Annotated in this window: 100 protein-coding genes and 3 pseudogenes; 38 read left to right on the top strand and 65 right to left on the bottom strand. The window is 71.0% G+C overall.

Annotation, left to right across the window (positions count from 1 at the left end; translation table 11 throughout):
• The first annotated feature begins 186 nt into the window (after positions 1-186).
• The 3 genes from C6376_RS33110 (at position 187) to C6376_RS33100 (ending at position 3,670) form a co-directional block, all read left to right on the top strand.
• Positions 187-1,239, top strand: coding sequence for an Rv2578c family radical SAM protein (locus C6376_RS33110; protein WP_107446715.1), 1,053 nt, complete (start codon positions 187-189; stop codon positions 1,237-1,239).
• 135 nt (positions 1,240-1,374) lie between these two features.
• Entirely contained in the window at positions 1,375-2,958 is a 1,584-nt protein-coding gene (locus C6376_RS33105; RefSeq protein ID WP_107446714.1) for an alpha/beta hydrolase, read from the top strand.
• A 169-nt stretch (positions 2,959-3,127) separates the two neighbouring features.
• Positions 3,128-3,670 (top strand): GNAT family N-acetyltransferase, encoded by a 543-nt coding sequence (locus C6376_RS33100; protein WP_107446713.1) that lies wholly within the window; start codon positions 3,128-3,130, stop codon positions 3,668-3,670.
• Positions 3,671-3,734: 64 nt separating this feature from the next.
• Here the strand turns inward: C6376_RS33100 and C6376_RS33095 are convergent, their stop codons facing one another.
• Positions 3,735-4,310, bottom strand: a complete 576-nt coding sequence (locus C6376_RS33095; protein ID WP_107446712.1) for an adenylosuccinate lyase — start codon at positions 4,308-4,310, stop codon at positions 3,735-3,737.
• A gap of 387 nt (positions 4,311-4,697) precedes the next feature.
• Between C6376_RS33095 and C6376_RS33090 the strand changes: the two genes are divergently transcribed.
• The 9 genes from C6376_RS33090 to pssA all read left to right on the top strand — a co-directional run bounded on the left by C6376_RS33090 (position 4,698) and on the right by pssA (position 15,701).
• Positions 4,698-6,503 carry a 3-hydroxyacyl-CoA dehydrogenase family protein gene (locus tag C6376_RS33090; protein ID WP_107446711.1) on the top strand — a complete coding sequence of 602 codons (1,806 nt, stop codon included), beginning with the start codon at positions 4,698-4,700 and terminating at the stop codon, positions 6,501-6,503.
• 136 nt (positions 6,504-6,639) lie between these two features.
• The gene (locus C6376_RS33085; protein ID WP_216825698.1) at positions 6,640-7,452 is read left to right on the top strand and encodes a TetR family transcriptional regulator; all 813 of its coding nucleotides are present in this window, start codon (positions 6,640-6,642) and stop codon (positions 7,450-7,452) included.
• Positions 7,453-7,941: 489 nt separating this feature from the next.
• A complete protein-coding gene (ccrA, locus tag C6376_RS33080) occupies positions 7,942-9,279 on the top strand; it encodes a crotonyl-CoA carboxylase/reductase (RefSeq protein WP_107449335.1) in 1,338 nt (445 codons plus the stop codon).
• 17 nt (positions 9,280-9,296) lie between these two features.
• Complete coding sequence (locus C6376_RS33075; RefSeq protein ID WP_107446709.1) at positions 9,297-11,345, top strand: protein meaA; 2,049 nt, start codon at positions 9,297-9,299, stop codon at positions 11,343-11,345.
• Positions 11,342-12,307, top strand: a complete 966-nt coding sequence (locus C6376_RS33070; RefSeq protein ID WP_107446708.1) for a CoA ester lyase — start codon at positions 11,342-11,344, stop codon at positions 12,305-12,307. Before C6376_RS33075 ends, C6376_RS33070 begins: the two co-directional genes overlap by 4 nt.
• A 5-nt stretch (positions 12,308-12,312) precedes the next feature.
• Positions 12,313-12,825 carry a MaoC family dehydratase gene (locus C6376_RS33065; RefSeq protein ID WP_107446707.1) on the top strand — a complete coding sequence of 171 codons (513 nt, stop codon included), beginning with the start codon at positions 12,313-12,315 and terminating at the stop codon, positions 12,823-12,825.
• 2 nt (positions 12,826-12,827) lie between these two features.
• Positions 12,828-14,033, top strand: coding sequence for an acyl-CoA dehydrogenase family protein (locus tag C6376_RS33060; RefSeq protein WP_107446706.1), 1,206 nt, complete (start codon positions 12,828-12,830; stop codon positions 14,031-14,033).
• 170 nt (positions 14,034-14,203) lie between these two features.
• Positions 14,204-14,860 (top strand): phosphatidylserine decarboxylase, encoded by a 657-nt coding sequence (locus C6376_RS33055; protein ID WP_057582234.1) that lies wholly within the window; start codon positions 14,204-14,206, stop codon positions 14,858-14,860.
• A 22-nt stretch (positions 14,861-14,882) separates the two neighbouring features.
• Positions 14,883-15,701: a CDP-diacylglycerol--serine O-phosphatidyltransferase gene (gene pssA / locus C6376_RS33050; protein WP_107446705.1), complete on the top strand. Its 819-nt coding sequence runs from the start codon at positions 14,883-14,885 to the stop codon at positions 15,699-15,701.
• Positions 15,702-15,880: 179 nt separating this feature from the next.
• On the opposite strand, the gene C6376_RS33045 is transcribed toward pssA, so the two are convergent.
• Positions 15,881-16,999 carry a glycerate kinase gene (locus C6376_RS33045; RefSeq protein ID WP_107446704.1) on the bottom strand — a complete coding sequence of 373 codons (1,119 nt, stop codon included), beginning with the start codon at positions 16,997-16,999 and terminating at the stop codon, positions 15,881-15,883.
• 177 nt (positions 17,000-17,176) lie between these two features.
• Between C6376_RS33045 and C6376_RS33040 the strand changes: the two genes are divergently transcribed.
• The gene (locus C6376_RS33040; RefSeq protein ID WP_107446703.1) at positions 17,177-17,677 is read left to right on the top strand and encodes an NUDIX hydrolase; all 501 of its coding nucleotides are present in this window, start codon (positions 17,177-17,179) and stop codon (positions 17,675-17,677) included.
• 16 nt (positions 17,678-17,693) lie between these two features.
• On the opposite strand, the gene C6376_RS33035 is transcribed toward C6376_RS33040, so the two are convergent.
• Positions 17,694-17,894, bottom strand: a complete 201-nt coding sequence (locus tag C6376_RS33035; RefSeq protein ID WP_107446702.1) for a type II toxin-antitoxin system VapB family antitoxin — start codon at positions 17,892-17,894, stop codon at positions 17,694-17,696.
• Between the two features lie 82 nt (positions 17,895-17,976).
• Here C6376_RS33035 and C6376_RS33030 point away from each other — a divergent pair, with 82 nt between their 5' ends.
• Positions 17,977-18,711 (top strand): Sir2 family NAD-dependent protein deacetylase, encoded by a 735-nt coding sequence (locus tag C6376_RS33030; protein WP_107446701.1) that lies wholly within the window; start codon positions 17,977-17,979, stop codon positions 18,709-18,711.
• Positions 18,712-18,924: 213 nt separating this feature from the next.
• Here the strand turns inward: C6376_RS33030 and C6376_RS33025 are convergent, their stop codons facing one another.
• From C6376_RS33025 to lpdA, 5 genes are all read right to left on the bottom strand, one after another.
• Positions 18,925-19,422, bottom strand: a complete 498-nt coding sequence (locus C6376_RS33025; protein ID WP_107446700.1) for a methylated-DNA--[protein]-cysteine S-methyltransferase — start codon at positions 19,420-19,422, stop codon at positions 18,925-18,927.
• 9 nt (positions 19,423-19,431) lie between these two features.
• Positions 19,432-20,922 carry an AlkA N-terminal domain-containing protein gene (locus tag C6376_RS33020; protein WP_107446699.1) on the bottom strand — a complete coding sequence of 497 codons (1,491 nt, stop codon included), beginning with the start codon at positions 20,920-20,922 and terminating at the stop codon, positions 19,432-19,434.
• A gap of 49 nt (positions 20,923-20,971) precedes the next feature.
• Positions 20,972-21,457, bottom strand: a complete 486-nt coding sequence (locus tag C6376_RS33015) for a hypothetical protein (protein ID WP_107446698.1) — start codon at positions 21,455-21,457, stop codon at positions 20,972-20,974.
• Entirely contained in the window at positions 21,454-22,740 is a 1,287-nt protein-coding gene (locus tag C6376_RS33010; RefSeq protein WP_107446697.1) for a hypothetical protein, read from the bottom strand. Before C6376_RS33010 ends, C6376_RS33015 begins: the two co-directional genes overlap by 4 nt.
• 132 nt (positions 22,741-22,872) lie before the next feature.
• Positions 22,873-24,285, bottom strand: a complete 1,413-nt coding sequence (gene lpdA / locus C6376_RS33005; RefSeq protein WP_107446696.1) for a dihydrolipoyl dehydrogenase — start codon at positions 24,283-24,285, stop codon at positions 22,873-22,875.
• A gap of 85 nt (positions 24,286-24,370) precedes the next feature.
• Here lpdA and C6376_RS33000 point away from each other — a divergent pair, with 85 nt between their 5' ends.
• The gene (locus C6376_RS33000) at positions 24,371-24,697 is read left to right on the top strand and encodes a hypothetical protein (protein ID WP_107446695.1); all 327 of its coding nucleotides are present in this window, start codon (positions 24,371-24,373) and stop codon (positions 24,695-24,697) included.
• Positions 24,698-24,984: 287 nt separating this feature from the next.
• Here the strand turns inward: C6376_RS33000 and C6376_RS32995 are convergent, their stop codons facing one another.
• Together C6376_RS32995 and C6376_RS32990 are read right to left on the bottom strand one after the other, a co-directional pair.
• Complete coding sequence (locus C6376_RS32995; protein WP_107449334.1) at positions 24,985-28,929, bottom strand: glycoside hydrolase family 2 TIM barrel-domain containing protein; 3,945 nt, start codon at positions 28,927-28,929, stop codon at positions 24,985-24,987.
• A gap of 178 nt (positions 28,930-29,107) precedes the next feature.
• Complete coding sequence (locus C6376_RS32990; RefSeq protein ID WP_107446694.1) at positions 29,108-33,382, bottom strand: molybdopterin-dependent oxidoreductase; 4,275 nt, start codon at positions 33,380-33,382, stop codon at positions 29,108-29,110.
• 453 nt (positions 33,383-33,835) lie between these two features.
• Between C6376_RS32990 and C6376_RS32985 the strand changes: the two genes are divergently transcribed.
• Positions 33,836-35,788 carry a M1 family metallopeptidase gene (locus tag C6376_RS32985; protein WP_107446693.1) on the top strand — a complete coding sequence of 651 codons (1,953 nt, stop codon included), beginning with the start codon at positions 33,836-33,838 and terminating at the stop codon, positions 35,786-35,788.
• Between the two features lie 421 nt (positions 35,789-36,209).
• Here the strand turns inward: C6376_RS32985 and C6376_RS32980 are convergent, their stop codons facing one another.
• The 4 genes from C6376_RS32980 to C6376_RS32965 form a co-directional block, all read right to left on the bottom strand.
• The gene (locus C6376_RS32980) at positions 36,210-36,719 is read right to left on the bottom strand and encodes an O-acetyl-ADP-ribose deacetylase (RefSeq protein ID WP_107446692.1); all 510 of its coding nucleotides are present in this window, start codon (positions 36,717-36,719) and stop codon (positions 36,210-36,212) included.
• A 34-nt stretch (positions 36,720-36,753) separates the two neighbouring features.
• Complete coding sequence (locus C6376_RS32975) at positions 36,754-38,166, bottom strand: NAD(P)/FAD-dependent oxidoreductase (protein ID WP_107449333.1); 1,413 nt, start codon at positions 38,164-38,166, stop codon at positions 36,754-36,756.
• A gap of 463 nt (positions 38,167-38,629) precedes the next feature.
• Positions 38,630-39,517, bottom strand: coding sequence for an inositol monophosphatase family protein (locus tag C6376_RS32970; RefSeq protein ID WP_107446691.1), 888 nt, complete (start codon positions 39,515-39,517; stop codon positions 38,630-38,632).
• 174 nt (positions 39,518-39,691) lie between these two features.
• Complete coding sequence (locus C6376_RS32965; RefSeq protein WP_107446690.1) at positions 39,692-41,521, bottom strand: gamma-glutamyltransferase family protein; 1,830 nt, start codon at positions 41,519-41,521, stop codon at positions 39,692-39,694.
• Positions 41,522-41,938: 417 nt separating this feature from the next.
• Between C6376_RS32965 and C6376_RS32960 the strand changes: the two genes are divergently transcribed.
• Positions 41,939-42,607, top strand: a complete 669-nt coding sequence (locus tag C6376_RS32960) for a hypothetical protein (RefSeq protein ID WP_107446689.1) — start codon at positions 41,939-41,941, stop codon at positions 42,605-42,607.
• Positions 42,608-42,918: 311 nt separating this feature from the next.
• Here C6376_RS32960 and C6376_RS32955 read toward each other — a convergent pair whose 3' ends face one another.
• From C6376_RS32955 to C6376_RS32915, 9 genes are all read right to left on the bottom strand, one after another.
• On the bottom strand, positions 42,919-44,448 hold the full coding sequence (locus C6376_RS32955) for an NCS1 family nucleobase:cation symporter-1 (RefSeq protein WP_173985784.1): 1,530 nt from the start codon (positions 44,446-44,448) through the stop codon (positions 42,919-42,921).
• 124 nt (positions 44,449-44,572) lie between these two features.
• Positions 44,573-45,592 carry a TIGR03842 family LLM class F420-dependent oxidoreductase gene (locus C6376_RS32950; protein ID WP_107446687.1) on the bottom strand — a complete coding sequence of 340 codons (1,020 nt, stop codon included), beginning with the start codon at positions 45,590-45,592 and terminating at the stop codon, positions 44,573-44,575.
• Between the two features lie 11 nt (positions 45,593-45,603).
• Positions 45,604-47,007 (bottom strand): dihydropyrimidinase, encoded by a 1,404-nt coding sequence (gene hydA / locus C6376_RS32945; protein ID WP_107446686.1) that lies wholly within the window; start codon positions 47,005-47,007, stop codon positions 45,604-45,606.
• Positions 47,008-47,101: 94 nt separating this feature from the next.
• Entirely contained in the window at positions 47,102-47,944 is an 843-nt protein-coding gene (locus C6376_RS32940; RefSeq protein WP_107446685.1) for a nitrilase-related carbon-nitrogen hydrolase, read from the bottom strand.
• Between the two features lie 190 nt (positions 47,945-48,134).
• Positions 48,135-49,715 carry a PucR family transcriptional regulator gene (locus C6376_RS32935; RefSeq protein ID WP_107446684.1) on the bottom strand — a complete coding sequence of 527 codons (1,581 nt, stop codon included), beginning with the start codon at positions 49,713-49,715 and terminating at the stop codon, positions 48,135-48,137.
• A 30-nt stretch (positions 49,716-49,745) separates the two neighbouring features.
• Positions 49,746-51,029, bottom strand: a complete 1,284-nt coding sequence (locus C6376_RS32930; protein ID WP_107446683.1) for an aspartate aminotransferase family protein — start codon at positions 51,027-51,029, stop codon at positions 49,746-49,748.
• Positions 51,026-51,868, bottom strand: a complete 843-nt coding sequence (locus tag C6376_RS32925) for a nitrilase-related carbon-nitrogen hydrolase (RefSeq protein ID WP_107446682.1) — start codon at positions 51,866-51,868, stop codon at positions 51,026-51,028. The genes C6376_RS32930 and C6376_RS32925 overlap by 4 nt, the downstream gene beginning before the upstream one ends.
• Positions 51,869-52,049: 181 nt before the next feature.
• Positions 52,050-53,618: a hypothetical protein gene (locus tag C6376_RS32920; RefSeq protein ID WP_107446681.1), complete on the bottom strand. Its 1,569-nt coding sequence runs from the start codon at positions 53,616-53,618 to the stop codon at positions 52,050-52,052.
• Positions 53,619-53,833: 215 nt separating this feature from the next.
• A complete protein-coding gene (locus tag C6376_RS32915) occupies positions 53,834-54,085 on the bottom strand; it encodes a helix-turn-helix domain-containing protein (protein ID WP_107446680.1) in 252 nt (83 codons plus the stop codon).
• A gap of 32 nt (positions 54,086-54,117) precedes the next feature.
• Between C6376_RS32915 and map the strand changes: the two genes are divergently transcribed.
• A complete protein-coding gene (map, locus tag C6376_RS32910) occupies positions 54,118-54,888 on the top strand; it encodes a type I methionyl aminopeptidase (protein ID WP_107446679.1) in 771 nt (256 codons plus the stop codon).
• Positions 54,889-55,213: 325 nt separating this feature from the next.
• A complete protein-coding gene (locus C6376_RS32905) occupies positions 55,214-57,754 on the top strand; it encodes an ATP-dependent Clp protease ATP-binding subunit (RefSeq protein ID WP_107446678.1) in 2,541 nt (846 codons plus the stop codon).
• Between the two features lie 3 nt (positions 57,755-57,757).
• On the opposite strand, the gene ggt is transcribed toward C6376_RS32905, so the two are convergent.
• Positions 57,758-59,569 (bottom strand): gamma-glutamyltransferase, encoded by a 1,812-nt coding sequence (gene ggt / locus C6376_RS32900; RefSeq protein WP_107449332.1) that lies wholly within the window; start codon positions 59,567-59,569, stop codon positions 57,758-57,760.
• A 143-nt stretch (positions 59,570-59,712) separates the two neighbouring features.
• On the opposite strand from ggt, the gene C6376_RS32895 reads away from it, so the two are divergent.
• Both C6376_RS32895 and C6376_RS32890 read left to right on the top strand, forming a co-directional pair.
• Complete coding sequence (locus C6376_RS32895; protein ID WP_173985783.1) at positions 59,713-60,459, top strand: hypothetical protein; 747 nt, start codon at positions 59,713-59,715, stop codon at positions 60,457-60,459.
• 79 nt (positions 60,460-60,538) lie between these two features.
• Positions 60,539-62,110, top strand: a complete 1,572-nt coding sequence (locus C6376_RS32890; RefSeq protein ID WP_107446677.1) for an alpha/beta fold hydrolase — start codon at positions 60,539-60,541, stop codon at positions 62,108-62,110.
• Between the two features lie 51 nt (positions 62,111-62,161).
• Here the strand turns inward: C6376_RS32890 and C6376_RS32885 are convergent, their stop codons facing one another.
• From C6376_RS32885 to C6376_RS32855, 7 genes are all read right to left on the bottom strand, one after another.
• Entirely contained in the window at positions 62,162-62,905 is a 744-nt protein-coding gene (locus tag C6376_RS32885; RefSeq protein ID WP_107446676.1) for an amino acid ABC transporter ATP-binding protein, read from the bottom strand.
• A gap of 215 nt (positions 62,906-63,120) precedes the next feature.
• The gene (locus tag C6376_RS32880) at positions 63,121-63,540 is read right to left on the bottom strand and encodes a DUF6278 family protein (RefSeq protein ID WP_107446675.1); all 420 of its coding nucleotides are present in this window, start codon (positions 63,538-63,540) and stop codon (positions 63,121-63,123) included.
• Between the two features lie 77 nt (positions 63,541-63,617).
• On the bottom strand, positions 63,618-64,397 hold the full coding sequence (locus C6376_RS32875; RefSeq protein ID WP_107446674.1) for an exodeoxyribonuclease III: 780 nt from the start codon (positions 64,395-64,397) through the stop codon (positions 63,618-63,620).
• A gap of 30 nt (positions 64,398-64,427) precedes the next feature.
• Positions 64,428-65,063: an MBL fold metallo-hydrolase gene (locus tag C6376_RS32870; RefSeq protein WP_107449330.1), complete on the bottom strand. Its 636-nt coding sequence runs from the start codon at positions 65,061-65,063 to the stop codon at positions 64,428-64,430.
• Positions 65,064-65,106: 43 nt separating this feature from the next.
• Positions 65,107-66,435 carry a 4-carboxymuconolactone decarboxylase gene (gene pcaC, locus C6376_RS32865; RefSeq protein ID WP_107446673.1) on the bottom strand — a complete coding sequence of 443 codons (1,329 nt, stop codon included), beginning with the start codon at positions 66,433-66,435 and terminating at the stop codon, positions 65,107-65,109.
• A gap of 30 nt (positions 66,436-66,465) precedes the next feature.
• A complete protein-coding gene (locus C6376_RS46565) occupies positions 66,466-66,885 on the bottom strand; it encodes an HNH endonuclease signature motif containing protein (protein WP_107446672.1) in 420 nt (139 codons plus the stop codon).
• Positions 66,886-66,923: 38 nt separating this feature from the next.
• Entirely contained in the window at positions 66,924-68,099 is a 1,176-nt protein-coding gene (locus tag C6376_RS32855; protein ID WP_254076169.1) for a tyrosine-type recombinase/integrase, read from the bottom strand.
• 935 nt (positions 68,100-69,034) lie between these two features.
• On the opposite strand from C6376_RS32855, the pseudogene C6376_RS45755 reads away from it, so the two are divergent.
• Positions 69,035-69,193, top strand: a pseudogene (locus C6376_RS45755) (HD domain-containing protein); the annotation flags it as partial.
• Positions 69,194-69,297: 104 nt separating this feature from the next.
• Here C6376_RS45755 and C6376_RS32845 read toward each other — a convergent pair.
• From C6376_RS32845 to C6376_RS32840, 3 genes and pseudogenes are all read right to left on the bottom strand, one after another.
• Positions 69,298-70,466 (bottom strand): annotated as a pseudogene (locus tag C6376_RS32845) (IS110 family transposase).
• Between the two features lie 3 nt (positions 70,467-70,469).
• Entirely contained in the window at positions 70,470-70,598 is a 129-nt protein-coding gene (locus C6376_RS46250) for a hypothetical protein (RefSeq protein WP_301554724.1), read from the bottom strand.
• A gap of 172 nt (positions 70,599-70,770) precedes the next feature.
• Entirely contained in the window at positions 70,771-71,784 is a 1,014-nt protein-coding gene (locus tag C6376_RS32840) for an NAD(P)H-dependent glycerol-3-phosphate dehydrogenase (protein ID WP_107446670.1), read from the bottom strand.
• Between the two features lie 238 nt (positions 71,785-72,022).
• Here C6376_RS32840 and C6376_RS32835 point away from each other — a divergent pair, with 238 nt between their 5' ends.
• A complete protein-coding gene (locus C6376_RS32835) occupies positions 72,023-72,580 on the top strand; it encodes an HD domain-containing protein (protein ID WP_107446669.1) in 558 nt (185 codons plus the stop codon).
• A 15-nt stretch (positions 72,581-72,595) separates the two neighbouring features.
• On the opposite strand, the gene C6376_RS32830 is transcribed toward C6376_RS32835, so the two are convergent.
• Both C6376_RS32830 and C6376_RS32825 read right to left on the bottom strand, forming a co-directional pair.
• Positions 72,596-73,066, bottom strand: a complete 471-nt coding sequence (locus tag C6376_RS32830) for an NUDIX hydrolase (RefSeq protein ID WP_107446668.1) — start codon at positions 73,064-73,066, stop codon at positions 72,596-72,598.
• Positions 73,067-73,081: 15 nt separating this feature from the next.
• Positions 73,082-73,831, bottom strand: coding sequence for a helix-turn-helix domain-containing protein (locus C6376_RS32825; protein WP_107449328.1), 750 nt, complete (start codon positions 73,829-73,831; stop codon positions 73,082-73,084).
• 108 nt (positions 73,832-73,939) lie between these two features.
• On the opposite strand from C6376_RS32825, the gene C6376_RS32820 reads away from it, so the two are divergent.
• Positions 73,940-74,629: an HAD family hydrolase gene (locus tag C6376_RS32820; protein ID WP_107446667.1), complete on the top strand. Its 690-nt coding sequence runs from the start codon at positions 73,940-73,942 to the stop codon at positions 74,627-74,629.
• Positions 74,630-74,669: 40 nt separating this feature from the next.
• Here C6376_RS32820 and C6376_RS32815 read toward each other — a convergent pair whose 3' ends face one another.
• The 7 genes from C6376_RS32815 to merA (C6376_RS32785) form a co-directional block, all read right to left on the bottom strand.
• Positions 74,670-75,239 (bottom strand): bifunctional 2-polyprenyl-6-hydroxyphenol methylase/3-demethylubiquinol 3-O-methyltransferase UbiG, encoded by a 570-nt coding sequence (locus tag C6376_RS32815; RefSeq protein WP_107446666.1) that lies wholly within the window; start codon positions 75,237-75,239, stop codon positions 74,670-74,672.
• Complete coding sequence (locus tag C6376_RS32810) at positions 75,236-75,781, bottom strand: hypothetical protein (RefSeq protein WP_216825638.1); 546 nt, start codon at positions 75,779-75,781, stop codon at positions 75,236-75,238. Before C6376_RS32810 ends, C6376_RS32815 begins: the two co-directional genes overlap by 4 nt.
• A 146-nt stretch (positions 75,782-75,927) precedes the next feature.
• On the bottom strand, positions 75,928-76,269 hold the full coding sequence (locus C6376_RS32805) for a heavy metal-responsive transcriptional regulator (RefSeq protein ID WP_107446665.1): 342 nt from the start codon (positions 76,267-76,269) through the stop codon (positions 75,928-75,930).
• Between the two features lie 51 nt (positions 76,270-76,320).
• Positions 76,321-76,968 (bottom strand): organomercurial lyase MerB, encoded by a 648-nt coding sequence (gene merB / locus C6376_RS32800; protein ID WP_030379238.1) that lies wholly within the window; start codon positions 76,966-76,968, stop codon positions 76,321-76,323.
• Between the two features lie 105 nt (positions 76,969-77,073).
• Complete coding sequence (locus tag C6376_RS32795; protein ID WP_006143057.1) at positions 77,074-77,517, bottom strand: MerR family transcriptional regulator; 444 nt, start codon at positions 77,515-77,517, stop codon at positions 77,074-77,076.
• A gap of 72 nt (positions 77,518-77,589) precedes the next feature.
• The gene (locus C6376_RS32790) at positions 77,590-78,027 is read right to left on the bottom strand and encodes a hypothetical protein (RefSeq protein WP_006143056.1); all 438 of its coding nucleotides are present in this window, start codon (positions 78,025-78,027) and stop codon (positions 77,590-77,592) included.
• Between the two features lie 122 nt (positions 78,028-78,149).
• Positions 78,150-79,574 carry a mercury(II) reductase gene (gene merA / locus C6376_RS32785; protein ID WP_006143055.1) on the bottom strand — a complete coding sequence of 475 codons (1,425 nt, stop codon included), beginning with the start codon at positions 79,572-79,574 and terminating at the stop codon, positions 78,150-78,152.
• Positions 79,575-79,694: 120 nt separating this feature from the next.
• On the opposite strand from merA (C6376_RS32785), the gene C6376_RS32780 reads away from it, so the two are divergent.
• From C6376_RS32780 to C6376_RS32760, 5 genes are all read left to right on the top strand, one after another.
• Positions 79,695-80,117 carry a helix-turn-helix transcriptional regulator gene (locus C6376_RS32780; RefSeq protein WP_006143054.1) on the top strand — a complete coding sequence of 141 codons (423 nt, stop codon included), beginning with the start codon at positions 79,695-79,697 and terminating at the stop codon, positions 80,115-80,117.
• Positions 80,104-80,427 carry a hypothetical protein gene (locus C6376_RS44830; protein WP_006143053.1) on the top strand — a complete coding sequence of 108 codons (324 nt, stop codon included), beginning with the start codon at positions 80,104-80,106 and terminating at the stop codon, positions 80,425-80,427. Before C6376_RS32780 ends, C6376_RS44830 begins: the two co-directional genes overlap by 14 nt.
• On the top strand, positions 80,417-80,737 hold the full coding sequence (locus C6376_RS44050) for a hypothetical protein (protein WP_030379243.1): 321 nt from the start codon (positions 80,417-80,419) through the stop codon (positions 80,735-80,737). The genes C6376_RS44830 and C6376_RS44050 overlap by 11 nt, the downstream gene beginning before the upstream one ends.
• A 380-nt stretch (positions 80,738-81,117) precedes the next feature.
• Positions 81,118-81,525 (top strand): MerR family DNA-binding protein, encoded by a 408-nt coding sequence (locus tag C6376_RS32765; protein ID WP_030379244.1) that lies wholly within the window; start codon positions 81,118-81,120, stop codon positions 81,523-81,525.
• A gap of 142 nt (positions 81,526-81,667) precedes the next feature.
• Positions 81,668-82,042 carry a hypothetical protein gene (locus C6376_RS32760; protein ID WP_063738086.1) on the top strand — a complete coding sequence of 125 codons (375 nt, stop codon included), beginning with the start codon at positions 81,668-81,670 and terminating at the stop codon, positions 82,040-82,042.
• A 2-nt stretch (positions 82,043-82,044) separates the two neighbouring features.
• Here C6376_RS32760 and merA (C6376_RS32755) read toward each other — a convergent pair whose 3' ends face one another.
• Positions 82,045-83,478: a mercury(II) reductase gene (merA, locus tag C6376_RS32755; protein ID WP_006143050.1), complete on the bottom strand. Its 1,434-nt coding sequence runs from the start codon at positions 83,476-83,478 to the stop codon at positions 82,045-82,047.
• A 127-nt stretch (positions 83,479-83,605) separates the two neighbouring features.
• Here merA (C6376_RS32755) and C6376_RS32750 point away from each other — a divergent pair, with 127 nt between their 5' ends.
• From C6376_RS32750 to C6376_RS32720, 7 genes are all read left to right on the top strand, one after another.
• Complete coding sequence (locus C6376_RS32750) at positions 83,606-83,992, top strand: helix-turn-helix transcriptional regulator (RefSeq protein ID WP_006143049.1); 387 nt, start codon at positions 83,606-83,608, stop codon at positions 83,990-83,992.
• Positions 83,989-84,291: a hypothetical protein gene (locus tag C6376_RS32745; RefSeq protein ID WP_006143048.1), complete on the top strand. Its 303-nt coding sequence runs from the start codon at positions 83,989-83,991 to the stop codon at positions 84,289-84,291. Before C6376_RS32750 ends, C6376_RS32745 begins: the two co-directional genes overlap by 4 nt.
• A 104-nt stretch (positions 84,292-84,395) precedes the next feature.
• Positions 84,396-84,956: a thioredoxin-like domain-containing protein gene (locus C6376_RS32740; RefSeq protein WP_006143047.1), complete on the top strand. Its 561-nt coding sequence runs from the start codon at positions 84,396-84,398 to the stop codon at positions 84,954-84,956.
• The gene (locus tag C6376_RS46245) at positions 84,956-85,912 is read left to right on the top strand and encodes a cytochrome c biogenesis CcdA family protein (RefSeq protein ID WP_030379246.1); all 957 of its coding nucleotides are present in this window, start codon (positions 84,956-84,958) and stop codon (positions 85,910-85,912) included. Before C6376_RS32740 ends, C6376_RS46245 begins: the two co-directional genes overlap by 1 nt.
• A 71-nt stretch (positions 85,913-85,983) precedes the next feature.
• On the top strand, positions 85,984-86,619 hold the full coding sequence (locus C6376_RS32730; RefSeq protein WP_040896642.1) for a vitamin K epoxide reductase family protein: 636 nt from the start codon (positions 85,984-85,986) through the stop codon (positions 86,617-86,619).
• 161 nt (positions 86,620-86,780) lie between these two features.
• The gene (locus tag C6376_RS32725; RefSeq protein ID WP_006143044.1) at positions 86,781-87,098 is read left to right on the top strand and encodes a hypothetical protein; all 318 of its coding nucleotides are present in this window, start codon (positions 86,781-86,783) and stop codon (positions 87,096-87,098) included.
• A 72-nt stretch (positions 87,099-87,170) separates the two neighbouring features.
• Positions 87,171-88,547 carry an NAD(P)/FAD-dependent oxidoreductase gene (locus C6376_RS32720; RefSeq protein ID WP_006143043.1) on the top strand — a complete coding sequence of 459 codons (1,377 nt, stop codon included), beginning with the start codon at positions 87,171-87,173 and terminating at the stop codon, positions 88,545-88,547.
• 42 nt (positions 88,548-88,589) lie between these two features.
• Here C6376_RS32720 and C6376_RS32715 read toward each other — a convergent pair whose 3' ends face one another.
• The 11 genes from C6376_RS32715 to C6376_RS32670 all read right to left on the bottom strand — a co-directional run bounded on the left by C6376_RS32715 (position 88,590) and on the right by C6376_RS32670 (position 101,012).
• Complete coding sequence (locus tag C6376_RS32715; protein WP_006143042.1) at positions 88,590-89,087, bottom strand: hypothetical protein; 498 nt, start codon at positions 89,085-89,087, stop codon at positions 88,590-88,592.
• A gap of 1 nt (position 89,088) precedes the next feature.
• Positions 89,089-91,077 (bottom strand): site-specific integrase, encoded by a 1,989-nt coding sequence (locus C6376_RS32710; RefSeq protein WP_234388848.1) that lies wholly within the window; start codon positions 91,075-91,077, stop codon positions 89,089-89,091.
• Positions 91,078-91,265: 188 nt separating this feature from the next.
• Entirely contained in the window at positions 91,266-93,044 is a 1,779-nt protein-coding gene (locus C6376_RS32705) for a hypothetical protein (RefSeq protein WP_006143040.1), read from the bottom strand.
• Positions 93,044-94,429, bottom strand: coding sequence for a site-specific integrase (locus C6376_RS32700; RefSeq protein ID WP_006143039.1), 1,386 nt, complete (start codon positions 94,427-94,429; stop codon positions 93,044-93,046). The genes C6376_RS32705 and C6376_RS32700 overlap by 1 nt, the downstream gene beginning before the upstream one ends.
• A 162-nt stretch (positions 94,430-94,591) precedes the next feature.
• Positions 94,592-95,371, bottom strand: a complete 780-nt coding sequence (locus tag C6376_RS32695; protein ID WP_107446664.1) for an MFS transporter — start codon at positions 95,369-95,371, stop codon at positions 94,592-94,594.
• A gap of 98 nt (positions 95,372-95,469) precedes the next feature.
• Positions 95,470-96,423, bottom strand: coding sequence for a hydroxymethylbilane synthase (hemC, locus tag C6376_RS32690; RefSeq protein WP_159083339.1), 954 nt, complete (start codon positions 96,421-96,423; stop codon positions 95,470-95,472).
• Entirely contained in the window at positions 96,420-96,629 is a 210-nt protein-coding gene (locus tag C6376_RS44045) for a hypothetical protein (protein WP_159083338.1), read from the bottom strand. The genes hemC and C6376_RS44045 overlap by 4 nt, the downstream gene beginning before the upstream one ends.
• Positions 96,607-98,598, bottom strand: a complete 1,992-nt coding sequence (locus tag C6376_RS32685) for an ABC transporter ATP-binding protein (protein ID WP_107446662.1) — start codon at positions 98,596-98,598, stop codon at positions 96,607-96,609. Before C6376_RS32685 ends, C6376_RS44045 begins: the two co-directional genes overlap by 23 nt.
• Positions 98,595-99,164, bottom strand: coding sequence for an NUDIX hydrolase (locus C6376_RS32680; RefSeq protein WP_107446661.1), 570 nt, complete (start codon positions 99,162-99,164; stop codon positions 98,595-98,597). Before C6376_RS32680 ends, C6376_RS32685 begins: the two co-directional genes overlap by 4 nt.
• Positions 99,165-99,250: 86 nt before the next feature.
• A complete protein-coding gene (locus C6376_RS32675) occupies positions 99,251-100,381 on the bottom strand; it encodes an NUDIX hydrolase (protein ID WP_107446660.1) in 1,131 nt (376 codons plus the stop codon).
• Positions 100,371-101,012 carry an NUDIX domain-containing protein gene (locus C6376_RS32670; protein WP_107446659.1) on the bottom strand — a complete coding sequence of 214 codons (642 nt, stop codon included), beginning with the start codon at positions 101,010-101,012 and terminating at the stop codon, positions 100,371-100,373. Before C6376_RS32670 ends, C6376_RS32675 begins: the two co-directional genes overlap by 11 nt.
• A 496-nt stretch (positions 101,013-101,508) precedes the next feature.
• Between C6376_RS32670 and C6376_RS32665 the strand changes: the two genes are divergently transcribed.
• Together C6376_RS32665 and C6376_RS32660 are read left to right on the top strand one after the other, a co-directional pair.
• Positions 101,509-102,135, top strand: a complete 627-nt coding sequence (locus C6376_RS32665) for a hypothetical protein (protein ID WP_107446658.1) — start codon at positions 101,509-101,511, stop codon at positions 102,133-102,135.
• 323 nt (positions 102,136-102,458) lie between these two features.
• Positions 102,459-103,097 carry a hypothetical protein gene (locus tag C6376_RS32660; protein WP_107446657.1) on the top strand — a complete coding sequence of 213 codons (639 nt, stop codon included), beginning with the start codon at positions 102,459-102,461 and terminating at the stop codon, positions 103,095-103,097.
• A 149-nt stretch (positions 103,098-103,246) separates the two neighbouring features.
• Here the strand turns inward: C6376_RS32660 and C6376_RS32655 are convergent, their stop codons facing one another.
• The 10 genes and pseudogenes from C6376_RS32655 to C6376_RS32615 all read right to left on the bottom strand — a co-directional run bounded on the left by C6376_RS32655 (position 103,247) and on the right by C6376_RS32615 (position 114,971).
• Positions 103,247-103,786: an HAD-IIIA family hydrolase gene (locus C6376_RS32655; protein WP_216825637.1), complete on the bottom strand. Its 540-nt coding sequence runs from the start codon at positions 103,784-103,786 to the stop codon at positions 103,247-103,249.
• Between the two features lie 52 nt (positions 103,787-103,838).
• Positions 103,839-104,816, bottom strand: coding sequence for an NAD(P)-dependent oxidoreductase (locus C6376_RS32650; protein WP_107446655.1), 978 nt, complete (start codon positions 104,814-104,816; stop codon positions 103,839-103,841).
• A complete protein-coding gene (gene rfaE2 / locus C6376_RS32645) occupies positions 104,813-106,237 on the bottom strand; it encodes a D-glycero-beta-D-manno-heptose 1-phosphate adenylyltransferase (protein WP_367881093.1) in 1,425 nt (474 codons plus the stop codon). Before rfaE2 ends, C6376_RS32650 begins: the two co-directional genes overlap by 4 nt.
• Positions 106,223-106,750, bottom strand: a pseudogene (locus tag C6376_RS44825) (SIS domain-containing protein); the annotation flags it as partial. The pseudogene C6376_RS44825 and the gene rfaE2, both read right to left, overlap by 15 nt.
• Positions 106,751-106,863: 113 nt before the next feature.
• On the bottom strand, positions 106,864-108,246 hold the full coding sequence (locus tag C6376_RS32640; protein ID WP_107446654.1) for a GDSL-type esterase/lipase family protein: 1,383 nt from the start codon (positions 108,244-108,246) through the stop codon (positions 106,864-106,866).
• An 87-nt stretch (positions 108,247-108,333) separates the two neighbouring features.
• Positions 108,334-110,049, bottom strand: a complete 1,716-nt coding sequence (locus C6376_RS32635) for a carbamoyltransferase C-terminal domain-containing protein (RefSeq protein WP_254076428.1) — start codon at positions 110,047-110,049, stop codon at positions 108,334-108,336.
• Between the two features lie 57 nt (positions 110,050-110,106).
• Complete coding sequence (locus C6376_RS32630) at positions 110,107-111,228, bottom strand: glycosyltransferase family 9 protein (RefSeq protein WP_159083335.1); 1,122 nt, start codon at positions 111,226-111,228, stop codon at positions 110,107-110,109.
• 50 nt (positions 111,229-111,278) lie between these two features.
• Positions 111,279-112,562 carry a hypothetical protein gene (locus tag C6376_RS32625; RefSeq protein WP_159083334.1) on the bottom strand — a complete coding sequence of 428 codons (1,284 nt, stop codon included), beginning with the start codon at positions 112,560-112,562 and terminating at the stop codon, positions 111,279-111,281.
• A complete protein-coding gene (locus C6376_RS32620; RefSeq protein ID WP_159083333.1) occupies positions 112,559-113,866 on the bottom strand; it encodes a cytochrome P450 in 1,308 nt (435 codons plus the stop codon). Before C6376_RS32620 ends, C6376_RS32625 begins: the two co-directional genes overlap by 4 nt.
• Positions 113,859-114,971, bottom strand: coding sequence for a radical SAM protein (locus C6376_RS32615; RefSeq protein WP_159083332.1), 1,113 nt, complete (start codon positions 114,969-114,971; stop codon positions 113,859-113,861). The genes C6376_RS32620 and C6376_RS32615 overlap by 8 nt, the downstream gene beginning before the upstream one ends.
• Positions 114,972-115,343: the final 372 nt, after the last annotated feature.

Here is a 115,343-nt window from a genome sequence, read left to right as displayed (position 1 = left end):
GCTCAGGGTTGCTCAGGAATTCGGGGTTCCTCGACTGCGGGGCAAGCCAACCACCCCGGTCCTCGGCCGCCCAAATCGGGGGTCCGGCAGCGATCGCGGGGCGATCGAAAAGGGCCGCCGAACGCCCCTCGCACGATCATGGGAACACATGTTCTATTGTGGGATCAGTGCTACCGAGGAGGCGTCATGCGCTGGGAGAACCTCACCGCGGAGACCGACACAACCCGCCACGACCGGCCGGCCGACGCCGCGCTGTTCGGTGCGGACGCGGTCACGACCAGGACGTTCGACACGCCCGAGTTCGCCGGCATCACCTTCCACGAGATCCGGGCCCGCACGATCCTCAACCGGGTACCGGGCGCCTCCCGGATGCCGTTCGAGTGGACGGTGAACCCCTACCGGGGCTGCACGCACGCGTGCGTGTACTGCTTCGCCCGCAAGACGCACGGCTATCTCGACCTCGACACCGGGACCGGCTTCGACACCCAGATCGTCGTCAAGGTCAACGCGCCGGAGCTGCTGCGCCGCCAGCTGGCCTCGCCCCGCTGGCACGGCGAGCACGTGGCGATGGGCACGAACGTCGACTGCTACCAGCGCGCGGAGGGCCGCTATCGGCTGATGCCGGGCATCCTGGCCGCCCTGCGCGACCGGGCGAACCCCTACTCGATCCTGACCAAGGGCACCCTGATCCTGCGCGACCTGGACCTGCTGAGGCAGTCCGCCGAGGTCGGCGAGGTCGGCGTGTCGGTCTCCGTCGGCTTCACCGACACCGAGCTGTGGCGCACGGTGGAGCCGGGCGCCCCGGCACCGGCGCGGCGTCTGGACGTGGTGCGCACCCTCACCGAGCACGGCATCGGCTGCGGCGTGCTGATGGCGCCCGTCATCCCCTTCCTGGGCGACGAACCGGCCCAACTGCGCGCCACCGTGCGGGCGATCGCGGCCGCCGGGGCCACCTCCGTCACCCCGCTCGCGCTGCACCTGCGCCCCGGCGCCCGCGAGTGGTTCATGGCCTGGCTCGGGCAGCACCACCCCCACCTGGTGCGCCGCTACGAACGGCTCTACGCGGACGGCTCCTACGCCCCGAAGTGGTACCAGCGGCGGATCACCCGCCAGGTCCACGAGTTGGCCGAGGAGTACGGCATCGGACCCACGCGCGCGGGGATGCCCCGCCGGGTACCGCAGCCCGGGCCGGCCGAGGAGCCCACCGGCTCCGGGCCGACCCAACTGACGCTGATCTGAGCGCGTTCGAGCGCATCCGGCGACCCGAACGGGTGGGCCGAGGCCGGAACAGGTTCATCGGGACGGACTTTCCGGGACGATCCGGCAGGGGCCGTGACCTGCGCGGTCCGACCACCTCCGTCCTGGGAGCCCTCCATGAACCCACGCGCAGCCGCGCTGTGCGCCGCCGTCGCCGTCGTGGCCGCGACCATCACGGCCGTGCCCGCCGGCGCGAGCCCGTCGCACCCCTCGGCTCCCGCGCCCGGCCCCGCGGCGAAGCTCGCCTGGAAGGGCTGCAGCACCACCGACCAGCCCAGGCTCCAGTGCGCCTCGCTGAAGGTGCCGCTCGACCACGCGCGGCCCGGCGGGAAACAGATCACGCTGGCGCTGTCCCGCGTCCCGCACACCGCGAGGACGTACCAGGGGCCGCTGCTGGTCAACCCGGGCGGCCCCGGGGGCCGGGGGCTGAGCCTCGCGGGCTTCGTCGCCTCGGCGCTGCCCAAGGCGGTGTCGGCACAGTACGACGTCATCGGCTTCGACCCGCGCGGGGTGGGCCGGAGCACGCCGGCCCTGAACTGCAGGCCGGGCCACTTCGCCGCCGTCCGACCGGACTCGGTGCCGCTCACCTGGGCGATCGAGCGGGCCAACCTGACGCGCGCCCGGTCCTTCGCCGAGGCCTGCGCCGCGAAGTACGCCGACGTGCTGCCGTACATCGACACGCTCGGCGCGGTCCACGACATGGACGCGATCCGTGAGGCGGTGGGCGCACCGCGGCTGAACTACTTCGGCTACTCGTACGGCACCTACCTCGGCGCGGTGTACGCCAGGCTGTACCCGGAGCGGGTGCGGCGGCTGGTCCTGGACTCGGTCGTGGACCCGACCGGCGTCTGGTACGAGGACAACCTCACACAGGACCTGGCCTTCAACGACCGCCATCGCGCCCTGATGGCCTGGATCGCCAAGCACGACACGGCCTACCGGCTGGGCTCCGACCCCGCCGAGGTCGAGACGAAGTGGTACGCCATGCGGGCGGCCCTCGGGAAGAAGCCGGCCGACGGCACGGTGGGCGCCTCGGAGCTGGAGGACACCTTCCTGCCCGGCGGCTACTACAACGGCTACTGGCCCCACCTGGCCGAGGCGTTCGCCGCCTACGCGAACGACAGGAACACCGGCCCGCTGGTCAAGGCGTACAAGACCCTCGCGGCCGTGGACGCCGCCGGGGACAACGGCTACAGCGTGTACACCTCGGTGCAGTGCCGTGACGCCTCCTGGCCGAACGACTGGAACCGGTGGCGCGCGGACAACTGGTCGGTGTACACGAAGGCGCCCTTCATGACGTGGAACAACGCCTGGTACAACGCGCCGTGCGCCTTCTGGCCCACCCGGCCGCGGGGCCCGGTGAACGTGACCAACGGCTCGCTGCCGCCGGTCCTGCTGTTCCAGGCGACGAACGACGCGGCCACGCCCTTCGAGGGCGGCGCGACGGTCCACGCGCTGTTGCGCGGCTCCAGCCTCGTGGTCGAGGAGGGCGGCGGCAACCACGGCATCACGCTGAGCGGCAACGCCTGCCTGGACAAGCATCTCGCGGCGTACCTGGCGGACGGCACGGTGCCGCGCGGGAGCGGCGAGGCCGACGCGGTCTGCGCGGCACAGCCCGACCCCGAGCCGCTGAGCTCGAAGGTCACGCAGTCCTCGGCCCGCGGCTCCACCCTGCACGGGCTGCTGGGCTTCCGGGGCTGAGCGGTCCGCCCCGACCCGTCGGGGGCGTTGTCGGACCCGTGGTCCACCATGGACGCATGAGCGCACCGATCAGGATGTCCGCCCCCGCCGGGGTCGCCCCGGCGGCCCCCGCCGGGCCGTTGCGCCCGGAGTCCCCGACGCGGGTCGGGGCGCCGGCGGGGGCGGTCCGATGAGCTTCCCGATCGCCGTACGGGACATGCGGCTCGGCGACGTCGACCGGGTCTCCGAGATCCGGGTCCGCGGCTGGCAGAGCGCCTACCGGGGCCTGCTCCCCGATGCCCACCTGGACGGACTGAGCGTCGCCGAGGACGCCGAGCAGCGCCGCGCCCTCTTCGCACGGAGCGCCGCCGCCGTGGTGAGCCTGGTCGCCGAACAGGACGGCACGGTGGTCGGCTGGGCCGCCCACGGCCCCTGCCGTGACGGCGAAGTGCGTACGGCGGACGCGGAGTTGTACGCGATCTACGTGGACCCGGGGCGCCTCGGCAGGGGCGTCGGACACGCCCTGCTCCAGGAGTCGGTACGACGGGCCGGAGCCCTCGGGCACTCCCGTATGTACCTCTGGGTGCTCAAGGGGAACATCGCGGCCCGCCGCTTCTACGAGCGTGCGGGGTTCCAGGCGGACGGCGCAGAGGAGGCCTTCGAGGTGGACGGGGTCGCGGCGCCCGAGGTGCGCTACCGCGGAGACCTCCCGGCCGGTCCTCGCACCGGCTGACCCGCCCGCGCGGCCCGGGTCCGCCGGGTCCGGGTCCGCCGGGTCCGGGTCCCGGTCCGGGTGCTCACCGCTGCCGGGGGATGCGCGCCAGCGCGTGCACGGCCGCCTCGGCGAGGACCGGGTGGGCGAGCGCGTCGTTCAGCACCGGCCGGGCACGGCCGTCGCCCAGTGTGCCGAGCCCCTCCACACAGGCGAGCGCCACCCGCCGGTAGGGGTCGTGCGGCCGCAGCCGCCGCCGCAGCGTCGTGATCAGCGCGGGCACGGCCTCGGGCGCGCGCAGTTCCACCAGCAGCCGGACGGGCTGCAGGGCGTACGCCACACGCAGCTCGTTGGTGGCCAGGGCGGCGGCCGCACGGGCGGTGCGCGGGTCGTCGAGGCGGGCCAGCGCGTGCGCGGCGCAGACGCAGCGCGCCGGGTCCCGGTGGTTGAGCAGCAGGACGAGCGCCTCGAAGGCGCGGCGGTCCCCGGCCACCCCCAGCCGGAACGCGGCCAGTTCGCGGGCCCACAGCGGCTGTCCCGGCTCGATGAGCACCTGCGCCAGTGCGTCGTGGTCGGCGGTGGCGTTGAGCCGCTCGTAGAGTGCCGTGCCTCCCGACTCCCGCCGTAAGCGCTCCGTGAGCGATCGCAACTCTTCGTCCATATGGCCGAGCCTAGGTGTTCGTCCCGGAAGGGAGGTGCATCACAGCCAAGGGGCTGGCGCGCTCGTTACCCACGGGTTAAGCTCATTCGAGCGAGTCACCCACTCGCAGCACCTCCTCGTGGCGGCCTGGTGACGCAGTCGCCGCGAGATGTCGGTTCGGTACCGCGTGTACCGCTGTACGACCCGGCCACGGGACAGGGCCGGTCGGAACTCCTGTTCGTCATGGGGCGTGTGCACGCCCGCAATGACGGCACCGGGCGTGTGCGCATGCAGCCCGGCACCACACCCGCACTCCCTTTTCTCCGCACCCGGTGCGCCCGGCCCTCTCGAGGCTCCCCGGCGCACCGGGGGCGTTCCCAGTCGTCACCTCATTCCTGGAGTCCCGCGATGGCCGCTCCCCTGTCCGACACCCCTCTGTCCCCGCTCCAGACGATCGCCGTCATCGGTCTGGGCACCATGGGCTCCGGCATCGCCGAGGTCCTGGCCACGGCCGGCCGCGACGTGATCGGCGTCGACGTCAGCGAGGCCCAGACCGCAGCCGCCGTCGCCGCGCTGGAGGCCTCCACCGCCCGCTCCGTGCGGCGCGGGCGGCTCACCGAGCAGGAGCGCACGGACGTCCTGGCCCGGGTCCGCGTCTCCACCGACCTGCGCACCGCGGCCGACGCCGACCTCGTGATCGAGGTGGCGCCGGAGTCGTACGAGGTCAAGCAGCAGATCTTCCGCGAGCTGGACGGGATCGTGCGTCCCGGGACCATCCTCGCCACCGGCACCAACGCGCTCTCCGTGACCCGCCTCGCCGCCGACTCGGCCCACCCGGAGCGGGTGCTGGGCCTGCACTTCTTCAACCCGGCGCCGGCCATGAAGCTGATCGAGGTCGTCTCCTCGGTGCTGACCGCCCCGGCCGCCGTCACCGCCGTCACCGACCTCGCGCTCGACCTGGGCAAGGAGCCCGTCGCGGTCGGCGACCGGCCCGGCTTCGTCGCCGACGGACTGCTGTTCGGCTACCTCAACCAGGCCGCCGCGATGTACGAGGCCCGGTACGCCTCCCGTGAGGACATCGACGCGGCGATGCGGCTCGGCTGCGGCCTGCCGATGGGCCCGCTGGCGCTGCTGGACCTCATCGGCGTCGACACCGCCCGTACGGTCCTGGAGGCCATGTACGCCGAGTCCCACGACCGTCTGCACGCCCCCGCACCGATCCTCAAGCAGCTCAGCGAGGCCGGCCTGACGGGCCGTAAGTCGGGCCGCGGCTTCTACACCTACGAGACCCCGGGCGGCGCGACGGTCGTCCCGGACGCGCTGACCCCGCTGTCGGACGGGGCCGGGGCGGCGGGACGCGTGGTCTCCTCGGTCGGCGTCGCCGGCTCCGGCACCATGGCCTCCGGCATCGCCGAGGTCTTCGCCAAGGCCGGTTACGACGTCGTCCTCGCCGCCCGCAGCGAGGAGAAGGCGCAGACCGCCAAGGCCCGGATCGGCAAGTCGCTCGCGCGTTCCGTCGACAAGGGCCGGCTGACCGCCGAGGCCGCCGCGCAGATCCTGGACCGGATCACCCCGGCCGGCTCCTACGACGCGTTCGCCGACGTCGACCTGGCGCTGGAGGCGGTCGCCGAGGACCTCGAGGTCAAGCAGCAGCTCTTCGCGACTCTGGACAAGGTGTGCAAGCCCGGCGCGGTCCTCGCCACGACGACCTCCTCGCTGCCGGTCGTCGCCTGCGCCCGGGCCACTTCGCGCCCGCAGGACGTGATCGGGATGCACTTCTTCAACCCGGCGCCCGCGATGAAGCTGGTCGAGGTCGTGCGCACGGTGCTGACGGCCGAGGACGTCCACGCGACGGTCCACGAGGTGTGCGCGCGGATCAAGAAGCACGCCGTCGACTGCGGGGACCGGGCGGGCTTCATCGTGAACGCGCTGCTCTTCCCGTACCTCAACAACGCGATCAAGATGGTGCAGGACCACTACGCGACCCTGGACGACATCGACGCCGCGATGAAGCTGGGCGGCGGGTATCCGATGGGCCCCTTCGAGCTGCTGGACGTCGTCGGGCTCGACGTCTCGCTCGCGATCGAGAAGGTCCTGCACCGCGAGTTCCGCGACCCGGGACTGGCGCCGGCGCCACTGCTGGAGCACCTGGTGGCCGCGGGCTGCCTCGGCCGCAAGACCGGCCGCGGCTTCCGCGAATATGCCCGCCGCTGAGGGCGCCGGCGACTGGTTCTGGGCGCCGAAGGACTGGGGCGGCCTGCTCGGCCCCACCGGAGCACCCCCGCCCGCCGAGGGCGGGGGAAGCCCCGGACAGGCGCACCGAGCTGCGCACATGCAGTACGTTCGGGTCATGTCCCAGCCCGCCAGGTCCTCACGTACACCAGCCACGCCCGACGCGCCGGAGAGCGCCGCAGGCGGCCGCGCGGCCGCCCAGCGGCTCAAGATGCGCCGAGAACTGGCGGCCGCGGCCATGGAGCTGTTCTCGACCAAGGGGTACGAGGCGACCACCGTCGACGAGATCGCCGCGGCGGCCGGGGTCGCCCGCCGCACCTTCTTCCGTCACTTCCGCTCGAAGGAAGAGGCGATCTTCCCCGACCACGACGACACCCTGATCCGGGCCGAGGCCGTGCTGAACGCGGCTCCCGCGCACGAGCACCCGCTGGACACGGTGTGCCGGGGCATCAAGGAGGTCATGCGCATGTACGCGGCGCGGCCGGAGATCTCGGTCGCCCGCTACAAGCTCACGCGCGAGGTGCCCACCCTGCGCGAGGCCGAGATCGCGTCGGTGGCCCGCTACGAGCGGCTGTTCACCCGCTATCTCCTCGGCCATTTCGACGAGCACGCGCACGACGACGACGCCAACGACGACCCGCTGCTCGCCGAGGTCGCCGCCTCCGCCGTGGTCACCGCCCACAACCACGTCCTGCGGCGCTGGCTGAGGGCCGGCGGCCAGGGCGACGTCGAGAGCCAGCTCGACCACGCCTTCGCCATCGTGCGCAAGACGTTCGGGACGGGCATCGGCGCCGGCCGGGGCGCCGCCGCCCCGCAGCCAGCCGCGGCGGCGGTCTCCTCCGCGGGCGAGGTGCTGGTCACCGTCGCCCGGACCGACGCGTCGCTGGACGAGGTCATGCGCACCATCGAGCAGGCGCTCAAGGAGCGCTGAGCCCCCTCCGCGTCGGTTCCGCGTCCGACTCGCGGCCCCTCCACGGTCCCTCGCGGCCCCTCCACGGTCCCTCGCGGTCCCTTCGCGCTGTGATGACGGCCACCCCTCCGGGTGGCCGTTTTGGCATGTCAGAGCACCTTTTCGCGCGGAATTACGCGCGCGTTCGATCGATCATCGCTCATTTGTTACGTAAAGATTTCAGCTGAGAGGAAGTTCTGGCACTCAGTGCCTTGCGAGGTGACACGCGGTGTCATACGTTGAAGATGTCCGGGCGGCCGGCGTGCAGAGACCACACGTACGCCGGCTGTCCCCGCAACCCTCATGGATTGCGCGCCCGGACGCCTGCGTCACAGGCAACCTCCCGCGCCACAAAGCGCTGCCGAACCACACCGCCGAACCGACGGCACTTCCCCGAACCCTCAGCAGCACCGACGTACACCCCAGCGCCCCTCCCTCAGGGCGCTCACCGCCGGAGGCAACACCGTGACCATGAACAAGATCCTGGACGCGATCCAGTCGCCGGAGTCCACGCCGGACGACTTCGCCGCTCTGCCGCTCCCCGAGTCCTACCGCGCGATCACCGTGCACAAGGACGAGACGGAGATGTTCGCGGGCCTGGAGACCCGCGACAAGGACCCGCGCAAGTCGATCCACCTGGACGAGGTGGCCCTGCCCGAGCTCGGACCGGGCGAGGCCCTGGTGGCCGTCATGGCCTCCTCGGTCAACTACAACTCCGTGTGGACCTCGATCTTCGAGCCGGTCTCGACGTTCTCCTTCCTGGAGCGCTACGGCCGCCTCAGCGAGCTCACCAAGCGGCACGACCTGCCATACCACATCATCGGCTCCGACCTCGCGGGCGTCGTGCTGCGCACCGGCCCGGGCGTCAACGCCTGGAGGCCGGGCGACGAGGTCGTCGCGCACTGTCTCTCCGTCGAGCTGGAGTCCTCGGACGGCCACAACGACACGATGCTCGACCCCGAGCAGCGCATCTGGGGCTTCGAGACCAACTTCGGCGGCCTGGCGGAGATCGCCCTGGTCAAGTCCAACCAGCTGATGCCGAAGCCGGACCACCTGTCGTGGGAGGAGGCGGCGGCCCCCGGCCTCGTCAACTCCACCGCCTACCGGCAACTGGTCTCCCGCAACGGCGCCGGCATGAAGCAGGGCGACAACGTCCTGATCTGGGGCGCCAGCGGCGGACTCGGCAGCTACGCCACGCAGTTCGCGCTGGCCGGCGGCGCCAACCCGATCTGCGTCGTCTCCTCGCCGCAGAAGGCCGAGATCTGCCGGGCCATGGGCGCCGAGGCGATCATCGACCGCACCGCCGAGGACTACCGGTTCTGGAAGGACGAGAACACCCAGGACCCCAAGGAGTGGAAGCGCTTCGGCAAGCGCATCCGCGAACTCACCGGCGGCGAGGACATCGACATCGTCTTCGAACACCCCGGCCGTGAGACCTTCGGCGCCTCCGTGTACGTCACCCGCAAGGGCGGCACCATCACCACCTGCGCCTCGACCTCGGGCTACATGCACCAGTACGACAACCGCTACCTGTGGATGTCACTGAAGCGGATCATCGGCTCGCACTTCGCCAACTACCGCGAGGCCTGGGAGGCCAACCGGCTGGTCGCGAAGGGCAGGATCCACCCGACGCTGTCGAAGGTCTACTCCCTGGAGGAGACCGGCCAGGCCGCCTACGACGTGCACCGCAACCTCCACCAGGGCAAGGTCGGCGTCCTCGCGCTGGCCCCCCAGGAGGGGCTGGGCGTGCGCGACGAGGCCAAGCGCGCCCAGCACATCGACGCCATCAACCGCTTCCGCAACATCTGAGACACCCGGGGTCATAGATGACTGAGCGTCAGCCCGCCGAAGGACTGCGGGAGAAGGACCGGCCGTGGCTCATGCGCACGTACGCCGGTCACTCCACGGCCGAGGCGTCCAACGAGCTGTACCGGCGCAACCTCGCCAAGGGTCAGACGGGTCTGTCGGTCGCGTTCGACCTGCCCACCCAGACCGGCTACGACTCCGACCACGTCCTCGCCCGCGGCGAGGTCGGCCGGGTCGGCGTGCCGGTGGCCCACCTCGGCGACATGCGCAGGCTGTTCCAGGACATCCCCCTGGAGCAGATGAACACCTCGATGACGATCAACGCCACCGCCATGTGGCTGCTGGCGCTCTACCAGGTCGTCGCCGAGGAGCAGGGCGCGGACGTCACCCTGCTCCAGGGCACGACCCAGAACGACATCGTCAAGGAGTACCTGTCCCGGGGGACGCACGTCTTCCCGCCGGGGCCGAGCCTGCGTCTGACGACGGACATGATCGCGTACACGGTCTCCCACATGCCGAAGTGGAACCCGATCAACATCTGCAGCTACCACCTGCAGGAGGCCGGGGCCACGCCGGTGCAGGAGATCGCGTACGCGATGTCCACGGCGATCGCCGTGCTGGACGCCGTCCGGGACTCCGGGCAGGTGCCGGCCGACAAGTTCGGCGACGTCGTCGCCCGTATCTCCTTCTTCGTGAACGCGGGCGTCCGCTTCATCGAGGAGATGTGCAAGATGCGCGCCTTCGGCCGTATCTGGGACCAGATCACCCGCGAGCGCTACGGCATCGACAACCCCAAGCAGCGCCGCTTCCGCTACGGCGTCCAGGTCAACTCCCTGGGCCTGACGGAGGCGCAGCCGGAGAACAACGTCCAGCGGATCGTGCTGGAGATGCTCGCCGTGACGCTGTCGAAGGACGCACGCGCGCGTGCCGTGCAGCTGCCGGCCTGGAACGAGGCCCTGGGCCTGCCCCGGCCCTGGGACCAGCAGTGGAGCCTGCGCATCCAGCAGGTCCTCGCCCTGGAGAGCGACCTGCTGGAGTACGAGGACATCTTCGCGGGCTCGCACGTCGTCGAGGCGAAGGTCACCGAGCTGGTCGAGGCGTCCCTCGCGGAGATCGGGCGGATCCAGGAGATGGGCGGCGCGATGGCCGCCGTCGAGTCCGGCTACCTGAAGTCGCAGCTGGTCTCCTCGCACGCCGAGCGGCGCGCCCGCATCGAGTCGGGCGAGGAGAAGATCATCGGCGTCAACGTCTTCGAGACGACCGAGCCCAACCCGCTGACCGCCGACCTCGACACCGCGATCCAGACGGTCGACCCGGCGGTGGAGGCCCGGGTCGTCGCCTCCCTGCAGCACTGGCGCGACACGCGGTACCAGCCGCCCTTCAACCACCCGCGTCCGTGCAAGGCGCTGGAGAAGCTGAAGGAGGCCGCCAAGGGCACCGCCAACCTCATGGAGGCGACCCTGGAGTGCGCCCGCGCCGGCGTCACGACCGGTGAGTGGGCCGGGGCGCTGCGCGAGGTGTTCGGCGAGTTCCGCGCTCCGACCGGCGTGTCGTCGGCGCCGGTGGCGGTCCCGGCGGAGGAGGGCTCGGCCATGGCCGACGTCCGCCGCAGGGTGGACCTGACCGCGAAGGACATGGGTGTCGGCAAGCTGCGCTTCCTGGTCGGCAAGCCGGGCCTGGACGGGCACTCCAACGGTGCCGAGCAGATCGCCGTGCGGGCCCGCGACGCCGGGTTCGAAGTGGTCTACCAGGGCATCCGGCTGACGCCCGAGCAGATCGTGGACGCGGCGCTCGAGGAGGACGTGCACGCCGTCGGCCTGTCCATCCTCTCCGGATCGCACGCCCAACTGGTGCCGGACGTCCTCGAACGGCTGCGTGTGGCCGGTGCCACAGACATCCCGGTGATCGCCGGTGGCATCATCCCGAATGGAGACGCCGAGCAGCTCCGGGCCGCCGGCGTGGCCGCGGTCTTCACCCCGAAGGACTTCGACATCACCGGAATCATCGGCCGCATCGTCGACGAGATCCGCAAAGCGAACAAGCTCGACCCCCTGGAGGTCCCCGCATGACCACGCCCGTCAACCGTCTGCGTCCGCGACGCTCCTGCCTCGCGGTGCCCGGGAGCAACCCCCGCTTCCTGGAGAAGGCACAGGGCCTCCCGGCGGACCAGGTCTTCCTGGACCTCGAGGACGCGTGCGCGCCGCTCGCCAAGCCCGAGGCCCGCCACACCATCGTCAAGTTCCTCAACGAGGGCGACTGGACCGGCAAGACGAGGGTGGTGCGCGTCAACGACTGGACGACCGAGTGGACGTACCGCGACGTCGTGACGGTGGTCGAGGGGGCCGGACCCCACCTCGACTGCATCATGCTGCCGAAGGTGCAGAACGCCCAGCAGATCGTCGCCCTCGACCTGCTGCTGACGCAGATCGAGAAGACCATGGGCTTCGAGGTCGGCCGCATCGGCATCGAGGCGCAGATCGAGAACGCCCAGGGCCTCAACAACGTCAACGAGATCGCGCAGGCCTCCCCGCGCGTCGAGACGATCATCTTCGGCCCGGCCGACTTCATGGCGTCGATCAACATGAAGTCGCTGGTCGTGGGCGAGCAGCCGCCCGGCTACCCGGCGGACGCCTACCACTACATCCTGATGAAGATCCTGATGGCCGCCCGCGCCAACGACCTCCAGGCGATCGACGGCCCCTACCTGCAGATCCGCAACGTGGACGGCTACCGCGCGGTCGCGCAGCGCGCCGCCGCGCTCGGCTTCGACGGCAAGTGGGTGCTGCACCCGGGCCAGGTCGAGGCGTCCAACGAGATCTTCTCCCCGTCGCAGGAGGACTTCGACCACGCCGAGCTGATCCTGGACGCCTACGACTACTGCACGTCCGAGGCGGGCGGCAAGAAGGGCTCGGCGATGCTCGGCGACGAGATGATCGACGAGGCCAGCCGCAAGATGGCGCTGGTCATCTCCGGCAAGGGACGGGCGGCCGGGATGCGGCGCACGTCGAAGTTCGAGATCCCGGAGGCCTGAGCGCGATGCAGTTCGGACGCACCTACGAGGAGTTCGAGGTCGGGGCGACGTACAAGCACTGGCCGGGAAAGACGGTCACCGAGTACGACGACCACCTGTTCTGTCTCCTCACGATGAACCACCATCCGCTCCACATGGACACGAACTACGCCGAGAAGACGACCGACTTCGGCAAGAACGTCGTCGTGGGCAACTACATCTACTCGCTGCTGCTCGGCATGTCCGTGCCCGACATCTCCGGCAAGGCGATCGCCAACCTGGAGATCGAGTCGCTGCGGCACGTGGCCCCGACCTTCCACGGCGACACGCTGTACGGCCAGACGACCGTGCTGGACAAGTGGCCGTCGAAATCGAAGAACGACCGCGGCATCGTCTACGTCGAGACCAAGGGCTACAAGCAGGACGGCACGCTGGTCTGCGTGTTCCGCCGCAAGGTGATGGTGCCGACCGAGACGTACATCAAGGAGCGCGGCGGCGAGCAGCCCGGCCGCCCCGAGCTCAGGGAGCAGGAGAAGTAGCCATGGCACGACTCGCCCAGACCGCCGGTCTGACCGACATCCAGCAGGAGATCCTCTCCACCGTCCGCGACTTCGTGGACAAGGAGATCATCCCGGTGGCCACCGAGCTGGAGCACCGCGACGAGTACCCGCAGCAGATCGTCGACGGCCTCAAGGAGTTGGGCCTGTTCGGTCTGATGATCCCCGAGGAGTACGGCGGTCTGGGCGAGTCACTCCTCACCTACGCCCTGTGCGTGGAGGAGATCGCCCGCGGCTGGATGTCGGTCTCCGGCATCATCAACACCCACTTCATCGTGGCGTACATGCTCAAGCAGCACGGCACGCAGGAGCAGAAGGACCACTACCTGCCGCGCATGGCGGCCGGCGACATCCGGGGCGCGTTCTCGATGTCGGAGCCGGGTCTCGGCTCGGACGTGTCGGCGATCACGTCGAAGGCCGTGAAGGACGGCGAGGAGTACGTCCTCAACGGCCAGAAGATGTGGCTGACGAACGGCGGTACGTCGTCCTTGGTGGCCGTTCTCGTGCGAAGTGACGAAGGACACCCCGAGGGCACGGCGCCCCACAAGTCGATGACCACCTTCCTGATCGAGAAGGAGCCCGGCTTCGGCGAGGTCCGCCCCGGCCTGACCATCCCGGGCAAGATCGACAAGATGGGTTACAAGGGGGTCGACACCACCGAGCTCATCATGGACGGCCTGCGGCTTTCCCCCGATCGCGTGCTCGGCGGGGTCACCGGCCGTGGTTTTTACCAAATGATGGACGGCGTCGAGGTGGGCCGCGTGAATGTCGCGGCACGTGGCTGCGGCGTCGCTCAGCGTGCCTTCGAGCTGGGCGTCCGGTACGCCCAGCAGCGCCACACCTTCGGCAAGCAGATCGCCCAGCACCAGGCCATCCAGTTCAAGCTGGCCGAGATGGCTACCAAGGTCGAGGCCGCGCATGCGATGATGGTGAACGCCGCACGCAAAAAGGACTCCGGAGAACGAAACGACCTCGAGGCAGGGATGGCGAAGTACCTCGCATCCGAGTACTGCAAGGAAGTCGTGGAAGACTCCTTCCGTATCCACGGGGGCTACGGTTTCTCCAAGGAGTACGAGATCGAGCGCCTCTACCGCGAGGCCCCGATGTTGCTGATCGGTGAAGGCACTGCCGAAATCCAGAAAATGATCATCGGGCGCCGGTTGCTCGAGGAGTATCGGTTCCAGGGCTGATTGTCCGCGTTGGGGGTGTTTTCTTCGAGAAGAAGGTCACACCCCGTCAACTTCCCTGTCCCGTCGACTCGGCTTCCTGACTTACCCAGTTGTGGCCCCGAACCGCTACGATCGCGGAAAGCCGCCGTCCCCCCGTCGAAGCGCGGCATCATCCGCTACGAAGGTCATCCATGCCCCACAGCCAAACCTCTGCACACCGCGACAGCCTGGTAGGCGCACGCCTCGCGCGCGGAGCATCGCCGTGGCTTCTGCCGACCGTCGCCACCGCAGCCGTCAGCCTCCTGCGCGCCCGCCGTTCGGGAGCGGCCAAGGCCGTCGCCGTGCCCGCCACCGCTCTCGCGGCGGGCATGCTGTGGTTCTTCCGCGACCCCGAGCGAGAGATCGCGGAGGGCCGGGTCATCTCCCCCGCCGACGGTGTGGTGCAGAGCATCATGCCGTGGAAGGACGGGCGCACCCGGGTCGCGATCTTCATGAGCCCGCTCAACGTCCACGTCAACCGCGCGCCGCTGGCCGGCACCGTGACGTCGGTCGAGCACATCCCCGGCGGATTCGTGCCGGCGTTCAACAAGGAGAGCGAGAACAACGAGCGCGTCGTCTGGCACTTCGACACCGAGCTCGGTGACATCGAGATGATCCAGATCGCCGGAGCCGTGGCCCGCCGCATCGTCCCCTACATCCCCGAGGGCACGAAGGTCGAGCAGGGCGAGCGGATCGGCCTGATCCGCTTCGGCTCGCGCGTCGACATCTACCTGCCCGAGGGCGTGGACGTCGCGGTCGAGGTGGGGCAGAAGACCGTGGCAGGGGTGACTCGCATTGACCGTGATTGACCCGGAGACCCAGGCGGGCTGGGTGCCCGAGGCCGACGAGGTGGACGACGAAGAGGAGATGCCGCTCTCTCTGCGTCTGTCGATAGCGGACACGCTCACCCTCGGCAACGCCACATGCGGCTTCATGGCGGTGTACTTCACCACCACCGGCATCCTGATCCCGCACCTCACCGGCAGCCAGGAATCCGGCATGGCCCGCCACAGCGCGGCCACGGCGGTCATCCTGATGCTCTGCGCGGCGATCTTCGACCTCTTCGACGGCCTGGTCGCGCGCAAGCTGCGCTCCTCCCCGATGGGCGCGGAGCTGGACAACCTGTCGGACCTGATCAGCTTCGGTCTGGCGCCGGCGTACTTCGTCCTGGTCTACGGCATGGTCGCCGACGACGCCCACCAGCGGGTGGCGGCGGTCGGCGCGATCGTGGTCCTGCTGGCGGTGGTGCTCAGGCTGGCGAGATTCTCGTGCGTCACCGTCAAGGACGGCACCTTCCAGGGCATGCCGTCTCCGTTCGGCGCGCTCACGGTCGTCTCGATCGTCCTGCTCGGCCTGCCGTTCGAGGCGACCCTGATGGCCATTCTGGGCACCGCCTGGCTGATGGTGAGCCGGGTCGAGTACCCGAAGCCGCGTGGCCGCCTCGCCGGTGCGGTGCTCATCTGGATCGTGCTGTCGATGGGCCTGCTGGCGGCCTGGGCGTTCGACGCCCCGAGCGGTCAGCTCCTGCTCCAGACGGGCTGCGCTTTGCAGCTGGTCATGGGCGCGGTCATCCCGCTGTTCGCCACGGCCCGCCGGGTGAACAACTTCCGCGGCAACCGGCGCGAGGCCCGCGCGGGGCAGCTGCCGTAGCGCACCCGCGGTCCTACGACGGCGAAGGGGCCCGAACCTCACGGTTCGGGCCCCTTCGCCTTTCTGCCAGTGCGCGCGCCGTCACCGGCCGGACCGGGAAGTCGTTCCGGCGGACCGGGTAGGTCGTTCCGGCGGACCGGGAAGTCGTTCGGGTGGGACCGGAGAGTCGCCGTCGCCGGTCAGCTCAGGAAGTCGCGGCCGATCCGCTCCGCGACGCGTTCCAGGATCGGTCCGGCATCCGCGATGCACGTGGCGACGTCCGGCTCGACGTCGGTCAGCGGATACGCCCGGCGGATGCCCGCCCGGCCCAGCTCCACCGGCGGCAGCGCGAGGCGGCCGCAGACGGCGACGACCTCCTTGCCGGCGGCCCGGGCGGCGGCGGCGACACCCGCGGGCGCCTTGCCGTGCAGGGTCTGCTCGTCCAGCGAGCCCTCCCCGGTGATCACCAGCTCGGCCCGTTCGAGCGCCGGCGCGAAGCCCAGCACGTCGAGCATGACCTCGATGCCGGCGCGGAAGCGGGCGCCCACCAGCAGCGCCCCGTAGCCGATGCCGCCCGCCGCCCCCGCGCCCGGCGCGTCGGCGTACTCGGCGGCCCGCGGCCCGACCGACGCCTCGATCACGCGCGCGTAGTGCGCGAGCGCCGCGTCCAGCGTGTCGACGTCGGCCGGCGAGGCGCCCTTCTGCGGCCCGTACACCGCCGACGCGCCCTTGGGCCCGGTCAGCGGGTTGTCGACGTCGCTCGCCAGCACCAGTTTCACCGCGGCGAGGCGGGGGTCCAGCGCGGACAGGTCGGCGCGGGCCAGCCGCGCGAGGCCGCCGCCGCCCGGAGCCACCGGCTCGCCGTCCTCGTCGAGGAACCGCGCGCCGAGCGCCGAGAGCATGCCCGCGCCGCCGTCCGTGGTCGCGCTGCCGCCGACGCCGAACACGATCGTCCGCACACCCGCGTCGAGCGCGGCCCGCAGCAGCTCGCCCGAGCCGTACGTGGACGCCGTGAGGGGGGTGAGGACGCCGGCCGGGAGCCGTTGCAGTCCGCTCGCCTCCGCCATCTCCACCACCGCGGTGTCGCCGCGCACCGCGAACGCGGCCGTCACCTCCTGGCCGAGCGGACCGGCGACCCGCACCTCCCGGCGTGCGAACCCGGCCGCCACCGCAGCGGCCACCGTCCCGTCGCCGCCGTCCGCGACGGGCAGGGCCGCCACCTCGACGTCCGGCACGGCCCGGCGCAGCCCGGCCGTCACCCGCTCGGCGACCTCCACTGCCGTCAGCGAGCCCTTGAACTTGTCCGCGGCCACGAGCACCCGTCGGGTGCCCTGCCGTGCAGCGTCCGCCACCTTGCCATCCCTTGCTCTCCGGGCCCCGCGCACGTCAGGGCCAGTCGCGCCGTTGTGACCTTAACCTCAGCGGGCCCGTGCCGTCATGCGGTGCCCGGCCGTCGGACCCGGCCGGGCGCCGGTCCCGCCGCGTACCCTTTCCGGATGACCGCCTCCAGCACGCCCGACCGCACGGCGTACATCGCCTCCCTGCCCCGTGTCCTGGCCGGCGCGGCCGCCGTGTTCCGCGACGCTCAGGGGCGGGTCCTGCTCGTCGAGCCGAACTACCGGGCCGGCTGGGCCCTTCCGGGCGGCACGATCGAGTCCGACGGGGGCGAGAGCCCCCGGCAGGCCGCGCGACGCGAGACGCTCGAGGAGATCGGGCTCGACCGTGAGCTCGGCCGGCTGCTCGCGGTGGACTGGGTGCTCGGCCCGGACCGTCCGCCGCTGGTGGCGTACGTGTACGACGGCGGCGTCCTCCGCGAGGACGACCTCGGGGCGATCCGGCTGCAGGAGTCGGAGCTGCTGTCCTGGCGGCTGGTGCCGCGCGAGGAGATCACCGGCCATCTGCTGGGCGCGCTGGGCCGCCGCGCACTGGCCGCGCTGGACGCCCTGGCCGACGGCTCGGTGACGGCCGAGCTGGAGAACGGCCGTCCCGCACGCTGACCTGCGGCGAGGCCGCTCACCCCTCGACGTCGCGCTGCCTGCCGTCCACGTCCCGCAGCGCCTCGTCGCGGGCCGCGGTACGGGCCTCCGTGCGGTGACCGCGTGCGATGTAGTCGCGCACGACCAGCTCGACGGCGTCCTGCGGACTGCCCACACCGGTGAGCACCATGACCTCGACGACGAGTTCGGCGTCGAGCGAGACGGATACCTTGGCCATGCCGGGAAGGTAGCACCGGCCACTTCGCCCCGGGCGGGTAATACGCTCGCGGCCACCGAAGACCCGCCCTACGCTCGAACACATGAGCAAGCCTCTTGTCGCCATCCTCAGCGGTGCCGGCATCTCCACCGATTCCGGCATCCCCGACTACCGCGGTCCGAACGGGCTGTGGCGGCGCGATCCGCAGGCGGAGAATCTGGTCACCTACGAGTACTACATGGGTGCTGCGGAGATCCGGCGGCGCTCGTGGCAGATGCGGCGCACGAGCCGGGCGCTGAAGGCCGAGCCGAACGCCGCGCATCTGGCCGTCGCCGAGCTGGAGAGGTCCGGGGTCCCCGTGCGGGTGATCACCCAGAACGTGGACGGGCTCCATCAACTCGCCGGCGTGCCCGCCCGCAAGGTCCTGGAACTGCACGGCACCGCCCGCAGCGTCGTGTGCACGAGCTGCCGCGCCCGCGGGCCGATGGAGGACGCCCTCGCCCGCCTGGAGGCCGGCGAGGAGGACCCGCCCTGCGCGCAGTGCGGCGGGATCCTCAAGTCGGCCACCGTCATGTTCGGTGAACGGCTCGACCCGGTCGTCCTCGGCCAGGCGCTGGCGATCAGCAAGGCGTGCACCGTGTTCATCGCCGTCGGCACCAGCCTGCGCGTCCAGCCCGCCGCGGGACTCGCCGGCGTCGCCGCCGATCACGGAGCCCGCCTGGTCATCGTCAACGCCGAGCCGACCCCGTACGACGACATCGCCGACGAGGTGATCCGCGAGCCCATCGGCACCGCCCTGCCCAAGCTCCTGCGCAGCCTGGAGAAGGAGAGCGCGTAGCGCGCCCTGCGGGCGGCGCGGCTTCGTGAACGCCCTCACCGGCGGTGCCGTGACGGTGGATGCTTCCGCCGCTGCCGCCGGGGGGCGGCGGCCGAAGCGGCACGGCCATGAGCGGTCAGGGCCATCAGCGGTCAAGGGGCGTGAGCGGGCGGGGGCCACGACCGGTGAAGGGGCATCGCCGGTGGAGCTGCACGGCCGGTACAGGCGGGCGCCCTAGAACAGGGTCCGCTCGGCCGCCGTGGCTCCGTTCTCGAAGTCCAGCAGACGGCGTTTGCGGTGCAGGCCGCCGCCGTAGCCGGTGAGGCCGCCGCCGGCGCCGATCACGCGGTGGCAGGGCACGATGATGCCGATGGGGTTCCGGCCGTTGGCGAGGCCCACCGCACGGGAGGCGCCCGGGCTGCCGAGGGCTTCGGCGAGTTCGCCGTAACTGCGGGTCTCGCCGTACGGGATCGCCCGCAGACCGGCCCACACGCTGCGCTGGAACGGGGTTCCGTGCAGGCGCAGTTCGAGGGTGAACTCCGTCAACTCGCGCGCGAAATAGGCCGCCAGCTGCTCCTCGGCGGCGCCGAAGCGCCGGTCGTCCCGGGAACCGAAGTCCTCCTCGGGCGGCCGGTGGCGCTGGTCGGTCATGTAGAGGCCGCACAGGACGCCGTCGTCGGCGACGAGGGTGAGCGGGCCGTACGGGCTGTCGATGATCGTGTGCTGCTTCACGGAACGTCCTTATACCGGAAGGAAGTTGATCGGGTGGCTGTCGGTCGCCCAGAGGTACTGGACGGCGTACGCGCGCCAGGGGCGCCAGGCCGCCGCCCGTGCGGTGAGCGCCGCGGGCGTGGCGGGCAGGCCCAACTCCTCGGCGGCACGCCGGATTCCGAGGTCGGTGGGCAGGAAGGCGTCGGGGTCGCCGAGGGCGCGCATCGCGATGACGTCGGTGGTCCAGGGACCGAAGCCGGGCAGCGCGAGGAGCCTCGCGCGGGCCTCGGGCCAGTCGCTCTCCGCGCCGAGGCGCAGGGTACCGGCGGCGAGTTCGCGCACCAGGGTGGTGAAGGTGGTGCGGCGGGTGCGCGGCATGGCGAGCGACCCGGGATCGACCTCGGCCAGGGCCTCGGGGCTGGGGAAGAGGTGCGTGAGGCCGCCTTCGGGATCGTCCACCGGGTCGCCGTGGGCGGTGACCAGACGGGCGGCGTGGGTGCGGGCCGCCGCGGTGGACACCTGCTGGCCCAGCACGGCGCGGACGGCGAACTCCGCCTCGTCGACCGTGCGCGGCACCCGTCGGCCGGGCGCCTTGTCCACCAGGGGCGCGAGCAGCGGGTCGGTGCGCAGCTGGTCGTCGACGGCGACCGGGTCGGCGTCCAGGTCCAGCATCCGCCGGCAGCGGCTGATGGCCACGGTGAGATCGCGCAGGTCGCTGAGGGTGAGACGGCAGCCGATGTGGTCGGGGTTCGGGGTGAGCGCCACCACGCCGTGCCCGTACGGCAGCCGCAGCGTGCGCCGGAACGCGCCGTCCCGCCACTCCTCCACGCCGGGGACGCCGGTCGCGGCCAGATGCCCGAACAGGTTGTCGGGGTTGAGGGGGGTGCGGAAGGGGAGGCGCAGGACGAGCGTCCCGGGCGTCGCCGGGTGGACGGGGGCGTCCTTGCGCGGGACGCGGGCGCGCAGTGCGCTCGGAGCGAGGGCGAAGACCTCGCGCACGGTGTCGTTGAAGGTGCGCACGGAGGCGAAGCCGGCGGCGAACGCGACGTCCGCCATGGGGAGTGCGGTGGTCTCGATGAGGAGGCGGGCGGTCTGGGCGCGCTGGGCGCGGGCCAAGGCGAGCGGTCCCGCGCCGAGTTCGCCCACGAGCTGACGTTCGATCTGGCGGGTGCTGTATCCCAGCCGGGCGGCGAGTCCGGGTACGCCCTCGCGGTCGACGACGCCGTCCGCGATCAGCCGCATGGCCCGCGCGACCAGGTCGGCCCGCCGGTTCCACTCCGGGGAGCCGGGGCTGGTGTCGGGCCGGCAGCGCTTGCAGGCGCGGAAGCCGGCCTGCTGGCAGGCGGCGGCGCTCGGCCGGAACACCATGTTCTCCGGCTTGGGCGGTACCGCCGGGCAGCTCGGCCGGCAGTAGATTCCGGTGGTCAGGACCGCCGTGAAGAACCAGCCGTCGAAGCGCGCGTCCTTGGACCGGACGGCGCGCACACAGCGTTCGCGGTCGGTGTGCATCCCGTTCTGCATGGGTCCAGCATCGTCCGGGGAGCGCGCGGGCGCTGGCGGGAATCCGACATCAACGTCGTGCGCCCGGCGCCGCTCCGCGCTCCTGCCAGGAGACCAGTGACCAGATCACGAAGGCGTCGATCGCCATGACGACGACCGACCACAGGGGCTCGTACGGCAGGAACAGGAACTGCAGGACGAGGCTCAGCGCGGCCAGGAAGACACCGGTGAAGCGGGCCCATGTCATCCCTCTGAGCAGGGCCGCGCCGGTCGCGGCGGCGAGGAGGCCGAGCGCGAGGTGGATCCAGCCCCAGCCGGTCAGGCTGAGCTCGTAGACGTAGGAGCCGATACGGGCGTACACGTCGTCCTCGGCGATGGCCGCGATGCCCTGGAGGACGGCGAGCACGCCGCCGCAGAGCATCAGGACGCCGGCGAAGACGATGCCGTCGCCGAGCCGCCCGTGGCCCGGTTCCGGCGGGCGTGACCCGCCGCGCGGCGCGGACCAGGCGGTGCCGATCTCACCGTGCGGGTCGCCGGCCGGGGGGTGCGCGCTCATGCGGGGAGGTCCTTTCGCCGGGGCGGGACGGCGAGGAAGTCGACGACCGCGAGCGCGAAGAGCAGGGCGAGGGCGAGACCGACGACGACCCAGCCCGTCGGATAGGGCCACAGGAGGAAGGCCAGGACGGCTCCCGCGGCCAGGATCCACGTGATCCAGGTGCGGTAGCGGTCCACGAACGGCCCCACGGGGCCGGTGCGCATTCCGGCGTGGTCGGCGGTCGTGCGCACGGCGCCGATGCCCGAGTGCCACAGCCGCCGTGCCAGTGCGGCGTGACGGCCGGGCCCGGTCAGCCAGGCGGCGAGGGCCACCACCACGCCGAGGGCGACCACCGACCGCACGGAGGTGCGCAGGAAGCGGACGAGCGTGTCGTACACGGACCCGGCGGCCGGCTGGGACACGCCGGCGGGCAGGGCGTCCAGGTAGACGACCCGGAAGACGGTCAGCGCGACACCCAGGAGGAGGGTGGCGAAGGCGAAGCAGAGCGCGGCGACGATCAGGACGCGGCGGCGGTGCGTCGACAGCAGGACGCCGGCCGCGACCAGCAGGACCGCGACGACGGGCAGCCAGAAGCCCACCAGTTGCAGCACCCGGAAGTACGTCTTGACCTTGCCGATGTCCTCGGACCTGACGAGGGTGAAGTCGGTGTGGATCTCGGGGATCTTGCCCGCGACCGTCATGCCGGAGTCGACGAGGCGTTGCTTGACCTGCTCGACGACGGGCGCGAGATCGAGTGTCACCGTGTCGTTCTCGATCTTCACCGCGCCGCCGCCGCTGCCCGTGAGCGCCTTCTCGACGGAGCTGTGGATCCTGCGGTTGGCGTCGGTCCAGATCTTCTGGAAGGCGTCGGAGGCGACGATCGCCTGCGCCTTGTCGTGCACGAAGCTGCGGACGGCGTCCTCGAGCGAGGGGCCGAGCCTGCCGAGGGCCTTCTCCAGCAGGGGCCGCTGGGCGGGGGCGGCGTCCTGGAGGAGCGCGGTGAGGTCGATACGCTCCATCAGCGCGTCCGTGACGCGGCCTGCGACCGCGTTCTGGACGTCCTTGTCGGCGGCCAGCGGGCGCACGGTGTCGACGTAGCGGTCGGTGTCGCCCACGATGCTGGACGTCCAGGCCGCCACCAGGCCCAGCGGGGCCAGGACGCAGCCGAGGACGATGAGGACGACCGCGAAGACCGAGCGGACCCGGTGGTGGGCGGGCGGACGGCTGCGCTCCGCCTCCAGTGCCGCGACGCGGGCCCGGAGCGTCTCCAGCTCCGCGTCGGCGGGAACACCGCTGTCGGCCATGCCGCACTTCCTCGCCGTCGGTTGCGCCGGGCCCGGGTGGGGCCGGTCGGTGCCAGCACAACGCGGCCGGGCGGCGACGGCGAGCGCGGCCGGGCCGTTCGGGTGAACGACCCCGCCGCCCGTGTCGACCGCCTACATGTTGATCATGTGTCCGGCCAGTCCGTGCACCGCCTCCTTGACGGCCTCGCCCAGCGTCGGATGGGCGTGGACGTTGCGGGCGACCTCGTGGACGGTGAGGTCCCACTGCTGGGCCAGCGTGAGCTCGGGCAGGAGTTCGGTGACGTCGGGGCCGATGAGGTGGCCGCCGAGCAGCTCGCCGTACTTGGCGTCGCTGATCAGCTTCACGAAGCCGGTGACGTCGCCGAGGCCGTGCGCCTTGCCGTTCGCGGTGAAGGGGAACTTCGCCACCTTGACGTCGTGGCCGCGCTCGCGGGCCTGGGCCTCGGTGTAGCCGAAGCTGGCGATCTGCGGCTGGCAGTAGGTGGCGCGCGGGATCATGGCGTAGTCCAGCTCCATGGTCTCCGCTCCGGCGAGGGTCTCGGCGGCGACGACGCCCATCGCCTCGGCGGTGTGCGCGAGCATGAGCTTCGCGGTGACGTCACCGATGGCGTAGATGTGCGGGACCGAGGTGCGGCAGCGGCCGTCGACGTCGATCGCGCCGCGTTCGGTGACCGCGACCTTGGTGTTCTCCAGGCCGAATCCGGTGACGTTCGGGGCGAAGCCGATCGCCTGGAGGACCTTGTCGGCCTCGAGGACCTGCTGGGCGCCGTCCTTGCCGGTGACGGTGACCCGCACCCGCGGACCGGACTCGTCGATGGACTCCACGCGCGTCGACGTGAGCACGTCGATGCCCAGCTTGCGGTACTGGCGGGCGAGTTCGGCGGAGACCTCGACGTCCTCCAGGGGCGCCATACGGTCCAGGAACTCGACGATCGTGACCTTCACGCCGTAGTTGTGCAGGACGTAGGCGAACTCGATGCCGATCGCCCCGGCGCCCGCGACGACGATCGACTGCGGGAGGTCGTCGGCGAGGATCTGCTCCTCGTACGTCACCACGCGGGCGGTGCGCCTGGTGCCGGGAAGCAGTCTGGGGGTGGCTCCGGTCGCGATGATGCAGCTGTCGAAACCGATGGTGCGGGTTTCCCCGTCCGCCCCGGTCACCGTGAGGGTGTGGTCGTCCACGAACGTGCCGCGGCCGTGGAGCTCGGTGATCTTGTTCTTCTTCATCAGGTAGTGGACGCCCTTGACCCTGCCGTCGGCGACCTTGCGGCTGCGGCGGTAGGCCTCGCCGTAGTCGAAGGAGACCTGTCCGTCGACCCTGATGCCGAAGGTCTTCGCCTCGCGGGTGAAGATGTGGGCGAGTTCGGCGTTGCGCAGGAGGGCCTTGGTGGGGATGCAGCCCACGTTGAGACAGACGCCGCCCCAGTACTTCTCCTCGACTACGGCAACGCGCTTGCCCAGTTGGGCGGCGCGGACCGCGGCGACGTAGCCGCCGGGGCCGGCGCCGAGGACCACGACGTCGAAGCGTTCGTCCTGCTCGGCCATGGGAGGTTTCCTTTTCCGTGGAATGCGTGACGGGTGATGCGTCGTTCCCGTCCGATTCTTCCGTGTCGCCGGGGAGAATGCGTGAGTGATCGACCACTGTTGTGACGCGATGAACACTCAGGTGAATCAGCGGTGCGAGGTGCACCCCGACCCTTTCGCGTGTCCGGACGCGCTGGTGCGGTTCGTGCCCAGGTTCCGGGAGTACGGACTGATCGTCCATGACGGGGGCACCGCGACCGTCGGGATCGCCCACTGCCCGTGGTGCGGGGCGGGGCTGCCCGCATCGCAGCGGGACCGGTGGTTCGACGAGCTTCAGGCACGGGGAATCGACCCGTGGGAGGACGAGGTTCCTCCGGAGTTCGAGGACGAACGGTGGCTGCGGGCGGACCGCGGCGGTGCTGCGGCCGGGTGAGCGGACCGGTGGGGCACGGTCACCGCCCGGTGCGCGATGACCGTGCCCCACCCTGCCGCTCTGCCCGCCTCCGGCGCCGGCGGCGTGACCGGTGTTACCGGGCCTTGCCGGTGTTACCTGGCCTTGCCCGTGTTTCGGTTCTTGCCGGTGTTTCGGTTCTTGCCGGTGTTACCTGCCTTTACCGGTGTTTCCAGTGTTTTCCCGTGCTCCCGGCCCTTGCCGGCGTTACCAACCCGTGCCGGTGTTTCCGGACCGTCCCGGGGTGCCGGTGGTGCTGAAACCGATTGCTACGTCGTTGCCGTGGGCCGCCGCGAGGCCTTCGTCGCCTCGGTGACGTCCGTCAGCGGCCGCAGCCGGTAGGTGTACGCGTAGTCGCGGTCGGCGAACAGCTTGTACTCGTCGTGCGTGTGCGCACCCCAGCTGTTGTCCCCGCCGACGCCCATCTGCCGGTGCGCCAGGCGCAGGACGACCTCCTTGCGCGCGGTGAGCTGGTAGTCGTGCCGGGCCCCGACCGACAGGTCCTCGGGGGTGAAGTGCGACGCGTTGACCTCCAGGAGCGGCTCACCGGAGACGAGCAGGCCGTTGCCGTCGTCGTCGGTGAGGGCGACCCAGCGGACGTCCGTCCTGTTGCCGTTCTCCTGCGGTCGCAGATAGGAGGTCCACTGCCCGGTGACGGTGCCGGAGTACAGGCCGACGTCGGTGGCGTCGTTGCGGTCCCAGTGGTTCTCCTCGGGGCCGCGTCCGTAGTAGTGCAGATTCTCCAGGCTGCCGGGCAGCAGGAGCAGGGTTCCCACCTCGGGGATGTAGGGCAGCGAGGCCGCGCCCGGGTGCAGGGTGTTGTCGACTTTGATCTCACCGTTTCCGAAAACGGTGTAGGTGGTGGTGTACGTCGACTCCGTCGTGGTGGGCAGGGTGCCGACGACCTTGATCTCGACGGCCCGGTCGCGCAGGGCCCGCACGGTCACACCGGTCACCCGGCGACGGGCGCCGGCGTCGCGCCAGGTCTGGTTGCGGGTGTGCTGGCCGTTGCCGCGGTCGTTGTCGGTCGGCGCCCGCCAGAAGTTGGGGGCGGGCCCCGAGGCCAGCAGCCGGACGCCGCCGGCCCGGTAGGAGCTGATCAGGCCCGTCCTCTTGTCGACGACGACCGAGAAGCCGCGGCCCGTGACGGTGACCGACCCCGCGCCGTCCTGACGGGCGAGTGCGGGGACGGAGCCCAGCGGCACAGGGGTGACGGCGGGGCTGCCCGCGTCCACGGCGATCTGCGCGCGGGCCGCCTCGAAGCCGGCCTTCGCCCACTTCGTGCTCCGGCTGGTGGTGAACGACAGCTGCAGGAAGTACTCCGCGCCCGGTGCCGGCCGGGCCGGCAGCCGGAACGGCACGGTGATCTCCTTGCTCGACAGCGGCGCCACGTCCAGCTGGGCGCGGCTGAGCCGTCCGTGCTGCACCACCTTGCCGTCCGCCACCAGCTCCCACCGTCCGTCGTACTCACGGAGGTTCGTGAAGAGGTTCTCGTTGGTGAGCGTGAGCGCCGCGCCCGGGGCGAGCCGGGCGCCGGCGGCGGGGGCCGCGCCGATCGCCTGGTAGATCCGCTTGACCTCGGCGGACTTGCCGGTGAGCCCGCGGTCGGCGGTGACGATCCCGTCGCCGGAGAACGCGCCGTCGTTGGGGTTGTCGCCCCAGTCGCCGCCGTAGGCGTAGAACGTCCTGTCGCGGGGCCGCTTCTCGCCGAAGCCGACGGTGGCGGCGTCGAACCAGAAGCGCACGCCGTCGTCGCCGGGCCCGCGGCTGTCGGAGGCCAGCTCGGCCGCGCTCAGCGCGCGGGCGTACACCCGGGCCCGTCGCACGGTTCCGCTGAACTCCCGGGTGGGGTTGTCGACGTCGGTGGCCAGGGAGAGCGGTGCGGTGTTGACGGCAGGGCGCACCGAGGTGGTCCGGGTGGCCCGGACGGAGCCGTCGACGTACAGCGTCAGGGTGCCCGCCGCCGCGTCGAAAACGCCCGCGACGTGGTGTTCGGCACCCGTCCATCCGGCCGGCAGCGCCCAGCTCGCGGCGGCCCACTGTCCGCTGCCGTAGATGAAGAACTCCAGCGTCCTGTCGGTCTGTTTCAGTGCGTAGTGGGTGTCGCCCTTGGCGAGGATCGGCTGGTGGTTGCCGGTCACCTTCGGGGTCGCCCAGGCTTCCAGGGTGAGGGACCCCGTGAGGTCGAGCCCCGTGTCACGGGCGAAGACGGTGCCGCCGAAGACGCCCTTGTCGCGGCTGAAGCCGCCGCTGGGGGCGATGACCTCACCGCGCAGCGCGGCGGGGCCGGACTCGGTGAACAGCTTGCGGGCGGGGGTGGGCCAGGTCAGTGCCTGATCGACGAAGTCCCAGATCCAGCCGCCCTGCAGTACGTCGTGGCGGCGCACCAGGTCCCAGTATTTCCTGAAGTTTCCGCTGGAGTTGCCCATCGCGTGGGAGTACTCGATCATCACGTACGGCCGGGTGTCGGCGGTGTCCTTCGCCCTCGCCTCGACGCGGGAGGGACTGTCGTACATCTCGGAGCGGATGTCGCTGATCCCCGGGCGGTCGTCGCCCTCGTACTGGATGACGCGCGTGGTGTCGTACGAGCGGATCCAGTCGTGCATGGCGTTGAACGTGGTGCCGCCGCCGGCCTCGTTGCCGAGCGACCAGATGACGACCGAGGCGTGGTTCTTGTCCCGGTGGACCATGTTCTGCGCACGGGCCACGCAGGCCGTCGTCCACTCGGCGTGGTCGCCGGGGTACTGGCCCCGGATGCCGTGGGTCTCGAGATTGGTCTCGTCGACGAGGTACAGGCCGTACTCGTCGGCGAGTTCGAGCCAGTGCGGGTTGTTGGGGTAGTGCGAGGTGCGGACGCTGTTGATGTTCAGCCGTTTGATGATCCCGATGTCCTCGACCATGTCGGCGCGGGTGAGAGCCGAGCCGTGCCGGGGGTGCATCTCGTGCCGGTTGGTGCCCCGGAACGAGACGGGCCGGCCGTTGATGCGCATGAGGCCGTCCCGGAGCGCGAACTCGCGGAAGCCCACCCGGTGGGAAAGGATTTCGATCACCTTTCCGGCGGGGTCCCGCAGGCGGAGCACGGCCGTGTAGAGGTTCGGCTGTTCGGCCGACCACAGGCGCGGCGTGGCCACGGCCTTCGCGGCCCGGACGGTGCTCTCCTCCCCGGCGGCGAGGGCGACGGCCTGGACCAGCGGTCTGGGCCACACCGGGTGGCCCTTCGCGTCGTACAGCTGGGTCTCGACGGCGTACCGGCCCGCGCCCCCGCCGCCGTAGTCCCGCACGCTCGCGGTGACCGACAGCTCGGCCGCCCGGTAGTCGTCGCTCAGCGGGGTGTCCAGCCGGAAGTCGCGCAGGTGCACGGCGGGCGTGGAGTAGAGGTAGACCGAGCGGAAGATGCCGCTCAGCCGGATCATGTCCTGGTCCTCCAGCCAGTCGCCGTCGGAGTAGCGGTAGACCTCCACGGCGATCTGGTTGACGCCCTCCTCGAGGTGCGCGGTGATGTCGTACTCGGCCGGGTCGTAGGAGTCCTCGTGGTAGCCGACGAGCGTCCCGTTGATCCATACGTAGTGGGCGGACTTGACGCCCTCGAAGTGCAGGAAGGTCCGCCGTCCGGACCAGCCGCGCGGGAGCGTGAAGGTGCGGCGGTACTGGCCGACGGGGTTGTAGCGGGTGGGTGCGGCGGGCGGCTGCGCCTCCTCGCCCAGGCCGTTGGGGCCCCACCAGGGGTAGGTGATGTTGACGTAGATCGGGCGGTCGTAGCCGTGCAGCTGCCAGGCGGAGGGCACGGGGAGGGTGTCCCAGCCGCGGTCGTCCAGGTCGGTGCGGTAGAAGTCGGCGTCGCGGTCGTCGGGACGTTCGGCATGGGCGAACTTCCAGACCCCGTCGAGACTGAGCCGATACGGCGAGCGCGTACGGTCGGCCGCCAGGGCCTGGGTGAGGTCGGCGTAGGGCATCAGGGTGGTGTGCGGGGCCTCGGCGCCCAGCCGGAAGACGTCGATGCGGCCGTTCCATTCGGGGGCGCCGGCCGCCCCCGTCGCCTCGGACGGCACGGCCGCGCGGGCGGCGGTGGGCGCGGACAGGGCGAGCGCGCCGAGCACGGCGGCCGACCCTTCGAGCAGCCGGCGGCGGCTGACGGCCGTCCGCGGGAGATGGTCCGGCTCCGCCCACCGGGGGCGGTCCGGCCGGTCCATGGGTGACACGTGCGGGTGTGACATGACCACGACCTTCCTCGGGGCGATCCGTGCGGCTGTGCACGGACCGAGGTGTGTCAGATCGTGTCCAATCCTGTTGATAAAACGAACATAGGCGCGCCGCGATGGCCGAATTTCAACTCTCTTCGGCGCAACGTCACTTGGTGCACGCGCGGCACACGCGCTCTTCTGGTGACTTGCGTCAATAGACGTCGCGCACGTATCGCTTGTCGGTGGCGAGCTGCTTCACATAGGCCGCCGCCTCCGGCTCGCTCAGACCGCCGTGCACGACCGCGACGTCGCGCAGGGCCTGGTCGACGTCCTTGGCCATCCGGGAGGCGTCGCCGCAGACGTAGAAGTGCGCGCCGTCCCGGAGCCAGGACCACAGGTGGGAGCCGTGCTCGCGGATCCGGTCCTGGACGTAGACCTTGGCGCGCTGGTCGCGGGAGAAGGCCGTGTCCAGGCGGCTGAGGACGCCGTCGGCCCGCAGGGCGGTCAGCTCCTCCTCGTAGTAGAAGTCCGTCGCCCGGTGCTGCTCGCCGAAGAAGAGCCAGTTGGGGGCCCGGTGGCCGCGCGCCCGGCGCTCCTCGAGGAAGCCGACGAACGGCGCCACTCCGGTGCCAGGACCGACCATCACCATCGGCGTCGAGGCGTCGGCGGGCGGCCGGAAGTGCGGCGAGCGCTGCACGTGGACGGGGACCTCGGCGCCGGGTGCGGCATCGGCGAGGAAGGGCGAGCAGACGCCCTGGCGGGGGCGGCCGGCCAGGTTCTCGTAGCGCACGACGGAGACGGTGAGCGAGACGAGGTGGGGGTCGGTCAGCGGGCTGGACGAGATGGAGTACAGGCGCGGTTGCAGCCGCCCGAGGACGTCAGTCCACTCCTGGGCGTCGGCGCGGACGCCGGACTCGGTCGCCAGATCGACGGCCTGCCGGCCCCAGGACCACTTCGCCAGCTCGTCCTTGTTGTCCGGGCGCAGCAGTTTGCGCAGCTCGCGCGGGTCGCGGGTGCGGTCGGCCGTGAAGCGCAGCAGGGCCGGGGTGATCCGGGTGATGTCGAGATGGCGCAGCAGGGCCTCCCCGAGCGCCGTCTCCCCGACCCCGTTCACCTGCACGCGCGCGTGCGCGTCGAGTCCTGTGACGGCCAGCCACTCCGCCACCAGGTCCGGGGAGTTGAGCGGCCGGACGCCGAGCGCGTCGCCGGCCTCGTAGACGAGGGGGGTCTCGCTGTCGCGCGTGTCGAAGGTGAAGCGCCGGACCTCCTTGCCGGAACCGGGCAGGCTCAGCAGCCGGTTGCCGGTGAGCCGGGCGGTGACGGGAGCGGGACGCCTGGAGCGGGCGGGAGCGGCGGAGGGGGCCGCGACGGCGGACGGCGACGCGGGCCCGGCGGCGGGGGCGGCGGCACGGGCGGCGTCCGGCGCACCGGTGGCGGCGGGAAAGGGGGCGGGAGCCGGCGCGGGTGGCGTGCCGGGGACCGCGGGCAGGAGTTCCGTGGCGTCCTTCAGGGCGGTGAGCACCTGGTCGAGCCAGAGCTCCGCCTCCGTCTCGTAGTCCGGTTCGCAGTCGGTGCGCGGGGTCAGCCGGACGGCGCCGAGCTCGTCCATACGGCGGTCCAGGCGCCGGCCGTGTCCGCAGAAGTCGTCGTAGGAGGAGTCCCCGAAGGCGAGGACGGCGTAGCGGCGGCCCGCCAGGCGCCCGGTGTCCAGCGCGTCCAGGCCGTCCCAGAAGCCGGCCCCGTTGTCGGGCGCGTCGCCGTCGCCGAAGGTGCTGGTGATCAGCAGCAGGTCGGCGTCGGAGGGCAGGGCGGCCGGGTCCGCCTCGTCCATCGCGACCAGGGCGGCCGGGTGGCCGCCGGCGGACAGGCGTGCGGCGGTGGCTGCGGCGAAGTCCTCGGCGGTGCCGGTCTGGGAGGCCCACAGGATCACGACCCGTCGGGCCGGGTCCGCGGGCGGGGCGGTGGTGGTGCGGGAGTACATGCCCGCGAGGGTGCCGTTGACCCACAGCGCGTGCTCGGGGCTGAAGGGGGCGTCCGGCGGCAGGACCGGCACGCCCGGGGCGCCGGCCGGGATGCCGGCGAGGAAACCGACCAGGTAACGCCGTTCGCGTTCGGTCAGCACCGGCGGCGGTGCGGGATCGAGGCCGAAGACGGCGGCGGCGGAGGGCTGGACCGCGGTGGGGACGAGAGCGGCGGGAGGGGCCGTCGGCGTGCCGGGCGCGGAGGCCGGGCCGAATGCCGGCAGTGCGGCGGGAACGAGAGCGGCGGGTTCCGCTGCCCGGGCGGCCGGGGCCTCGGTCGCCGGAGAAAGCACGGTAACCGGTGTCGAGACCTTCGTCAGCGAGACCGCGCACACCTTGAGCTCGGGCTGGAAGGACAGCGGGTCGACGGCGTCGCTGGTGACCGCGTTGACGCTGAGGTACTCGCCGAACAGGTCGTTCCAGTGGAACGGGGCGAAACAGGATCCGGGCAGCACCCGGTCGGTGACGACGGCCGGCAGCACGGCCCGCCCGCGCCGTGAGGCGACCTCCACGGAGTCGCCGTCGGCGAGGCCGAGCGCGGCCGCGTCCTCGGGGTGCACCTCGACGAACGGACCGGGGTCGAGCTTGTTCAGCTTGGCCACCTTGGCGGTCTTCGTCAGGGTGTGCCACTGGTGCTGCAGACGGCCGGTGTTGAGCACGAACGGATAGTCGTCGTCGGGCATCTCGGCGGGCGGGACGTGCGGGCGCGGATGGAAGACCGCGCGGCCGGAGGCCGTGGGGAAGGTGAGCGTGCCGTCGTCGTTCACGTACCGGACCGGGTTGCGGTCAAAGCCGTCGGCGGTGCCGGCGGGCCACTGGACCGGGGCGACGCGCAGTCGCTCGTACGTCACTCCACGCAGGTCGTAACCGGTTGCCGGGTTGTACGCCCGCTTGATCTCCTCGAAGATCTCCTCGGCGCTGTCGTAGGAGAAGCCGCTCTCGTAACCCATGGCGCGGGCGACGGCCGCGATGAGCCGCCAGTCGGCCGTCGCCTCCCCCGGCGGGTCGGCGGCGGGACGGGCGAGGGTGAGGTTGCGCTCGCTGTTGATGAGCACGCCCTCGGTCTCGGTCCACAGCGCGCCGGGCAGGACGACGTCGGCGTACGCGTTGGTCTCGGTGTCGGCGAAGACGTCCTGCGCGACGACGAACTCGGCCGCCTCCAGACCCTCGATGACCGTCCTGCGGTTGGCCACGGAGGCGACGGGGTTGGTGCAGATGATCCAGCAGGCCTTGATCTCGCCGTCGGCCATCTTGCGGAACATCTCCACGGTGCCCTTGCCGACGCCGTCCGCCCTGACCGTGCCCGCAGGCAGACCCCACAGGTCCTCGACGAAGGCGCGGTCGGCGTCGACGAGGACCGAGCGCTGGCCGGGCAGCCCCGGGCCCATGTAGCCCATCTCGCGGCCGCCCATGGCGTTGGGCTGGCCGGTGAGGGAGAAGGGGCCGCTGCCCGGCCGGCAGATCGCGCCGGTGGCGAGGTGGAGGTTGATGAGCGCGTTGGTGTTCCAGGTGCCGTGCGTGGACTGGTTGAGGCCCATGGTCCAGCAGCTGGTCCACTCCCCCGCCTCACCGATCGTCCGGGCCGCCTCGCGCAGGTCGGCCTCCGGGATGCCGGTGATCCGCGCGACGGTCGCGGGCGGGTAGTCGGCGAGGAACCCGGGCATCTCCTCCCAGCCCTCGGTGAACCGGGCGACGAACTCCGGGTCGGTGTGGCCGTTCTCGTGCAGGAGGTACAGCAGTCCGTTGAGGAGGGCGAGGTCGGTGCCCGGCCTGACCTGGAGGAACAGGTCGGCCTTCGCGGCGGTGGCGGTGCGCCGCGGGTCGACGACGATCAGTTTCGCACCCGCTTTCACCCGTTCCATCATCCGCAGGAAGAGGATGGGGTGGCAGTCGGCCATGTTGGAGCCGATGACGAGGAAGACGTCCGCGCGATCGAGGTCGTCGTAGGAGCCGGGCGGGCCGTCGGCGCCCAGGGACAGCTTGTAACCGGTTCCGGCGCTTGCCATGCACAGCCGGGAGTTGGACTCGATCTGGTTGGTCCGCAGGAAACCCTTGGCAAGTTTGTTGGCCAGGTACTGCGCTTCGAGGCTCATCTGGCCGGACACATAGAGGGCGACCGCGTCGGGACCGTGCTCGTCGACGACGGCCCGCAGCCGCCGGGCCGTCTCGGCGACCGCCGCGTCCACGGAGGCGGGCTCCGGCTCCTCGCCGCGGTCCTGGCGGACGAGGGCGGTGGTGAGCCTGCCGGGCGCGGCGAGCATGTCGGCGGTGGTCGCGCCCTTGGTGCACAGCCGTCCGGAGTTCGCCGGGTGCTGTTTGTCTCCGGAGGCCTTCAGCACCGTACGGCGTCCGTCCGGCCCGAAGCCGATGTCGAGGATCATGCCGCAGCCGACGCCGCAGTAGGAGCAGACCGTGCGCACCTTCGTCTCGGTCGCGCTGTCGGTCCGCGGGTCCGGCACGGCCACGGGCGCCCCCTTCCTTCTGACGATCGGCCTGGCGAGAGCCTCTCCAAGCCTCTGCGACGGTACGAACCGTGCATTACGCAGGTGTCTCCCCGACCCGCCACCGGGAGTTAAGCCCGGCGCACAGCGCAGGGCGGACGGATGTGAGCGGACGGCGGACGGGGGCGTGAGCGGACGGCGGACGGGGGCGTGAGCGTAGCCGAAGCGGTCGGGTGAGCGGTGGGGCGGCCCGTGTCCGCGCAGGCGGCGGGCCCCGGAGGAGGGCGAGGTCGCGGCCGAGGAGCGGGGGCGCCGCGTCCGGTTCCGGTACCGACCCTTTGCCCGCCCTGGATGGCATGCCCGCGTCAGATCTGTCACGCTTCCGGCAACCGTCGCGCACCGCCCCGCGGCTCACCCACACCGCCGGGGACAGCCACCGAGCAGGCCGCAAAACCGGCCGTCGCAAAGGAGCAACGCGTGAGACCCACCCCCCGCAGGACGCTCGCCGCAGGCGCGCTCGCCCTCGCCGCACTGGCGGCCGTCTCGCTCCCCGCCGCACCTCCGGCAGCCGCCGCACCGGACGAGGCCGCACCCACGGGCGCCTTCGCCGGCTCCGCACCGCGGGGCGTCGCGTCAGCACCCGGCACGTCCACCCGCGCCCCGGCCGACGGCGCGGCCTCGGCGGCCGCCGTCTGCACACCGGCCCAGGCCGTCGTCAACGGTGGCTTCGAGAGCGGCACGTCGCCGTGGACCCAGTCCTCGACCAGCGTGATCACCAGCCGTACCGGGCAGAGCGCCCACAGCGGCACCGCCTTCGCCTGGCTGGGCGGGGTCGGCAGCACGCACACCGACACCCTCGCGCAGAGCGTCGTCATCCCCTCCGGGTGCGCCTCCGCCACGCTGACGTTCTGGCTGCACGTCGACACGACCGAGACGACCTCGTCCACGGCGTACGACAAGCTGACCGCCAAGATCGGCACAACGACCCTGGCCACGTACTCCAACCTCGACAAGAACACCGGCTACGTCCAGAAGTCGTTCGACGTGTCGGCCTTCGCCGGGCAGACGGTGAGTCTGTCGTTCACCGGAACCGAGGACTCCAGCCTTCGGTCGAACTTCGTCCTCGACGACATCGCGCTCGACACCTCCGGCGACACCACGCCGCCCGCCGACTCCGTCCGCACCCCGGCGGCCCCGTCGTACACCGTCAGTCTGACCGGCAACACCGCCGGCACGGTGTGGACCGGACACGAGAGCGCGACCTTCACGAACGCCTCCGCGACCGCGCTCACCGAGGTGTACCTGCGGCTGTGGGACAACTACCACGGCACGTGCGCCGCAATGCCGATCACGGTCGGCAACGTCACCGGCGGCACCGCGGGCGCCCTCTCGGTCGGCTGCACGGCCCTCCAGATCACCCTCGCGGCGCCCCTGGCCCAGGGGCAGAGCACCACGCTCGGCTTCGACCTCGGCATCACGGTGCCCAGCGGCGCCGACCGGTTCGGCCACGACGGGGCGTTCAGCTTCATCGGAAACGCGCTGCCCGTGCTGGCGGTGAAGGACGGCGCGGGCTGGCATCTGGACCCGTACACGAACAACGGCGAGTCGTTCTACTCCCTGGCCGCCGACTTCAGGGTGACCCTCGACCACCCGAGCACCCTGCTCGTGCCGGCCACCGGCACCTCCGTCGACACCGCGGGATCCAGTGGCCGCACCATCACCACGGCGACCGCTTCCCGGGTGCGGGACTTCGCGTGGGCGGCCGGCCCGTTCAGCAGGATCTCCGGCGCCTCGGCCGCCGGCACCCCGATCAACGTCTACTCCGTCTCCGGCATCAGTTCGGCCGACGCCCAGTCGATGCTCACCACCGCGAAGACCGCGGTGGACGCCCACTCCTCCCGCTTCGGCGCCTACCCCTACGGCGAGCTGGACGCCGTCATCGACAACAGCTTCTGGTTCGGCGGCATGGAGTACCCCGGCTTCGTCCTCGACCTGGTCAGCACCACGGCGCTGACCCATGAGATCGGCCACCAGTGGTGGTACGGGATCGTCGGCGACGACGAGTACACGAGCCCGTGGCTGGACGAGTCGTTCACCGACTACGCCACCGACCTGGCGCTGGGCAAGACCGGCAGCGGCTGCTGGAACAGCGTGTCCTGGGCCTCGTCGGCGGAGAAGATCACCAACTCGATGGCCTACTGGGACACCCACTCCTCGCGGTACTCCACCGTCGTCTACGGCTACGGCAAGTGCGCACTGCACGACCTGCGGCGACTGATCGGCGACACCGCGATGGCCAAGTTGCTGAAGGACTACGCCACTTCCCACTGGTACGGCGTCTCGACCACGGCCGAGTTCAAGGCGGCCGCCCGGGCCGCCACGACCACCGACCTGACGTCGTTCTGGACCACGCACCGCATCGACGGCTGAGCAGCGGCCGGGGCCGTCGGCCGGACGACGGCCCCGGCCCCGCCCCCACTTTGGCGACGACGGCAGAGGCATCGGCGGCCGACGACGGGCGACGGCTGCCGCGCGCGGACTCCGCCCGGCCCGGGATTCCGCCCGGGCCCGGTCGGCCCGGACTCCGGCCGCAGCCCCGACCCCGTCAGGGAAGCGGACGAACTTGATCCCCCGACTGCGGGTAGGACACGTCCGGTCGGCAGATCCGCAGATCCGCCCGGACGGCGTGGGACGTGTCGGCCGGTCTGCCGATCCGCCCGGACGGGAGGTGTCGGCCCGTATTCGGCCCGTATCTCGTCGGCGCCCGTCCGGCGACGTCGCCGGACGGGCGCCTGCGCGACCGCGACCGCGTCCGCATCGGCGTCGGCGTCGGCCCGGTTCGTGGCGGGTGTCAGCCGACCCGGCCGGCGAAGGCGGCGTACGCCGACTCGTCGTAGAGCACGAACCTCACCTCGGTCACGGCCGTGCGCGCCGCCCGCACCGTCTCCACGGCGATCCGGGCGGCGTCGTCCATCGGCCAGCCGTAGATGCCCGCGGAGATCGCCGGGAAGGCCACCGTGTGGGCGCCCAGCTCGTCCGCGACCCGCAGCGACTGCCGGTAACAGGAGGCCAGCAGGTCCGAACGGTCCTCGGTGACGCTGTACACGGGGCCCACGGTGTGGATCACCCAGCGGGCGTCCAGATCGCCCGCCTTGGTGGCGACCGCCTGACCGGTGGGCAGGCCTTTGCCGTAGTGCGAGGCGCGCAGGCGGCGGCAGTCGGCGAGGATCTCGGGGCCGCCGCGGCGATGGACGGCGCCGTCGACGCCGCCCCCGCCGAGCAACGACGAGTTGGCCGCGTTGACGACGGCGTCCACGGACTGCAGGGTGATGTCGCCCTGGACGAGCGTGATCGTGGTCATGTCGGTGTGTATACCAACGCGCGGCGACCGCCGCTCACCCGTTCTGCCGCAGCCTCCGCCAGACGGCCTTGGCCGCGTTGTGGCCCGACATGCCGTGTACGCCCGGGCCGGGCGGCGTGGCCGAGGAGCACAGGAAGACGGCCGGGTGCGGGGTGGCGTACGGGAACGCGGTCAGCTTGGGGCGCAGCAGGATCTGGAGCCCGGAGACGGCTCCGGCGGCGATGTCCCCGCCGACGTAGTTGGCGTTGCGGGCGGCGAGTTCGGCGGGGCCGGCGGTGACCCGGGCCAGGACCCGGTCGCGGAATCCGGGTGCGAAGCGCTCCAGTTGGCGTTCCATGGCGTCGGTGAGGTCGCCGGTCCAGCCGTTGGGCACATGGCCGTACGCCCAGAACACGTGCTTGCCCTCCGGGGCGCGGGTCGGGTCGACGACGCCGGGCTGCACGGTGATCAGGAAGGGCCGGTCGGGCGCGCGCCCCTCCCGGGAGGGCGCTCGCAGCGCCGCGCCGATCTCCGCGCTGTCCGCGCCGATCTGCACGGTGCCGGCCCGCCGGGCCTCCTTTGCGGTCCAGGGGACGGGACCGTCGAGGGCATAGTCGATCTTGAAGACGCCGGGGCCGTACTTGTACCCCGCGTAGTAGTCGCCGAAGCCGGCGATGCGGCCGAGGGCGGTGGGCGAGGTGTCGAAGACGTAGGCGCGGGCGGGCGGCAGGTCGTCGAGGCGCTTGACCTCGTAGTCCGTGTGGACGCTGCCGCCGAGATCCTCGAGGTACGCGGCGAGGGCGTCGGAGAGGGACTGGGAGCCGCCGCGGACCACCGGCCAGCCGCGGGCGTGCGCGGAGAGGGCGAAGACCAGGCCGACGGCGCCGGTGGCGAACCCGTTCAACGGGGCCATGACATGGGCTACGAGACCGGCGAAGAGAGTCTTGGCCCGCTCGTCGTGGAAGCGGCGGGTGAGCCAGCTGGACGGGGGCAGGCCAACCAGGCCGAAACGGGCCAGGGTGAGCGGGTCGCGCGGGAGGGCGGTCAGCGGCAGCGACATGAAGTCGCGGACCAGGGCGTCCCACTTGGGCAGGAAGGGCTCGACCAGGCGGCGGTAGGGGCCCGCGTCACGCGGCCCGAAGGAGGCGGCCGTCTCCGCCACGGACCGGGACAGCACGGCGGCGCTGCCGTCGAGGAAGGGGTGGGCCATGGGCAGCTCGGGGTGCAGCCACTGCAGTCCGTAGCGCTCCAGGGGCAGGGCGCGGAAGGCGGGCGAGTTGATGCCCAGCGGGTGGGCGGCGGAGCACGGGTCGTGGCGGAAGCCCGGCAGGGTGAGCTCCTCGGTACGGGCGCCCCCGCCCACGGTGTCCCGCGCCTCGAAGAGCGCCACGGAGAAGCCGCGCCTGGCCAGCTCCACCGCTGCGGTCAGCCCGTTGGGCCCCGCTCCCACCACGACCGCATCGAGCATCGACGGCACTTCGACCCCTTCGTCAGCCGGTGACCTCCGACATCGGTGGCCCCCGCAATCAGGATATGCCGGGGGGTCCGCGAGACCTGCGGCGCGGGGGCTCGAAACCGGCCGGGAACCGACAGGCGCACGCCTGGACGCGGAGCGTCCCCGTGGCGGGCGGCGGCCCTCACCGGGCAGCGCGGCAGCCGCCGGGACACCCACCGACGCCGCGGCCGGCCGCCCAACCGGCCGGGCAGGCTCGGCGTCGAACACCCGGTAACCGCGCGACGCGGCCGGGGCTCTGGCGCAGCACGGCACGCCGCCCGACGCCCGCAAACCGCGAAAACCGGCCCGGACGCCATGCAGGGCGGTACGCCGACCGCACGAGGACGCCGATCCGCCCGGAAACCGCGTAACCCCGCCGGGACGCCACGCAGGCCGGCAGGCCGCACGCGCCGGCCGGGGCGGGACGCCCACAGGCTCAGACGGTGCGCCGGTGCGGCTCCGCGCCGGACGCCGTACGCCATTCGCCACCCGCGAGCAGCGCGGCCACGCGACGGGCCGTGGCCGCGTCCCGGGCTGCCGTGAACGGCAGGGAGTTGCCGCCCCTGACGCGGAACGGCTCGCCGGTGAGCGTGAGGTGGGCGCCGCCCGCCTCCTCGACCAGGAGCAGCCCGGCCGCATGGTCCCACGCCGCTTCCCAGGAGAAGGCCGTGGCGTCCAACTCGCCCCGGGCGACGGCGAGATACTCGAGGCCGGCCGAACCGCACGCGCGCGGTGCGACACCGTCCGTCCACAGCCCCAACAGGGCGCGCTTCTGGTCGTCGGTCGTGTAGTCGGGGTGTGAGGTGGCCACGGTCAGATCGCGGCCCGGCTCGGGCGGGCCGGCGAACAGCCGCTCGCCGTCGAGGAAGGCGCCGCCGCCGCGGACCGCCGTGGCCAGGAGGCCACGGGCCGGAGCATAGGTCCACGAGGCCAGCAGGACGCCGTGGCGGACGAGCGCGACCAGGGTGCAGAAGCCGTCGTCCCCGTGCACGAACTGCCGTGTGCCGTCGACGGGGTCGACGATCCAGACCGGTGTCCCGCCCTGTATCGCCTCGTACGTCGCCGGGTCGGCGTGCACCGCCTCCTCGCCGACGACGACCGACCCCGGCAGGAGGGCGCCCAGTGCCTTCGTGAGGTACAGCTCGGCGTTGCGGTCGGCGTCCGTCACCAGGTCGTGGGGGCCGTTCTTCTCGTCGACCTCGTGCGCGGCGAGCTGCCGGAAGCGCGGCATGATCTCGGCTGCGGCGGCGCGGCGGACCGCCTCCTCCACGTCGGCCGAGTGGCGGGCGAGAAACTCGTCGATGGTTTCCGTGTCTTCGATCATGCCTCCATGAGAGCACGCCCCACTGACAATCCCCGCCCGCCCGGTGCATCACGGGTGGAATCGGGATGAAGAACGGGAGCCCGCACGTCCGGGCGCGGGGCGGGCGCGGGCGCCGCCGGACCGCGAGCGGTCGCCGGACCGCGAGCGGTCCCGTCGGCGGCCCGTGGGCGCTTCTCAGCGGCCCACCGCGTACCCCTGCATCCCGCGCGGGTTCGCGGCCGCGGACAGGATTCCGGTCGCCGGATCGCGGGCGACGGCGCACAGACGGCCCTCGGACCAGGCGTCGCCGACGGTCACGCGATGACCGCGTCGCCGCAGCTCCCGCACCACCTCCGCCGGCATCCGGGACTCCACGGTGAGACTGCCCGGCCGCATGCCGCGCGGGAAGAAGGAACCGGGGAAGCCGTCGTTGTGCCAGTTGGGCGCGTCGATCGCCCCCTGCAGGTCGAGGGCGCCGCGCACCCGCGGGCGCAGGGCGACCCCCAGGAGGAAGTGCAGCTGCCACTGGTCCTGCTGGTCGCCGCCGGGTGTGCCGAACGCCATGACGGGGACCCCGTCGCGCAGCGCCAGCGACGGCGTGAGGGTGGTGCGCGGGCGGCGCCCCGGCGTGAGGGAGTTCGGCAGGCCCTCGTCCAGCCAGGTCATCTGCAGCCGGGTGCCGAGCGGGAAGCCCAGCTCGGGCACGACCGGGTTGGACTGGAGCCAGCCTCCGCTGGGCGTCGCCGCGATCATGTTGCCCCAGCGGTCGACGACGTCGAGGTGGCAGGTGTCGCCGCGGACGGCACCGTCCCCGGCGATTTCCGGCTCGCCGGGCACGGGCGACGCCGGCCCCTTGGCGACGGTCGGCTCGCCGGCGCCCGGGGGGCTGAGGGCGGGGTCGTCGGCGACGGTCACGTGCGCGTGCGCGCTCAGCCGCGGGAGGCGTCCGCCGGGGCTGCCGGGCCGCAGCTCGTACGACGCCTCGTCGCCGATCAGCCGCCGCCGCGCCGCGTTGTAACCGGCGCCGAGCAACGCCTCCAGCGGAACCTCGGCCGCGTCGCCGTACCAGGCCTCGCGGTCGGCCATGGCGAGTTTGCAGCCCTCCACCAGGAGATGGACGTAGGCGGCCGAGCCGTACGCGGGCAGTTCGGGCGGGAGCAGCGCCAACTGCTGCAGGAGGGCCGGACCCTGGCTCCAGGGTCCGGCCTTGCACACGGTCCAGCCGTTCCAGTCGTACGTCGACGGCGTCTCGTAGGACGCGGACCAGCCGGCGAGGTCGGCGGCCGTGAGCCTGCCGGTGTGGCGCTCGCCGCTGGTGTCCAGGGTGGGCCGGGCGGACTGGCGCACCAGCGCCTCGGCGACGAACCCGGACCGCCACACCTCCCGCGCGGCCTCGATCCGCGCCTCCCGGTCGCCCGCCGGGGCGGTCTCGGCGAGCAGCCGCTTCCAGGTGGCGGCGAGCGCCGGGTTGCGCAGCAGTTCACCGGGGCGCGGCGGCCGCCCGCCGGGCAGGTACACCTCCGCCGAAGAGGTCCACTCCGTCTCGAACAGCTCCCGTACCGTCTCGACGGTCGCGCCCACGTTCTCCACGGGCGCGTGCCCGTGCTCGGCGTACCCGATCGCGTACTTCAGCACGTCGTCGAGGGACCTGGTGCCGTAGTCCCGCAGGAGGAGCAGCCAGGCGTCGAACGCGCCGGGGACCGCGGCGGCGAGCGGTCCCGTCCCGGGCACGAGGTCCAGGCCGAGACCGCGGTAGTGCGCGACCGTCGCCCCGGCCGGCGCCACGCCCTGCCCGCACAGCACGCGCACCTCGCCGCCGGCCGGGGCGAGCAGGATCGGGACCTCTCCGGCGGGCCCGTTGAGGTGCGGCTCGACGACGTGCAGCACGAACGCCCCGGCCACGGCCGCGTCATAGGCGTTGCCGCCGTCCTCCAGCACGGCCATCGCCGACTGCGAGGCCAGCCAGTGCGTCGAGGAGACCATGCCGAAGGTGCCCTGAAGGGTGGGGCGGGTGGTGAACTGCATCTCTCACCTCGGTGTCCGCGTGCGTCGGTCGACCACCCAACTTAGGGCGAGCCGTGGGGAGAACACGGGGAGAACGAGTGCGAGACCGGTTCTCCCCGGGGAGCCGTTCCCCCCTCTGCCCCGAACCAGCCGTCGCCGGCGGCGGCGTCGCCCCGACGGAGACCGGCCCCGTGCTGCGGGACCGGGAGGCCTGGCGGTCGTCGCTCCGGCCCACCCCCGCGCCCCGCGTCCCCGCTACCGGCACTGCGCCCCCTATGCACCATGAAAGGACATGATGTCCCGGTAGATCCTGGCCCCTTCGTCATCGCGCGGCCACGGAGCGAGTTCACACTTCCGCCCCACAGGGAGTCGTGTGACACTGGCGTCTGCTGTCCGCACTGCGGACCCCGTCCGCACCGTCCCCCACGAAAGTGCTCCGTGCGCTCCCTCCCACTGCCGCTCGCCCTCACCGCGCGTCTGACCCCGGTGGTCGTGCTCGCCTGCGCGGGCTGGGCGATGTCGTCCGGCCCGCTCGACGAACCGCAGGACACCGCGCGCAAGGACACGCAGAACACCCGGCCCGACGAGACGTCCGCGCCGTCCTCCACCGCCGTCTCCAAGACGTACGCCGCCGCGCCCGCGCCGTGCGCCGGTGTGGCCGTGAAGACGGTCGCCGCGCTCGTGCCGGGCGCCAAGGCGGCGGGCAAGGAGATCCCGTCCACGGACACCGCGCTGCGCCGCACCTGCTCCTGGAACGCGCTCAAGGGCTACGACTACCGCTGGCTCGACATCTCCTTCGAGATCGCGGAGTCGGACGAGGCGGCGCAGAACTCGTACAAGGAGCGCACCAAGGAGAAGAGCGGCGGCGGGGCGGTTCCGGGGCTCGGCGACGAGGGCTACTCGGTGGTGAACCTCACGACCGAGGACAAGCAGCAGACCCGAGAGGGCGTGGTCATCGCCCGGGTGGCCAACGCGCTGGTGATCGTCAACTACAACGGCAGCGACTTCGAGACGAAGAAGGCGCCGGCCACCGACGAGATCAACAAGGGCGCGATCAAGGCCGCGAAGGAAGCGGTGGCCGCCCTGCAGAGCGGCGGCAAGACCTGAGGGCAGCGCGGTCCGTTCGTCTCCTGCGGTCCGCGACACGGCACGTGCACGGCACGGAGTCCGCGTCACGGAGAACGCGGCTTGCACCTCACCGCGTCCGCGCGTCACCGTGGACGAGGCTCGGTCCTCATCGCGTCCGCGCGCGTCACGGCTCACGACGCCGGCCCCTCACCGCGTCCGCGCGTCACGCACTTCGACATCGGGCACCTGCCCGGAGCGACGCCGGGCGTCCCGGCCTGACGCCGCCCGAGCGGCGGAGGGACGCCGGGCGGCACGCGCGCGGGGAGACGCGCGTGCCGCGGACGCCCGTCTCAGACGGTGCTTTCCTCCCGTCGGTCGCGCGGCAGCATCAGGGCCAGGTACACCACGATCGAGGTGCCCAGTCCGACGGCCCAGCCGTAGTCGGCGAGAGGTTCCAGCGCCGGGATCGGACGGCCGTCGAACAGCGGTTTGAAGCTTGCGCCGCCGATCGCGAGGACGCCGCCCACCACGAAGGCGGCCACCGCCCGCCAGTTCCAGCCGTCGGCGTACCAGTAGCGGCCGCCGGCCCGGTACAGGTCGGTCAGGTCGAGTCTGCCGCGGCGCAGGATCCAGTAGTCGGCGATGAGGATGCCGGCGACCGTGCCCAGCAGACCGCCGACCAGGCCGAGCCAGGTGAAGATGTAGCCCTGCGGGTCGGAGTACAGCTTCCAGGGGAAGATCAGCACGCCGAGCACGCAGGTGACGAGTGCGCCGGTGCGGAAACTGACCTTCCGGGGAGCGACGTTGGAGAAGTCGAAGGCCGGGGACACCAGGTTGGCCGCGATGTTCACCGACAGGGTCGCCACCAGCACCGTCACCAGAGCGAAGAGCAGCCCGACGGCGTTGTCCGTCTTGGCGGCGAGCTGTACCGGGTCCCAGATCGTCTCGCCGTACACGGCCTGCGAGCCGGAGGTGACCATCACCGACAGCAGCGCGAACAACGTCATCGTCGTCGGGAGACCGAGAGCCTGTCCCCAGGTCTGCGCCTTCTGCGACTTCCCGTAACGGGTGAAGTCGGGGATGTTCAGCGACAGCGTCGACCAGAAGCCGATCATGCCCATGAGGGAAGGCCAGAAGAGTTTCCAGAAGTCGCCGCCCCAGCCGAGCTTGGAGGGCTGGTCCAGCAACGGGCCGAAACCGCCTGCTTTGTTGCTCATCCAGATCAGCATGACGAGCGCGCCGACGAGGACGAAGGGAGCCGCCCAGTTCTCGAAGCGGCGGATCGTCTCCATGCCCCGGTAGATGATCGCCACCTGGATCACCCAGAAGATCGCGAACGACAGCCACATGGTCCAGGCGTAGCCGCCGATCTTCCCGGCGTCGCTCCAGCCGCCGCCGATCAGCTTCCCGGCGAGGAAGTAGATCGCCTCACCGCCGATCCAGGTCTGGATGCCGAACCAGCCGCACGCCACCAACGCCCTCACCACGGCCGGGAGGTTGGCGCCGCGGATGCCGAAGGAGGCACGGGCGAAGACCGGGAAGGGGATGCCGTACTTGGGTCCCGCGTGCCCGGTGAGCAGCATCGGCACCAGCACGATCACGTTGGCCAGGGCGATGGTGAACACCGCCTGCTTCCAGTCCATGCCGACGGCGATCAGACCGGAGGCCAGGGTCCACGACGCCGTGTTGTGGGCCATGCCGACCCACAGCGCGGAGAAGTTGTAGGTGGTCCAGGTGCGCTTCTCCACCGGGACCGGGAGCAGGTCCTCGTTGGCGTAGGGACCGCTGGGCGGCGGGGAACCCGGGGCGAGCTCGACGCGCCCGTCGGAAAGGGTGACTTGGTCGGCCATGGGTATGGCCGTGGGAGCGGTGTCGGTCATGGGCAGGCCAATCAAACGAGGGGCGGATCCGGAAAGGCCGTGCGGGTCTCCGGCCCCCTCTCCCGGGACGGCGGGAGAGGGGAGAACTGGAGTGGGGGGATGGGGAGTTGAGCGGGGGGACGGGTCAGCCGTTGACGGCCGGGATCACCGTCGCGCCGTAGGCGTCGATGACCTTCTCCTGCGCGTCGTGCATGTCGTAGACGGCGAACTGGTCGACGCCGAGGTCGCGCAGGGCGTTCAGCTTCTCGATGTGCTTCTCGACCGGTCCGACGATGCAGAACCGGTCGACGATCTCGTCGGGCACGAACGCGGTGTCGGGGTTGTCGCTGCGTCCGTGGTGCGAGTAGTCGTACCCCTGCCGGGCCTTGATGTAGTCGGTGAGTTCCTCGGGGACCTGCGAGGAGTGCTCACCGTACTTCGACACCAGGTCGGCCACATGGTTGCCGACCATGCCGCCGAACCACCGGCACTGCTCGCGGGCGTGCGCCAGCGCCTGCGGAGAGTCGTCGTCGGTGACGTACGCAGGGGCGGCCACGCAGATCCGGACCTCGTCCGGGTCGCGTCCGGCGGCGACCGCCGCGTCCTTCACGGCCTTCACCATGTACTCGGTGAGATACAGGTCGGCGAGCTGGAGGATGAAGCCGTCGGCCTCCTCGCCGGTCATCTTCAGCGCCTTGGGCCCGTACGCGGCCATCCAGACGGGCAGCCGGGCGTCGTCCTTGATCCAGGGGAACCGCACGACCGTCCCGCCGAGGTCCGCCTCCTGGCCCGAGCCGAGCGCACGGATGACCTTCATGGCCTCGCTGATCCGGGCGAGGGTGTTGGGGGCGCGGCCGGCGACGCGCATGGCGGAGTCGCCGCGGCCGATGCCGCAGACGGTGCGGTTGCCGAACATGTCGTTGAGGGTGGCGAAGGTGGAGGCGGTGACCTCCCAGGTACGGGTGCCCGGGTTGGTCACCATGGGGCCGACGGTCAGCCTGTCGGTGTTCGCGAGGATCTGACTGTAGATCACGAACGGTTCCTGCCAGAGCACGGCCGAGTCGAAGGTCCAGCCGTGAGTGAAGCCGTTCCGCTCGGCGCGCTGCATCAGGTCGACGACCTTGGAGGCCGGCGGGTCGGTCTGCAGGACGAGTCCGAAGTCCATGGGCGCTGCTCCTAGTTGAGGTACTGGCAGGTGGAGCGCGGGGTGTAGACGCCGTGTCCGGCGTGTCCGGTGTACTCCCGCTCGGTGATGACGAGTTCGCCCCGCGACAGCACCGTCTCGACGCGGCCGGTGATCCGCTTGCCCTCGTAGGCCGAGTAGTCGACGTTCATGTGGTGGGTCCCGGCGGAGACGGTCTGCTCGGCCTGCGGGTCGTAGATCACGACGTCGGCGTCGGCGCCCGGGGCGATGGTGCCCTTCTTGGGGTACATGCCGAACATGCGGGCGGGGGTGGCGCAGGCGATCTCGATCCAGCGGCGGCGGCTGATGTGCCCGTCGACGACGGCCTGGTGGAGCAGGTCCATACGGTTCTCGACGCCCGGCAGGCCGTTGGGGATCTTCGAGAAGTCGCCCCGGCCGAGCTCCTTCTGCCCCTCGAAGCAGAAGGGGCAGTGGTCGGTGGAGACGACCTGGAGGTCGTTGGTCCGCAGGCCCTGCCACAGCTTGGCCTGGTGCTCCCTCGGCCGCAGCGGGGTGCTGCACACGTACTTCGAGCCCTCGAAGCCTGGTTCGGCGAGGTTGTCGGTCGACAGGAACAGATACTGCGGACAGGTCTCGCCGAAGACGTTCAGTCCTTCGTCGCGCGCCCTGGCCAGTTCCGCAACCGCTTCCATCGCCGATACGTGCACCACGTACAGCGGCGCGCCGGCGACCTGCGCGAGCTTGATCGCGCGATGGGTGGCCTCGGCCTCCAGGAGGGCCTTGCGGACCTCGCCGTGGTACCTCGGGTCCGTCTCGCCGCGCGCGAGCGCCTGTTCGACCAGGACGTCGATGGCGATGCCGTTCTCCGCGTGCATCATGATCAGTCCGCCGTTCTCGGCGGAGCGCTGCATGGCGCGCAGGATCTGGCCGTCGTCGCTGTAGAAGACGCCGGGGTAGGCCATGAACTGCTTGAAGGAGGTGACGCCCTCCTCCACCAGGTGGTCCATCTCCTTGAGCGTGTCCTGGTTCACGTCGGAGACGATCATGTGGAAGCCGTAGTCGATCGCGCAGTTGCCCTCGGCCTTCGCGTGCCAGGCGTCGAGGCCTTCACGCAGGCTGTGCCCGACGCTCTGCACGGCGAAGTCGACGATGGTCGTCGTGCCGCCCCAGGCGGCGGCCCGGGTGCCGGTCTCGAAGGTGTCGGAGGCGAAGGTGCCGCCGAACGGCAGCTCCATGTGGGTGTGGACGTCCACCCCGCCCGGGATCACGTACTTCCCGGTGGCGTCGACGACCCTCTCGGCGGTCCAGGCCCCGGCGGCCGGGGTGCCGGAGGCGGCGAGGGCGGCGATGCGGCCGTCCTCGATCAGGACGTCGGCGTGGATCTCGTCGGACGCGGTGATGACGAGACCACCCCGGATGACGGTTCGGCTGCTCATTCTCCCTCTCCTGCCGTGTTCAGCACTGTCGTCGTGTCTGAGGGGTGCCGCCGGTCCGGCCCCCGTGCTCCGGACCGGCGGCGGTCGCGGCCGGCTACGGTGCGGTGAGCGGGCCGTAGGCCTCCGGACGGCGGTCGCGGTAGAACTGCCAGCGGTCGCGGACCGCGCGCAGCTTCGCCATGTCGAGGTCGCGGACGACGAGTTCGGGTTCCTTGTCGCTGGCCACCTCCCCGACGAACTGGGCCTCCGGGTCCACGAAGTACGAGGTCCCGTAGAAGTCGTTGTCGCCGAGCTCCTCGACGCCGACCCGGTTGATCGCGCCGACGAAGTACTCGTTGGCGACCGCCGCCGCCGGCTGCTCCAGCTGCCACAGGTACGCGGACAGACCTCGGGAGGTCGCCGACGGGTTGAAGACGATCTCGGCGCCCTCGAGTCCCAGCGCGCGCCAGCCCTCGGGGAAGTGGCGGTCGTAGCAGATGTAGACGCCGATCCTCCCGACGGCCGTCTCGAAGACCGGCCAGCCGGCGTTCCCGGGGCGGAAGTAGAACTTCTCCCAGAACCCCTTCACCTGGGGGATGTGGTGCTTGCGGTACTTGCCGAGGTAGGAGCCGTCCGCGTCGATCACGGCCGCGGTGTTGTAGAGGACGCCGGGCTGCTCCTCCTCGTACATCGGCAGCACCAGGACGATGCCGTGCTCCCTGGCGAGCGCCTGGAAACGCTCGACGATCGGGCCGTCGGGGATCTGTTCGGCGTACTCGTAGAACTGCGGGTCCTGGACCTGGCAGAAGTAGGGTCCGTAGAACAGCTCCTGGAAACACAGGACCTGAGCACCCTGCGCGGCCGCGTCGCGGACCGCCTGCTCGTGCACCCGGATCATCGATTCCTTGTCGCCGGTCCAGGCCGTCTGGAAGACGGCGGCACGGATCACTCTGCTCATCGGGACCTCCGGTCGCTCGGTGTACGAGGAGCCTAGGAAGCCGACCGGCCTGCTTTGAGTTGCACGGTGTCACGCCTGCGCGCGTCCGTCGTGTCACCGTGTCACGTCTTCCCGGACCCATGTTTCACCACCGTTTTCCCAGGTCGTTCCATGTTTCTCAGCTGTTTCCCGTACCCCGGCGGCGCGGCGGTCAGCTCTGCTGTGCGTCGTGCGCGAGGAGCGCGATGTGCACCGAGGCGGCCTGTTCGAAGTCGTCGAGGTCCACGCCCAGCCGGCCCTCTATCGCCTCCAGCCGGCGGTACAGCGCCGGCCGGGAGACGTGGTGGAGCTGGGCGGTGCGGGACTTGTTGCGGCCGGTGGCCAGATACGTCCGCAGGACGGCCAGCAGGTCGTCCCCGGACGCGCACAGCAGTCCGTCCAGCTCTCGCTCGGCGAACGACTGCACGTGCGGGTCGTCCCGCAGCAGCCGGATCAGTCCGCGCAGGTGGACGTCCTTGAGCCGGACGACGAGCGGCAGGTCGAGGACGGCGGCCGAGTCGGCGACGGCGTCCGCGACGTGCTGGGCCTCGCGCAGCCCGGCGGGCACCTCGTCCCAGACGGTCCGCGGACCGGCCGCCGCGACGATCGTGCGGGCCCGGCCCGACTCGGTGCGCAGCCGGGTCGCGAAGTGGGCGGCGAGCGCCTCGGCGTCCTGGTCGCGGGCGAGGCTGAGCAGCACCGCCGTCGCCCCGTCCGCGAGTTCCGCGAACAGTCCCGGCAGCCCCAACAACCGCAGCACGCGGTCGAGTCGGTCGAGAGCGACGTCCCGCACGACGAGCGGCACGAAGGTGCGCCGGTTGACCGGGAGGCCCGCCGCCCGGGCCCGGGGCAGCAGGTGGCGCGCCGGGACGACGCCGGAGACCAGATCCGTGAGCAGGCTCTGCGCGGACTGTTCCTCCCAGGTGTGGGCGAAGGCTCCGCCGAGCATGCGGTGCAGCACCAGCGCCTCGGCGGCCCGGTCGGCGAGCAGCCGTCCGCCCGCGGTGTCGCCGCGGTACCCGCAGAGCATGATCTGCCCCCAGCGTTCGCCGCGGCCGCCGAGTTCGGCGCGGATCCAGCCGTCCCCCTCGGTGCCTCCTGCCTGACGGGCGATGCGTTCCCAGTCCCGCAGCACGTCGTCGACGGCCGGCCGCTCCCCCGCCGTGGCCAGCACCCGGTGGGCGAGGTTGGTGACGACGACGGGGCAGGCGGCGTGCTGGGCGATCTCGTCGAGCAGCAGTTGCAGCGGGGCGCCCGCGGTGATCAGCGCGGTGAGCGCGGTCCGCACGGCCTCCGAGAGGCTGACGGCGGCGAACTTGCGCCGCACCAGCCGGGACTGCACCTCCTCCGTCAACTCGGCGAAGGGGAAGGGCCGGTGCAGCACGATCATCGGCAGCCCGCAACGTTCGGCGGCCCGCCGCATCGCGTCGGGCGTGGTCGGGAACGCCCGCCCGAGGCCCAGCACTACGGCCGCGGCCTCGGCGCGGTGCAGGGAGCGGACGTACTCGGTCTGGGCGCTCTCGTCGCCGGCGAGCAGCACCCCGGTGGTGAGGACCATCTCGCCGCCGGTCAGCATCACGCCGACGTCGGCCGCCTCGGCGACGTGCACCCAGCGCACCGGCCGGTCGAGCCGGCCGGCGCCCGCCACCACTTCGGGTTCGCCGGCCAGAACCCTTTCCAGGGACAGGACCTGACGGACCGACAGGGCGGGTTCCAGCGGTTCCACGGGCCCCCGGGGCAGGGCAATGGTCATGGCGATGTGTTCCCTTGGCTCAGGCCTGCGCTACCGCGTGCTCCTCAGCGCGCTCTCGAGGATCGCGGCGCCCTCTTCGGCCTCCGCCACGGTCAGGGACAGCGGCGGGGCGACGCGCAGGGCGCTGGTGTCGTGGCCGCCGCCCTTGCCGATCAGCAGCCCGTCGGCGCGGGCCGCCTCCAGCACGGCGGACGCCCGGTCCGGGTCGGCCAGTCCGGTGCCCGGCCGGGTCAGCTCCATGCCGATCATGAGGCCGCGCCCGCGCACCTCGCGCACGCCCGGATCCTGGGCGGCGGCGGCCCGCAGCCGCTCGATGAGCAGGCCGCCGACCCGCCGGGCGTTGCCCTGGAGGTCGTGTTCCAGCAGGTAGGAGAGGTTCGCCAGAGCGGCAGCCATGGTGATCTGGGTGCCGCCGAAGGTGGAGATGCTGTTGGCGTCCAGGCAGTTCATGATCTCGGCGCGGGCGATGACGCCGCCGACGGACATGCCGTTGCCGATGCCCTTGGCGAAGGTGACGATGTCCGGCGGACCGTTTCGGCCGTGTGCCTGCCAGCCCCAGAAGTGCTCGCCGGTGCGGCCCCAGCCGGTCTGCACCTCGTCGGAGATCCACAGGATGCCGCGTTCGTCCAGCACCTCGCGGAAGGCCGCGTAGAGGCCGTCGGGCGGCGAGGTGAACCCGCCGACCCCCTGGATGGGCTCGGCGATCAGGGCGGCGGGCGGGCGGGTGTGGCCGAGCAGGTCCTTGAGGTCGGCGACACAGGCGTCGACGAAGGCGGCGTCGTCCAGACCGGCGAAAGGTCCTCGGCCGCGGACCCCGCCGTGCACGTACACCGTCTGCAACGGTGACAGCGAGGTCGGCGACCAGCCTCGGTTGCCGGTGATACCGACCGCGCTGAAGGAACGGCCGTGGTAACTGTTGCGCATCGCCAGCACGGTGTTGCTGCGCCGGTGGGCGGTGGCGAGCAGCAGCGCGGTGTCGTTGGCCTCGGTGCCCGAGGTGGTGAAGAAGACCCGGGCGTCGGGGATGCCGCTGACGTGGGCGATGCGCTCGGCGAGCTCGACCATGGGCCGGTTGAGGTAGAGCGTCGAGGAGTGGACGATCCGCCCGGCCTGCTCGGCGACCGCCTTGGTGACCTCGGGCAACGCGTGCGCGGTCATGGTGGTGAGGATGCCGCCGAAGAAGTCGAGGTACTTGTTGCCCTCGGAGTCCCAGACGTGCCGGCCCTCGCCGTGGGTGATCTCCAGCGGCTCCTCGTAGTAGAGGGCGAGCCAGTCGGGCAGGACGCTCCGGTGCCGGGCGTGGAGGTCGCTCACGGCTGCACCAGCCCCTCGTAGGCGTCGGGACGGCGGTCGCGGTAGAAGGCCCACTGCTGCCGGACCTCCTCGACGAGGTCGAAGTCGAGGTCGCGGACCACGAGTTCCTCGTCCCTGTCGCTCGCGACCTCGCCGACGAACTTGCCGCGCGGGTCGACGAAGTACGACGTCCCGTAGAAGTCGTTGTCGCCGTACTCCTCGACGCCGACCCGGTTGATCGCGGCGACGAAGTACTCGTTGGCGACGGCCGCCGCGGGCTGCTCCAGCTGCCACAGGTGGGCGGAGAGGCCGCGGTGGGTGGCGGACGGGTTGTAGACCAGCTGCGCGCCCTTGAGGCCCAGCTGCCGCCAGCCCTCGGGGAAGTGGCGGTCGTAGCAGATGTACACGCCGACCCGGCCGACGGCCGTGTCGAACACCGGCCAGCCGATGTTTCCCGGCCGGAAGTAGTACTTCTCCCAGAACCCCTTCACCTGAGGGATGTGGTGTTTGCGGTACTTGCCGAGGTAGGAGCCGTCGGCGTCGATCACGGCGGCGGTGTTGTAGTAGAAGCCGGACTGCTCGACCTCGAAGACCGGCACGACGATCACCATGCCCGTCTCGCGGGCGAGGTCCCGCATGCGGCGCACGGTCGGCCCGTCCGGGACCGGCTCCGCCCAGCGGTAGTGCTCGGGCTCCTGTACCTGACAGAAGTAGGGGGCGTTGAACACCTCCTGGAACCCGATGATCTTCGCGCCCCGACGGGCCGCCTCCCGGGCGTGCTCCTCGTGTTTCGCCACCATGGACTCGGTGTCGCCGGTCCAGGTGGCCTGGACCAGTGCGGCACGTACGACGTTGGCCATGAGCTGCTCCTTCGACGGGACGTCAGAGCCTCTACGCCCGTAGACGAAGGTCGTAGAGGGACGAACGTAAGCCTCCTGGACGGGCTTGCCAAGACCATCGTCGTCAACCCGCGGAGTCGATCGCGTTTCACACCCCTGTGGGTGAGTCGCGGTGCGTTCGGCGCAACGGGCGCGGCGGCGGTCAGCCGGTGAACCCCGCGACCCGCAGGGCGTGCACCAGGTCCCGGTGGCGTTCCTCCGAGGCGGCCCGGGCGGCCTCGAGCAGCAGCGGTACGAGGGTCTGCGGGTCCGGGGCGGCGCTCCGGGCGGCCTCCTCGGGGGTGCGGACCCGGACGTGGGCGTCGAGCAGCGCGCGGGCCTCGCGCAGCCGGCCTTCCCGGACCAGGCCGAGGACGCCCTGCCCGATCTCCTCCGCCGGCCGGGCCACCCCCAGCCGCAGGATCTGCTCCGCGTCGGCCGTGCGCCCCACCGCGACCAGCGCGTCGGCCGCGGCGACCAGCCGGTCGGCGGGCAGGGACGCGGCCTCCCAGAGCAGGGTGGTCCAGTCCGCGGTGAGCCCGGCCCGCTGGAGCTCGGCCGCGAGCAGCGGGATGCGTGCGGCGGGCAGCGCGGCGAGGTCGACGAGCAGGGCGTGTGCCTCGCCGCTGCGCCCTTCGGCACGCAGTCGCACCAGTTGCCCGACCGCCTCGACGGTCTCCTTGCGGGCCGTCGCGTCCAGCGGCTCGCGCTGCGGCTCGGAGGACCGCCCGGCCGGCGACTCGGCCGCTCCGGCGAAGCGGGCGCCTCGCAGGGTACGGCGAGCGGGCGGGGCGGGCGTGGGTTCGACCGGCCAGGGGACGGGGGCGGAGGCTGAGGCGGGCGGAACGGCGAGCGGGGCGACGTCGGACTCGTCTGCCATGCCGGCGAACCGCGCACTGCCGCGGCGGCGTTTGCGCTGCTTGGGCACGGCGGCCGGAGGGGCGGCAGAAGCGGAGTCCGGTACGGGCAGCGGGTCGGACGCCGGGCCGGATGCCGGGCCGAAGGCCTGCTCGGACGCCGGGCCGGGCGTGGCCCGCGTCTCGGGCGCTCCGGCAGCGCGCGCTTCGTACGCGATCCGGGCGTCGTGAGCGCTGCCCGTGTCGTGCCCGTGGCCCGTGTCGTGCGTGCGGACCGCGTCGCGCGGGTGCGGTGCGTCGCGCGCCTGCCGTGCGTCGTACGTGGCGGCCGTGGGGCCGGTGCGGCCCGGGGGCGCGCCGGCTGCCGGGAGGCGGTCCGCCTCGGCCATCCGGCGGCGGAGCTCGGCGCACCGGGCGGTGGCCCGTTCGTGGTCGTCGTTGGCCCAGGCGAGGTCCAGGCGGAAGGCGTCGGCCTGCTCCCGGGTGGTCGCCGAGGCGAGTCGGCGTCCCAGGTCGGCCTGCCGTTCGGCGGCGTAGCGCTGTTCGCGGAGCATGACGTCGAGCCGGTCCCCCAGGGCGTCACGGCCGCCGGGACGGGCGTCGTGGGCGGCGAGCGCGGCGGCGTGCAGGGACCGGGCGCGCGACGTCTCCGGCGCGGCGGCCGCGGCTCCGTAGGCGGCGGCGAGGTCCTGGAGCACCGCCTCCATGACGTCCCAGGGCGGCACCTCGTGGCCGTCGAGGCAGGCCCGCATGCCGTCGGGGTCGCGTTGCCAGAAGACCGCGCACCAGCCGGCGCCCTGGTCGAGGCGCGCCAGCAGCGCGTTCAGGTAGCTCGCGAACTCCCGCACCCTGCCCGGGAGTTGTTCCACAGCCATCGTTTGTCTCCCGCCCGACCGGATCACTCCGGTTCGTAGAAAACACCAGCCGTGTTACAGCGCGGCTACGGCCACTTTTCCAAGCGGACGCGGCGCCGACATGGCGCAATCTTGACCCAGGGCCTCCGAAGCGGATCGGGCCGGGCCCGCGACCGCCCCGCGGATCACACGGCCTCGCCGATCACACGGCCCAGCGGATCACACGGCCTCGCCGTTCACACGGCCGCCGCCGAGCACAGCCCGGCCAGCTCGTCCATCGACAGGCCGAGCACGCGGGCGAGCGCGGCGACGGTGAAGAACGCCGGGGTGGGCGCGCGACCGGTCTCGATCTTGCGGAGGGTCTCGGCGGAGATTCCCGCGCTCGCCGCGATCTCGGCCATGCTCCGGCCGCCGCGCGCCTCGCGCAGCAGCCGGCCGAGCCGCTCGCCGCGCTCGCGCTCTTCGGGGGTCAGGGGGGTACGCACCATGCCGCCATTCTAATACCGGTATAGTAATTGGCATGGTGGAACTGAAGACGGACACATCGATCGACGCCATGTACGAGGCGGGCCAGGTGGTCGCCCGGGCGCTGACGGCCGCGTGCGAGGCCGCCGGCGTGGGCGTCTCCCTGCTGGAGCTGGACGAGCTGGCCCACGACGTGCTGCGGGCCGCGGGCGCCACGTCGCCGTTCCTCGGCTACCGCCCGGAGTTCGCGCCCACACCCTTCCCGGCGGTGCTCTGCGCGTCGGTGAACGAGGCGATCGTGCACGGCATCCCCACCCGCTACCGGTTGCGCGACGGGGACCTGGTCTCGCTCGACTTCGGCGCGCAACTGGGCGGCTGGGCGGGCGACTCGGCCGTCAGCTTCGTCGTCGGCAGGGCGCGCCCGGCGGACGTCCGGCTGATCGAGACGGCCGAGCGGGCCTTGGCGGCCGGCATCGAGGCGGCGGTCGTCGGCAACCGCATCGGCGACATCGCGCACGCCATCGGCACGGTGTGCCGGGCGGCGGGCTACGGCATCCCGGAGGGCTTCGGGGGCCATGGAATCGGCCGCCACATGCACGAGGACCCGGCGGTCCCCAACGAGGGCCGCCCGGGCCGCGGTCTCCCGCTCCGCCACGGTATGGTCCTCGCCATCGAGCCCATGCTGATCGGGGGCGGCACGGACGGCTACCACGCGGCCCCGGACGGCTGGACCCTGCGCACCAACGACGGCTCGCGCGCGGCCCACGCGGAGCACACGGTGGCGATCACGGACAGCGGACCGAGGGTGCTGACCGAGCGTCGGTAGCCGCACCGACGGGAGCCACCACGGGTCGCCCCCGGCTCGGCCGCGGGAGCACGACGGACGGCCCCCGGCTCGGCCGCGAGGACGCGAGGGCACGGCGCGGCCGGTTCCCTGTCCGGGCACGGCGGCCCGGCGCGGGACGGCCTCGGCCCCGGTCCGCACGCGGGGCGTGAGCGCACGCGTACGGGACTCCGGCGCGACGCGGCGTCGGCCCCGGTCCGGCGGGTTTTCCTGCGCGTGCCCGCGGTGGGCGACCGTGCGAAGGTGGGGGGTAAGCCCCAGCCGAGGGCACCCGGCACCGCATCGCACGTCGATCGAACGGAACGCCATGACCAGCGGCTTCAACGGCCCGGAGGGCTACGGCGACCCCTTCGGCGAGTTTCTGGCCCGCTTCTTCGGCGGGCCCCGCCCCGGCCCCCGCCAGATCAACATCGGCCAGCTCCTCAGCAGGCCCGCGCGCGACCTCGTCCGAGGCGCCGCCCAGTACGCCGCCGAGCACGGCAGCCGCGACCTGGACACCGAGCACCTGCTGCGGGCGGCCCTCTCCGCGGAGCCCACGCGTTCGCTGCTCAGCCGGGCGGGCGCCGACCCCGACTCCCTCGCGTCGGCGATAGACGAGCGGTCGGGGCCGGTGCAGTACCCGCCGGGCGAGGCGCCGCCGCCCACGTCGCTGTCCCTGACGCCGGCCGCCAAGCGCGCCCTGCTGGACGCGCACGATCTGGCGCGCAGCCGCGGCGCGGGCCACATCGGCCCGGAGCACGTGCTCGGCGCCCTCGCCTCCAACCCGGACTCCGCGGCCGGGCACATCCTGAACGCGGCCCGCTTCGCCGCCGCCGGCCTGCCCGCCGACGCCACGGACGCCGCCGGGCCGGCCGGCGCCGCGGACGGGCAGCGGCCCACCGCCACGCCCACCCTGGACAAGTACGGCAGCGACCTCACCGAGCTGGCCCGCCAGGGGCGCATCGACCCGGTGATCGGCCGGGACGACGAGATCGAGCAGACCATCGAGGTCCTCTCCCGGCGCGGCAAGAACAACCCGGTGCTGATCGGCGACGCCGGCGTCGGCAAGACCGCCGTCGTGGAGGGGCTCGCCCAGCGGATCGCCGAGGGGGACGTGCCGGACGTGCTCGCCTCCCGGCGCGTGGTCGCCCTCGACCTGACCGGCGTGGTCGCGGGCACCCGCTACCGCGGCGACTTCGAGGAACGGCTGAACACCGTCGTCGACGAGATCCGCGCGCACTCCGACCGGCTGATCGTGTTCATCGACGAGCTGCACACCGTCGTCGGCGCGGGCGGCGGCGGCGAGAGCGGGGCGATGGACGCCGCGAACATCCTCAAGCCGCCCCTGGCCCGCGGCGAGCTGCACATCGTCGGCGCGACGACGCTGGAGGAGTTCCGGCGCATCGAGAAGGACGCGGCGCTCGCCCGCCGCTTCCAGCCGATCCTCGTCCCCGAGCCGTCCGTCGCGGACGCGCTGGAGATCCTGCGCGGGCTGCGCGACCGCTACGAGGCCCACCACCAGGTCCGTTACGCCGACGAGGCGCTGGTGGCGGCCGTGGAGCTGTCCGACCGCCACCTCAGCGACCGCAGGCTCCCCGACAAGGCCATCGACCTCATCGACCAGGCCGGCGCCCGGGTGCGGCTCGGCTCCCGCGCCAAGGGCACCGACGTGCGGGTGATGGAGCGCGAGATCGAGGATCTCGCCCGCGACAAGGACCGGGCGGTCGCGGACGAACAGTACGAGGAGGCCACCCGGCTGCGGGACCGCATCGTCGAGCTGAAGCAGCGCGTCGCGGACACCGGCGGCGAGGACGCCTCCGACGACGGCCGGCATCTGGAGGTCACCGCCGAGGCCGTCGCCGAGGTCGTGTCCCGGCAGACCGGCATCCCCGTCGCCCGGCTCACCCAGGAGGAGAAGGACCGGCTGCTCGCCCTCGAGGAGCATCTGCACGAACGGGTGGTCGGCCAGGAGGAGGCCGTACGGGTCGTCTCCGACGCGGTGCTGCGCTCCCGGGCCGGTCTCGCGAGCCCCGCCCGGCCGATCGGCAGCTTCCTGTTCCTCGGCCCGACCGGCGTCGGCAAGACGGAGCTGGCCCGGGCGCTCGCCGAGGCGCTGTTCGGCAGCGAGGAGCGGATGGTCCGGCTCGACATGAGCGAGTACCAGGAACGGCACACGGTCAGCCGGCTGGTGGGCGCCCCGCCCGGCTACGTCGGGCACGAGGAGGCCGGGCAGCTCACCGAGGTCGTGCGCCGGCACCCGTACTCCCTGCTGCTGCTCGACGAGGTGGAGAAGGCCCACCCGGACGTCTTCAACGTCCTGCTGCAGGTCCTCGACGACGGCCGGCTCACCGACTCCCAGGGCCGCAGGGTCGACTTCACGCACACCGTGATCGTGATGACCAGCAACCTGGGGTCGGAGGAGATCACCCGGCGCGGCCCCGGCATCGGCTTCGGGCCGGGCGGCGGCGAGGAGGCGCGGCGGGAGCGGATCCTGCGGCCGCTGCGCGAGCACTTCCGGCCGGAGTTCCTGAACCGGATCGACGAGGTGGTCGTCTTCCGGCAGCTCACCGACGGGCAGCTGCGGCGGATCACCGACCTGCTGCTGGAGGGCACACGCCGGCTGGCGCGGGCGCAGGGCGTCACGGTCGAGTTCGCCGACGGGGCCGTCGACTGGCTCGCCGAGCGCGGCTACCAGCCCGAGTACGGCGCCCGGCCGCTGCGCCGCACCATCCAGCGCGAGGTCGACAACCAGCTCTCGCGGCTGCTGCTCGACGGCCGGGTCGGCCAGGGCGACCGGGTGCGGGTGGAGGTCGAGGACGGGCGGCTGGCGTTCCGCACCCCGCCGCCCGTCCCGGCCGCCGAGCCGTGACCCCTACCGGGCGGGGCGCACCACCTGGGCCGATCCGCCGCCGCGTCGTACGGTCTCGGCGGCGGCCAGCCACCTGCCGTCGGGCAGCCGCTGCACGGCCGTCGCCGCGCCGATCTCGGGGTTGCGCTTGAAGGCGTGGCCGATGGCCTCGAGCCCGGCCCGCAGGCCGCCCGGGGAGGTGTCGTCGTAGAGGGCGGGCTCCAGCTCCGTCTGGGCGGCGTTGCGCTGGCTGGCGCGCGGCGCCGCGATCGCGTCGACGAGCGGCAGCCGGCGGTCGAGGAACTCCGTCAGGGTCTGCAGCACGGTGGTGATGATGGTCGCTCCGCCGGGCGACCCCAGTGCCACGACGGGCCTGGCGTGCTTGTCCAGCACGATCGTCGGCGAGATCGACGAACGCGGCCGCTTGCCGGGACCGGGCAGGTTCGGGTCGTGCACGGCCGGGTCGGCCGGGGCGAAGGAGAAGTCGGTCAGCTCGTTGTTGAGGAGGAAGCCGCGGCCGGGGACGGTGATGCCGCTGCCGCCGGTCTGCTCGATGGTGAGCGTGTAGGAGACGACGTTGCCCCACTTGTCGGCGACGGTGAGGTGCGTGGTGTTCTCGCCCTCGTACGTCGTCGGGGCCGCCGTGCCGCCGGTGGCGCAGGCGGCCGGCCTGCGCGGGTCGCCGGGCGCGAGGGGGCTGGTGAGGACGGCGTCGTCCTTGATGAGGCAGGCGCGCGAGTCGGCGTACCGCTGCGACAGCAGTTGCTTCGTCGGGACGTCCTCGAACGCGGGGTCGCCGACCCAGCGCCCGCGGTCCGCGAACGCGATCCGGCCGGCCTCGATGTAGTGGTGCAGGTACTGCACCTCGCTCGCCTTCGACAGGTTCGTCCGCTCGAGGATGTTGAGGGCCTCGCCGACGGTCGTGCCGCCCGAGGAGGACGGAGCGATGGAGTAGACGCCGAGGCCGCGGTACGACGTCCTGGTGGGCGCCTGCAGCTTGGCCCGGTAGGCCGCGAGGTCCTTGACGGTCAGGTCGCCGGGCCGGGCGTTCCAGCCGGAGGCCGGGTCCACGGGCGGGTGGTTCACCGTGGTGACGATGTCCTTGCCGAGGTCGCCGCGGTAGAGCGCGTCGACGCCCTTCCTCCCCAACTCCTGGTAGGTGCGCGCGAGATCGGGGTTCTTGAACGTGGAGCCGACGACCGGCAGCCGACCGCCGGGCAGGAACAGCCCGGCGGTGTCGGGGAAGTAGCGAAAGCGCGTCTCGTTGGCCGCGGTCTGGGAGCGGAAGGTGTCGTCGACGGTGAAGCCGTCGCGGGCCAGTCGCTCGGCGGGCTCGAGGACTGTGCCCAGGCGTTCGCTGCCCCAGCGGGACAGGGCGGCCGCCCAGGTGGCGGGTGTGCCGGGCGTGCCGACGCCGAGGCCGCTGCTGACGGCGTCGGCGAAGGCGAGCGGCTTGCCGTTCTCCAGGAAGAGGCCGGAGTCCGCGGTCAGCGGCGCCCTCTCGCGGCCGTCGATGGTCTGCACGCTACGGGACTCGGCGTCGTAGTAGACGAAGTAGCCGCCTCCGCCGACACCGGCCGAGTAGGGCTCGGTGACGCCGAGGGCGGCGGCGGTGGCGACGGCCGCGTCGACGGCGTTGCCGCCCTTGCGCAGCACCTCGATGCCGGCGGCCGAGGCGTCCGCGTCGACGCTGGCGACGGCTCCGCCGTAGCCGACGGCGACCGGTACCTTGGCGACAGGGGCTCTCTGTGGGGCGGGTGGCGCGGCGGCCCCCACCGTGACCACGGCGGCCGAGACCGCCAGGACCGACAGTTTCCGCGCGACAGGGCGACGCATCCGTACCTCCAGTGCGGGACCGTCCGCGCAGCGTAGCCACATTCGGGGGGCCTCGACAGGCTCCTTCAGGGCACTGTCATACGACTGCCACACCTCGAACACGGGTACGCCTGGAGCGTTCTCGCCCGCTACCATGCGCGCCCATGAACGACGACGTGCGCAACATCGTCCTGGGCGTCATCGCGGCGGGCGTCAGCGCCGCGCTCGGCTGGGTCACCCGGACCTCCCTGTGGCGCCGCAGACTCCGGCGCAAGCAGGCGTTCTTCGGGCTGCCCGAGCACTCGGAGTGCCTGCTGGTCGTCAACCGCGACGCGGGCAGCGCCGACCTCGCTGTGCACCGGCACGACGTGTTCGCCCTCCTGGAGCTCGCCGCGCTGATCAAGGACTGCGGCGCGGGCGCCGAGGTGGTCACGCAGGACGCGGCCCGGCAGGGTTTCGGAGAGCGAACGGAGTTCTGCGTCGGCGGCCCGGGCTCGAACAGGCGTATGGCGGCCCATATCCAGGCCCTGCTGCCGGGGGTGCGGGTGAACACCGACCGGGAACCGGGCCCGGACCGGCTGGCGTTCCAAGTCGGCGCGGAGCACTACCGGATGGAGTCGGGGGTCACCGAGTTCGTCCTGCTGGCGCGGCTCACCGCGGGGCGGCGGCGGGGGGCCCGGCCGGTGTTCCTGTTCTGCGGCCAACGGGCCATCAACAACCAGGCCGCCACCCGCTATCTCGTCCGCCATCACGAGCGGCTGGCCCGAAAGTACGGGGACGGCTCCTTCGTGCTGCTGCTGAAGGTCATCAACTCCCATGCGTACGGGCCCGACGTGGTCGAGCTGGTGGACGACGTGACGCGGCAGGCGCAGGCTCCCCTGCCGGAGGCGACAATCGTTACTGCCACGTAACTTACCGGCGGGTTACCTCCGGTACGAGATGCGGTTACCGTCGGGTCACTTTGCAATGCGGCAAGTTGAGGAGTGAACCGTGGGACAGCATCGCAGGGCGCCGCGCACGACCGCCGTGGGCGCCGTCTCCGTTTCGCTGGTGGCCGGCACGATGCTCGCCCTGGCCCCCTCGGCGCAGGCCGCCGGAACCGCCGCCGTCCGCTACGTCGACATCGCCGGGGACGGCGGAACCGTCCTCAAGGCGAACGTCGTCACCCCCGCGGGCGCGGACGGCACCCGCCGGTACCCGCTGGTCGTGCTCCCCACGAGCTGGGGCTTCCCGCAGGTCGAGTACCTGGCCCAGGCACGGCGACTCGCCGACTCCGGTTACGTCGTGCTCAGTTACAACGTGCGGGGCTTCTGGCAGTCCGGCGGGGAGATCGACGTGGCGGGCCCGCGCGACGTCGCCGACGCCTCCGACGTCATCGACTGGGCACTCGCCAACACCCCGGCCGACGCCGCGCACATCGGCATGGCGGGCGTCTCCTACGGCGCCGGGATCAGCGTCCTGGCGGCCGCCCACGACCCGCGCGTCCGGGCCGTCGCCTCACTGAGCGGCTGGGGCGACCTGATCGACTCGATCTACTCGGGGCGCACCCAGCACCTCCAGGCCGCCGCCGTGCTGGACACCGTGGGCACGGTCACCGGCCGGCAGAGCACCGAGTCGCGGGAGGTCTTCTCCGCCTTCTACGCCGGCGACCTGTCGAAGGAGAAGGACCTCGTCGCCTGGGGGAAGAAACGTTCCCCCTCGACCTACGCCGACCAGCTCAACCGCAACGGCGCCGCGGTGATGCTGGCCGGCTCCTGGGGCGACACCATCTTCCCGCCCAACCAGTCCGCCGCCCTCTACGAGCGGCTGACCGGCCCCAAGCGGATGGAGTTCCGGCCGGGCGACCACGCCACCGCCGAGCTGACCGGCCTGTTCGGACTGCCCAACGACGTGTGGACCGACACCCGGCGCTGGTTCGACCACTACCTCCGGGGCGCGGACAACGGCGTCGACCGGGAACAGCCCGTGCGGCTCAAGTCCCGTACCGGGGGCGGCTACGAGGGCTACCCGGACTGGAAGTCGGTGAACGCGACGCGCCGCAAGCTGGCCCTGGCCGGCTCCACCACGATCCACACCGACGTGGACTCCGGCGCGGACGGCGGGATCGTCTTCCTCTCCAGCATCCTCGACCAGGTCGCCCAACTGCCCCCGGTCGCCTCGATCCCCCTGCTCCCCCGCCGCTGGGCCGCCGTGTGGCAGTCGCAGAAGTACGCCACGACGCAGCGGGTGCGCGGTACGGCCCTGCTGCACACCACGGTGACCCCGACCGAGGAGAGCGGCACCCTCGTCGCCTACCTGTACGACGTGGGGCCGCTCGGCCTCGGCAAGCTGGTCGGCAACGCGCCGTACACCTTCCACGGGCGCACACCCGGCAGGCCGTTCGGCCTCGATCTGGAGCTGGGCTCCACGGCCTACGACGTCCCGGCCGGACACCGGCTCGCCCTGGTCGTCGACACCGTCGACCCGCTCTACATGGAGCACAACCCGTCCGGCGCGCGGCTGACCTTCTCCTCGCCCGCGGACGACCCGTCGTACGTGTCGGTCCCGCTGCGCGAGCAGTGATCTCCGGCCGCTGCCGGGGCGGGTGTGCTCGACGGCCGCCGCCGTCCGGACTCAGTGCTTGAGGATCTTGGAGAGGAAGTCCTTGGCGCGGTCGCTGCTCGGGGCGGTGAAGAACTCCTCCGGAGTGCGGTCCTCCACGATGCGGCCGTCCGCCATGAAGACCACACGGTTGGCGGCCGAGCGCGCGAAGCCCATCTCGTGGGTGACGACGATCATGGTCATTCCCTCGTGCGCCAGCTGCCGCATCACCTCGAGGACCTCGTTGATCATCTCGGGGTCGAGGGCGGAGGTGGGCTCGTCGAACAGGAGCGCCTTGGGGTCCATGGCCAGGGCGCGGGCGATGGCCACGCGCTGCTGCTGACCTCCGGAGAGCTGCGCCGGGAACTTGTCGGCCTGGTCGGCGAGGCCCACCCGGTCGAGCAGTTCGCGCGAGCGCCGGTCGGCGTCGTCCTTCCTGCGCCGGCGGACCTTCACCTGACCCAGCGAGATGTTCTGCAGGACCGTCTTGTGGGCGAAGAGGTTGAACGACTGGAAGACCATGCCGACCTCGGAACGCAGGCGGGCCAGCCCCTTGCCCTCCTCGGGCAGCGGCCGGCCGTCGAGCAGGATCGAGCCCGACCGGATGGGCTCCAGCCGGTTGATCGCGCGGCACAGTGTCGACTTCCCCGACCCCGAAGGGCCGATCACCACGACCACCTCCCCCCTGCCGACCGTGAGGTTGACGTCCTGCAGGACGTGCAGCTCCCCGAAGTACTTGTTGACGTCACGCAGCTCGATCAACGGATCGACGGCCATGCGCAGCCCTACTCACTCTCAGCTGTGTCGTGGTCGCCGCAAACTATCCACCGAAGAGCGGGGGGAAGAAGCGACACGCACCGTGCGGGCATTAGCCGTATTTACATCGTCCGCCGCCTGTACACCGCTCGTCGCCGCGCCGTTCGCCCTCGCCTCGCTCGCCGGTCGCCCGGTACCGCCGGGACGGATCGGGTATCCCGCTCGCCGGCACCCGGTCAGTTCTCGGCCACCTCGCCGTACAGCTGGGACAGCTCGGGAGTCCCGCTCACGGCCCACTCACGGCCGGCCGCGACCACGTCGACCTCCCGGCCCGACGCCAGCCGGACGACCACCTCCCCGCCGGGCCGGATCGCCCAGGCCGCGCCGGGCACGGTGCGCACGACGACCGTCCCCAGGTAGAGCCCCGCGTCGTGGCCGAACCAGGGCAGGTTCTCCTCGTCGTCGCGCCAGCGGGGCGACAGCTGGTCGAGCGCCTCCAGCGAGCCCGCCGTGTCGTCCAGCGCGATCCCCTGCCGGGCCGCGTGCGAGCGCAACAGCTCGCACTCGGCGAGGAGTTCGGCGATCCCCTCAGGGTCCTCGGCCAGGACCGCCGCAGGGCTGTTCTTGCTCCTGTTGCCCAGGAAAGGGATGTTCATGGACCCAGCGTGACATTGGCACCGGCGTGCACACCACAGGGCGCGCTGGCCTGCGCGCCCCGCCGGCCGGACGGGCCCTACACCTCCAGGTCGACCACGACCGGCGCGTGGTCCGAGGCGCCCTTGCCCTTGCGCTCCTCGCGGTCGACGTAGGAGTCCTTGACCGCCTTGGCGAACGGCTCGTTGCCGTACACCAGGTCGATGCGCATGCCGCGGTTCTTGGGGAAGGCGAGCTGACGGTAGTCCCAGTACGTGAACGGGTGCTCGTACTTCAGGGGGCGCGGGACGACGTCCGACAGCCCGGCCTCGCGCAGGGACGCCAGGGCTGCCCGCTCGGCCGGGGTGACATGGGTGAGGCCCTCGAAGGCGGCCAGGTCGTACACGTCGTCGTCGGTCGGCGCCACGTTGTAGTCGCCCAGCACCGCGAAGGGCCGGCCGCCCGCCGCGTCCCCCGCGACGGCCGCCTTGAGGGCCTCGAACCACTGGAGTTTGTACGCGTAGTGCGGGTGGTCGACCTCGCGGCCGTTCGGCACGTACACCGACCACACGCGGACCGGACCGCAGGTCGCCGAGACCGCGCGCGGTTCCGGCGCGCCGTCGTAGCCGGGATCGCCGGGCAGGCCCTTCACGACGTCCGCCAGGCCGACGCGGGAGACGACCGCCACGCCGTTCCACCGGCCGGTGGCGTGGACCGCCGCCTCGTAGCCCAGTTCGCGCAGCTGCTCGAACGGGAACTGCTCCTCGGCGACCTTGGCCTCCTGGAGGCACAGCACGTCGGTGCCGCTGCTCTCCAGCCACGCCAGAAGCCTCGGCAGGCGGGCGGTGATCGAGTTCACGTTCCAGGTCGCGATACGCATGTCCCACAACCTACCGGGCGCCACCGACACTCACAGTGCCGCGCTCTCCCCCGGCGCCAGCCGCAGGTGTTCCGCACCTCCGAGGGCGCCGATCTGGCGGTCGTAGATCGGACGGGCGAGGTCGGTCAGCAGGGCGTCGTGGACGTCGTAGGCGCGCTGCGGGCGCACCTCGCGGACGTAGTCGATGACCTCGGAGATCTTGCTCCAGGGAGCCATCACGGGAAGCATCAGCGTCTGCACCCGGTGGTCGGGGACGGTGAGGGCGTCGCCGGGGTGGAAGACCCGGCCGTCGTCGATCAGATAGCCGACGTTGGTGATGCGCGGGATGTCCGGGTGGATGACGGCGTGCAGCTCGCCGTGCACCTGGACGTCGAAGCCCGCCGCGGTGAACGTGTCGCCGTGGCCGACGGTGTGGACGCGGCCCGGGAAGGCCGCGGAGATCTTCTCGGCCACCGACCTCAGGGTCCAGATCTCGGCCGCCGGGTCGGCCTCCAGGGCGGCGCGCAGTCGTCCCTCGTCGAAGTGGTCGGGGTGCTCGTGGGTGACGAGGATCGCGTCCGCGCCGAGCGCGGCGTCGCTCTCGCTGAACCCGCCCGGGTCGACGACGAGCGTGCGCCCGTCCTTCTCCAGGCGCACGCACGCGTGCGCCTTCTTCGTGAGCTTCAGTGCCGTCATGCCTCCCATCCTGCCTCCGCGCCGGCCGCCGGGCTCACTCGGTGGGGGTGGTCTCCTCACGGACGACCTGCTGCGCCACCCTGAACGCGCCGTTCGCCGCCGGCAGACCGCAGTACACGGCCGCCTGGAGCAGCACCTCCTTGATCTCGTCCGGGGTGAGGCCGTTGCGCAGCGCGGCCCGGGTGTGCACGGCGAGTTCCTCGAGGTGGCCGCCGGCGACCAGCGCGGTGAGCGTGACGCAGGAGCGGGTGCGGCGGTCGAGGCCCGGCCGGTCCCAGACCTCGCCCCAGGCGTAGCGGGTGACGAACTCCTGGAAGTCCCCCGCGAAGTCGTCGGCCTGCGACAGCGTGCGGTCCACGTGGGCGTCGCCCAGGACCTCCCGGCGCACCTTCAGCCCGGCGTCTATGGGGTCGGGGCGGCCCATGACCTGCGGCGGCTGGAGGACCGGGGCGGGCGCGATCTCCGCGACGGCCACCGGCTGCGGCGACTGCGAGGGCTGCGAGGACTGCGACGGCACGGTCGGCATCGCCCTGACCGGGATGCCCGGGACGGCCGTCTGCCCGGTGACCGTGTCGTAGACGGGCTGCCACGCGGTGGAGAAGTGGCGGACCAGCAGGTCGGTGACGGCGGCCGGCTGCTCCACCGGCACCAGGTGCGAGGCGCCCGGTACGACCGCGAGGCGGGCGTCCGGGATGCCGGCCACCAGGGTGCGGGCCTCGGCGGGGCCGGTGACCAGGTCGTCCGAGCCGGCCAGGACCAGCGTCGGGACGCCGACGAGACCGATCTCGGCCCGTACGTCGAACGCGGCTAGCGCCTCGCAGGCAGCTATGTAGCAACCCGGGTCGGTGGTGCGCACCATCTGCACGGCCCACTCGGTGATCGCCGGCTGCGCGGCCGCGAATCCGCTGGTGAACCAGCGGTCGGGCGAGGTGCGGGCGATGGGGTCGAGGCCGTTGGTGCGCACGATCACGCCGCGTTGGCGGAACTCGTCGGCCGTGCCGAACCGGGGCGACGCGGCGATCAGCGCGAGCGAGGCGACGCGCTCGGGGTGGCGCAGCGCCAGCTCCACGCCGACCGCGCCGCCGAAGGCGCAGCCCGCGTAGCCGAAGCGCTGCACCCCGAGCCTGTCCAGCGTGACGAGCAGCCGTTCGGCGAGGTCCGAGACCGAGCCCGCCGGGTGGGCGGGTGCGCCGCCGTGGCCCGGCAGGTCGAAGCGGAACACCCGCCACTGCTGGGCCAGCTCGGGAACCTGACGGTCCCACATGTGCCATGTGGTACCCAGTGAGGGACCCAAGATCAGGACCGGAGCGTCTTCTGGCCCGTCAAAGCGGTATTGCAGGGGGTTCGGTGGTGTCTCACTCACGCCCCAGACCCTCTCACGTCTCACGAAATCTCACACGGTCATGGGAACCCGGCGGCTCCTTACCCTCTCGGCGCAGCACGTCCGGCACTGCCGAAACCCTCGGGGATCCAGATACGAGTTCTCTGGCGTGTACGCGTGGCCGTGGGGACAGTGCGTCCTCCTGGCTCGCGCGCGCTCCCAGTCCCTGCGCCGCAGAGCTTCCTTCTTCGGCACGGCTTCCAGGTGGTCCCGGTTGCAGCAAAGCGTAAAGTGCCGTCCCCAAGGATCGGCATGACGCACCTGGAAGCCCTCCGGAATCTCACCGACCAACAACCTGAACACCACACGGTGGACAAGCTGTGTCTTTCCCTCGTAGGAGACTTGGCCGTAGCCTGACTGCCCCTTCCCGTTGCAGCTACCGGTCCACAGCCAGCAGCCGGTCTCCGGGTCCACCTCGATCTTGGCTGCCATACGGCTGGGCAGGTCGCTCGGTCGGTGGGCCGCCTGACTCAGGCTTGCCCCTCAGTCGCAGCACCGTGCAGGCCATCCCACGTGGTGGCGGCTTCGCGAAGATCCTCTACGTCGGGCTTCACGTACCACTTTTTGGTGGTCCTCACATTCGTGTGTCCAGCCCACCGCGCAAGGATGTGATCCGGCACGCCGTTGTTGGCCAGGTACGTGAGGCACGACGAACGAGCGTCATAAAGACGAACTCGGCGGAGACCAAGGATCACCATGAGCCGGTACGCGCGTCGGCGGAGCTGCTTGATGGTGAAGGCTTCTCCGGTCTCGTGCACCAGGACGTAGCCGGACTCTGCGTATGCCTCACCCAGAGCCAGCTTCTCCTTGGCCTGGAGGGCCTTGAACGACCTGAGCGCAGCCAGCACCGGAGCCGGCAACGGGAGTTCCCGTTCACCGGCCAGAGACTTGGTGTCCTTCTCCACGACGTAGCGATTGCCCATCATGGTCCGCGTATTGGCTATGATGATCGTGGCATTGTCCAGGTCGACGTCTTCCCACCGGAGCCCACAGACTTCAGCCGGACGTAGACCAATGAGGGACAGCAGGAGCGGAGCGTAGAGCCGTTCCCCCTTGACGCCCTGAACGAATCTCTGAACCTCCTGGACGTTCCAGGGCTTCACCTCCTCTTTCTTCTTCCGTTCTTCCTTTCGCGCCCTTCGCGGAATGGTCACGTGCTGGGCCACGTTCATGGTCACCAGCCGACGCGTCACGGCTCGGTTGAGAGCGTCCTTCAGCCGAGCAAGGCTCATGTCCACGCTCGTCACTCCGAGCGGAGTTCCGGCCCTTCCACCGCGTACGCGCCCGTGCTTCAGAGCCCAGTGCATCCACCCTTCTACGTCCTCTTCAGTAAGCTCCTGAAGACGGATGTGGCCCAATTTCCCCCGTACCCGGTCCAGGGTGATGCGGTAGTTGTAAATAGTGGTTTCTTCCAAGTCGTCAGCCTTCATGGCCAGCCACTGGTCGAGCCATTCATTCAAGGTGACCTTATTCGGCGGTGCGAGCGTGCCTTCCTGGCGACGGTTGGTGATGCGGGCATACTCGGCCTTCGCTTCCTTCAGCGTGCCGAATGTACGAGTTATCTGCTTGCGCTTCCCGGTGGCGTGGTCGATGCCCACATCGACCACGAACCGGTACCGGATCTGCCCCTTCGCGTTCGGTGGCAACTTCTTGATCGGATCGGACAGGGTTACTCACTCTCCTTAGGCCATGAAAATTCCACATTGGCGGAGGGCCGCAACGCTTCAGGGAAGCGACGCCGCGGCCATCAAGGCACCAGCAGACGGTGCCGTTCTCTACGGGTTTGCGGCGCCACTTACTGCATCCGCTACTGCTCCACCGCCAAGCGCAGCCGCATGCGAACGCCCTCAATGGTCGTCAGGATCGCCGGTTTGGCTAACCGACGATCGTGGTCTATGTTGCGGGCGCGCGCAGGGGTTCGTAGACGTAGCTCAGGAGACCAGCCAGTACGGCCGGAGAGCGGGCGTCGCGCCGTCCGTTACGAGCGCCGGGGGCTCGTAGCGGTGAGCCGGCAGTTTCGCCTGCCACGAGGTGTTCAGGAGCACCTGCAACCCGGGCGACGTTTCGGATTGGCTCGGGTTGTGCCGCCATGTGCGCGAGGATTTCTCGGTCCCGGTGGTAGCCGCGTTGTTGCAATCCTCGCCGAACAGCCCGGCCGTACGGACGCAGAGAGATAGCGCCGTGGAGATGGCGGCGTAGTCCTCTCGCTCCTGAGCGGGCCATGCGTTCCGGGCGCCAAGCGGTGAGGAGCGGTGATAAGGAGCGGCTCGGAGAGGGGCATTCCGCAGGTGGCACTCCTTGGATCGGGGCCTCGGCGAGGAGGCCGAGCAGTATGAGCTGAGGTACCGGCTGCCGCCATGGCCGACCTGTCTGTTGTCGGCCCGGAAGCCCGAAACTCCTTGCTGACCTGGTGTTTTCCCGGACCGTTGTACGTTGACATGGTCCCGGAGCAGGTTCCAGTCCCTTGGGGCTCTTTCTCGTCTGCCATGAGCTGAAGCCGTACCAGGCGTCCTCCGGCACGCCGAGTGGAACGCGCGCCAGACTTCCTGGGAAGTTGACTGATCACCACCCTGCCGCCAATGCTCAGTCGCTCGGAGGGATCTTGGGCAGGGATGTAGAACAGCTCCGGGCGGCAGCGATGCTGCACGACATCGGCTACACGCCCTCGCTGGCCACCACCGGGTTCCATCCGCTCGATGGTGCCCGGTACCTCCGCGATCACATAGCTGCGGACGAGAGGTTGGGGGCAGCGGCGACGGCGGTCTGGATAGCGGACACGTGCATAGGCAGGTGCCTCCGGGTGGGGGGTGCTTCTATCTGTTCGGTCAAGCTCTGCGGGCTTGGTCAGGCTGCTTGTTCGTGCCCGGGCTGGTAGGGGGTGCGGTGTTTGAGCATGGCTTGCAGGACGTCGACGCGGCGGCGGGTGAGGCAGATGAGGGCGGCGTTGTGGCGCTTGTTCTCCACCCGTTTCTTGACGTAGTAGGCCCGCGATTCGGGGCTGCTCAGCGAGGCGAACGAGGCCAGGAACAGGGCCCGTTTGAGTGTCTTGTTGCCGCTGCGGGGCGGTCCTTCGCCGCGGATGGAGGTTCCCGAACGACGTGTGGTGGGGGTCAGTCCCGCGTAGGAGGCCAGGTGGGCGGCGGTGGGGAACGCGCTAGCGTCGCCGACCTCGGCCAGGATGCGGGCGCCGGTCCTGACCGCGACCCCGGGCATGGAGGTCAGGACCTTCGCGAGAGGGTGGGCCTGAAGCAGGGCCGTCATGCAGGTCTCCAGGATCTCGCGGCGCTTGAGGAGCACGGCGAGGGACTCGGCCAGACCGGAGATGATCTCGCCGGCCGAGCCGGTGCCGGGGACCTGGACGGTCTGCTCGGCCAGGGCGGCATGGATCTGTCCGGCCAGCTCCCGCGGGTTCCGCATCCGTGGGGCGGCGTCGGTCATGACCTCGATGAGCTCCTCGGTGCGGACTTGGGCGAGTTGGACCGGGGAGCCGAAGGTCTGCAGCAGGGCCAGGACCGCCGGGTGACGCAGCCGCGGTCCCAGGAAACGTTCCAGGGCCGGATGGATCGAGGTGAGCAGGCCGCGCAGCCGGTTGGAGGTGCGGGTGGCGTCCTGGGCGAGGTCGTCGTCGTAGCCCAGACCATGGTCAGTTCGGCCCGCACGCCCTCGGCGGGGTCGATGCTGTGCAGCAGGTGGGGCATGGTGCGGGCGGCATCGGCGATGACGTAGGCGTCGCGGGCGTCGGTCTTGCCGGTGCCGGGATGGCAGTCGGCCAGGCGGCGCATGGACAGGCCGGGCAGGTAGGCCACCTCGCATCCGCTGGCGCGCGCCACGGCCACCGCCAAGGTCCCCACGGACGCAGGCTGGTCGACCACGACCAGGACTTTCCCCCGCCGTCCCAGGCGGGCGAACAGCTCCCGCAGCTGGGGCCCGCCGTCGGGCAGCGGCTTGTCGAAGACGGTACGGCCGTCGGCCAGCAGGGCCGTGCCGTGATGGGCGGACTTGCCCACGTCCAGGGCTCAGAACACATCGATCGAGGTGAAGTCGTTGCTGGTCACCGGGCTGTCCCTCCCCGGAGTCACCATCTGGCCCGCCCGGGCACCGGAGATCGACAGCCACATCACGCAGCCCTGCCTGTCGGCGGACACGCTTCCATCAGCGACCATCCGGCGCCGTCAGGACCGGCGACAGCACCCCCGGATCATCAAGGACAGGGGCAACGAGTCATACCGGCCCCGAAGGCCACGAGCCCGAACCGGGCTCTACAACGAAGGTAATGGGCAAAGTGATGAGGACGGCCCCGTGACCGGGCACCGGGGGTCAGCGCTCGGGCTTGGAGGGCCGCTGCATCAGCGCGGCGGCGGCCTCGTCGAGGGTGACCTTCTCGTGCAGCAGGGCAGAGATCACTTCCGTGATCGGCATCTCAACGCCGTGGGCATGAGCGAGGGCGAGAACCGCCTCGGCGGATTTGACGCCTTCGGTGGTCTGCCGGGTGGCGGCCGTCGCCTGTTCGACGCTTAGGCCATGGCCGAGGTGGGTGCCGAAGGTGCGGTTACGGGAAAGCGGAGACGAGCAGGTGGCCACTAGGTCGCCGAGGCCGGCCAGACCGGCGAGGGTGGCCGGGTGGGCGCCCATGGCCACAGCAAGCCGGGTGGTCTCTGCCAGCCCGCGCGTGATGAGCATCGCCGAGGCGTTGTCGCCCAGGCCCATGCCTGAGGCGATGCCGACCGCCAGGGCGATGACGTTCTTCACGGCGCCGCCCAGCTCGCAGCCGGTCACGTCGGTGCTGGTGTAGGGCCGGAAGTAGGTGGTGTGGCATACCTGCTGGAAGCGACGGGCGGCGTCCTCGTCGGGGCAGGCGACGGTGGCAGCGGCGGGCTGGCCGTCCATGATCTCGCGGGCGAGGTTCGGGCCCGACAGCACTGCGACCCGGTTCGCGTTCACGCCGGTCACCTCGGTGATGACCTGGCTCGCCCGTTCCCCGGTGCCCAGTTCGATGCCCTTCATCAGCGACACGATCACGGTGTCGGGCCCGATGTGCGGCGTCCACGCGGCGAGGTTGGTCCGCAGGGACTGCGCGGGGATGGACAGCACAAGGTAGTCCGCGCCGCGAAGCGCGGCGGCCGGATCGGTCGTAGCCGTCAGGGAGGCGGGCAGCTCTACGTCCGGGAAGTAGCCGGGGTTGCGGTGAACCGTGTTGATCGCGTCGGCGATCTCGTCTCTGCGGGCGTGCACGGAGACGTCGGTACCGGCGTCGGCCAGGATCTTGGCGACTGCGGTACCCCAGGACCCGGCCGAGAACACCGCCGCACGGGCGGAACGGTGCTGGCTCACTGCGGGGTCCTCTCACCGGACGCGGGCCCGTCACCGGGACGGCGGCCGGGCCCGGACACCCTATCGGCCGTGCCAGGCCCGGGCCGAACACGCGTGGGGCGCCGCACGGTCAGCCGGACGGCTCGACGGCCCTTCCCGACCTGACGTCCGCCCGGCGGGGGATCAGAACGGTAGACGTCCTGGGACGTCCGGCCGATCACCGCTCGGCCCCCGCGCCCTACGTCATAGTCTGCCGAGCATGGATCTCACCGTTTGGGCCCGCGACCTGGCCAGGTCCCTCCTCGCGGAGCCCCTGCCTCGGCGCTGGGCACACTCTCAGGGCGTTGCCGCAAGGGCCCAGTCCCTGGCAGGGATCCTGGGCGACGATGCGGAACTCCTGTGGGCCGCGGCGATGCTGCACGACATTGGTTACACGCCGTCGCTCGCCACGACGGGGTTCCATCCGCTGGACGGCGCCCGCTACCTGCGCGACCGTTCGGCCGCGGACGAGCGCCTGGTACGGCTGGTCGCCAACCACTCGTACGCGCTGTTGGAGGCGGAAGAGCGCGGGCTGCGGGAAGAGCTGGAGGACGAGTTCCCGATCCTCGACCACGCCGGGCTGGTGGATGCTCTCATGTACTGCGATATGACCACCACCCCGGACGGTACCCCCACCACTGTGGATGCCCGGCTGGCGGAGATCCTCACTCGGTATGACCACGACAGCGTCGTCGGCCGATTCATCCGCCGAGCCGATGAGGATCTGCGAGCTGCTGTACACAGAGTCGAAGCCCGGCTGATCTTGGCAGAGCGGTAAGGGAGGGCACGGTGCTCAGTCGACGTGAGGGAACATCCCGTGCAGGTAGTGGGCGATCTGCTTCCGCATGGAGTGGTGGATGTCGTAGGAGTCCAGTTCGCCGGGCAGGATCCAGCGGACGCCATCGGCCTCGTCGTTGATCGTGGGCTCGCCTCCGACCGGCCGGCCGATCACGGTGACCTCGTACGCCTGCCGGATCTCCCCGTCCGTGTAGGCCACCACATGCTCAGGGACCGAGTACACGCCGAGGAGCCCGGTGGGTTCGGCGTCGATTCCGGTCTCTTCCTTGCATTCCCGGACTGCGCACTGCGACGGGGATTCCCCTATGTCCATGGCTCCCCCGGGCAGAGCCCACTGCCCCGTGTCGCGACGCCGCTGCAGGAGGATCGCCCCGTCCGCCTCCCGGACTACCAGCATGTTGCACGCCGGGATCAACGTGTTCGGCTTGGGTGCGTTCTCGTCGTACCAGTACTCCGTACGTCCCATCGCGGGCCGTGCTCCTCACATGGACTCGGGTGACCAGGGCTTTGCAGTCTCCCAGACCGCGTCGAAGCTGCCGGTGTAGTGGTCGAACCAGCCGTCTTCCTCCAGGCGCCGCAGCTCGAACAGGGGGTTTGCGCTGGCGGGCTGCCCCCAGACGTGCGGATTGACCAGGAGCACATCATCGAAGCGGAAGAAGCTGTTGTAGAGGGTCGTATCGTGGAGGCGCACCTCACACCCAGGCGTGCCGATCAGCTTGCGGTAGTAGGTGAGGGACGCCCTGATCTTTGCTGAGAGGGTGCCGCCGATGCCTTCTTCCTCGTCCCTGACGGCGACCGCCTTGCCCAATGGGTCACCGAAACAGAGGCGGACCTGCACTCCGGCGTCGGCGCGCTCGGCAAGCATCGCCGCAACGCGCGGGTTGGTCTGCGCGAAGAACGTGCCGCTGAACACCAGTACGTCGATGTGCTCCTGAGCGGTCTTCAGGAGACGGACCCAGGACTTCTGCGGGAAGCTCGCGCGGTTCGGAAAGGCAGCGACCAGTTCAGTCTGCTCGGCCGGCTGCCCCTGCGCCTCGTCCTCCTCAGGCGGCCACAGGTACGACATGTCCACACCGAGATGCTTCGCAACCGCCCATTGGTGCCGCCGGAGCGGCTGCCGGCCGATGCTGATCCAGCGCTCCACCGTCTTGACATCAACTTGGCACGAGGCCGCGAGCTCCTCTGGAGTGATCTGCCGCTGAAGCATCACCGTACGCAACCGCTCGTTCACCATCGCATCCTCGCAGGACGTCCTGGGACGCGGCAAGATCTTGCGGGACGCCAGGACGTCCCACAAGGCCACTTTTAACAGGTAGTTCACGCTGCCTACCCTGGTCCCGTGCAGCGAATTGTGTTGTGGGACGTGGACCACACCCTTGTAGAAAACTCCGGTGTGAGCAAGGAGATCTACGCCAGCGCCTTCAAGGCACTAGCTGGGCGTGCGGCCGAATTGCCTGCTCCAACGGAGGGACGTACGGACCGGGCGATCATGCGCGAGATGTTCATCCGGCACGGTCTGCCGGATCCTGACTGGGAGCGGGCGCAGCAGGCACTGGAGGAAGCCGGCCGCTGCAGCGAGGAAGATCTGCGACGGCGAGGTCATGCCCTGCCCGGTGTCGAGGACGCGTTGAAGGCACTCGCGGCGGACCCAACTATCTGTTCCTCGGTCCTCACCGGCAACATTTCGGCCAATGCCCACGTCAAGCTGCGGGCGTTCGGGCTTGATGGCCTGCTCGACATGGCTGTTGGCGGGTACGGCGAGGACAGCAACGATCGAGCGCGTCTCGTCGACGCCGCCCGTGCCCGTATCCATGCCGCCTACGGCATCCCACTCGTCTCGCCGACCGTCCTGATCGGGGACACGCCCCGCGATGTGCGCGCCGCGCATGACGCCCAGGCACACTGCATCGCCGTCGCCTCCGGGATCCACTCGGTGGCAGAACTCCACGCTGCTGGGGCCGACGCCGTCGTCCCTGATCTGACCGACACGGAGGGCTTGTTGACCCTCCTGCGGGAAGTCCTGACCTGAGTGGACAACAGAGCTCCGGGACCAGAGACCGGTGACCGGGTCAGGGGCGCAACGCGTAGCAGCGCAGCGTGTCCAGATCTTCGCTGTGGACCGAGGACCAGGACGCGGTCAGCAATTCGGCGTGCTGCGGGCTGATCCCGATGGACTTCCGTTCGTCCGGGAGGCGTTCAGCGAGCGGGGTGACGACCCAGAACGTCCCGCCGGGTGGGAGAAGGTATCGGACGCGGGCGAGGAAGGCCGCCTTGTCCTTGATGAAGGCGAACACCAAGCGGCAGGTGACGGCGGCGTAGGCCGCCTCCGGCAACGCTCGGATGTCCTCGGTCTCGAAGTCCAGCCGCTGAAAATGCGGACCGTCGGACGTGTCCTGCTCGGCCTGGGCGATCTTCAGCGCGGCGGAGGAACAGTCGATCGCTGTGGTGCGGAATCCCAGGTCACCATGTAGATACCGGGCAAGGACACCGTCGCCGCAGCCGACGTCGAGCGCGGGCCGGCCGTGGCCGGCGCCGAGGAACTGGCCGGTCAGCTGCTGCTCTTCGAGACTGAGGCGGCGGTAGCGGCGCCCTGATGTCCACAGCGGATCCCAGTACGTGGCCGGGTTGTTGATCGTCACGGATTCGCGGGCTCCTCGGTAACAGTCAGGGCAGCGGGGGCGACCGTCCTCATGTCCCGCACGGGTGAGTTCCAGAGCACAAGGAACGGGATGACCAGGGCCACGGTGATGAGCGTGAGGGTGAGGTGCAGCCCTAGCCACGTGCCGAGGCCGCCAGCGGCGAGGGCGGCGAAGGGTCGCAGGCTGAAGGCGAGCCACGCTCCGGTGGCCTGGGCCCGTCCTTGGAGTTCGTCGGGGGCGAGTTCCTGGCGGACCGCCCTCTGGAGTCCGCCGTGGCACACCGCAGCGCCGGTTTGGATGACCATGCCGATGCCGATGGCGATCTGCCCGCCAAGTCCGGGTCCGACGAGAACCAGAGGGATTTGGGCGAGTGGGTTGAGGGAGAGCGCTCCGAGCATCACCGGGCCTGGGCCCCAGCGTCGTTCCAGGGGCTGCCAGACCAGGGCGCCGAGGATGCCGCCGGCACCGCCGGCGCCCATGACGATGCCGAGGGCTGTCGGGCTCCAGTGCAGCTCGCGCAGCAGGTTTGTTTCCGCAGACACTGTGTCCCCCGCAGGTCGTGTCGCTTTACATGGGGGACGAAGACCTGGCCGGTGTCGCATTCGAACGGTTCACCGTGTCGCTATCTCCAGCACTCCTCGTGACGAACGCCACACTGTAGCGGATTCCGAGGCGCGCCTGGGGTCGATCAGGCGCCTCGGGCTGTGAGTTGGCGTAGCGCGGCTTGGGTGCGGGCGAGGGCGGTGATGCGTTCGTCGATGTGGCGCAGGTGGGCCTCGATGAGTGCGGCGGCGTGGGGACAGGGGGCTTGGCCGCTGTCGCGCAGGGCGAGTACGCCGCGGATCTCGGCGAGGGTGAGTCCGGCGGCTTGGGCGTCGCGGATGAAGGTGAGCCGGGGCTGGGCCTCGGGCGGGTAGTCGCGGTAACCGCCCGCAGTCCGGGGCGGTGCGGGCAGCAGTCCGCTCTGCTCGCAGTAGCGAATGGTCTTGGCGGTCAGGCCGGTGACCGTGGCGAGGGTGCTGATGCTCATGTTTCCAGCCTTGACCTTCCAGCAGGGTAGAAGGTCAAGGCTGGGCGCGATTCAGCAGCAGGACTCCGGGGTCGTCCCGTCGAGGAGGTTTTGGGTGAGGGGGCGGCCGAGCTGGTAGGCGTCGGCGACGGGCAGGACGGTCATGCCGGGGTGGTCGGTGAGCCAGTCCTGGGCGGCGGCTGGGTTGGCGAAGAAGTGGACGTGGTTGCAGAAGGCCGAGCGTACGGAGGTCAGGTCGTCGGGGGTGACGATCGAGACGACGGCGTCGGCCGGGGTGAGGCCGGTAACGCCGTCGGGGGCTGCGGTGAGCCTGATCGGGGTGCCGGTGGCGTGGCAGGGGGATTCGACGTGGGCGGTGCGGCCGAGGACGGCTGGGAAGACGAGGGTGTCCAGGGCACACCAGGTGTACAGCTGCTTGCCGTCGACTTCGAAGCGGTGGGGGGTGGGGCGCTGGGTCAGGCCGCTGCCGATGATGCGGCCGGTCTCGTCGTATTCGGTGTCGGGCATGGCGGCCAGGGCGTGGCGGACGTCGTCTTCGGTGTGGCTGGTGGCGGTGGCGAGCTGGCCGGTGGTGACGGGCCGGCCGGTGGCCAGGAGCTGGAGCAGCGGGCGCCACAGCCAGGGCTGGCCGGTGACGTTTTCGCCGCCGCCCAGGGCGGCGGTCAGGCGGTCGGCGAGCTTCTGGGCGGAGGTGTCCATGGTCGGGATTCCTTGTCGTCGCTTTGCGAAGGTGGCGGGCGGTCGGCCGCCGCGCGTCCGGAGGGGGTGCCTGGTCGACCGTAGGGTCTGCCCCCGGGGACAGAGTCAAGTGCACTGGGCGCACTGCCTCGGATCATCCGCCCACAGGCCGGTTCCGCTGCCTTCGGCGAGTTCGGCCTGGTGGGCGGCTTCGAAGGCGTCGATGCGGCGCCGTGTCTTCTCCAGGTCCGCGATCCTGGTCTCGATGCGCGCCCGGGCGGTGCGCAGGCGTTCGGCCAGCGAGGGGCCGAGGGCCCGGTCGCCGGTTTCCGCGTAGGTGCTGAGGAGGTCGCGGATCTCGGCCAGGGTGAGGCCGAGGCTGCGCAGTTCGCCGATCAGCCGTACGCACCACAGGGCGTCGGAGTCGTACAGGCGGTAGTTGGCCGGGCTGCGGCCCGCAGTGTAGATCAGGCCCCAGTCGGTGTAGGCGCGCAGTGCCTTGACAGTCACGTGGGTGCGCCGGGACAGTTCGCCGATGGTCATCGGCCGTGCGGGCCGCTCGCCGGTCACAGGAACCTCCGGGTTTCTTGCGGTGAGTGTCGGGTGGTGGCCATGCCGATGATTGTCGGGGCGGAGGAGGCGTCACGGCCGCCGGTGGCGCAGGGCCCAGGCGGTCTCGGTGACGGCGGCCACGGCCAGCCCGTAGACGAGGTGGGCGGCGAGGCCGCGCAGGTGCGTGGCGGCGGGGTAGACCCGGTTGGGGGCGGAGAATCCGGCCAGCGGGGTGATGCCCTCGTCCACGATCAGCGACATGGCCGCGCCCGAGGCCAGCCCGGCCGCGACGGGGCTCAGGCCGGTGGTGCGGCGCAGCAGGGCGTAGACCGGTGCCCAGCTGATCGCCAGTCCGTAGTGGAAGGCCAGCCCGGCCCGGTCCAGGGCGCGGTCGCCGGGGTGGATGCCGAGCAGGCGCAGGGTCTTGTCGGCGGCGATCCGGTACGGCGGGCCGGGCCGGGCGGCGTCCTCGCGGGCCCGGTCTGGTTCGGATTCGAGCTGGTAGAGCGTGGTGCTCACCGGCTCCATAGCCTTGGTGGCCAGCCCGCCGGCCACCGGCGCGATGGCGAGGTCCTCGAGCAGGTCCGTGGTCTTTCTTCATCTTCGCGGTACCTCACTCCCAGGGGTGCGGATCGCTGTGCGGTGGTGGGTCAGGAGGCGCAGCAGGACAGTTTGCTCACGTCCCGGGTGTAGGTCTGGGCGGCGAGCTTGAGGCCCTCGGCCATGGTCAGGTACGGGCACCACAGGTCGGCCATCTGGTGCACCGTCATCCGGTTCGCCAGCGCGTAGACGGCGGTGGCGATCACATCACCGGCGCTCTCGGCGATGACATGGGCGCCGAGCAGCCGCCCGGTACCACGTTCGGCGACGAGTTTGATCAGGCCGCGGGTGTCGCGGTTGACCAGTGCCCGGGGTACGTACTCCAGGGGCAGGACGCGGCAGTCGCATGCCATGCCCTGCGCGATGACTTGGGCGTCGGTGAGACCGGCGGCGGCGATGGCCGGGCTGGTGAAGGTGACCCGCGGCAGGTGGTGGTAGTCCAGGGTGCGCTCGGCCCCGTCCAGGGCGTTGTCGGCGACCAGCGTGCCGTGGGCCCCGGCGACATAGACGAACTGCGGATGCCCGGTCACGTCCCCGGCCGCCCAGATCCGTTCGTTGCCGGTGCGCAGGTGCTCGTCCACGACGATCTCGCCGCGCTCCCCGGTCTTGACCCCCACCGTCTGAAGGCCGAGGCCGTCGGTGACCGGGCGGCGGCCGGTGGCGACCAGCAACTGCTCCGCCTTCCGTTCGAAGACGTCGCCCGCGCGGGCGGCGGTGAGCCTGTAGCCGCCGGTGTCGCGGCGCACGGCGGTGATGGTGACGCCGGTGTGCACGCTGATGCCCTCGCCGGTGAAGACGTCCTCGATCATCGCGGAGACCTCGGGCTCCTCGAACGGGGCGAGCCGGTCCAGCGCCTCGACGACGGTGACCTGGGTGCCGAGCCGGGCGAAGAGCTGGCCCTGCTCCAGGCCGATGGCGTTGCCACCCACCACGAGCATCGACTCGGGCAGGCGGTCGAGTTCCATGGCGGTGGTGGAGGTCAGGTAGCCTGCCTCGTCCAGTCCGTCGATGGGCGGTGCCCACGGGGCGGAGCCGGTCGCGATGACGTAGTGGGCGGCCTCGATGGTGGTGGTGCCGCCGTCGCCCAGGGCGACTTCCAGTTCGGGTCCGGGGGCGAAGCGGGCGGTGCCGGCCAGGATCGGCCAGTCGTACTCGGTGGCCAGGTCCTCGTACTTGTCCGCCCGCATCGCCTCCACCATGGCCTGCTTGCCGCTGATCAGGGCGGGGAAGTCCACCGGGCCCGCTTCGGTGCGGATACCGGGGAACGGCTGGGCGAGGGCCACATGGCGGGCCTCGGCGGCGGCCAGCAGCGCCTTGGAGGGCACGCATCCGGTGTTCACACAGGTGCCGCCGGTGGTGCCGCGCTCGACCATCACCACGCTTTTGCCCTTGTTCCGTGCGGCGATCGCGGCGGCGAACGCTGCCCCGCCCGAGCCGATGACCGCCAGATCGAACCGGCTGCGCTGCGTGCTCACAGCCACCACCTCCCTTGGATGGAACGGGTACCGGCCCGCTTTCTATATGCCTTGCCGAATACCCGAACCCCGCCATACTATTCGAGTAGGCGAATAGATGCATGTGGGAGAGGGGCTGTCATGGGCTCCGCACCTGTTCTGGTCCGCACTGAGGCCGCAGCGTCCGCCCGCCAGGCCGACGCCGGGTGTTCGCACACCGACACCGTGGCCCGGTTCTTCCGCGCGCTTGCGGACCCCACCCGGCTGAAGCTGCTGGAGTTCATCCTTCGCGGGGAGCGCACCTGTGCCGAGTGCGTCGGATATGCAGGGGTATCCCAGTCGCGGGTCTCGGTCCATCTGGCCTGTCTGACGGCCTGCGGGTATGTGACCGGCCACCGGGACGGAAGGAGGCTGCGCTACCGCGTCGGCGACCCCCGGGTGGCGGACCTGGTCGTCCTCGCCCGCGCCGTCGCCGCGGACCACGACGGCGTCCCGGACCGCTGCTCTGGTGATCGCGCCCAGCCGGGACCGACTCTCGGAAGGAATCGCCATGCCGACCTCTGACCAGCCCCCACGCCGCGAACAGGACCGGCCCGCCACGGGCGCTGCCCCGGGCATCGGGATCGTCCTGCTGATGATCGTCTGCTGTGCGGGTCCCGTCCTGGTCCTGTCCGGTGCCCTCGCCGGGATCGGCGCCTGGCTCGCCAATCCGTGGGTGATCGCCGCAGCCGTGGTCCTGGCCGTCGCGGCCGTCACCGTCCTCGTACGCCGCCGCGCCCGCCGCGACGACTGCTGCCCGCCCGGGGGTGCCTCCGGCAGCGCCGCAAGGCGACGCCGGGCACCACAGCAGCGAGGCGGCCCGCATGACCGCTGATTCCGACCCCGAGGAGACCGTTATGTATGCCCCTCCCCAGCCCTCACGCCGTCAGCTGCAACGGTCCGGTGACCGCGGTGCCGCAGGCTTCGTCCGGCTGCTGTCGACTGTCCGCGGTGCCGGTCCGTTCCTGCTCGCGGCCGTTGTCCTGGCCGGGATCGGCGCCGTTTTGTCTATCGCGTGGGTGGTCGACGCCGCGGTCGTCCTGGCCATCGCCGCCGTCGTCACCGTGCTCGTGCGCCGCCGCGTCCACAGCGACGCCGCATCCGCGCACGGCCAGGCCGGCCGGCGCCGCAGGCGGTGCTGCTGAACCGCGGGGAGGAATCCACCGATGGCCGCCTGGCTTTGTTCACGAATCGTTTCGAAGGCAGCGGGGGGCTTGCCAGGACGGCATCGGGGCTGCCCCGGAGGCAACGCCAGCCGGGGCAACCCTGAGGAGCTACTGGCCGACCCTGGTCATCTTCTTCCCACAGCAGCAGGTCGGGTTCTGCTGGCCACCACAGGTCGCTGGGGCGCCCTTGGTCACCGTCAGCTCGCACCCACAGTTCTCGTCCGGGCAGCGGTAAACCTCACCCTCACGGAATGGCACCGCGCTCACCTCCTTGTTCTCGCGTTTTTGTCCTACGCGAGCGACGCTAGAACCTGGCCCCTGGGGCAAGGTCAACACTGGAGAGGAGGAAGGGAGCGATCATGGCGTTGCACGGCATGACCATCGGGCAGACTGCCCGCGCTGCAGGACTCACGCGCAAGGCGGTCCGGGTCTATGAGGCCAGGGGCCTGCTGCCTGAGGCAGAGCGCAGCATGGCCGGCTACCGGCTCTACACTCTGGCCGATGTCAAGCTGCTGACCTTCATCCGCCAGGCCCGCGCTCTGGGACTCCACCTTGATGACGTCCGCGAAGTGTTGGAGATTCGCCGCGGTGGCACCCCGCCCTGCGACGCCGTCCGTGACCTCCTCGACGCCCGCATTGCTGAGATCGATGCCACCGTCGTTGATCTCTTGGCCCTGCGGCAGACCCTCACCGAGACTCGCGAGGCCGCTGGCGACCGCCCCACCGGAGAGCCTTCCACGGTCTGCTCGATCATCGAAGAGGCTTGAGGGAGCTGTCACAGACGGCGGGCTGCCCCATGCAGTGAGGTCATTTCTCCTCGTGAACATTCAGGCCGCTGTCGACCGCCAACCGACGCCCGAACCGATGGACAAACGCTGTCGCTTGAAGTGAACGAAGCCAGCCGCCGCCTTGTCCACACCGGCCCGGCAGCGCATAGTGCTGAGCCGGGCCGCTCGGAGACTGCTGGAAGTCACCCTTGCCGGTCTCGGTGCCCTGGCCGCCACGCTGGGCGCGGGGCTGTCGCTGGTCGGCCTCTGCTGTGGCGCTCTGGCCGCGGCGGGTGCGGGCACGGCCGCCACGGGCGCCGCCGTGCTGGGCCCCTGGCCGTGGCTGTTGCTGACGGCCGGGGCCACGCTGATCACTGCCGCGCTGTTCGTGCGGCGTCGGCGGACGGCCCGTCGGGACTACCGCCTGCCGAAGCCCACCCCGCCCGATCACCGCGCCCATGGCGAGGGCGCTATCGGCCAGGATCTCCGCAGACAGGGCGGGCGGGACGCCGGCTGAGTTCAGCCGGCGCAGCAGGAGAGCTTGGCGACGTCCGAGGTGAAGGTCTGGGCGGCCAGTTTGAGGGCTTCGGCCATGGTCAGGTAGGGGTGCCAGGTGTGGGCGAGCTGGTCGACGGTCAGTCCGGCGGTGATGGCGTAGGTCGCGGCGGTGATGATGTCGCCCGCGCCGTCGGCCAGGACGTGGGCGCCCAGCAGCTTTCCGGTGCCGCGTTCGGCTATGAGCTTGACCAGGCCGCGGGTGTCGCGGTTGGCCAGGGCGCGGGGTACGTACTCCAGCGGCAGGGTGCGGCACTGGCAGGCGATCCCGGCCTCGGCCAGCTGGGCGTCGGTCATCCCGACCGACGCGATGGCGGGGCTGGTGAAGGTGACCTTCGGCAGCGCGGTGTAGTCCAGGGTGCGCTCCGCCCCGTCCAGGGCATTGTCGGCGACCAGGGTGCCGTGGGCGGCGGCCACGTACACGAAGTCGGGGTGCCCGGTGACGTCGCCGGCCGCCCAGATGCGGGGGTTGCCGGTGCGCAGGTGCTCATCGACGACGACTTCGCCGCGCTCGCCGGTCTTCACGCCCACCCGCTCCAGGCCGAGGCCGTCGGTGACCGGGCGGCGTCCGGTGGCGATCAGCAGGTGGCTGGCGCGGATCTGCTGCTCGCCGTCGGGGCCGGTGAGGGTGGTGAGAATGCCGTCGCCGTCGCGGTGTACGGCGCTGGCCTGGGTGCGGGTGTGGACGGTGATGCCCTCCTCGCGGAAGACGGCCTCGATGCCGGCGGAGATCTCCGGCTCTTCCTGGGAGGCCAGGCGGGAGCGGACGGCGATGGTGACGCGGCTGCCGAGGCGGGCGAAGAGCTGGGCCTGCTCCAGGCCGACGTAGCCGCCGCCGAGCACCAGCAGGTGCTCGGGGAGCTCATCCAGTTCCATGGCGGAGGTGGAGGTCAGGTAGCCGGCCTCCACCAGTCCGTCGATGGGCGGCGCCCACGGGGCGGAGCCGGTGGCGATCACGTAGTGGGCGGCCTCGATGGTGGCGGTGCCGCCGTCGTTGAGCGCGACCTCCAGGGCGGGGCCGTCGTCGTTCGCCGTGAAGGTGGCGGTGCCGTGCACGATCTGCCAGCCGTACTCGGCGGCCAGATCGGTGTACTTCTCCGCCCGCAACTGCTCCACCAGCGTGTCCTTGCCGCCGATCAGTGCGGGGAAGTCGACCGCGGGCTCGGTGCCCTCCAGGCCGGGGAACCGGCTGGCCGCGCGGGCGCCGTGGCGGGCCTCGGCGGCGGCCAGCAGCGCCTTGGACGGCACACAGCCGACGTTCACGCAGGTGCCGCCGGTGGTGCCGCGCTCGACCATCACCACGCTCCTGCCCTTGCTGCGGGCGGCGATGGCCGCGGCGAACGCGCCACCTCCCGAACCGATGATCGCCAGGTCATAACCGGTGTGTGCCTGAAGCACAGCACTACCTCCCTCAGTGGGGGCCGGACGCTCCCGCCGAACCCGTTTCCTATGCGGCTTGCCGAATGGCAGACGGCCACCATACTATGCGGACAAGCGAATAGCTGCTTGTGGAAAGGCTCTGCCTATGAAAACCCCTGCCCTTGCCGGCTCACCGGACACGGCCGCCGCGGCCGAGGTGCCGTGCATCCATCTGGACACCACAGCCCGGTTCTTCCGCGCGCTCGCGGACCCCACCCGGCTGAAGCTGCTGGAGTTCATCCAGCGCGGCGAGCGCACCTCGGCCGAATGCGTCGAGCACGCCGGGATCTCGCAGCCGAGGGTGTCGGTGCACCTGTCCTGTCTCGTGGACTGCGGCTACGTCACCGCCCGCCGGGACGGCAAGAAACTGCGCTACTCCGTCGGCGACCCCCGCGTCGCGGATCTGATCATGCTGGCCCGGTCCCTGGCCGCCGACAACGCCGCCGCCCTGGACTGCTGCCCCCGCATCCCCGCAAAGGGGGACCCGCGATGACGCGCCCGCCCACCCAGCCCGGCGAGCGCCGAGGCGGTCTGCTCGGCACCCTCGGAATGGTCGGCGTCGTGCTGCTGCCCGTCCTGTGCTGCGCCGGGCCGGTACTGCTGGCCGGCGGCGCTTTGGCCGGACTCGGCGGGGCCCTGGTCAGTCCCTGGCTGCTGGCCCCGGCCGCGGTCCTGCTGGCCGGCGGTCTCCTCTGGTGGCTGCGCCGCCGCCCCACCGGCAGCGGCGATTCCTGCTGCCCGCTGCCCGCCCGCACCGACCAGCACGACCGCGACCTGCTCCGCAAGCCCTGAGCAGGTCGGCGACCGGCACCGCCACGACACGCGTATCCGCCCGCCCGCTCCGCCGCCGACCGGGACAAACTCCCGTCCCGCCTCCGAGGAAGGCCCGCACCACCATGACCTCCCCGTCCCCCACCGCCCGCCGCACCCGCCTGCGCCGCCGCACAGTCCTGGCCCTCGCCGCCGCCACCGCCGCCGTACTCACCCTGTCCGCCTGCGGCACCGCCACCACCGGCTCCACGGCCAAGACTGACACCGTCAGCGGCAGTTCCGCCGCAGCCAAGACGGACACCGTCACCCTCCTCGACGACACCACGCTGGCGGTGCCCGGAAAGAAGCCCGCCGCTCTGTTCTTCTTCTCCGTGGGCTGCGGCGAGTGCGCCGGAGGTGCCAAGTCGCTGGACAAGGCTGCCAAGGCGTTCGGGGACAAGGCCACCTTCCTCGCGGTGGACATGGACCCGAGCGAGTCGAAGACGACCATCATGCAGTTCCTCGACTACATCAAGGCGCCCGGACTGGCCACCACCGTCGACAAGGGCGCCGCCCTGTCCCTGCGCTACCAGGTCTCGGCCCTGTCCACGCTGATCGTCGTCGACCCCCAGGGCAAGGTCACCTACCGGGCCACCGACCCGTCGGCCGACCAGATCCAGGCCGCCTTGAAGAAGGCGGGCGCGTGATGAACGGCCTGCTCACCCTCGCCTTCGCCGCCGGGATGCTCGCCCCGGTCAACCCATGCGGCTTCGCCCTGCTGCCCGCCTGGATCACCTCCGCCCTCGGCGAAAACGACACCTCCCCGCTGCCGGTACGCCTCACCCGCGCCCTGCGCTCCGGCGCCGCCCTCACCCTCGGCTTCGCCGGCACCCTCGCCGCTGCCGGGCTCATCGTCAGCGCCGGGGCCCGCGCCCTGATCCGTGCCGCCCCCTGGCTCGGCCTGGCCACCGGCATCATCCTGCTGCTCCTCGGCGCCTTCATGCTCACCGGCCGCGCGCTCAGCCTGCGGCTGAACCTGCCCACCGGTACCCGCCGGTCGGCGGGCCCGCCGACCGCCCGGCGCATGGTGGTCTTCGGCGCCGGCTACGCCGCCGCGTCCCTGTCCTGCACCTTCGGTGTGCTGCTCGCCGTCATCGCCCAGGCCCAGGCCACCGCCAGCTTCGCCGGGCTCCTCGCGGTCTTCGCCGCCTACGCCGCCGGATCGGCCGCCGTGCTGCTGCTCGTCGCGGTCACCACCGCCGCCGCAGGCGCCGCCCTCACCCGCAAGATCACCGCCTTGGCCCGGCACGGCACCCGCATCACCGCCGCCGTCCTCGTCCTCACCGGCGCCTACCTGGCCTGGTACTGGTACCCCGCCGCCACCGGCGGCCCCGCCACCGCCGCCCCCGGCGGCGGCCTCGCCGCCTGGTCCGCCACCGCGACCGCCTGGATCCAGGGCCACACCACCACCATCGCCGTCACCGCTCTCGTGGTCGTCCTCGCCGTCACCGCCGCCGCCCTGCGCCACCGCAGGCGGCAGGCCGCCCGCAACGCCGCTCCCACCGGGGCAGCCCCCTCTGCCGAGGCGGACTGCTGTGCGCCCCAGCCCGTCCCCACCCCGGCCGCCGCCCCGGACCGCGACAATCCCGGCCACTGCTGCTGACCACGCCCCATCTCTGCGGCCGGGAAACGGATAAAGCCCCGGCCGCAGGCATGCAGAACGGACACTGCTCCATGACCATGCCAGCAGCCCGCGAGACGGCCACCCCAGCCGTGCACAAGAGCAGGCACGCGACGTTCGGCGCCAGCCGGACGCTCGCCCTCCTACTGATCCTGGGCGGCTCCCTCGGCCTGCTCGCCTCGGCCGTGCTCACGCACGACAAGATGGAACTGCTCGCCAACCCGGACTACGTCTCGGCGTGCAGCATCAACCCGGTGCTGTCCTGCAACAACATCATGAAGAGCTGGCAGGCCAGCACCTTCGGCTTCCCCAACCCCTTCATCGGCTGGGCCGCCTTCCCCGCCGTCATCGCCATCGGCGCGGGACTGCTGGCTGGCGCCCGCTACCGGCGCTGGCACTGGCTGGGCCTGCAGGCCGGCACCGTCTTCGGCATCGGCCTCATCACCTGGCTGCAGTACTCCTCGCTGTATGCCATCGGCGCACTGTGCCTGTGGTGCACCCTCGTATGGGCCGTGACGATCCTCATCTTCTGGTACACCACCGTGCACAACATCCAGCACGGGCTCATCCCCGCCCCCGACCGGGTACGCTGCACTGTCGCCGAGTTCCACTGGGCCGTACCCGTCCTGTGGATCGGCATCATCGCGCTGCTGATCCTGACCAGGTGGGGCAGCGCCCTGTGGGCCTGACCCCCAGCCCCCGAAGCCCCGGCCGCCAACCCCCGTGGGAGCCGGGAGGGCGGTCGGCTGCCGCATCCCCCCGAGCGGCAGTCGGCCACACCCTCACCCCTGCCCGCCCCGGCCCCTGGAGTCCAGCCGATGCACACAGCGCCCCCGCCCGGCTACGCCGGGTGCTCGGCCACCTGCTGACGGCCACGCTCGCCGCGCTCGGGGCCCTCGGCACGGCCCTCGGCGCCGGGCTGTCCATGATCGGCCTGTGCTGCACCGGCCCAGCCCTGGCCACCGCCGCCGCAGGCGGTGCAGCCACCGGGGCCGCCGCCTCCGTCACCCCTGTGACCTGGCCCTTCTGGACAGCCGGAGCCGTCCTGCTCACCGCCGCCGCATTGTGGCACCGCCGCCACCGCACCTCCACCTGCCGCAGCCGCCGCATGCCGCCCGGATCACCCGAACAGCCCCGCCCCTCCGGCCCCACCGGCCCGCACGGCTGAGGATCTTCACACGCCCCAGTACGCACCGTCCGCACCGGGCTGGACAGGCAGAGACACAGAAGGAGTCCTCTCATGGCCGAGCGGTACGACACCCTGGTGATCGGCGGCGGCATGGCCGGCCTGCCCCTGGCCCTGCGCGCAGCAAGACACGGCCGGGTCGCCTTCGTGGAGAAGGAGAAACTCGGCGGCACCTGCCTCAACCGCGGCTGCATCCCCACCAAGACGATGATCGCCTCCGCAGCGGTGGCCCACCAGGTGCGCCGGGCCGCCGAGTTCGGCGTCCACGTCCCCGCCCCCAGCGTGGACCTGGCCGCCGTGGTCGCGCGCAAGAACGCGATCGTGGAGACGATCCGCTCCGGCTCATACAAGACGGTCGGCAAGGCCGACCAGATCGACTTCTATCCCGCCGAGGGACGCTTCACCGCGCCCCGGCGGCTGCGCGTGGACCACACCGAGATCGAGGCCGACAAGATCTTCCTGGTCACCGGCCTGCGCACCACCATCCCCGCCATCGACGGCCTGGAGACCACCCCGTACTACACCTCCCGCACCCTGCTCGACCTCACCGACCTGCCCGAGCACCTGATCGTGGTGGGCGGCGGCTACATCGGCTGCGAGTTCGCCCAGATGTTCGCCCGCTTCGGCTCCCGCGTGACGCTCATCCAGCGCGCCGAGCGACTGCTGCCCGCCGAGGACCCCGACATCTCCGCTGCCGTCACCGACGGCTTCACCGCCGACGGCATCACCGTCCTGACCGGCACCACCTGCACCGCCGTCGACGGCCGCCCCGGAAACATCCGGGCCGGCTGCCAGGGCAGCGAGACCGGCGAGATCAACGGCAGCCACCTCCTCATCGCCACCGGCCGCACCCCCAACACCGACATCCTCGGCCTCGAACACCTCGGGCTGGCCCCCGACGAGCGCGGCTTCCTGCCCGTCGACGACCTGCTGCGCACCGCGGCCGAGGACGTGTGGGCGCTCGGCGACATCCGCGGCGGGCCGATGTTCACCCACACCGCCCGCGACGACGCCGACATCGCCTACCGCACCACCTACCGCGGCCAGAACCGCTCCACCAACGGGCGGATCGTGCCGCACGCGGTGTTCACCGACCCCGAGGTCGGCTCCGTCGGACTGACCGAACCCGCCGCCCGCGCCGCCGGACACCAGGTCCTCATCGGCCGCCAGGACTTCACCGGCGTCGTCAAGGCCCGCGCCATCGGCAACACCCGCGGCCTGATCAAATTCGTCGTCGACGCCTCAACCGACAAGATCTTGGGCTGCCACATCGCCGGCCCCGACGGCGGGAACCTCGTCCACGAGGCCGTCATCGCCATGACCTGCGGCGCCACCTACAGCGACATCGCCCGCGCCATCCACATCCACCCCACCCTCGCCGAGGGCGTCAACACCGCCGCCGGCGGCGTCCACCGGGAGATCGGCACCTGACCCTCCGGGCCCGGTGGTGGCAAAAGACCGCCCGCAGCATTGTCAACTGCAAGACCCGTACGGCGCCGGACCACCGCGGGCGGCAGGCAGCCGACGGACGTTGCCGACGGCGGCCGCCTGTTCCCGCAGCCGCTCGATCTCCATCCGCTGGGCGGCGATCTGCGACAGAGCCCGCTCCCTGAAGTCAGTGAGCCCATCGATCTGCGCGTCACGCGCGGCGAGGCGCTCCTTCAGCCCGGAGACCTGTTCTTTGAGGCGCTCGATCTGTGCAGCCCGCGGGTCTGGAATCACGCCCGTTTCCCGAAGCTCGGTCAACCGGCGCTCGAACTCCTCCGCCAGGTGTTGATAGGGACCTGGCCGCGGCGAGCCGTCGCGGTTCTTCTTGGGATAGAAGCCGGTGCGTGCGACCCCGGCTTGGGCCGCGAGGGTCTTGATGTCGCACTTGCTGCCCGCGGGAACGTCACCGGCAAGGAGCCGCTCCATGACGTGCCGAATGGCCGCCTCGTTGTCCCGACGGGTCTCGTCGCTGATGCGGGCCACGTCATGCCCCCGTTCCGGAGCGGGCGTCGATCTCGGCCAGCACCCGTTCATCGCGGGCGAGTTCCGTACCCAGCCGGGCCTTCTCCGTCCGCTGCGCGCGTCCGATGGTGGCGATGAAGACCTTCTTGCTCTCGGCACTGGCCGCCCATACCGGGCGATGCCCGGCATGGTGGGTGGCCTGGGGGCACCGCGCCGAATCGCACATGCCGATCAAGGGCTCTGTCGCCCCGCGGGCGTGGGCCCCTGCGAGCTTGAGGCACAGCGCCTTGGACGGATCGAGGAACCAGCAGTAGTTCGCCGGCCCCAGGTGCAGGGCCTTGGCCCGCTTGGCGAGCAGGTTCGTCATCTCCTGGTCGCTGCGCTTGATGTTCGGCGCCCCGGAGGAATCCAGCTGTTCGTCGACGAACGCGAAGAAGTCCAGGAGGTCACTGGCGCCAGGCCCCGCAGGCCGGATACCGTTCTGGTAGTCGTGGAAAGCGTCGAGGGCGACGCGCAACTTGTGCTCCCGCTCCTCTTGGCCGAACTCGGCCATCAGCACCGACTGGGCCCCACCGGGGCGGTCCGCATAGCCCTCCGTGGTGACCACGGAAATGTGCTTGAGATGGATCTTGGCGGCCAGCAGACCACCGGGCCGGTGCGCCATTTCCACCGCGAGGGTTCTCCGTAGCATCCGCAGACTGACCGGCTCCTCGGGGATCGGCGCCAGCCCAAGGCGACGGCCGTCTGGGCCATTGACCCAGGTCAGGAACCATTCGTACGGGGTGAAGAAGGAGAGCGACTTGAACAGGTGACCGGTGTTCTTCACCGGGTCGGCGAGCGAGGCGGCCACGCCGGCGGTGTCGTACGCCTGCTTGATGGTCACCCACTGATCGTGTTCACCACCCAGCTTCCGGCCCTTGATGACCTTGCCCTTCAGGCGGTAGCGGAGGCGGCCCTCGCCGAGCTGCTCGGGAGGCAGGCGGCAGTCGTGGGTCAGCTCGGCCAGTTCGCTCTTCCGCATCCCCGTCAGTGCGGCGAGCGCGATGACGCACGCTGTGCGGGCCCGGGAGAGCTGCAGTCGGGCCTCGGTGGTGTTCATCGGCAGGGTCCAGGGGACACTGCCCCGTCCGTCCGCGCGTTCGACCAGGGCGGCCGTCCGGCCCCAGCGTTTGGCCAGGCCGACTTCCCGGACGGCCTTCTCCAGGTGGCCGCGCAGGGTGGGCAGCCACCTGGAGTGGAAGGCATGCCGTCCGGTCTCGTGGGCGAGGGAGATCAGATTCACCCGCAGCAGCGGATCGTCCGGATCCCAGCCGTCCGCCAGCCGCTGGGACACGACGTGATCGAGGGCGACATCCAACGGATCGCCCTCTTGTATGTGCCGGTCGATGGCCTGCGCGACCTCGACCCTCCAGTCCGGACGCTCTCGGTTGTTGCGGCCCGGCCGGTTCGGCACCATCTCCTGCAACTGTTGCTGCAGCTCCATGACGTGCGGCGCCAGCACCTCCACCACGTACAGGGCCGCCGCGACGAGCGGTTGGAAGACGTCGTTGCTCAGCGGCGGTGTCGTGTTGCCCGTCCGACGGACCATCCCGGCGACGGAGTACGCCGTGCGTCGCCCCCACGGACGGAAGGCCGACACGTAGCCGTCTGCTGAGAACAATTCCTTGTAGTAGCCCAGCTCCTGGATGACCGCCACTACGTCCATGCGGTAGCCGGGGCTGCTGTCGCGGATCACGACGCCGTGCTTGTCCCGTACCTTCTTGCGAAGCTCCAGGTAGGCAGCACAGTGCTGCTGGGTGACCTCCCCGAGACTGTCCACGCCCTGTTCGGTGAGCCAGTTCAGCCAGCCGGTCAGCACGGTCAGCCGCCCGTGCACCGTGGCAATCAGCACCGGCGTTCGATAGGCGTGAGCAAGTTCCCGCACAGCGCGGTGGTCCGGTGCAAGCCGGGCGAAGACGAACTCCTTCGCGAGTTCCCTCCACTGGGGATTGAGGATCTCGACGAAGGACAAGATCCGCGCGTACCGCGCAAGGTACCGCGGCAGCCCGATGACACCAGTGAAGTCCCAGATTGCGTCGTCGAAGTGAGGATGCGGGCCCGCACCGTGAACCGGCAGACCGGCCGCAGCGCACACGTCTTCACCTCGAAAGACGGAACGCGAAAAGGCAGCCGCGAGGCCCGCGGGCCGGTGCAGGGTGGTCATACGGTGTGCTCCTCAGGTCGCAGGGGAAGCTCGACATCGGAGTCGGTGACCTCGGCAGCGGCTGCCCGCAGCGCGTGCTCGGAGAAGTACCGGTCGGGGGTCAGGATCTCGTCGAGACGGTGGGCGTACGGGCCGAAGACGGGGATGAACTCGGCGGTGGTCATCTGCTCCCACTGACGGGAGAAGAACGCCCGTAGTCGCAGCAGGTTCGGCAGATGGCGGGGGGCGAACAAGGCCAGCGGACACAGCAGGCACACCCACGGACGTGCCGGACAGGGCTTGCCCTTCGGCCCGTGAAGTCCCGACATCTGATCTCCACATGCCGCAGTGAATACGTCGCGCTGCCCGGACAGGAGCTGCGCCAAGGCGTTGTCATCCAGGCCGAGCCGCTTCATGTGCTCGGGATAGTTCTCCACCAGGTCGGCCATTTCAGCGGTGGCCAGCACCAAGGGCGGCAGCGCCCGGCGAACGAGGTCCTCCTGCGCCTGGACGATGATGTCTTCCACCGCCTCACGCTGAGACGGCGTCGTGTTCGTCAGATAGTGATCACCCTCGATGCCGGGGGACCGGTTCGGATCCAGCGTGGACCGGCGGCTGCCGCGCCAGTGCGACCGGTCTTGCAGCGCGTCGTGAGTAGTGCGGATGCGGTGCAGGTGAAGGGCCAGGGGGAGACCGTCGTCACCGGTCATCTGCGCGGGGCGCCCGTCCTCGTCGACGGCCTGGCGCCGCTCCACCCAGGCGCATATGGACAGGCGCGTGGCCGGCTTGGCCAGCCATCGCTCTCCCGCCCATGTGCCACTCGGCGTGAAACGCACCCAGAGCTCGGGGCGCAGTTCCTCGGGCGCGAAGCGGCGGGCCACCGCAGAGTGATCGAGCCACTGCTCCAGCAGGCGAGTGGCCTGACGTGACAGAGCAAGGCTCTCCGCCGCTGTGCGGCCCTTGACGTAGCTGAGGAGGATCTTCTCGTCACCCGCCCACTCGATGTCGTCGAGTCCCAGGTCCGCGATCCCGTCCGGCACGACCCCGGTGTAGGCGCCGAACAGCAGCTGATAGGCGATGATCACGTCCAGGGTCGGGATCAGCGGATCCAGCACCGCGCGAAGACCGACCCCGTATCTCTGCCGGAAGGGGAACGAGCCGCGGTCTGCCATCTCGTTGACGAGCGGGTCGGGCCCGTGGTGAAGCACCAGCCAGTGATGGGCAGTGCGCTCACGGAGCGCAGCCCCTGGCCCGTCAGCTGACGAAGCCTGCTCACGGGCCGCGCAGAACGCGCGGAACGCGCCATCGACCTCGTCGCGGCAGGTACGGATGAGCCGGGCCCATTCGGCCTCGCTGTACGGCTGGTGCGAGCCGTACCGCTCGCCCGTGTTGAACAGCCGGCCATCGACGAACGCGCGCACGTCCGGCGCCAGAATCTGATCCTGGTCGTCGGCGCAACGCAACATCGCCCGCAGCGCGCTCTCCTGGGAGGATCGCACCCCTTGCCGCCAGTACCGGGCGAGGAGCGCGCGCGTCAGGTCGGAGGCCCCGCCGGAGAACCCGAACTCGACCAGCCAGTCGGTGAAGCCGCGGACGGCCGTGAGGTAGAGGTCGATCCCTCCCGCGCTGTCGACCTGCCCGTGCGGATGGACAAGATCCGTAACGCCTTCCAGCAGAGTGCGTGCCAGCCCCGGGAGCTCCACTCGTCGCCGCACACGCAGGGGACGGCGGTACTCCGACCCGTCGCTGAAGACGCAGTGCACACCCAGCGGGTCAAGGGTGACGGTGGCCGGCATCAGACCACCGCCAGTTCGTCGTCGAACTCAGTCTCGAGCTCCAGCTCGGCCTCCTCGTCCAGCAGCCCGTACTCCTTGCCGACCCGCCGATACAGGGAGGTGAACAGGCGGAGCACGTCCAGGCGGTGGAGGTACGCTTCCGTGGTCAGTGAACTGGTATGTCCGAGCAGATCGCGCAGAATCAGAAGCGGCTCTTGGGTCCGCAGGTAGTGCGCCAGGGCGGCATCGTCGTCGGTGTCGCGGACCTGTCGTGCAGCCTGCTCGTACCAGCCACGCATCAGCCGCGCCATGGTCGCCATGGCCATGGTGTGACGTAGCCGGTGCGGATTGACGTGCGGGAAGCGCGGCTCGTAACGCTCGCGGATGCGGTCAGAGGTCCTGGCGAAAACCGTGGCCCATCCGGTGAATGGACGTCCCTGGCCCCACACCGAGAGCAGCATCGAACCGCCCTCCGGGGCGACCAGACGCCGCCGTTCGTCAGGCCCGAGCGAACTCCACTGCACACGGACCCCGTTGACGCGTCCGCCCCGCTGATCGGCGTCCGTCACGAACAGCGGCTCTCCCCAGCGGGCCGGCGGACGCCACGACGATCCGAACGTTGCCGCTGCCCGGTCGAGCGAGATGTAGGAGTGCAGCTCGACCAGCGAGTCGTAGTCGATCCACGACTCGCGGTACTTGCTTCCCTTGGTGATTCCGGAAGGGACTGGGAACGACACTGGCACCGCGGTCCGTCGCGAGGGAAGCAGGGGCACCTCGCAGACCAGCAGGTATGTGTACTCCTGGCTGCGTAGTCCGCTGGAGACGATCATTCGGCCGACCGCCGAGTTCCGGGCCAACTCCCGTCCTCGGTAGCGCAGATCCCGCTCCCCGTCGGGGCTCAGGCCCGCCAACCCCTTCAGGAACATGTCCGTGAAGTCGTCGTCGAGATACTTGATCGTCACATGAGGCTTGGCTTGGCGCCGCCGTGACTGGTTGACCCGTCCGCGACGGACTTGCCCCTTGAAGGCCCAGACCGCCTGCCGGTACGTGAACGGCTCGGAGTCGGCGTACTCCTCATCCTTCGCCCACTTGTAGAACCCCGCCAGAATCCCCATGTTCTGGTTCCACGTGGACGCCTCGAAGCGATGCTTGATGGGGCCCTGGGCGCGATAGACGGAGTACGCGCCCAACGCCGCCTTCAGACGACGCCGCGTGTCGAACAGGGCGACTCCGTGCTCGGATATGAACTCCAGCCACTCACGCACCGTACGCACGTAGTAGGGCCACGAATTCGGCGATGGGCATCCATTCGCTGGCAGCTCGCAGGCCCAGCAGTTGATCACGGTTGTGGGACGGACACCGTTGCTGTCCTCGAAGAGAAGGTCGTCGTCGAACAGCAACGGCATCCCCTCCGGGATCGCCGGCCTGAACGCAAGTCCCCAGGACTCCCAGCCTGCTGATGAGTACGTCGATTGGTGCATGGCCGATGAGTATCAATGCAACCCGGCTGAGTGCAACACACAAACGAGCAGGTCAGGTGGCACATCAGGCAGTAAGCAACACCGTCGTTAAGCGGGAACAAGCAGGTACAGCGACCAGAGGGCGCTGCTGGCGGCCAGGACGAAGGATGTGGCCGTGTTGGACAGCACGATGGACCGTACGACGGGAGTGTTGAGGGTGTAGGTGAGGCCCTCGCGGATCTCGGCCCATTGGCTGGTGCCGGCCTTTCGGGGTGGCGGCGGGTCTTCACGGTGCTTGATGCGCCACAAGAGCAGGGCGCTGGCCAGGTAGGAGGCGGCATCCACGGTGATGGCGCGGGCGGCGCCGAGCGCCACGACGAGGGCGCCGCCGGAGTTGGTGCCGATGAGGTCGGCCAGGGAGTTACCGGCGCCCATCTTGGCGTTGCCGTCCTTGATTCGTTCCGGGCCAAGGAGGGAGGGCAGGAAGCTGATGGACGCGTTACTGCCGATAACCTGCAGGGCGGCCACCGTGAAGGCGACCGCGTAGAGATGGATCAGGGTGATGCGGGCGAGAAACTGTGCGGTGGGAAGGGTCAGGAGGACAGCGGCGCAGAGCAGATCGCAGGTGATGATCAGGGGACGTTTGCGTCGGCGGTCGGCCAGGACCCCGGCGTGGAGGGACAGCAGCAGGGGTGGGAGTTTGGAGGCGAAGGCGATCAGCGCGACGTTGAAGGTGGAGGCGTGCAGTTCGACGACGGCCAAGACGGACAGCGCGATCGTGGTCACGCCGCTCCCGGTAACGCTGATGCCCTGGGCGACGGCATAGTGCCGGAAGTCTCTGTCTCGCCACAGGCTTCCTGGGGCGTGGGGTCCGGATCGGTGCGGCACGTTCTGCGAACTCCCCCTCGTAGGTATGGCTGTTACGTCCCCGCCATGCGGTGTCTCGTCCCGTGTTGGGCTCCCGCTGGCGACCGGGGCCGCACGGGTCAACGCGGCAGGAACCGTTCGACGCCTTCGCCGTGCAGCAGCTGGGTGATGTTCTCCACGAGGCCGCCGAGGTCATCGGCCGGTCCGGTGGCTGCGACGCGGATCGCGTCGCCGTGGGAGGGGTGGAAGACGGCAGCGTCGACTCTGATCCGGTGGGGTTTGTCGGTGTAGTAGGCGTGGACTGAGCAGGCGGTCTGGCAGTTGCCTTTGAGCTGGGCGAGGACGCCACGCTCGATGGCCAGCAGCCGGGCGGTGGCGGGGTCGTTGATGGCGTCGAGGAGGTGGGCGGCGATGGTGTCGCCCCTTCGCTGCTCGACGACGAGCATGCCCGCACCGGTGGCCGGGGCCAGCACCAAGGCCGGGATGAGCTGTGTGGCACGGTCCGCCTGGGACACCCGGCACAGTCCGGCATAGGAGACCACGAGGGCGTCGAGCGGCTTGTCGCCTTCGCCGGCATCGAGACGGGCGAGGCGGGGGATCAGGTTGCCGCGCACCGGCTGGATGGTGAGGTGGGGGTAGCGGGTGCGGAGTTGGGCGATGCGGCGGGGCGCGCTGGTGCCGAGGACGCTTCCGGATGGGAGGTCGTCCAGGGTGGCTGCGGGCTGTCCGGCCGGGAGGACGAGGGCGTCCCGGGCGTCTTCGCGGGGCAGGACGGCGCCGATGGTGGCGTCGGTGCCGCGCTCGTGGGGGCCGGGGAGGTCTTTGGCGCACGAGACGGTGACATCGACGCGTGCGGTGGCCAGCGCCCGGTCCAGCTCGCGTACCCAGGCGGCCTTGCCGCCGATCTCCGCGAGAGGTCCCTGGTGCAGGTCGCCGGCGGCTTTCATCGGGGTCACGTGGACGGCGACTTGGGGGAAGGCGTGTTCGAGTAGTCCGGCGACGTGGGCTGCTTGGACCAGGGCCAAGTCGGAGTCGCGGGTTCCGATGACGAGCTTGGGCGGGAGGTGGGTCACGGACGGATCCTGTGGTCGGGGAAGTGGGAGGTGAGGAGGGTGACGATCGTGGTGATGGCGAGGCCGGCCGCGATCACGCCGAGGCAGCCCAGCAGGTCGCGCAGCGTGCTCCACAACGGGTCGGCGGCCCACTTGCTAGGCCGCAGCGCACCGGGCCGGGCGGTGCGCGGCGGGTGGTGGGTGTCAGTCGTGGGTGCTGGCGGCATGTGATTCGCCGTTGGCCGAGGGAGTCGGTAGCACCAGTGGCGCGGCGGTGCCGTACTGGTTGGCCTGCATGAGGTACATGCGCCGGTACTGGGAATCAGGCCGCGCCATGAGCTCCTGGTGGGAACCGCTCTCCACGAGGTGTCCCTCGTCCAGGACATAGATGATGTCGGCGTGCTGGACGCCGGCCATGCGGTGGCTGACCAGCACGACGGTCTTGCCTTCGTCGGCCAGGCGGCGGATGCGTTCGAAGGACTCGATCTCGGCCTCGGGGTCGAGGGCGGAGGTGGGCTCATCGGCGATGACGAGGCTCGCCTGCCGGTGCCGCAGCCGGGCTTGCCCGACCGTCTGCCACTGTCCCCCGGACAGTTCCTGGCCTCCGCGGAACTGCCGGGCCAGCAGGGTGCCGAGACCGCGGGGAAGAGCGTCGGCGAGCTTGTCGGCGCCAGAGTAGGCGGCAGCGCGGGCGATGTCGTCGTCCGCGTTGCGTTCCGGCTGGCCGATCTGGATGTTGGTCCGCAGGGTGAAGGGCCAGCGCTGGAAGCCCTGATCGAGAGCGGCCACGTGCCGGAAGATGTCCACCCGGTCGGCCTCGACAAGATCGGTCTGCCCCCACAGGATGCGGCCGGCCGTGGGCCGGTGCAGGCCGGCGAGCAGCTTCACCGCGGTGGACTTGCCGCTGCCGTTCGCGCCGACCAAGGCGATGACGGCCCCGCGCGGGAAAGTCAGGGTTACCTCCTGCAGAGCGGGGGTGTCGCGGTCGGGGTAGGTGAACGACACGTTCTCGAAGGTGACCTGGTCGGGAAAGTCGCGCACGGGCTGGCCGCCCGTGGGGATGGCCCGGCGTTCGGCTTCGTCACGGAAGTGGTCGAGGTCGCGGACGTAGAGGGACTCCTCGTGCAGCCGCAGGATGTTGTCGACGAGGGCGCCGAGGCTTGCTGAGCCGGTACGGATCGCGAGCGCGGCCGTGGCCACGGTGGCGGCGCTCATGTGGCCGGTCAGCCACAGAACGCCCAGGCCGGCAAACGTGGCCGCCGACGCGAGGCCGGCCATGGCCGCGGCAATCAGTTCGGTGACCGCGCGGCCGTCGGCAAGGCGGGTCTGTTCGGCCTCGGCGGTCTGGCCCATCTCGTGGAAGTGATCGAGCAGGAAGGGGCCGACCTGGTGAACGCGGATCTCCGTGGCAGATTCCCGGGCGGTGATGAGGTTGTTGACCAGGCGCTTGGCCCGCTCGTGCTCGATCCACTGCATCCGGGAGGCGTAGCGGCGCCGGGCCACATGCATGGCACCCCAGCCACGGGGCAGCGCGATGAGCAGCAGCAGTGGCAGCAGGACGGGGCTGAGGACCGTGACCACGCCGGCCGCGGCGACGAGGGAGAACACGCCGTTCACCACGGCAACGCAGACGCCGATCATGGTGCGGGAGGACTGGGCGCCGAAGTACGCGGAGTCCAGGAGCGTGCGGAACTCGCCGTCTTCGATGGCCTCGAGTTCCGCGCGGGCGGCGCCCTCCAGGAACTGTTCGGTGGCCAGCCTCTCGACTTTCGGTTCCAGCCGCCCGGTGCCCGCCGTCGATAGGCAGGCCAGGATGGTGCCGACCACGGCGATGATGCAGCCGACGATCAGGGCCGGCAGCGCGGCGTGCAGCCGGGAGACGTTGTCCCCGTCCTTGAGTAGGGCTTGGATCACCTGGTTGGTGACCAGCAGCCCGGCGGCTTGGGTGATGCTCTGGCCCACCTCGGCGATCCCGATGGTCAACAGGGCACGGCGGTCCGCCTGCCAGGCCAGGCGCAGGGTGCTGCCCACCAGCGTCGGCACCATCCGGGCGGCCTGCCCGAATTTGGTGTCCAGCCGCGCGTACTCGTGGCGCACCCAGCCGAAGTCGTAGCGCAGCGCCCCGCCGAAGAGCGCGACCTCGGACTCGGAGACGGTCTGTTCCGTCTTCCAGACCCGTTTCAGGAGCCGCTTCACCACGCCTCCGACACGGCCGAGCCGGACAGGACGTGGGACTTGCCGTCGATCAGAACGGCCGGCACACCAGCGAGGAGCGCGGCGTGCGCCGCCTTGATGCGGCGGGCGAGGCGGTGCGGCAGCCGCGCGAGGGCCTCCTCTACGGGGAGGAACTCGGCGGCGCCGATCTCCCCGTCCGCGAATCGCAGGGACTGTGTCTGCTGGTCGGTGAGGGGACCCACGTGGAACACCGTGACGACCATGGCCCGCCCGTACCGGGCAGCGGGGACCTGGTCCAGGACGAGGAACCGGCCGATCGGCACGCCGGTCAGGTCGAGTTCCTCGGCCAGTTCACGTTCCAGGCCCTCGATCTGCGTTTCGCCGGCCTCCACCATGCCGCCGGGCATGTCGAAGCCGTCCTTGTAGGTCGGGTCGACCACGAGAATCCGGCCGTCGGCATCGGTGATCAGGGCAGTGCACGAGGCCATCGGCGCCTCAACCTGGGCCCAGTACGCCCGCTGCTCGTCGGTGACCACGCGGTCAGGGCTGCCGACCGTCTGTTCGGTGGTGTCAGGTTCGCCGGACATGAGAGTCCTCCTCCAGGGCCAGAAAGGCGGTGCAGGGCGTCGCGCCGGCAGGACTCCGGCACGAAGGTGCGCGTCACGTGCGGACGTCAAGACAGGAGCGCCGCCATACCCGTGTGGGGGATCTCGATCGCGGCCTGCGGCGGACTCAGCGGAATTCCCCAGCGGGCTGCCGCCGTTCGGGCCGCGTGCTCGGCCTGTTCGGCTCCGGCGCGTCCAAGGCCGAGCAGCTCGCTCGCCTGCACCGGGCTGACCAGCAGCCGACTGTAGGTGATGCCGGTCGCGACATCCGGTGCCGCCGGCCCCAAGGAGTCGATGCGTGCGATGTACCGTGCCCGGGCGTTCGCCCCGGTGCCTGGGCCGTAGACCGCACCGTCCGGATCGAGGAGGTAGCCGAGGTAGGCGGCATCGTGAAGGCGCAGAGCCGCCTCTTCGGCGGCTTCACGCAGTGCCGCCGCCTTCGGCCCGTCGTCGTCCATTTCGACCGTTCCGCCGGGCAGGACGACATGGCCGTCGCGCGGATCCACGAGGACGACGACCCGGCCGAGCGGGTCGAAAGCCCACACCCACGCTTGCCTCACGGGAAGGCCGGCAGCGGGCTCCATGGCCGGGTGCCAGGCAATGTCCTGGTAGCCGATCGCAGTACGCGGGACGACGTCCAATCGCTGCAGTGCCTGTCCGAGCCCGATGGTCTCACCGTCCTCCAGCACGGCAGGTCCGGCACGGTCGATCCGGGCACGCAAGGCAGCGAGCATCCGCCGCCTCTCGATCGGACGCATCCGGCGTGCGGCCTGCGTCGGCGGAAGGAAGTGGAACGAGGTGATCTCGTTCTCGGGCAAGCGAATCCGGGCGATGTCGCTCTCCTCCAGGACCCCACCGTCCCAGATGGAGACCGTTTCACCAGGAAAGCCACATACCGTCCCGCACTCCGGATTGGCCTTGCTGACCCAGTCGACTGCCAACAGTTGGTGTACGCGGACGGACAACCCAAGCTCCTCGGCCACCTCTCGCACCGCCGCGTCCGAGGGCAGCTCCGGCTGGTCCACACCTCCGCCGGGCAACAGGAGCTTGCCCGGCCGGTACGCCGGATCGAGGACCAGGACTTTGCCCTCCGTATCGGTGAACAGCACCGCGGCGCCGCCCCAGAAGGCCGCGCGTGAGCGCGCATAGTCCTGCGGCGCCATCAGTCCTGCAGGTTCGCGCCCGTCGTCAGCAGGCATCGGGCCACCCCACCGTGCTCGCGCTCTGACCCCGCTGAATGCAGACCAGGGCTTGGCGTGTGTAACGCGCCAGCTTCTCCGGCAGAGCCGAGAGCGACCACCATCGCAGCTCCGCACACTTGTCCGGTTCTGCGACGTACGGCCGCCCGGCGTACTGCGTGGCAGTGAAGAAGATTTGGAGACGGCTCTCGCGAGTCTTGGGGTTGTGGTCATGGACGGTGTGCGCGAGCACCAGGTCTTCCTCGGCGAGGGCGATGCCCAGTTCCTCGCGAGCCTCACGGACCATGCCCGCGAGGAAGGATTCGCCATCTTCGAGATGGCCCGCGGGGACGTGCCACCAGCCGTCGCACCAGGCGGTGCCAGCACGGAGGCCGAGCAGCACCCGGTCTTCCTGGACCAACACCAAGTGAAGCCCGATCACGGAGCGATACGGCAACGGATTCTCCGTGCCGGCATGTCGCAACGGGCGGAGGAGGGCTGACAGTGCCGGAAGCGAAGAGGCGGCTTCCCAGAGGCGGGACCGCTGAAGAGCATGCGCCTCCGTCGCGAGCCAGAGCGCCGGTTTGGTGGGCGCAGGAACGGAGAAGGTTCCGTCGCGCGGGCGAAGCGCAGAAGCGGACGCAAACGGCATTACAGAGCCTCCCGGGGCATGAAGAATCCACTCCACCTGCCGCCTGTGACCGCAGCGACCCGGGTGCCCGTTGCCGGACTCCGATGAGTCTATCTAGCCTGCGCAGTAAGGGCGTTGGGCGAGGCCGTGTTGTCGCAACTTCCACTCGTTGTAGTAGTTCTTCGGAGTCTTCGGCGCGTCCTATCCAACCAGCAAGAGGTGCCACGGCTGCAGTTCTGGCTGGCCAGGCGTGCGTTCCCTGCTGTCCGAAACAAGCTGCTCCTCAACGCCGTCCAGCACACCAACGTCTTGGTCCCTTCCGGGTCTTGCCTGGCTCTCGCCTCCGGTACCGCAGCTCGCCGCGTTGCAGAGGCCCCTAGGTACGCCCAGTGATCGGGAGGGTGTGCTTCCGGAGAACCACCACCCACGACCGGTTGAGCAACGACGTCCGTACGCGGTCCCGCTGTTCGGCAGCTGCGCCCCGGTCGTTGTCAGTGCCCGGGCGGAGAATCAGCGGATGGCCCTCGAACTGACGGCGGCCGGCGAGTCCGAGATCCTCGCCGCCGCCTTACGCGCGTACTTGTCCGAGACCCGATTCGCCTTCACCGGTCTGACGGGAAAGGAGGCAACCCTGTGCATCACCCGCGCAGTGGCAGGGTGGGCGAAGGCGTCAGGCTGGCGGAGCAGATGGGAAGCGCCAATGCGCTACATCGACCCGCCTCGCCAGATGAACGGGGGCTGCCGCATCTACTGGTCGCCGCCCTGGTCCGCCTACCTGGATCTCCGCCTTGTGCGCAAGGAGGGCCCTCCGGTCGCCGTGGAGATCGACCGCGAGGACGACAGCACCGCCGTGGACAAGCTCCGCGACGAGGCCCTCCGGGGGCGCCCCGCCCTGTGGATCCGCTGGCACGGTGCCCTGCGTGCCGAGCTCCCTGCCGGTGTCGCCCGCCTGCACCTACCGACGCGGTCCAGCCGCTCTCCCGTCCGGTACTCGCTGACTCCCGTCACCAGCGCAACGGCGATCGCCCTCGGCGAGGCCGTCACTCCCGCGGACCGAGCGGACGCCCTGCACCGGGACCAGCAGCGGATAGCTGAGGAGAATGCTGCCGCCCTCCCCCGGGACCTTGGTCCCATTCGGTGCTAGGGGGTTTCAGCACAATGATCCGAAAATTACGACCACAGTGCGCGTAGAGGAAAGCGCCGACGCGGGGCTCGACACGGCGACTTAATTGCACAGAACGTCGGCCTGGTGGCGCCACAGCGTGCTCTGACCTTCCGCGTACGCGACAGTTCCCCGAGCAACGCCTCCGGGCATGGCCAGCGCGGGAAGTCACAGGGTAGGGATCGGTTCTTCCAAAGTGACCAAGGAGATCAAGCGATGCAGGCGTATCCGTCCTAGTAGCGGGCCTGGTTCCAGTGCCGACAAAAGGCCGTACCCGGGTGGGGTTGCGGCAGTAGGTTGTGCCGATGACCGAATCCCTGCCGCCCGGTGGCGCCGTGCTCGATGTGGACGAAGTGGAGGCCCGTTGGGCGGATGCCTGGCGTCCGGAACAAGTCGCTGAGCGGTTGGACGGGGTCGGCGCGCCCTGGTGCATCGCGGCAGGGTGGGCGCTGGATCTGTTTCGCGGGGAACAGTCTCGGCCGCACGGCGATCTGGAGATCGCGGTGCCCGCGGCCAGGTTCCCGGAGATTCGGCACCGCTTCCCCGAGTACGTGTTTGACCCGGTGGGTTCCGGGCGGGTCTGGTCAGGGGCGGGAGCCGAGGCGCTGGCGGCCACGCACCAGACCTGGCTGCGGGATCCAGCGAGCGGCCAGTTCCTGTTCGACGTCTTCCGCGAGCCGCACGAAGGCGAGACGTGGCTCTTCCGGCGGGACGAGAGGCTGCGGCTGCCGTACGACGCGATCATTGAGCGAACGGCAGACGGAGTCCCGTACCTGATACCGGAGTTGGTGCTGCTGTTCAAAGCCAAGGCGACACGCCCCAAGGATCAGGCGGACTTCGCCGGAGTTCTGCCGCTGCTGGGACGGGCGCGGCGGGATGTCCTTAGTGGGTGGCTGACGCTCGTACATCCCGGGCATCCGTGGCTGGAGGAACTGGCGGCGTGAGTGGCGCGGGCCGCACCAGTGGATGGCCAAGGACCATCCTGCCTGCGAGGACTGGCTGACAGAGCGCGTCCTGAAAGGAGGTCGCCCGTGCTCACCACTCGCGCACGTTCTCCGAGCTCGGTGCCGCGGTGGCACGAGGCGCCTTCTCGCTAGCGGCCAGCGAGGAAGCAGCGAAGCACTTGGTAGAGAGTGTCGGAGGTCGTCGCTCGATGCACGCCCGGCGTCACATCGGGCAGCGGCTGGGAGCCGACGAGTGCGGTACGGGTTCCGACCCTGTGGCCGGCGTTGATGTCGCAGGAGGAGTCGCCAACCATCCACGATGCGGAGAGGTCGAGATCGAGCTCGTGGGCGGCTTGGTGGAGCATGCCGGGGGCGGGCTTCCGGCATGAGCAGACCCTGCGGTATCGGGGCACCGTGCCGTCCGGATGGTGGGGGCAGGCGTAGATGCCGTCGAGCCGGACCCCGTGTCGGGCGAGGAGAGCGCGGAGTCGGTGGTGCATCGCGTCCAACGCTGCCGTGTTTAACAGCCCCCGCGCCAGCCCGCTCTGGTTCGTGACGACAACCAGGGCGAAGCCAGCGTGCTGGAGGGCGCGCAATGGCAAGCCGATATCCGGCTGTAGGACCAGCTCGTCGGGGTGGGAGGGATAGTGGCGCGGCTCGGTGAGGGTGCCGTCGCGGTCGAGGAACACCGCCCGTCGGCGCGGCCGACCAGCGCCTGTTGTCGGGGCGGACGGCGCCGGTTCATTCTGTCTCACTGCTGCGGAAGGTAGCGAATATCTCGGCGGCGCGGGCTTCGATGGATTCGATTGAGATGGTCGGCCGGTTGGGCAGGGCATTGTCGAGAGCGGTCATGTCAGCGCAGGTGAAGTACTGGTAAGCGGCCGTGTCCGGGTTCGGTACCAGCTCGGCGAGCAGGGGTCGGCCGGTGGCCTCACGGTGCAAGCGGGCGCACCACTGCGCCACGTCTGCGAAGGACGTCGCGTAACCGCCACCGAAGTTGTAGACCCCAGCCGGCACCGGCGGCTGCTCGGCGAGCTGGACGATGGTGGCGGTGACTGTCTCGACGGGGATGTAATCGCGGGCGGCGGTCAGGGAGTCGTCGAAGACGCGGATCTGTCCAATGCGAGCGGATTGGCGCAGGAGCTGGGACAGGATCGAGGCCATCGGGCCCTTGTCGGCTTCATCGGGGCCGAAGACGTTGGTATAGCGCAGCCCCACCCAATCGAGGCCGGTGACGTGGCGGGCGCGCATCTGCTGGTCGAGGACGAGCTTGGAGGCGGCGTACGGGTTGAGCGGCCCGGAGCAGCGAGAGAAGTCAGAGTCCGCGTCCTCGGCGATCGGTGTGCGGTGGTGGAGGGTGCCGTATACGGAGTGCGAGGAGGCGTAGATCAGGCGGGCGCCGCCGGTGCGGCAAGCGTCGGCCAGCCGGAGCGGGCCGAGGGTGTTGGTCTCGTCCAGCTCAGGTCCGTGCGGAGCGCGGGTGTCGCTGATGCCGGCCTGGTGCACAACGGTGGCGTAGCGGCCGGCCGAGATCTCGCCGAGGAGAGCCGGGCAGGCGAAGTCGCCGCGCTGCCAGCGGGCCTTGCGGGCAAGGTGGTCGGGAGCTGGGCGCAAGTCGATGGCGGTGACCTGGTGTCCAGCGAGGCGGAAGGCGTCCACTGTGTGTCGGCCGATGAACCCGGCAGCCCCGGTGACCAATACGTTGCCTCCGGGGATCATCGGGGACCTGCCTGTTGGGTGAGCTGGTCGATGCGGTTGGTGGTGGAGTGACCGTCCAGGTAGGGCACCACGACGACCTCGCCGCCCCAGCTCTCCACGAGGTCGGCTTCGGTGATCCGCTGGCCCGCATAGTCGCCGCCCTTGACCCAAATGTCGGGGCGGAGCTCGGCCAGCACCTTCTCGGGGGTCTCCTCACCGAAGACGAGCACGCCGTCCACGCAGTCCAGCGCCTCCAGCAGCGCGGCGCGCTCGCGTTCACCGACGACTGGGCGGTCATGCCCCTTGAGCCGGCGGACGGAGTCGTCGCTGTTGATACACACCACCAGGACGTCTCCCAGGCGGCGAGCCTGGTGCAGGAGGGAGAGGTGTCCGGCGTGCAGCAGGTCGAAGCAGCCGCCTGCTCCCACGACTTTCCCGCCGCGCGCTCGTACCCGCGCGGCCAGCTCCAGTGGCGCCGACGGGCCATCGGACTGCGGGACGTACAGGCTGGCGGGGCCGCCTGCTTGGACGTAGCTGGTCGCAGCCTCGACGGCCGCGGCCACGGCGTGTGACGGCAGCCGTCCGGCACCGAGCATCACGGCTGCGGTGACCGCCAGCTGGTCACCGGCCCCACAGGTGTCCCCAGCGGCCGGGCGGCCCGGGACGACCAGGGGGTGGGAGTCAGGGCCTGCAATCAGGACCGCGCCGTTGCGCCCCTGAGTGACGGCGACCTGCTTGACCGGCCACGCGGCCAGAAGCCGCACGCCCCGCCCGACGTCGTCGCCGAGCTCCCGCGGCCCACTGTCCCCGGTCAGGGCCCGGGCTTCGTCCGCGTTCGGGACGGCCAGGGCCGTCCCCAGGACCGGCTCGGCCCCCTTGGGGTGCGGGTCCCACACCAGCGGGCAGCGGCGGGCCGCGTCGGTGAGGGCCTGGCGGAGTTCGTCGTGTGCGCCGATGCCACGCCCGTAGTCACACACCAGCACGGCCGCAGCCTCGTCCAGCCGGGCGCGGGCGATGTCCGCAAGCGGGCCGAGCCGCAGCGGGGTGGTGGCCGTGTCGAAGCGGAGCAGGGTGCGATCGGCGACGCGGATACGGGTCTTGACCGGGGTGGTGCCGGCGGCGGCCAGGTCGACGACCTCAACGCCTGCTTGGTCGAGCAGAGTGCGAACCCGGGCCCCAGCGGTGTCTTGTCCAAGACCGCACACCAGGGTGACGCCCCAGCCCGGCTCCCGGGCGGCCAGGACGGCGGCCAGTCCGGCGCCGCCCGGACGGTCGATGGCCTGCGTGTCGGCGATGACCGGTACAGGGGCCTCCGGTGAGAGGCGGTCGGCCGTGCCTGTGATGTCGCGGTCCAGCAGCACGTCACCAACCACCACGAGCCGGCGCATGCCGTCCAGCTGTTCATCGTTGGACGCGGCTGGCCCGGCGAGGTGAGCGTCGATGGCCGCGCAAAGAAGGTGCACGACCACCAGGTGGCACTCCTGGACAGTGGCGGTCTGCTCGGCGTCCACGCACACCGCCTGATCGCTGGCCTCGGCAAGCGGGTTCGGTGCGGGGCCGGTCAGCGCCCAGACGGTGAGGCCGAGTTCCCGGCCCGCCTGGGCTGCGGCGAGCACGTTGGGGCTGGCGCCGGAGGTGGAGATCAGGAGTAGGACGTCGCCGGGGCGACCGTGTGCGCGGACCTGCCGGGCGAAGACCTCCTGGGCGCCGTAGTCGTTGGCGATGGCGGTCACCGAAGAGGAATCTGCGTGCAGCGCGATGGCAGACATGGGCACCCGCTCGGCGCGGAAGCGGCCGACGAGTTCGGAGGTGAGGTGCTGGGCCTCGGCCGCCGAGCCGCCGTTGCCCGCGACGAGCAGTCGCCCGCCCGCGGGCAGTCGGCTGGCGAGGAGGCGGCCCCATGCCTGGAGGCGGGCGACATCAAGCAGGGGTAACGCAACGGCGAGCGCCTGTATGTGCGCGCGGCCCAGCTGGGGCACGATCAACTCCCTCGAAGGACAAAGTAGACAGCGTCGGGGCGGTTGCTGAGGTGCTGGCGCTCGCCGACCAGCGCCAGCACCCTGAGGGCTTAGGACGCGGCGGGCCGGTAGCGGGCAAACAGCGGGCCGTACGCGGTCAGTGCGCTGTCGCGCTCCAAGAGCGGATAGTTCAGGAGCTTGTCGACGATGCGATGTTCGGCGAGGAGGCGCTCGGCGTGCTGGAGCAGCACGGTGTCGCCGAGTTCGGTGAGGTGGACGCCGTCGCTCCACACGCCGCCTGCCTGATCGTCGGCGGGCAGGTGACGGGCGACAGCGGTGAACGGGGTCCACACGTCCAGGAACAGTGCGCCGTGAGCGGTGGCGGCCTTGCGGGCAGCCTCGTTGTAGAGGGCGAGTTCGGTGTTCATGGCGGCAACGGTCCCGGGGTCCTCGATCGGGCCGAAGGGGGTCTCGCTGATGACTACGATCTGGCGGGAGTAGCCGGTCAGCTGTTCCAGCATGGTGGTGATGTGCCGGGTGTACTCATCGAGGTCGACCGCCTCGGACAGCCGGTTTTGGAAACGACGCCAGACATCGTTGATGCCGCAGCCGAGGAACACGAGGTCGTAGTCGGTGCCGGTGGTCGCCCTGTCAGCTTCCACGAGGGAGGCGATGTCCCGGCTCGTGGCACCGCCCTCGCCGTGGTTGCGGATGTCGAAGCCGATGTGGGCGTGGGCGGCGCGCAGGGAGAGCGTGAGGCGGTGCACCCAGCCGCGCTGATGCCAGCCCTCGACGGTGACCTTGGAGCCGACCTCGGGCAGGTTGGCCTGGGTGGTCATCTGCGCGTTGAACGCTTCGAGGTGTTCCATGATGCTCGTCCCGAAGAACCCCACGGTCAGGGTGCGCCGGTCCTCGCTCGCGACGGGGGCGCCGTCGAAGTGGCGGCGCACTGCGGCCGGGACGCCGGCGGCGACCGTGTCGGGGGCGATGCTGTGGGCGACGACCGCGTTGGCCCCGACCAGGACGTTCGCCCCGATGCGGACGCCGCCTGTGACCGTGACCTTGTTCGACAGGGTTGCGCCCGGCTCGATGATGATCGGCGCGGCCTCGAATCCGGACGCCCACGGCACGAGCTGCCCGGTGGGCACGTTCGCGGCGGTGCGTACGCGGTGGTTGTGGTCGTGGAGGTCGACCATGTTTGACAGGGCCGCGCCGTCGCCGAGGCTGATGCCGGCCATGGCGGAGATGAAGGTGTGCTCCCCGATGGCGACGTCGTTGCCGATGGTGACGGTGGCGCCGCGGTGGACCTGGATGGTGGACCCGCGCCGGATGCAGACCCGGTCGCCGATTGTCAGGTGGGCGCCGGTGTCGAGCTCGATTACGAGGTCGTCGGGCAGGTCGCAGTCCTCGCCGAGGGTGAGCGCCGTGCCGTGCTGGGCGCGCAGCCGGTCGGCTGCCGGCAGTTCGGAAGGGGCAGGGGTGGTGCTGGTCATCGCGAATCGGTCCTGTTCGCTTGATGCGGATGATGGCCACGGGGCCGGCCCTCAACCTACCGGCCGTGAACGGGTGGTGTCGGACAGTCAGTTCGGCTGCTCCTTGAGTACGAGGAACGGGCCGATGGCGAGTGCGTCCAGGGGGCTGGCGGCGAAGGTGGCGACTGCGTCGCGGGGGGTGCACACGATCGGCTCGGCCTCGTGGTTGAACGAGGTGTTCAGCAGCGCGGGCGGCCGGCCGGTCTGCTCGGCGAACGAGGCGAGGAGGCGCGCGTACGGGTCGGCGTCGTCGCGGGCGACGGTCTGCGGGCGCAGCGTTCCGTCGGTGTGGACGGCGGCCGGGATCACCCGCTGCGCGGCCTCGGTCGCCTGCCGGGCGACGATCATGAACGGGTGGGGGACGCTCGTACCGATCAGGTCGGACGCGGCCTCCTCCAGGAGGGCAGGGGCGAGGGGCCGCCACGGTTCCCGGTGCTTGATGCGGTCGTTGATGTGGTCGCGGGCCCGGGTGTGGTGGGCATCGGCAAGGATGCTGCGCTGGCCGAGCGCGCGGGGTCCGGCCTCCATGCGTCCCTGGAACCAGCCGACGGTGCGCCCGAGCGCCAGGTGCCCGGCCACCACGGCCGGAAGGTCGTCGCCATGGTCGCGGAAGGCCAGACCGTAGTCGGTGAGGGTCGCGCGGATAGTGGCCAGGTCGAACGCAGGGCCGAGAGCGGCGGTGGTCATCGCCTCACCGGGCAGCGTCAGGTCGCCGCGGCGCACCGCGACCTCAAGGGCGGCGCCGATGGCGCACCCGGCGTCCCCGGCGGCCGGCTGGACGAACAGCTCGTCCACGCCGCGCAGGGCGGCGAGGCGGCCGTTGGCGGAGCAGTTCAGGCCGACCCCGCCCGCGACACACAGACGCCGGGACCCGGTGAGCGTGAGGACTTCGCGGGCCAGCTCGGCCAGGCACTGCTCCAGCAGGTGCTGCGCCGAGGCGGCAAGGTCGGCGTGCTCGGGCCCAAAGCCCGTGTCGGGCACGACGCGTCCCCTGCTGTAGGTGCGGGCGCGACGGTGGGGCGGGATGCCGAGGCCGGTGTACGCGGCGGCATACGCGGCCTTCAGACGCCGGTAGTAGCGCAGGTCGGTGTACTGGTCCTCGACCGGTTCGTCGGGGCGGATCCCGTAGCGGGACAGGTCCAGGTGGTAGCCCCCGGCCTGGGGCGTGAGGAAGTCCAGCTGGTAGCGGTTCGGGTTGCCGTAGCCGGCCAGGCCCATGAGCTTGCCGGAGCTGGTCCAGTCCCCGAGCCCGAGGTGTTCGGCGACCGTCTCGTAGAACCAGCCCAGGGACTGGGAGAAGGGGAACTGGCGCAGGACCTTCAGCCCGCTGGTGGTGCCGTGGGCGAGGGTGGCGGAAATGCCGTCGCCGGAACCGTCGACCACCAGCACGGCGGCCTCGTCGAACCCGGCAGGGTGGAACGCCGAGGCAGCGTGCGCGAGATGGTGCTCGATCACGGTGACCTGCCGGGGCCGGTGATGGCCGAACAGGCTGGGGTCGAGGAGTTCGGCGATCAGCTCCATGTCTGTACACGTGTCGCTCGGCTCGGGCCAGGCGGGGTTGAACGCGATGGCGATCTCGTCGACCTGGTCGAGGGTGATGCCGGCCTCGGACAGGCAGTACGCCGCGGCCACCGCGCAGGAGCGGGAGTCCTTGTGGTGCTTGCGGCGGGAGAACCGCTCCTCCTCGGCGAAGGCCACGATGCGGCCGTCGATGACCAGACAGGCGGAGGCATCGTGGTAGTACGGGCCTCCCAGTCCCAGCACGGTTGCCAACGTGTGCTCCTTCTCGCAGTCGCCCAACACCCCGCGGCGCGAGGCGGGTCAGTCAGTGGTCAGGGGGCCGAGGGTGGCCTTGAAGACGGCGGGGACGTTGATGGTGTCCATGCAGCCGCCGACCCCGCCGCAGGCGACCTGGTGGGCGCACGGCGAGCACACCAGCGTCGAGCGCAGGGCGGTCACGTTCGTCACGTGCTTAGGGATGACCTCCGCGCCGTTGCTCGGCCCGAGCAGCAGCACGGCCGGCTTCTTGTGTGCGAGGGCGAGATGAAAGCCGAAGGAGTCCCCGGTGACCACCACGTCGACCAGGCCCGGCAGCGCGGCGGCCTCCTCCAGGCTGAGCGGCGCGTACGCCACCCGGGACTCGTCGGCGCCCCGCAGCCGCAGGTGCCGCACCAGGGCCTCGCACGCGTCGCGGTCGCTCGGGCCGCCGAGGACGGCCAGCTGCGCCCCGTGGTCGATGAGGGCGTCGGCGAGCTCGGCCCAGTGCCGGGCCGGCCACAGCTTCGTCGGCAGCGACCCGCCTAGATTCAGGCACACCCTGGGACCGGTCCGCTCTCCGAGAAGCCCGGCCACACGCCGCCGGGCGGCCTCGGGCACTTCCAGGACGTACGGCTCGCCCGCGTACGGGTAGCCGGCGACGGCGAAGTACAGCTCCGTCCACGTCTGCTGGTTGCCGATCGTGCGGTAGTCGTTCCAGGTGTTCTGCCGGAAGAACTGCATCGCCGCCTCACCCATCGGATACAGGGCGTGGTGGGGGCCGCCGAAGGCGAGCCCCGCCTTGTGCCCGGCGTCGATGCGGTCGACCAGTGCCGCCGCGGATGGAGTCCGCTCGAAGGAGTACACCGCGTCGAAACGGCGCGACGGCAGCTGGGCGGCGGCCTCCCAGTCGTGGACGAGGACTTCGTCCACGTACGGGTTCATCCGCAGGATCGGCGCGCACGCCTCGTCCACCAGCCAGGTGATGTGAGCGCCGGGCTTCTCGGCGCGAATCCGCGCGGGAAGCGGGGAGGCGATCAGCATGTCCCCCAGCAGGCCGAGCATCACGATCAGGACCCGGTGGTCGACGGGGTCGTGATGCGGGCAGCCGTGGCACGGCCGCCAGTGCCGGCAGGGCCTCTCGCCGGCGAAGTGCCGACAGTCCGGGCGGATCTCGAACGTGTCCACGGTGTGCACGGGGCCCAAGAAGGCGCCCCGCAAAGGGAGTTGCTCCGGACTCACACGCCACCCCCGGCTCCGACGGTCGCCAGAGCAACGCGCAGGACCTGCTCGTCGGCCCCGTCGCCTTGGTGCGCCTCCACCAGGGCGCGCGTGCGCGCCGCCACGGAGGCCGGGTCGCGGCCGTCGCGCAGCACGGCGGTGAAGATCTCGGTGAGCTCGTCGATCCCTGCCGCGTCCATCCCGGCCCAGGACACCTCCTGCAGGCCCAGGCGCAGCCCCGCCGGGGCGGTGATGTGCGGCAGCGGGATCGCGTTGACGACGATCCCCGCCTCGAACAGCCGGCGGGAGGCTTCCTCGGCGGCCAGCAGCGGGGCGATGTCGATCCACAGCTGATGGCAGTCGGTGAACCCGCCCTTCTCCCCGCACACCGCGAAGCCGCGCTCGGCCAACCCCGCTCCCATACGGCGGGCATTGGCGACGGTGGCCGCCGCGTACACGGTGCCGCGGGCGTCCATCTCAGCGGCGGCCACGGCCAGGGCGACGACGTCGGCCGGATGGTGATGGGAGACGAAGTGCGAGGCGTGCTCATCCAGCCGGGCCGCGAGCTGGGCGTCGTTGGTGGCCAGCAGTCCCTTGTGCGGGCCCGGGTAGGTCTTGTGGGTGGAGCCGCCGAGGCTGTCCGCGCCCTCCGCGAGCGGGTTCTGCCACGCGCCGCCCGCGATCAAGCCCAGCGTGTGGGAGGCGTCGTAGTGGATCAACGTGTCGGGGCCGACCACCTCGCGCAGCCCGGACAAGTCCACGGGGAACAGGCACATGAACGCGTCCAGGTACACCAATTCGGGCTCCGGCTGGCCACCCAGCAGACGGGCGAGGGCGTCCAGGTCGAGGGTGGACGTGGCCGGGTCGACCGGCAGATCTTCCATCTGCAGGCCCAGCCGGGTACCGATGAAGCGGGTCGAGCCGTGTCCGCCGTCGCGCTCCGCCAGATTGAACGCCCTCGCCCCGGGGCGGGCCAGCGCGGAGAGCGCCACCGTCAGCGCCGAAACCCCCGACACCGGCTTGAGGTTCACGTGGCGCGCGCCCAGCTGCGCGCCGAGCCGCACGGCCGCGGCACGCTCGATATCGACCAGATCCTGCCGTCCCGGCCACGCCCAGTTCTCGCCTCCGCCGTCGGGGCCGGGAAAGGCGTACCGCACGGCGGCCTCCGTCAGGTGCGGCACCCGGGCGGCCAGCGACAGCCCATTCTCGCTCGGCACCAGATGCAGCCGGTGCCGGGCAGCGTCGTGGTGGGCTGCCGCCTGCCGCAAGGCGGTAAGCGCGTCGGGTGGGGTGCGGGTCACGAAGCGATCTCCTGACGGTCGAGGATGAGCGGCACCGCAGTGAGTGGGGCCTTGGCCGGCCGGTAGCGGATCCGGCTGGGCGCCCCACCGGGCAGCCGCGGCACGCCCTGGTGAAGGACCGAGGCCATGACGGTGAGAGCCATCAACTCGGCGAGCGGCCGGCCCAGGCAGGCGTGCGCGCCGCCGCCGAATGCCCACAGCCGCGCCCCGCGGGCCTCGCCGTCCAGGAACCGCAGCGGCCGGAACGTATGCGGCTGCGGGAAGACCTCGGGGTCGAAGTGCCCGGCCGACGTGGAGTACGCCACCCGGGTACCGGCCGGGATCCGGTAGCCGCCCAGGTCCACCGGGCACACCGCCTCCCGCAACGAGAGCAGGTTCGGCGAGTGCAGACGCTGAGCCTCGGCGAGGACCGCCCGCAAAACGGGCACGGCATCCCGCCGCGCCAGCACCTCCGGCGTAGCCACGGCCATGTGCGCCTCCGTCTGCGCGAGCACCGCGTGCTGCTGGTTGCCGGCCAACTCGACCAGGCACCAGGTGATCAGGCTCGCCGTCGTCTCCCTCGCCGCGATCAGCAGAGCCAACAGGTGATCCGGCAGCGGGCCCACCGCCTGTGACGCATCCGCGAACGCGGCCACCAGACCTGCCAACGCCGAGTCCGTACCAGGCTCGGCGACAGCCGCAGCCGCCCGGCGGGTGAACAGGGCGTGCAACCGCCGACGGGCTGCACGCCCCGCCCAGTACCGGCCGGTCATGAACCGGTCCCGTCCCGGCGGAGCGCCGGACCCGGCGACGAACGGCTCGAACACGGCGGCGAACACGGCCGAGTCCGCCGTCTCGGGAGCGATGCCGAGCAGTACCCGAGCGCTCAAAGAGCCGGTGAGCGCCCGCACCTCCGTGTACAGATCTCCCACGCCATGCTGCGCCCACCGGGCTGCCACCGGGTCCGTCACCTCCAGCAGGGCTGGCAAGTAGCCAGGCAGCGCCCGGCCCGACAGCGCCGGCCGCAGCCTGCGCCGGGCCTCTGCGTGCCCCTCACCAGTGAGGTTGAACAGGGCGCGGCCGAACAGGTCATGCACCAGCGGGGTGTTGAGCACCTCCAGACAACCGCGCTCGCCGGCGAACAGCTCAACCAGCCCCGCCCAGGTGCCCACCAGCACCGTCTCTTGCCCGTCGACCGCCATCCGAAAGACCGGCCCGTGCCGACGATGTCCTTCCTCCAGGGCCCCCAGCGGGTCCAGGTCGAAACTTCGCACCGTGTGGTGCGGGGGTAACCCGCAGGCCGCCGCGGCGGCCTGCTCAGACACCCGACCGCTCCAGAACGTCCAACTGCCGGGCCGCGCGGGCGGTGACGGCCGCGTGGTCGATCCCGGCCACCTCCAGTGGCGGCTTGCACGCGCAGTCCTCGGGCAGGTCGTCGGCCTCGCCCGTTTCTCCGAACCGCATCAGCGCGTCCACCACCCGATCCGCGCAGACAGGGCAGGCATCCGGGAACACCGACTCGAAGTCCGTCCCCCGCAGGTTCACACACGCCACCCGCACCGCGAGCCGCTCATGGACCCGGCGGATCGCCTCCACCACGGTCCACAGGTTCGGCGGCACGTACTGCCCGGCCTGCCACAGCTCCCACGCCACCGTGTTCCGCGACACCCGTGTCGGGCACAGCGTCATCCCCTGGACCCCGAGCCCGGTCAGGTAGTCGACCGACTGCACCACGTCGGTCACCGCCTCGCCGTCGGTCAGGAACGGCGGCTTGACCATCAGGTAGATCTTCGGATCCACTCCCAGGCCGGCCATCACCATCAGCGCGCGTTCGAAGGAGACCTGGGAGATCCGGGTGTTCACCAGCGTCTCGCGCACCAGCGCGTCTGCGGACTGCAAACCGATCCCGATCTCCAGCCGCACCTCGCCCAGGGCCTGGACGAACGGAGTCAGCGCTCGCTCGGTGACGAACTGCGGCAGCGACTCCACCACCAGCCGCTTCACCCCGGCCGCCGCGACCAGCCGGGCGATCTCCACCTGGACGTTCCGCGGGATCTCCCGTGGCGCGAAGAAGCTGCCGTCGTTGTAGAGGGAGAGCACCTCGTACGACGGCTCGCACTCGGTCCGTTCCAGGGTGTGACGTACCTGATCCAGCAGACTCTCGCGCGAGGTCCCGCCGTGGATGCCGTAGTTGTTCAGATTGGTGAAAGGGCACATCGTGCAGGTCGGCACCGAGCAGCCGCCCGACATGACGATGACCTTCTTACGGCCGACAACGTCACCGTGCGGCAACCGGATCATGTCGTAGTCGACGAACCGAGGCTCCGCCGGCTTCTGCGTCCCCGAAGTTCGTAACTGTAAGGACAGATCACCGATCCGGCGACGCAGGTCCTTCACCGTCACCGGCGAGTCGAGCGCGCGCTCAGGCATGAGGAGCCCCCTTGATCCCCGGTCGATCAATCGGGTCTGCCCGCGGACCGGAAGCGCGGCGCAGCCGTCACGAATCCTCAGAAGAGCCGAAGGCTCAATGCTTGGGAAGACGGCCTCGAACCGCCAGCCCATTGGGTGTGAACCGGACAGACGACAACACTGCGATACGCAACGCCCGCGCATCCGAATGTGGAGGACGCCGATGGCCTAGGAGTTGTAGCGATGGAGGAACACACGCTCGCCTTGAGGGTGAAGAAGGCACCGGCACACTCGACGAGTGAGCAGAGCGGATTCCACTGGGTAGCCGACGGTCCGCCGTGGGCGGCGTGGACAGCATGACGGGGCCTCCCAGGGGACGACGAATCAATCCAC

It is taken from the genome of Streptomyces sp. P3 (assembly GCF_003032475.1).
Taxonomy (GTDB): Bacteria; Actinomycetota; Actinomycetes; order Streptomycetales; family Streptomycetaceae; genus Streptomyces.
This window is presented reverse-complemented; position numbering and strand designations above follow the sequence as displayed.

Excerpts from the sequence above, each read along its gene's own strand:
- C6376_RS33110 (WP_107446715.1), top strand. The coding sequence starts at position 187 with ATGCGCTGGGAGAACCTCACCGCGGAGACCGACACAACCCGCCACGAC.
- C6376_RS33105 (WP_107446714.1), top strand. The coding sequence starts at position 1,375 with ATGAACCCACGCGCAGCCGCGCTGTGCGCCGCCGTCGCCGTCGTGGCC.
- C6376_RS33100 (WP_107446713.1), top strand. The coding sequence starts at position 3,128 with ATGAGCTTCCCGATCGCCGTACGGGACATGCGGCTCGGCGACGTCGAC.
- C6376_RS33095 (WP_107446712.1), bottom strand. The coding sequence starts at position 4,310 with ATGGACGAAGAGTTGCGATCGCTCACGGAGCGCTTACGGCGGGAGTCG.
- C6376_RS33090 (WP_107446711.1), top strand. The coding sequence starts at position 4,698 with ATGGCCGCTCCCCTGTCCGACACCCCTCTGTCCCCGCTCCAGACGATC.
- C6376_RS33085 (WP_216825698.1), top strand. The coding sequence starts at position 6,640 with ATGTCCCAGCCCGCCAGGTCCTCACGTACACCAGCCACGCCCGACGCG.
- ccrA (WP_107449335.1), top strand. The coding sequence starts at position 7,942 with ATGAACAAGATCCTGGACGCGATCCAGTCGCCGGAGTCCACGCCGGAC.
- C6376_RS33075 (WP_107446709.1), top strand. The coding sequence starts at position 9,297 with ATGACTGAGCGTCAGCCCGCCGAAGGACTGCGGGAGAAGGACCGGCCG.
- C6376_RS33070 (WP_107446708.1), top strand. The coding sequence starts at position 11,342 with ATGACCACGCCCGTCAACCGTCTGCGTCCGCGACGCTCCTGCCTCGCG.
- C6376_RS33065 (WP_107446707.1), top strand. The coding sequence starts at position 12,313 with ATGCAGTTCGGACGCACCTACGAGGAGTTCGAGGTCGGGGCGACGTAC.
- C6376_RS33060 (WP_107446706.1), top strand. The coding sequence starts at position 12,828 with ATGGCACGACTCGCCCAGACCGCCGGTCTGACCGACATCCAGCAGGAG.
- C6376_RS33055 (WP_057582234.1), top strand. The coding sequence starts at position 14,204 with ATGCCCCACAGCCAAACCTCTGCACACCGCGACAGCCTGGTAGGCGCA.
- C6376_RS33040 (WP_107446703.1), top strand. The coding sequence starts at position 17,177 with ATGACCGCCTCCAGCACGCCCGACCGCACGGCGTACATCGCCTCCCTG.
- C6376_RS33035 (WP_107446702.1), bottom strand. The coding sequence starts at position 17,894 with ATGGCCAAGGTATCCGTCTCGCTCGACGCCGAACTCGTCGTCGAGGTC.
- C6376_RS33030 (WP_107446701.1), top strand. The coding sequence starts at position 17,977 with ATGAGCAAGCCTCTTGTCGCCATCCTCAGCGGTGCCGGCATCTCCACC.
- C6376_RS33020 (WP_107446699.1), bottom strand. The coding sequence starts at position 20,922 with ATGCAGAACGGGATGCACACCGACCGCGAACGCTGTGTGCGCGCCGTC.
- C6376_RS33015 (WP_107446698.1), bottom strand. The coding sequence starts at position 21,457 with ATGAGCGCGCACCCCCCGGCCGGCGACCCGCACGGTGAGATCGGCACC.
- C6376_RS33010 (WP_107446697.1), bottom strand. The coding sequence starts at position 22,740 with ATGGCCGACAGCGGTGTTCCCGCCGACGCGGAGCTGGAGACGCTCCGG.
- lpdA (WP_107446696.1), bottom strand. The coding sequence starts at position 24,285 with ATGGCCGAGCAGGACGAACGCTTCGACGTCGTGGTCCTCGGCGCCGGC.
- C6376_RS32995 (WP_107449334.1), bottom strand. The coding sequence starts at position 28,929 with ATGTCACACCCGCACGTGTCACCCATGGACCGGCCGGACCGCCCCCGG.
- C6376_RS32980 (WP_107446692.1), bottom strand. The coding sequence starts at position 36,719 with ATGACCACGATCACGCTCGTCCAGGGCGACATCACCCTGCAGTCCGTG.
- C6376_RS32975 (WP_107449333.1), bottom strand. The coding sequence starts at position 38,166 with ATGCTCGATGCGGTCGTGGTGGGAGCGGGGCCCAACGGGCTGACCGCA.
- C6376_RS32970 (WP_107446691.1), bottom strand. The coding sequence starts at position 39,517 with ATGATCGAAGACACGGAAACCATCGACGAGTTTCTCGCCCGCCACTCG.
- C6376_RS32965 (WP_107446690.1), bottom strand. The coding sequence starts at position 41,521 with ATGCAGTTCACCACCCGCCCCACCCTTCAGGGCACCTTCGGCATGGTC.
- C6376_RS32955 (WP_173985784.1), bottom strand. The coding sequence starts at position 44,448 with ATGACCGACACCGCTCCCACGGCCATACCCATGGCCGACCAAGTCACC.
- C6376_RS32950 (WP_107446687.1), bottom strand. The coding sequence starts at position 45,592 with ATGGACTTCGGACTCGTCCTGCAGACCGACCCGCCGGCCTCCAAGGTC.
- hydA (WP_107446686.1), bottom strand. The coding sequence starts at position 47,007 with ATGAGCAGCCGAACCGTCATCCGGGGTGGTCTCGTCATCACCGCGTCC.
- C6376_RS32940 (WP_107446685.1), bottom strand. The coding sequence starts at position 47,944 with ATGAGCAGAGTGATCCGTGCCGCCGTCTTCCAGACGGCCTGGACCGGC.
- C6376_RS32935 (WP_107446684.1), bottom strand. The coding sequence starts at position 49,715 with ATGACCATTGCCCTGCCCCGGGGGCCCGTGGAACCGCTGGAACCCGCC.
- C6376_RS32925 (WP_107446682.1), bottom strand. The coding sequence starts at position 51,868 with ATGGCCAACGTCGTACGTGCCGCACTGGTCCAGGCCACCTGGACCGGC.
- C6376_RS32920 (WP_107446681.1), bottom strand. The coding sequence starts at position 53,618 with ATGGCTGTGGAACAACTCCCGGGCAGGGTGCGGGAGTTCGCGAGCTAC.
- C6376_RS32915 (WP_107446680.1), bottom strand. The coding sequence starts at position 54,085 with ATGGTGCGTACCCCCCTGACCCCCGAAGAGCGCGAGCGCGGCGAGCGG.
- map (WP_107446679.1), top strand. The coding sequence starts at position 54,118 with ATGGTGGAACTGAAGACGGACACATCGATCGACGCCATGTACGAGGCG.
- C6376_RS32905 (WP_107446678.1), top strand. The coding sequence starts at position 55,214 with ATGACCAGCGGCTTCAACGGCCCGGAGGGCTACGGCGACCCCTTCGGC.
- ggt (WP_107449332.1), bottom strand. The coding sequence starts at position 59,569 with ATGCGTCGCCCTGTCGCGCGGAAACTGTCGGTCCTGGCGGTCTCGGCC.
- C6376_RS32895 (WP_173985783.1), top strand. The coding sequence starts at position 59,713 with ATGAACGACGACGTGCGCAACATCGTCCTGGGCGTCATCGCGGCGGGC.
- C6376_RS32885 (WP_107446676.1), bottom strand. The coding sequence starts at position 62,905 with ATGGCCGTCGATCCGTTGATCGAGCTGCGTGACGTCAACAAGTACTTC.
- C6376_RS32880 (WP_107446675.1), bottom strand. The coding sequence starts at position 63,540 with ATGAACATCCCTTTCCTGGGCAACAGGAGCAAGAACAGCCCTGCGGCG.
- C6376_RS32875 (WP_107446674.1), bottom strand. The coding sequence starts at position 64,397 with ATGCGTATCGCGACCTGGAACGTGAACTCGATCACCGCCCGCCTGCCG.
- C6376_RS46565 (WP_107446672.1), bottom strand. The coding sequence starts at position 66,885 with ATGGCAGCCAAGATCGAGGTGGACCCGGAGACCGGCTGCTGGCTGTGG.
- C6376_RS32835 (WP_107446669.1), top strand. The coding sequence starts at position 72,023 with ATGGATCTCACCGTTTGGGCCCGCGACCTGGCCAGGTCCCTCCTCGCG.
- C6376_RS32830 (WP_107446668.1), bottom strand. The coding sequence starts at position 73,066 with ATGGGACGTACGGAGTACTGGTACGACGAGAACGCACCCAAGCCGAAC.
- C6376_RS32805 (WP_107446665.1), bottom strand. The coding sequence starts at position 76,269 with ATGAGCATCAGCACCCTCGCCACGGTCACCGGCCTGACCGCCAAGACC.
- merB (WP_030379238.1), bottom strand. The coding sequence starts at position 76,968 with ATGGACACCTCCGCCCAGAAGCTCGCCGACCGCCTGACCGCCGCCCTG.
- C6376_RS32790 (WP_006143056.1), bottom strand. The coding sequence starts at position 78,027 with ATGGAGCCGGTGAGCACCACGCTCTACCAGCTCGAATCCGAACCAGAC.
- C6376_RS32780 (WP_006143054.1), top strand. The coding sequence starts at position 79,695 with ATGGGCTCCGCACCTGTTCTGGTCCGCACTGAGGCCGCAGCGTCCGCC.
- C6376_RS44830 (WP_006143053.1), top strand. The coding sequence starts at position 80,104 with ATGCCGACCTCTGACCAGCCCCCACGCCGCGAACAGGACCGGCCCGCC.
- C6376_RS44050 (WP_030379243.1), top strand. The coding sequence starts at position 80,417 with ATGACCGCTGATTCCGACCCCGAGGAGACCGTTATGTATGCCCCTCCC.
- C6376_RS32765 (WP_030379244.1), top strand. The coding sequence starts at position 81,118 with ATGGCGTTGCACGGCATGACCATCGGGCAGACTGCCCGCGCTGCAGGA.
- C6376_RS32750 (WP_006143049.1), top strand. The coding sequence starts at position 83,606 with ATGAAAACCCCTGCCCTTGCCGGCTCACCGGACACGGCCGCCGCGGCC.
- C6376_RS32745 (WP_006143048.1), top strand. The coding sequence starts at position 83,989 with ATGACGCGCCCGCCCACCCAGCCCGGCGAGCGCCGAGGCGGTCTGCTC.
- C6376_RS32740 (WP_006143047.1), top strand. The coding sequence starts at position 84,396 with ATGACCTCCCCGTCCCCCACCGCCCGCCGCACCCGCCTGCGCCGCCGC.
- C6376_RS46245 (WP_030379246.1), top strand. The coding sequence starts at position 84,956 with ATGAACGGCCTGCTCACCCTCGCCTTCGCCGCCGGGATGCTCGCCCCG.
- C6376_RS32730 (WP_040896642.1), top strand. The coding sequence starts at position 85,984 with ATGACCATGCCAGCAGCCCGCGAGACGGCCACCCCAGCCGTGCACAAG.
- C6376_RS32720 (WP_006143043.1), top strand. The coding sequence starts at position 87,171 with ATGGCCGAGCGGTACGACACCCTGGTGATCGGCGGCGGCATGGCCGGC.
- C6376_RS32705 (WP_006143040.1), bottom strand. The coding sequence starts at position 93,044 with ATGCCGGCCACCGTCACCCTTGACCCGCTGGGTGTGCACTGCGTCTTC.
- C6376_RS32700 (WP_006143039.1), bottom strand. The coding sequence starts at position 94,429 with ATGCCGTTGCTGTTCGACGACGACCTTCTCTTCGAGGACAGCAACGGT.
- C6376_RS44045 (WP_159083338.1), bottom strand. The coding sequence starts at position 96,629 with ATGCCGCCAGCACCCACGACTGACACCCACCACCCGCCGCGCACCGCC.
- C6376_RS32680 (WP_107446661.1), bottom strand. The coding sequence starts at position 99,164 with ATGTCCGGCGAACCTGACACCACCGAACAGACGGTCGGCAGCCCTGAC.
- C6376_RS32675 (WP_107446660.1), bottom strand. The coding sequence starts at position 100,381 with ATGCCTGCTGACGACGGGCGCGAACCTGCAGGACTGATGGCGCCGCAG.
- C6376_RS32670 (WP_107446659.1), bottom strand. The coding sequence starts at position 101,012 with ATGCCGTTTGCGTCCGCTTCTGCGCTTCGCCCGCGCGACGGAACCTTC.
- C6376_RS32665 (WP_107446658.1), top strand. The coding sequence starts at position 101,509 with ATGGCCCTCGAACTGACGGCGGCCGGCGAGTCCGAGATCCTCGCCGCC.
- C6376_RS32660 (WP_107446657.1), top strand. The coding sequence starts at position 102,459 with ATGACCGAATCCCTGCCGCCCGGTGGCGCCGTGCTCGATGTGGACGAA.
- C6376_RS32650 (WP_107446655.1), bottom strand. The coding sequence starts at position 104,816 with ATGATCCCCGGAGGCAACGTATTGGTCACCGGGGCTGCCGGGTTCATC.
- C6376_RS32640 (WP_107446654.1), bottom strand. The coding sequence starts at position 108,246 with ATGACCAGCACCACCCCTGCCCCTTCCGAACTGCCGGCAGCCGACCGG.
- C6376_RS32615 (WP_159083332.1), bottom strand. The coding sequence starts at position 114,971 with ATGCCTGAGCGCGCGCTCGACTCGCCGGTGACGGTGAAGGACCTGCGT.